Genomic DNA, 115,343 nt, shown 5'->3' with positions numbered 1-115,343 from the left:
GCTAGTATAAAAGTAAAAAACACACTTACAGAGGCTCTTTCTTTGAACCTTGGATTCGGAAAATACTGGCTTCCAAATGTTTCTAATGCTAGTAAAAATAAATACGCCATGCCTTCTTATAATCAACTCAACTTAGAAGCTAACTATACCTTCAATGGCTGGCTAAAAGGAGGCTCTATTAAAACACTATTTGTCAGGAAAACAGAAACAGAAGATAGCTATGAAAACCCTAAAGTAATCTTCAACAAAGTGAACATGAACACTTTAAATATAATTTTTAACTACACTTTCTAATTAACTACATCAATATGCTTGAATTATTAAAACAACCATGGCCATGGTACGTGGCCGGACCATTAATTGGCCTTACTGTACCTTTATTATTACTTCTGGGTAATAAATCATTGGGAATTTCCTCTTCATTAAGGCACGTATGTGCTATGTGCGTTCCTGCCGGAATCAAATTCTTTGACTACAACTGGCGAAAAGAGGTTTGGAATTTATTCTTTGTGGTAGGTATTGCTGGTGGAGCTTTCATTGCCACTTATTTCTTAACAAATCCTAATCCAATTGAAATTGGTGAAAGAACACATCAATTACTCCTATCATACGGATTAACTGACTTTTCGGGATTAATTCCAAATGAGCTATTTGGTACTGCTCAAATCTTATCTCTAAAAGGACTTATTTTCTTCGTTATCGGTGGATTTATGGTTGGTTTTGGAACGAGATACGCAGGTGGCTGTACAAGCGGACACACCATTATGGGCTTATCAAACTTACAATGGCCATCTTTAGTAGCCACATGTTGCTTTATGGTAGGCGGCGTTATCATGACTCACTTTATTCTTCCTCACATTTTTAAACTTTTTTAAGCAATGACTAATATAAAAGACAAATTACCAGAAGCTTGCGAAGCTCCAAATTCTTCAAAAGAAAACGAAAGCTTCTTATCGAATCTTAAATATCTATTTATCGGAGCCATGTTTGGCTTGGTTTTCATCAAAGGAGAAATTGTTTCTTGGTTCAGAATTCAAGAGATGTTCCTTTTTGACAGTTTTCATATGTATGGTGTGATTGGCTCTGCCGTCATCACCGGAATTATATCCGTTTGGCTCATTAAGAAGTTTAATATCAAAACCATGAACGGAGAAAAAGTGGTTATCAATCCTAAGAAGTTTAACAAAGGTCAGATTTATGGTGGCTTAATCTTCGGACTAGGTTGGGCACTAACAGGAGCTTGCCCTGGACCGCTTTATGCACAATTAGGTGCTGGTTATATGGCTATAGGCGTAACCGTACTTTCTGCCATAGCTGGTGTATGGATTTTTGGGAAATTCAGAGATAAATTACCCATGTAAAGAGTTGGCTCTGTGACATGCGTCACAGCTTCTCAAGAATCAAACAAGTAAGTTTGTATTAGATAATCACAAAGACTAAAAGATGACAGAAATAATAGGATATGCATTGGCCACAGTAATAGGAATAAGCTTAGGACTTATTGGCGGTGGCGGTAGCATATTAACACTTCCAATACTCGTTTACCTTTTGGCTATCAATCCGGTTTTGAGTACGGCGTATTCGCTCTTCATAGTAGGTTCTACCTCTTTAGTAGGTTCTTTTAGCTATATGAAGAAAGGTTTAGTCAACTATAAAACGGCTGTCATATTTGCGATACCATCGTTCATTGCAGTTTTCTTGACTAGAAAATACCTGATGCCCGCCATACCAGAAGAGCTTTTCAGTATTGGAAACTTTATGGTAAACAAAGACCTCGGCATCATGGTGCTCTTTGCATTAGTAATGCTCATGGCTTCGTATTCTATGATTACCGATAATAAGCCTGAGGCAGACGAAAACGCAGCATTGAAATATAACTATCCATTGATAGCAGCAGAAGGTTTGGTGGTAGGAACACTGACAGGTGTGGTAGGTGCCGGTGGTGGCTTTTTGATAATTCCAGCATTAGTGCTCTTGGTAAGATTGCCCATGAAAATGGCAGTAGGTACTTCCCTACTCATCATTGCGGCTAAATCACTTATTGGCTTCATGGGAGACCTTGGAAACCAAGCTATTGACTGGCAATTCTTATTGATATTCACAGGACTTTCCATACTAGGAATATTCGTTGGTACTTATTTGACCAAATTTATTCCTGGCGAAAAATTGAAAAAATCATTTGGCTGGTTTGTGCTGCTTATGGCGGTTTATATACTAGTCAAAGAAATTATACTATAAACTTAAAAAACATTTAAATAGTTATTAAACTAATAAACATTAAACTATGAAGATAGAACAGATATATACGGGATGTTTGGCACAAGGAGCTTACTATATTGAAAGCGAAGGAGAGGTAGCCATTATTGACCCATTACGTGAAGTACAGCCTTATATCACAAAAGCAGAAAAAGAAGGAGCTAAGATTAAATACGTTTTTGAAACACATTTCCATGCAGATTTTGTCTCAGGACATGTAGACCTGTCTGAAAAAACAGGAGCACCAATCGTTTACGGACCAAACGCCGTTACTGGTTTTGATTCCATCATAGCTACCGATGGTCAAATCTTTGAATTAGGAAAAATAAAAATCAAAGTTTTGCATACTCCTGGACACACTATGGAGTCTACTTCTTACTTATTAATAGACGAATCAGGCAAAGAAACAGCTCTTTTTAGTGGCGACACACTTTTTATAGGTGATGTGGGAAGACCAGATTTAGCTCAAAAATCAGATTTGACTATTCAGGATTTAGCAGGTCATTTATTTGATTCATTAAGAAATAAAATCATGGTTTTACCTGATGATGTAACGGTATATCCAGCTCATGGTGCGGGTTCCGCCTGCGGCAAAAACATGAGTAAGGAAACTACTGATACGCTGCTTAATCAAAAGAACACGAATTACGCTTTAAGAGCTAATATGACCAAGGAAGAGTTTATCAAGGAAGTAACAGACGGCCTTGCTCCTCCTCCACAATATTTCCCTGAAAACGTGAAGATGAATAAAGAGGGTTATGAGTCTATTGACACTGTAATGAACAGAGGAGCTCAGGCTTTAAGTCCAATAGCTTTTGAGGCTGCCGCCAATGAAACCGGTGCTGTGGTTTTAGATACACGTGACCCACAAGATTTTGGAGCAGGTTTTGTACCAAATTCTATCAATATTGGTCTTAATGGTCAATTTGCCCCATGGGTAGGTGCTTTGATTCCAGATTTGAAACAAGAGATTTTACTTATCACAGAAGCTGGAAAAGAAGAAGAAACAGTTATCAGACTTGCCAGAGTAGGTTATGACAATACTTTAGGTTTCTTAAAAGGTGGTTTAGAAGCTTGGAAAGAAAGCGGTGCTGAAGTAGACAGCATAGAGTCTATAGATGCAGCTGAATTAGCCAATAGAATGAAAAACGAAATCAATGTGATAGATGTAAGAAGACCGGGAGAGTATCAATCTGAACATATTGATGGTGTGCCTAGTTTCCCATTAGACTATATCAATGATAACATGGCAGAGCTAGACAGAGACAAAACCTACACCATTCACTGTGCAGGTGGTTACCGCTCTATGATGGCATCAAGTATCTTAAAAGCAAGAGGTTTTGATGTGGTGGACGTAAAAGGTGGTTTTGCAGCCATAAACAAATCTGGTCTTTTTAAGACAACAGACTACGTTTGCCCTACTACTTTGAAGTAAGTTCTGAGCAATTACTAATATGAATCAAAAAAGCTAAACCGTGAGGTTTGGCTTTTTTAGTTTTAATGTGTTTTGGCTGCCTGTAGCTTCTTCTAAACTGACATTGACTTCTGGCACTTCCCAGTCCGACACTGTCACTTCCCAGTCTGCCTACTGGCAGGGAGCGAAGCGGCGGGCGTTCCCGACGAGAAGCTCTAAACAATTTCCCATGTAAGACTGTTCTCGACTTCGCTCGAACTGACAGTGGTGTTTGTCACTTCCTAGTCTGCCGAATGGCAGGGAGCAAAGCGGCGGGCGTTCCCGACGAGAAGCTCTAATCAATTGCCCATGTAAGACTGTTCTTGTCTTTTCTTGAAATGACTATGGTGTCTGTCACTTCGAGCAAAGCGGCGGGCGTTCCCGACGAGAAGCTCTAAACAATTGCCTATGTAAGACTGTTCTCGACTTCGCTCGAACTGACAATAGAACTCACTGAAAATGACATCGTCTTTTGTCACTTCCCGGTCTGCCGATTGGCAGGGAGCGACAGACGAGAAGCTCTAATTTACTCTGCAACAAAAACTTTATAATTCGTGAGGTTCCTACATTGAGCCAATTCTTTCAATCGGTCAAATTCTCCTTCTATCAAAGCTTTTTTCTTTTGACCAGACCATTTCTTCAATCGTTTTTCAAATTCAATGGCGTCATAAACATGAGAGAATGTTGCAATAAATTCTAACTTTAGAGGTCTTCTTCTAGCTGTGTAAGCTCTTGGAAATTCCGCATTATCATGCTGCTGCATCCTATTTTCAAGATTACTTGTCATACCTGTATAGTAAGTTCCATCAGAACAGCGTAAAATGTAGACATGATATTCCTTAAGCATAAATAGGCTTCAAAATATTGAATATAAGTATTTTAAGTTAAATAGACTGTTCTCGTCTTCGCTCGAACTGACATAGTAAACTCTTATTTTCTAGACGGCACTGTCACTTCGAGCGAAGCGGCGGGCGTTCCCGACGAGAAGCTCTAATCAATTGCCCATGCAAGACTGTCCTAGACTTTGAGTTCTTGCCAGTCGATTCACTGGGAACTAACAGCGGTATTTACAAACCCCATCTTCTGATTCTGCATATATATTTACATGATATTGCTCAGTAAGTGTATGGTATTCTTTTTAGAATTTTGCATTTTGAAAAATACAAGGGGAGTTTTAAGCCTTTTTGGGTATTAAACACACGAATTTAAGATAGATGAGTAAAGGAATTTATATTACTACCACAGGACCAAATAGCGGTAAATCCATTGTTTCACTTGGTTTGATGCAAATGCTACTGGGTAAAACAGCCAAAGTAGGTTACTTCAGACCTATTATTGACAACCTGAAAGAAGGTAAAATGGACAATCATATCAGAACTATGATTAGTCACTTTGAACTGCTAATTGCCCCAACAGACGCCTACGTATTTACGCGAAGCCAACTTATTGACTTATTAAATAAGGGCAAAGAAGGGGAAATTATCAGTAAGATTATTGACAAGTATAAAACCCTAGAAGAACAGTTTGATTTTATCTTGGTAGAGGGTTCTGACTTCTCTGGAGAAAGCTCTATTATTGAGTGGGACATCAACGTTTTGATTGCCAAAAATCTTGGAATCCCTGCTATTATACTAGCTACCGAAACAGGAAAAACCATAGATGAGCTTGCAGGTAATTTGCAAATGGCTACAGACTCATTTAAAGGAAACGGCGTGTCTGTTTTGATGGCCATTGCCAATAAGGTCTTGCCCGAAAACCAAGAAGCTGTAAAACTGGCTTTGCAAGAAAAATTGCCAAACAGTGTTTTAATTGAGGTCATTCCAAGAAATACCAGCCTCTCTCAACCCTCTGTAAAGGAAATTGTAGACGAACTTAATGGCAAAGTATTATTTGGCGAGCAATACCTAAATAACCAAGCGGGCTTCTTTAGTGTAGGTGCCATGCAGCTTAGAAATTACCTGAACCATCTTAAAGAAAGTAGTCTGGTAATTACCCCAGGAGATAGAGCAGATATTATCCTTGGAGCACTTCAAGCAAACCTTTCCGCTAATTATCCGGCTATATCAGGCATTGTACTTACTGGTGGTTTAATCCCAGAAGAATCTATTTTGAAGCTTATTGAGGGGCTTTCTGATGTAGTTCCTATTATTTCTGTAAATGAAGGCACTTTCTCTATTACCAACAGGATTGGTGACATTAGGCCTAAGGTATATGCCGAAAACAGTGAGAAAATTAGAACGTCTATTCGGGTATTTGAGCAAAATGTAGATATAGAAAGCCTTGCAAATAGCCTCATCACTTTTGAGCAAAACGGCATCACGCCTAGAATGTTCCAATACAATTTGGTCAAAAGAGCTAAAACCCAAAAGAAACACATTGTGCTGCCGGAGGGTTACGATGAAAGAATACTGAACGCCGCAAAACAATTACTCGACCTTGATGTGGTAGAAATAACCTTATTGGGTCAGCCTGCTAAAATTGCCAGTCGTCTAACAAGTCTTGATATTCAGATGGACCTTTCAAAGGTGAACATTATAAACCCTGTGGACGCTCCTAAATTCGAAGCCTATGCCGACACCCTTTATGAATTGCGTAAGCACAAAGGCCTTAATCAGGATATAGCAAGAGACTTGATGGAAGATGTGTCATACTTTGGCACTATGATGGTTTACATGGGAGATGCAGACGGCATGGTTTCTGGTGCGGCTCATACCACACAGCATACCATAAAGCCAGCTCTTCAGTTTGTAAAAACTAAGCCTGGTGTTTCGGTGGTTTCTTCTGTGTTTTTTATGTGTTTGCCAAACAGAGTGACCGTCTACGGTGACTGTGCTATTAACCCAAATCCTTCCGCAGAAGAACTTGCCGAAATTGCCATTTCTTCCGCAGAAACGAGTATTGCTTTCGGTATTGACCCTAAAATAGCCATGTTATCTTACTCTTCTGGAGCATCTGGCGTGGGTGCAGATGTGGACGTGGTACGAAAAGCCACCGAAATAGTAAAGAGCAAAAGACCCGACTTGAAAGTAGAAGGCCCTATTCAGTATGACGCCGCTGTGGATATGGAAATAGGTAAAAGCAAGTTACCAAATTCTGAGGTGGCTGGTCAGGCGAGTATCTTTATATTCCCTGATTTAAATACGGGAAATAATACCTACAAAGCTGTACAGCGAGAAACGGGTGCACTGGCCATTGGCCCAATTTTGCAGGGTTTAAATAAACCAGTAAACGACCTTAGCAGAGGATGTACTGTTAATGATATTTTTAATACCGTAATAATAACCGCAATTCAGGCTCAAGGTCAATAAAATATGAATGTTTTAGTATTAAACGCTGGCAGTTCTTCTATCAAATACCAACTAATTCAAATGCCCTCTGAAAAGGTGCTTTGCTCTGGTTTACTAGAAAGAATAGGTGAAAAAGATGCCCAACTAAGCCACAAATCTATTCATGGAAGCAAGCTCATAGAAAAGACGATAGAAAACCATAATACTGGCCTAAAACTAATAGCTGAGCTAATTGTAGATAAAGAAGTAGGTGCCATTCATAATGCCGATGAAATAGCCGCTGTAGGCCATAGAGTGGTACATGGTGGTAGCAAATACGGCGATACTACAGAGGTTACCGAAGAAGTAAAAAAGGAAATCAAATCACTTTTTTCTTTAGCTCCTTTGCATAATCCTGGAAACTTAGAGGGCATTGAAATTGCAGAGCAAATTTTTGATAAGGCTGCCCAAGTGGTGGTTTTTGACACGGCATTTCATCAATCTATTCCTGAGAAAGCTTTTAAATATGCTATCCCAAATCATTTACTAAAAGAAGGAATAAGGCTTTATGGTTTTCATGGTACCAGTCATAAATACGTGGCTAAAAAAGCCCAAGATTATTTAGGCTTAGCCAAAAGTAAAATCATTACGCTGCACCTAGGAAATGGCTGCAGTATGACCGCCATAGAAAATGGTAAAAGTATAGACCACAGCATGGGTTTTACGCCATCCACGGGTTTAATAATGGGAACCAGAAGTGGGGATATAGACCATAGCCTCATCTTTTATTTGGTGAATACTTTGGGTTATGATTTAGATAAAGTAAACCAGCTTTTGACCAAAGAAAGCGGCATGCTAGGCTTAACTGGCTTTATGGATTTAAGAGACATTCAAAAAGCTGCAGAGTCTGGCGACACAAATTGTATGTTGGCATTAGATATGAACGCCTACCGCATCAAAAAATACATAGGTGCTTATACGGCCGCCATGAATGGTCTTGATGCCATTATTTTCACCGCTGGTGTGGGAGAAAACTCCTGTGTTTTGAGAGCCAAAGTTTGTAAGGATATGGACTACCTAGGCATGGAGATAAACGCAGAAACAAACAGCCAAAAATTGGATGGTCTTTTAGATATCAGCTCTAAAACGGCAAAGGTTAAAACCCTTGTTATAGCTACCAATGAAGAGTTAGAGATTGCCAGTCAGGCGTATCAATTGCTTAGTTTGAAATAGGCTTTAAAGTTTTGTATTAGTAAGATTCTTCTTTCGGCGACCACCACCTCGTAACTACCGAAAAATAAGTGCTTTTGGCATTACGCATTAATTTCTCCAATTTCACTTATTAAACGGGCACAATTAACCGAAAATAAACGTTTACAAACGCTTACAAGTACATACAATAACGATATAGACGCTACTCGGACAGAAACTTGCGTCTACACTAATGTTGTGTTTAATAGCGAAAAACAATAAAGAAATTCAAAATTTGCTATAATGCAAAATATGCATTACCTATATTTGCATTAAAATATATGCATATGAATAATGTGAAATTACAAAAAGCTATAACTAATATATATAATCATCTTTACGCAAATTCAGAAAAGAAAACACCTCATGGTATTTCTAAAGAAGTTGGAAAGATACTTCATACAGGAATGTATTTAGAAGAATATACATTGAACAAACCTGCTTTTGTTTTTACCAAAACAGAAGAGAAAAACACATTAGAAAAAAACAATAAGACTTTTAGTAAATCTATACATCTTCATTTCAAAGATATGAATGATAAATGGGCTATCTATGACAAGTCCGACACAATAAACCTAAAAGATTTTGATATTGCATACACTTGTATTCAACTAAATGGAATTGAAATAACTGACCCAAAGAAAGATGTATTCGGTGATTCATTGGAAATTTTCAGAAGTCAATGGGCAAAACAAGCTGGAGGGCAATTTTTTACAGATTCACTTGTCACAAGGTTATCTATGAAGCTTTTGGAGTTCGACCCTCGAAAAGGAGATGACTTAATAGACATTTGCTCTGGAACGGGTGGATTTCTGTTAGCTGGTCTAAATCATATAAAAAGTCTTCTAGATATTGAAAAAGTATCTAAAAAGGATATTGAAAAAGAAATTGTTGAATTAGCAAGAAAAAGTATTTACGGACAGGAATTTGACAAGGAAGTTTGTTCAATTGCTAACTCTACACTAAAATCCAGAACTGGTGATAATTCACATACGTTTGTTACACAAGGTGACTCATTAGAAAAGGAATATTTCAATAATTCAAAGAATAGAATTAAGTTTAATTCTCACAAATGTATTGCTGGCAATCCACCATTTGGAACCAAAATAACAATAAAGGATACAAATGTGCTAGAAAATTATGAGTTGGCAAGGGTAAAAGCCAGACAAAACGATAATTCCCCATCAAAAATCACAGCTCGAGCACCAGATATATTATTCTTGGAGCAAAACGTAAAACTTCTTGTTCCTGGCGAAGGAAGATTATCATTAGTTGTTCCTTATCAAATACTAAGTGGACCACAAACATTATATATTCGTAAATGGCTTCTTAAAAATACAATAATAACATCTGTTATTGATTTACCTGCAGACACATTTCAACCTCATACAGGGACTAAAGGCTGCTTACTAACACTTGTAAGAAGAAAAGAACCAATAACTGATATTGACGATTTAGATGATTATAATATTTTTATGTCTACCCCAAAATGGATTGGTCATGACAGAAGAGGAAATCCTGTATTTAAAAAAACTATTGAAGGAATAGCTACAGATGAGATATTAACAGATTTTCCTGAAGTTGAAAAAGCTTATTCGTTATATTTAAAAGGTGAAAATTTCGAAAAGATACATCAAGAATCTTTTATTGTCTCTCTTAATGATATTCTTGAAACCTCATTATTTCAACTTAATGCACAATTTCATAAAACTTCACACTTTGACAACAAACAATTTAACAAAAAAGATTGGCACACATATAAATTGAAAGACTTAACAGAAAAGATTTTTTATCCTGGAAGATTCTCAAGAGGTTATGTAGAGTATTATCCAGGTGCAATACCTTTTTATGGTGGTAAAGAAATAATTCAAATGGTTACCGATGGAACAAAGTGGATTAGTCACAATCACTACAAAATAAAAGAACTCGAGGTAAAAATTGGGTGGATTTTAATCACCAGAAGTGGTACAACAGGAGTTGTCTCAATCGTACCAGATGCATGGAACGGATATGCCATGAGCGAACACGTAATTAGAGTAGTTCCAAAACAAGGTAAAATTAGTCCCTTCTATTTATTAGCATATTTAAAAACTAAATATTGTCAAAATCTTATTGCAAAAGGTGTTTATGGTTCTGTAATTGATTCAATAACACCTGAATATATTGGTAATATTGAAATAATGGTACCAAAGGATAAAAAAATATATGAAAGTATTGTAAAAAAGTCTGAAATGTCAGAATTGGAAAGAAATAATGCATTAACACATAGTCAAGAAAGTATTAATGCATTAAATGATATTTTAGTCAACTAAATCACATTGTGCTTATGAAGGATATTACCCATCAAATCAAGAAGTTCTTGAACTGTGAGATTTCCTTGCAATTGATTGCTCCTTGCCAGCATTAAAAATGTATTTGAAGGTTCATGCATTCCTCCTCTGTCTAATGGAATAAGGTGTCCTGATTGAATTATCCTAGCACTTTCAATTACATCACTTAATAATATAGGTGTTTTTTGAATTGGGTCAAGATACAATCCAGGCTCAACATTATGCTCAAGGATAAATGAAAAGCATGTTTGAATGTCATTATTCGGCAAGACAGGAGCTCCTTCCATACTTAAACATTGCAAATAATATTTAATCTCAACTAAAGTTGCAGTTATTTCTGTTGCATAAAATTTATGCTCAGACTCTAATAACCAACGATTTATACGGTTGCCATCAGCACCATCCTGTGGTCTACCGGGCACTCGTTCAGAATGAGGTTTCCATGGTGGAGAGCGTCTTCCAGCATCTCGTAACTTTGTAGTTAATCTAGTAATTTGTCTAGAATCAAAACCATTATCAATTAAATGTTTTTTAAATGTTCTTGACACTAATCCCATTAATATTCTTACGTCTTCAACTGATATATCAAGACCATTTTCTGCAAGTGTTTTAATTCTTGCAAGATTCGCAACAACTGTCATAAGTTTTTAAATAAGTCTTCAATTGGTAAGTCAAATGCTTTAGCGAATTTCTGAATATTTAATAGAGAAAGATTTCTTTCTCCACGTTCAATCATTCCAATATATGTTCTATGAAAATCGGTTTCTTCAGCAAGTTTTTCCTGACTCCAATTCTTTTGATTTCGCAACTCTCGTATTCTGTTACCAAAAATTATTAATAATTTATCTTTCACATTACAAAAGACACGTATTGAATACAATAAGTCTACATACATAGAGTATCAAAACTAAAATTATAGCTTCATAAATACTCTGAAAATAAAAACTACTAAACACAACAATTAGGCTCGAATGCAGCGAAGTAGGGCTTCGGTTCATTCGAGCCTCTGTTGAGCTCAAGCACCTAGATATTTATGGGGATTCCGTTTGTTATTTGTGTTTTAAGAAGGGGTTTCTGTAACAATAATTTCTATTTTGCTTCCTTGATTTCGCCTAAGTTTCCGACTATTCCTGCCATTTAAATACTCGTCTTTAGTTAAAATGTAAACCATAGACATACCTCTCCTAGCTCCTTTTGGGAGTGTCTTTTTTGAACCATCATTTTACCATTTTGTTAAGTTTGGTTTTATATTTCTTGGTGGTTTGGCCGGGTGGCGAACCGCTCACTTCAGATTTCAGTCACCCGACCCACCCTTGCCACCTAATAGCTTAGGGTAAGAACTCCCCCGCTTACAGGACGGGGACGCCCAGTCTTTCACCCTTTGGATTGTTCTTTTAAAGAACTAAATTCGTCATTCAAGGCACACACACGGTGTATAAAACATAGCTAATAAGTGCTTAACCGAAAGGTTTGTGTATATTTAAAAAGTCCGCCAAATTATTATTTTGGCTTTTAAAAATGATAAATTAAAAATAAAATATAAAAATTCGGCTCTGTGTTAATCCGAAAAGTTAGTGTCTTTTTGCACGCTACGTTCCATACACAAGTCCGTTAGTGGCAAGTAGACAACCGAACTGCAAATAATGAATTAACTATGAAAATTGTATTTGTAATTATCGTTTTATTGCACGGGCTAATCCACATGTTTGGATTTTTAAAAGCATTTAATTTTAGTGATTTTAAAGAGTTGACTCTTCCAATCTCAAAACCAATAGGAATTATATGGTTAGTCACTACTATATTATTTCTGATTTATGGGGTTATATTCTTTACAAATGCTAGACATGCATGGCTTTTGGGAATCATAGCAGTGATTATTTCTCAAGTAATTATTTTTCACTTCTGGAAGGATGCGAAATTTGGAACCCTGCCGAATGTAATTATATTATTAGTGTCTATAATCAGTTTAGGCTCATTTTTGGTGAAAAGTGAATTTACATCGAAAGTACAAACAGACTTTTCGAATAATAATACTTTTTCTACAGATATATTAAGAGAAAATGATATCGCTCATTTACCTTTAGCAGTTCAAGAATATCTGCGTTACACAAAATCGGTTGGTCAGAAAAAAATTAAAAATTTCAAAGCGGAGTTTACTGGAGTTTTGCGTTCTTCAACAGAAGATAAAGGTATGAATGTGCAATCAGTTCAATATAATTTTTACCAGAATCCATCTCGCTATTTTTATGTTTCCGCGATTAAAATGGGATTACCTGCTATCGCACTGCATTTATACCAAAATGAAACTGCCACATTTCAAGTAAAGCTTCTAAATTGGATTAATATGGTTAATGCCAAAGGAGAAAAAATGAATCAAGGAGAAACAGTTACATTATTAAACGATATGTGCATAATAGCCCCGGCTACACTAATTGACCATAGAATAGAATGGGAAACAATAAACGATACTGTGGTAAAAGCATACTTTACAAACGGAGATATTCGAGTAAGTGCAGAGCTTTATTTTAATGAAAAACATGAACTTATAAATTTTATAAGCAATGACAGATATGAAACTGATGGGGTAAATTATAATAATTACCCTTGGTCGACTCCTGTAGAAAACTATAAAATGATAAATGGGTATTTATTACCAAGCAAGGGAAAAGTAATATTTCATAAACCAGATGGCGATTTTACTTATGGTGAATTAGAATACAAAAGTGTGAAATATAACTTGACTGAAATTGAAAAAGGAGAGAATTAAAAAAGGAATTAATAAATGGAAAGAACTAATGCCAGCCACTAATAGAGTAGCTGGCCGTAGACTTTAAAGCCACGGTACACCTCTCACACCACAATTCCATTGTAGCCCACATTCGGTACTAGCGTGCCCGTCTGTATACGGCGGACTAGGCTCCCTGTTTTTAATCTCTGGTTGTAAGCGTTGATAATAATCCAGCATACTTTCATCCCCTACCCTAAACCTCAAAATCCTTAATTTTTGCTTTAAAATCTGTAATAGCACTATTGACTTGCCCGCTTCAAAAATCACAGTCGTTTTTGGTACTGGTGCCGAATGACCTACGGTATTCAGATGCCATAATGCTCCTTAATAAAAGCTTAGAAAAAAATTGACATCATTGCATTTCACCTAAGCCATGTCATAGGTGTACGCATTTACACAAAATGTCGATACAGCATCAGTAAATTAATGCTTTATAGCTAGTTTTGCGTCGTGAAAAAGGTCTTCAAATATTTCGCCGCTTTACTCTTTGCAACAGTTTACTGTTTTGCCGTAGGCCGTGTGAGCACTTCAGACGTTACTTACCTAGCTCTGAAGACCGAAAAAGGTAAACACATTACCTCCGTTTCTACTGACCTTTTTTCTGGTTTAGTCTCTTCTTATAGGAGCTTCTCCCCTTCTCAAAACCTTACAAATCCTGATTTAAAAGATTCACTTTGTGGACCTTGGATTTTAGAAAAGACCCACAAAGCGGTTTTTATTAGCAAATACTCACAGTATGTGAGTGCTGCCAAAAACCTGCTTATTAGGCATAGAAAAGCAGACATTATTTTCCCCTTCCATTATTTCTGGTAATCCATCTTTTATTTAATCAGCTGCCTTAAAAGGCATTTTGACAAATATTTCATGGGCTTTGCACACCGCAATGCCCTAAAAAACTATATAAAAAATAAAAATGGATTTAGACTTAGGAACTATCATAGTGGGCATAATATGCACCGCCATCTGTGTGGCACCATTTCTTTTAATGGGAAAAAGCCGCAAGAAAAAAGAGCAACATAAACTACAGTCGCTCATAAACACCGCCAACATACACGAGGGGCGTATTACATCGCACGAGTTTTGTGGCAACTTCGCCATAGCTATAGACGACAAAAAAGGTTTAGTTTTCTTTCATAAAGAACTTAATGGAGAAACAGTGGTAGAGGCAGGAATAGACCTCAACCATATTCAGGAGTGCAGACTTAGAAACACTAGTGTTTCGGTCACTAAGAATAAAGAAAACTATAAGATGATTGAGCGTTTAGAGTTATGTTTTACTCCGCTCAGCAAAGGCGAAAAAGAAGTAAAATGGGAGCTCTTTAGTAGAGAAAATAACCGACAGCTTTCTGGAGAGTTACAAGCTGGCGAAAAATGGAGCAAGCTCATTAATGAGCAAATTCATGTTAAGGTTTGGTAAAAAAATAAAGCCCTGTGGAATCACCACAGGGCTTTTTAATGCTCTCAAATATGTTCTAATCTATATTTTATGCTCTCAATACAAAGTTTTGCTTAGGCTGATTCTTTCTAAAGAAAACTATTCCGAGTTGGAAAAAGTCAAGGCTGATAGTCACTTCTGAATGAGCCTTTATCTCTTCCCAGGCCTGTTTCATGCCTTCTGACCAGTAAATGTCATCAAAAACAAAGCAACTGTTTTCATGCGATTTTTCTAGACATCGTTTAAAATAACGCATAGTAGGTTCGTACTGATGATTGGCATCAAAAAATACAAAATCTAAAGATGGAAGTTGGCTAGAACAATTCTGTAGCGAATCATCTATATCGCCTAAAAGTGGGGTTATATTATTTAAACCTAAGGTTTTAAAACCCTCTTTAGCTACGGTCATGGTATTCGCACAGCCTTCAAATGTATATACTTTGCCGTATTTGGTAGCTTTTGCCAGCATGGCGGTAGTTACTCCTAAAGAAGTACCAAGCTCCACCACGGTCTTAAAATCATACTTGGCAATGATTCTAGCCAAGATACTTGCCCACTTCTTTGACTTTTTAGCTGTCTTGGCTATATCTGCTACTTTTTTATGGCTTTTGTTAGAGTGTTTTGAGCCGGCACCTAAGTCATTAATCTTAATTTCTCTTTGGTCAGAAAGAAGTTGATTTCTCAGCTTTATAATATCAGTATCATCAAAAGGAAGTGATTTGTCTTTTATAACATCACGATAAAACTCGAATAAAAAAGGAGAGTGAAGACCATGCTCATTGGTAGCTTTTAAAGCATGTTTCAGAAAATCAGCAACCATTAGTTTTGAGAAAACGGTGTCATGAGATTAAACTCAGGAATATCCACTTCTATGCGTTTTCCATCAAGCTGTCTTTCCATTAAGAAAGTACCGTACATTTTGCCCAACATGGTGGTAAGATTACAGCCAGACACATACTTATGGTTTTGCCCTGGCTCTATTATTGGCTGTACGCCAATCACGCCATCACCTTTAACTTCTCTTTTATAGCCATTAGCATCCACTATGTGCCAGTGTCTCTTTAGAAGCTGAATGGTATGCTGGCTATTATTTTCAATAGATATTTCATAAGCAAACACAAAGTTCATCTGACGCACACTTGAGTAGTACGGTTGATACTTCGTTTTTACGCTCACTTTAATACCTTCTGTAACTGCAGTAACCATTATTTAATAATTTCTAAACACAAAAATAACTAATTTAGCTTATTCAAAAAACGTACCCAACATACCATTAGTATGGATGTAAAAATAGAGAGCTCTTGGAAAGAGGCTTTAAGTGAAGAATTTAAGAAAGATTACTTCGAAAATCTAATCCAATTTGTAAGACAAGAGTACGCTCAAACTCGCTGCTACCCGCCCGCAAAATTAATCTTCAATGCCTTTGACAGTTGCCCTTTTGAAGATGTAAAAGTAGTTATTTTAGGACAAGATCCTTACCACGGACCCAATCAGGCTCATGGGCTATGCTTTTCTGTAAATGATGGCGTGCCTTTACCTCCTTCTTTAAAAAATATTTTCAAAGAACTAAAAGACGATATAGGAAAGGAAATTCCGGATTCTGGCAGTTTACAAGCTTGGGCAAATCAAGGGGTTTTACTTCTTAACGCTACCCTTAGTGTAAGAGCAAATCAAGCAGGTTCGCATCAAAAAAAAGGTTGGGAAAGTTTTACCGATGCCGTTATTGACCACATAAACAAAGAAAAAGAAGGTGTAGTGTTTATGCTTTGGGGCAATTATGCCCAAAACAAGGGAAAACTAATTGACGAAACTAAGCACTTGGTTTTAAAAGCCAGACACCCCTCCCCTCTAGCTGCCAACTTTGGTGGCTGGTTTGGTCAAAAACACTTTTCGCAGTGTAATACCTATTTGAAAAACTCAAATAAGCAGCCTATCGTCTGGTAATTAGCTCAATACTTAGCAATCTAATATTGTATAAATTCGGCTTTAGCGAAAATAATACCCAAACATTTGCGTAACCAAACGATTACATATAAATTTGTAACCAATTAGTTACATAAAATTATGCGAAGGGACGTTTTTCAGGCCATTGCCGACCCTGTTAGAAGGGACATTATAGAACTGCTGGCAGAGGAAACACTTTCGGTTAATTCCATAGCCGAGAAATTTGAAATTAGCCGACCTGCCATTTCTAAACACCTAAAGATTCTAAAGGAATGTGAAATAATTGATTATAAAAAAGACGGCAGAGAGCGGTTTTGTTTCATCCAGCCTAAAAACCTAATTCCTGCCTTTATGTGGATAGAGCAATACCGCAAATTATGGGAAGGCAAATTAGACTCTTTTGAAAACTATTTATACGAACTACAATCCAAAACTAAAGAGAATGGAACAAGACAGTAATAGAACAATATCAATCAATAGAACCTTTAACGCCCCTATTGAATTGGTTTGGGAAGCATGGACACAGGCAGAACACATTGCCAAATGGTGGAGTCCGAAGGGAATAGAAACTAAGGTCATAGAGCACGATTTTAGTATGGGCGGAAAATGGAAATACATAATGCCAATGCCAAACGGTCAAGAGTTTACTGCCGAAGGCCAATACACTGAAATAGTAAAACTGAAGAAAATTATTTCATCAGCGAACTTTAGACCTATGACAGAGGGAGTGGAAATACAATCGCTCTTTAAAGAGAATGGCGATAAAACAGACTTCACTTTTAATGTGATTCACCCTACTGAGGCGTACAAAATCCAACAAGAGAAAATGGGCATCATGAACGGTTGGGGTTCTGTATTTAACAGACTTGACGAACTATTAAAAAACACCAAACATAAAATATAAGAATATGAAAACAATGACCTGCAAACAGTTAGGAGGAGCGTGCGACAAAGAATTTCAAGCCGCTACATTTGAAGAAATTGCCGAGATGAGTAAAGCTCATGGTACTGAAATGTTCCAAAAAGGTGATAAAGTACATTTGGAAGCCATGAACCAAATGGGAGAATTAATGCAATCGCCCGATGCAATGATGGAGTGGTTTAGCAATAAAAGAAAAGAGTTTGACGCTTTACCTGAAAACTAAAAACTCGCTCCATCTTTTAACATAAAAAAAACGACCTCTTTTGAAGGTCGTTTTCTGTATAATTTGATATCAGTTTTACTTAATCAAACTGAATAATCTTTTCCATCTGATTTTGTTTAGGAAGCTTCCTTCCGCATCAATAGACATCCAGATAAACACTGCTTTACCCACTATGTGGTCTGCAGGTACAAAACCCCAAAAACGGCTATCGTCAGACTCATAACGGTTATCACCCATCATGAAGTAGTAATCTTGCTTGAAAGTGTATTCTGATATAGAAGAACCATCAATATAAATTTTACCGTCTTTAACCTCCGCATTATCGTTGTGGTCAAAAGTGGTGATTACGCCTTTATAAAGAGCAAAGTTCTTTTCGTCGTTAAGGTCTATAGTCATTCCCTTTTTAGGAATAGTCACTGGGCCAAAGTTATCTCTGTTCCAGTTCATCAATTCTGGCTTGTATGGGAACGTTTTATAAGGTGTAGTTTCATCACCTGCTTCTATGATATCTGGGTAGATATTAGAAATAAAATCAAGTCCGTTAAGATTATCAACAGCACTTTCCGTAGCGTTTATAGCGTAATAGTATTTGCCATCTTGCGTTCCTGAGCCACGCTCCGTAACATCATACTTTTTCCAAAGATTAGGATTGATATTGGTATTACTTTCTACGGTATACCATTTTTGAAGCCCGTCTGGATCCTCCACAGCTTTATCGTTAACGTAAACCTGAGCATCTTTTATGCTTACCACATCTCCAGCTATTCCAATACATCTTTTGATATAGTTCGTTCTTAAGTCTACCGGGTATTTGTCAAAACCACCAAATTGGTCTGGTCTTTCAGGGCAACCTGGGTAGTTAAAAACCACCACATCATTATTCTTTACGCTGGTAAAGCCTGGTAGCCTGTAGTTTGGTAATTGTATTGCCGTAGAATACGAAGGGATGTCTGTAAACCAAATTTTTTGGTGCGTAAGAGGAACTTGTAAGATAGTACCTGGCGTACGTGTACCGTAATGCACCTTGCTCACAAACAAGAAATCATTAACCAACAAGCTTTTTTCCATAGAGCCTGTAGGGATGGTGTATGCCTCTAAAAGCAGCCATCTTATTAAGGTGGCGGCTACTACCGCAAATAATACAGAATCAAACCATTCTCTGATTGGACCTTTCTTTTTCTTTACTTCTTCTGTTGCCATTTAGCTATTAAAATTTGGGCGAAACTAATTTAATTATTTCAATAATACTTTAAAAATTGTAGGAAGGGTCAATATTGAGGCTAAAAACCAAGCATTTCATCCATTCCCACTACACCTTTCTGATTTTTGACCCATTCTGCCGCAATCACAGCACCCAGTGCAAAACCCTGTCTGCTCTTGGCTTCATGCCTAATCTCAATCTCGTCTACATCAGAAATATACTTGATAGTATGTGTTCCCGGAACCTTCCCTTCACGCAAACTCCAGATAGGAACTTCGTCTGCTTTTGGAATGGCCTGATTAACCCATGATTTTTTAGAATCATTGTTCTCCATGATGCCTTCGGCCAATGTGATGGCGGTTCCGCTAGGTGAATCTAATTTTTCTGTATGATGAATTTCGGAGCTTGTAATTTCATACTGTGGCTGCCCATTCATCAGTTTTGCTAACTGCTTATTTAGCTGAAAGAAAAGGTTTACCCCTACACTATAATTACTGGCGTAAAAGAAAGTGGTATCGTTTGCTTTACAAAGGCTTTCAATTTCTGTTCTGTGTTCTAACCAGCCCGTAGTTCCTGAAACCGTTTTCAAACCCTTTGACATACAAAACTTCAAGTTTTCGTAGGCTGATGCCGGTGAGCTAAACTCTATTACCACATCCGTATTTTCAGGACTCATTTTTTCCCTATCGGTCAAATTAGAAACATCTATTTTAAAGGAAATTTCATGGCCACGGTCTAAAGCTATTTGCTCTATAACCTTTCCCATTTTCCCATAACCTAACAGTGCAATTTTCATCTTTTATATTTTCTAAAATTCTAAATCAATCATCGTCAAACAACCTTACTCAGGCCAAAACCCGAAAAGATTTTATTTGAAACTAAAAGCCACTTTAACACCAGAAGCATGCATCCCGAAGGTTTCTGGCCCTGCTGGTGACACTCGCCATGATATATCATCAGACACATCAAAAGACTTTAAATGAGCTGCCACATTAGCCTCTAAAGCAAAAAACAACCAACCTGCCGCAAAACCTATGATAGAGGCATCTCGCCATCTTCTATACTGGTCTTTGGCCGATTTAAAAGTGGCAGTGCTAAACGCACCAATCACATCATCATTTTCCGTGCTTTGGGCAATATAATAGTCTTCTACAAAACCGTCAACTTCTCCATTTTGAGCCAATAAGACAAATTGGTTTCCTTCGGTATCTTGTAAGTAAAAAGTACTGTTGTCGGCATCATTTGATAAGAAAAACTCAAAACCAGCAGACGGTACAGCATTCTCAGAAGTTATGGTAGTTCCTTCATAAAAAACCAATCCCCTACTAAGAAGCGTAGCACGACTATAGTGCCCTAAATACTTTTGGTATCTTATATTATTAGTATGTGCTCCAAAATACCAACCAGCTCCTGCTGCTCCGTATACCAAACCCATTTTCCAGTAATCTCTATTGGTGTATTGTCCCCATCCAGGTAAAAACAACGAACGAACAAAAGCAATCTTTGGCTTTTCGTCTGGCTCATAAGGCTGAAAGCCAAAAGTTTTAGCCAATGTTTTCAGGAATACTTTTGAGGTATCTTTCGATTTTAACTCCACATTTTTAACCAGTGAATCTAATTGAATCACTGTAGAGTCTTTTTGCCCAAGGGCAGCAAAACTCAGTAGAAAGAAAAATAAAAGATTAAAAGACCTCATAGGGGTATAAAACGGAATAGCAGACAATAAAATTCTACTTCTTTTTCAGTCTGTTTAATATTTCTTCCAATTGCTCTGTAGATTTAAACGGAATCTTAATTTCGCCTTTGCTTTTTGCATCAGACTTCACCAAAACTTTAGTTCCAAACCACGAAGCCAAACTCTCCTGAAGATTTAAGTGCTCATTTCTTAAAGCAGACACTTTCTTAGGTGCTTTTTCTTCTACTTCTTTTTGATTAATGGTTCTTACCCACTCCTCTATTTTTCTCACCGAAAGCTGGTCTGTCACGGCCTTTTTAAAAACCTTCGACATCATGGCCTCATCATCTAAACCTAAAATGGCTCTAGCATGCCCCATTGAAATAGCTTTTTCTCGCAATCCTTCCTGAACCTCCGCTGGCAATTTCAGCAAACGCAGGTAATTATTAACCGTAGAGCGTTTCTTACCTACTCTATCGCCTAAGTCTTCCAAGTTTAAACTACAGTCCACCATAAGTCTTTGATAACTCTGAGCTATCTCTATGGCATTTAAGTTTTCTCTTTGAATATTCTCTATCAATGCCATTTCTAGCATCTGCTGACTATCCGCTGTTCTTATATAAGCAGGAATGTTTTTAAGGTTAGCCAATTTTGAAGCCTGCAAACGTCGCTCGCCAGAAATTAACTGATATTTTCCCTCCGAAATTTCTCTCACCGTAATTGGTTGAATAATTCCTTGGGTTCTAATAGAATCGGCCAACTCTTGTAAAGCCTCCTTATCAAAATGTGTTCTTGGTTGGTAAGGGTTAGTTTCTATAGCCGTCAAAGCTATATCTGTACTGAGTACCGCTTTCTCTTCTCCTCCCTCTTTCTTTTCTTCTACTTCCTTTTCAGGTAATAACGCTCCTAAACCTCTACCAAGTCCTCTTCGCTGTTTCATCTGTTTATATCTAAAAGGTTATTTGCTAAATTTAAATACGTAACGGCCGCCTTCTCTGTCATTTTACTTTGAGAAAAGGTCTTAAAATCTTTTTGCCTTGCCAAATAATAATTTCGCTGAATAGCTGGTTCAAAAACGGATGTACCAAAATACTCGGTCAAATTTAATACCGCATTCTCACTCGGTTTTGAACCCTTTCTTAACATTACTGGAATAATTCCCTCCAGCTCAATGCCTAAGTCCGAAACTTTTTGAAAGAAAGGTTTCAAACTATTTAAACCATAATACTCTGCTTCTACAGGAACAATAAGTTTGCTTTCTGAACCCAAACGCTCTGTTACTTTATCAAAGCTATTAATGCTTGCATCTACCAGAATAAATTGAAACTCATCAAATTTGACGGTATCAAAAGCATCCATTTGACAAAAGCTCATAAACGGTGAAATGTATAATACAGCATCACTATTTTTAGGATTAAGCAGGCTGTTAACCCAGCTTTTATCTGTGCCTACAAGTAAGGTCTTTTTGCCCATTGCTCCAAAGCACAAAGCCAAATTAAAAGCTGTGGTGGTTTTGCCAGATTTACTGGCATTATTAGAAATAATGTATGTTTTCGCCATAATTCACCACAAATTTCTTCTTTAAAGATGGCATTGCAAACTTTTGTTCCACGATTTTTCGCACAAATGTTCCACGGCCGTGAATATCAGGTAAAAAGCATTTTTAGAGGCTTTAATCTAAAACCGTTTAATAGTAATTTAAATTTTGAAGTCATTTTGTATATTGCTTAAACCTATCCTATTTTGTTAAACTATTTTTGCCTTTAATAACTTAATTTAGAGTAAAACTATAATTAGAGTGAATAATTTAAAAATTAGCAAAACCAGAACTGTAGCCAAAGGTGAGATACTTTTAAGCAAAGGAGACATTTGTAAACAAGGTTTCATGGTAAAAGAAGGTTGCCTAAAAAGCTACGTTATTGACAATGCTGGCAAAGAACATATTTTACAATTTGCCCCTGAGGGCTGGCTAATTTCTGACTTAGGTAGCTTTACAAATGAAGAACCTACCATGATTTTCATAGACGCTATTGAAAACAGTGTGGTAGACGTCATTTCTAAGTTTGACTTTGATGATTTGAATAACCTAGATAAAGAAACACTGATTAGCATGAATATTAAGTATCGTAACAACTTAATAGCCTCTAATAAAAGAATTATCAACCTCCTGAGTTCCACTGCCGAACATCGTTATAATGAGTTTACGCAGTTATACCCCACACTAGTACAGCGTCTCTCGCTCAAGCAAATCGCTTCTTTTATAGGTATCACGCCCGAATACCTGAGTGATATCAGAAGAAAATTATCAGGCAAAAAGTAGAAAAAAGCATTTCTTAAGATACCTTAATTTTTATCTTACTGCTAAGCCCGAGCTTTGTCTCATTCTTAAACAATAAAAAAAACAAGAAAATGACAAAGCTTAAATTTATCGCAATTATTGTATCCGTTTTTGCTCTAGCTGCATTCACCGTTAAAAATGCTGTTTCATGGAAAATAGCCGAAGGCTACTCTATTAAATTCACTAGCGACGACCCTTCTGGAGTATTCACTAAACTAGCTGGAAATGTTGAATTTGATGAAAACAACCTAGCTTCTTCAAAGTTTGATGTAAAAATAGATGTGGCTTCTATTAACACTGGAAATGGCATGAAAAACAAACATGCAAAAAGTGACAAGTGGTTTGACGCAGAACAATATCCTACTATCAACTTTACATCTAAAAAGTTTGCTAAAACTGCAAGTGGCTATACTGTAACAGGTACTTTAGACATGCACGGTGTTCAAAAGGAATTGACAATGCCCTTCACTTTTAAAAACAATACGTTTGAAAGTAGCTTCACGGTAAACAGACTTGATTATAAAATAGGAACCACAAAAGGAATGTCTAAAAAAGTACCTCTTGACATTAAACTTGATATCGCTGTTCCTGTAACTAAGTAATCTTACAAACTAGAAAATCATGAAAAATCTAATCATGCATGGCTTGTTAGCTGGAATTCTCGCAAGCGTGGGTAGCATTATTTATCTCAACATCTACCAAGAAGCATTTGGAGTTGATTACAGCGAAATAATCAACATAGGCTCTATAGCAGGTTCATGCATGATTGGATGCATACTTATGACCGCTGCTTATGCAGTATTAATACACTATAAAAAGGCAAAACTAATAGGCTGGTTAAATGTAATTATTGCGGTACTTTCTTTTGCAAGTATTATAGGGCCAATAGGCATGAGTTTGCCACTAACTATAGAGTATCCTGAGTTATTCCCAGGCTTAGTGATACCCATGCACTTTTTCCCTGCTCTTGCATTTTTTACTATCTATCCGTTTTTCTTAAAACAAGAGAATCCAGTTTGATTGCTTTTATGCGTTGGAGATGAAGCTCGAAAGTAGCTTCATTTTCAATGTTTAATTTCAGGAGTTCTAGCTTACATAGAAGTAACTTTTGAGTTATAAGCTGTGCAAACAGTGGTAGATGAACACTTTTTAGTGAAGCTGCTTAATTATTCAAATCACTAAAGACTTTAAAAATTAGGCTCCTGCCAAATATTCCTCGTTAAATATAATCTTCCCTTTTACCAGACATCTTTCACCCTTAGTATTAGCGAAATAAGAGTTTCTACCATGTAACAGTCTGTCGTCATGAAAGAACACAGCCTCACCCACCTCTAAAACGGCCGGTAATACTATTCCTGCAGGAACAATTCTTGTCTCTAAGTATTGATGAAAATCCTCTACTAATTTAAGAGCTTCATCTGTGTTATCTTTATCTATACAGTAGTAGTTCCAGTTTGACAAGTACCCACGCTCATCCTTATCTAAAATTTTCCTAACTTTTTTGCTTCCTTGTTTCTCAAAGTTAACATCCGTAGAAAAAAGCCTATCCATTAGTTCTTCTTCCCCATCAAGTTTAAAGCAAGCTACTAATTGGTCTAAATCAAAAAATGTAGTGGCCCCACCTAAAGGAGCTTTTGATTTACAAAAAAAGAACTGGACATTTTGCTGACCATAAAGCTCTGCATAAGAATCGTCTGTATGAAGGGGCTGCCTAGTTTTAGCAGTTCTATATCTATCTTGAATAGCTGGGTCAAAACTTATCTCAATCCATCTATTTTCTACTCTTTTTCCTGTAAGAATATCCTCATTTACATTGTAAGGAGTACCTATACTATCGGCAAATTTTTCGTAAAATTCATCAATTGGAATATCAAGATTATAATTAGCAGCATGAACCACTTTATTATCTCTAAGGGCTTCAGAAAGCTCCTTTTGAGTTTGCTCAGCGTTAGAGAAAACAACCTTTTTGTAGAAATTCATTAGTATAATTAAAAATTGAAAGGATTCATGACTTAATACCTTTTATCAAAGGTAGAATAAGTATAAATATAACAGACCTAAACTAATTTTATTATTAAAAGGGGCCAGAAGATTAAAGTCGCAAATAATCAAACTGATTCCTTAACTTTCGTTTTTAAACTCATCAATAAACCCTAACAATGAAAAAGACCTTAATTATTTTACTAGCATTAATCGGCATTGGTTTCGTTTTTTATAAAAACGGCCCAAAACCTGAGGCTCCAGACTTAAACCAAACTTACAATTTCAAACTTCCTTCTAACCTAGAAGATTTGGAAAGATTCATTTCGGAACGTGAGTCTGCCATACCAGGCATAAAAGCTGATAACGAAGCGGAATTTGTTTGGGCTAATGACTCTGTAAAAGCCATTACACCTTACGCTATAGTTTATATTCATGGTTTTTCTGCATCTCACGTAGAAGGGGCTCCTATTCATGAAAATTTAGCAAAAAGATATAATGCCAATTTATACAAAGCTCGCCTTTCAGAACATGGTATAGACCTTGGCGACGAAACCATGGCAAATATGAATGTTGATGATTACATAGCCTCGGCTGAAGAAGCCTTAGCTATTGGAAAGAAAATAGGTCAAAAGGTTATTTTAGTAGGTACATCGGCAGGTGGTGCTTTAACTACCTACTTAGCTTCAAAGCACTCGGAAATAGAGGCTATAGTTCTTTATTCGCCTTGCATTAAGATATATGACGATAATGCCGAACTTATTGACAACCCATGGGGAAGAGATTTGGCTGAATTAATTCAGGGCAAACCATTTAACGACATTACTCCAAAAAATGATGACCAGCCTAAATACTGGACCATGCATTACAGATTAGAAGGGGTGGTAGCTTTGCAAAACTTCCTTACACACGCCATGACGCCAGAAACTTTCAACGCTGTAAAGTGCCCTGTGTTTATGGGTTATTATTACAAAGATGAAGAGCACCAAGACAATGTAGTTTCAGTACCAGCCATGCTAAAGATGTTTGAGGAGTTAGGAAGTACAGATAAGACTAATATGGCTTTCCCAGAGGCTAATAATCATGTACTAGCCTCATGGGTGCTATCTGAGGGTTTTGAAACTGTTCAGCAAGAAACAGAGAAATTCTTGGACAGAATTATAAAGTAAAATATCAAATTTTGACAAAACGTGAGAAGGAATAAGAGTCGTCTGCATTTCTTATTCTTAGAATATAAGCTCCTGCCGAAAGCTCTGAGATTTTAATTATTCGTTGCGTTTTGTCAAAATACAATTTGAACTGCTCACCTGCCGTATTGATAACAGAAACATCTTTAATGGTAATATTCTCAGCATATTTAAGTACTTCTGATGCTGGGTTAGGATAAATCTTTAATCCTAGTGATGATTTCTCTACTCCTAAAACTTTTCTTACTGTAACTTGGGTACTTGCTAAAGAAGAGCATCCAGCATTTGTACTTACTGTAACTTCATAGCTTCCGCCATTTGCTGTAAGAGCATTAGGAATACTTGGGTTTTGCAAGTCGGATGTATAACCATTTGGCCCAGACCAAACATAAGTATCTCCACCAGAAGCACTTAATTCTATCGTTTGACCTTCGTTATACTCGCCTGCACTATTGGCTTGTGCATTTACAGTAATTACATTGATATCAATATTTGTTGGTTCTGTGGTTTGACAGCCTTCTAAGCTACAAGTTGCTGTAAAGCTAGTTGACGCCGATGGCGATACCTGTATCTGATTAGTTGTTTCTGCAGTAGACCATAGTAAGTTTCCTCGGTCACATTGTCCATTTAAGCTTAATGTGTTATCAGTTTCCGCACATTTCTCTAAAACATCACCTGAAAGGGTTGGTTTAACTAATGCTTTTATTTCGAAAGAAATTGGGTCTGAGGCTAATTCGTCCTGATTTATAAATACCAGAGAATATTCTCCATCTGTAAATTCAGCACCTAAAACAAACTCGTTGTATGCTGTTCCTTGAGCGAGGGGGAAGGAGTTTTCATCCTGCTTGGCTAGAGCAACATAAGTTCCTTCCTCCAAAGTCGCTACAATGGTTTCTGCGGGACAATAAACATCTTTATTAATAGCGGCTTCTAATTTCTGGTCTAAACCAAACTCTCCATTCGCCGAAATATAGTTGGTATAAAGATTATACTTTTCGTTCGCATTTATATCTCCATTAACACCAGAATACAAAGCAATAACTCCACCATCTTCATGCGGAAACACTCTAAAAACCCCATACCAGTCAAATGCCGTTATAGCTAAACCCGTTTCTCCATAAACTTGATTTCCATCGCCATCTAAATGCTGAATTGACAAATCAAAACCTCCCGATTTTTGAGTAAACCATAGATTATAAAGTCCATTTTTCCCATCAGAAGCATATTTATTAGGTGTAAAATAGCTTTTGCCAGTTTGACCTATAAATACCGGCTTTTGCCATAAAACATCACCATTAGTATCAAACCTCGCCGCCATCATTCTGTTGGTATTGTTTGGTTCTATCCACGCTACTGAGCCTCCACCGTCTTCATTTAAACTAACGTGAATATCAAAACCAGTTCCTGAGCCTAACTGAACTCCTCCTGCTCCCCAAATACTATTTAAACCCTCATCTAATCTATGTGCTATTACTTTTCGTCCTGCATCTCCTGTAAGAGTTCTACCTATAATAACTTGACCATTAACTACGGTAAAGTCATCAAACCTTGAATCTCCTGAAAAAGGATTCTTTAGAAAGTCTTTATTTGAAAACAACTCATTTCTATTGCTGTCATAACTTGACAATTCATAATTTCCGAAACCTTTATTTAGCAAAACAATCATTCGCTTGTTAGTTTCATCAAAAACAACCTTAGAACCTTCAAAGTAAGACTCATTTATCAAGAACCAGTTATCCTGAATTTTACCATCAAAATCCATATCAACGCCAACAATAGAGTTACTTCCTGAACCTCTCCCCGTATTGAAAACTACACGAATTTTATTTTCTGCTACTTCTGAAATAGCTAAAGTTCCTAGTGTAACATCTGAATTAGTAATAGCACGGTCTACATTTATTCTTGAAAAGGCATCTGACTGTACCTCTCCTTCCCTAGAAATAAAGTTATACCTAACTTCCTTTTGAGCAGTAGAACCAGGATTAACCACCTTATGCCAAGCCACCATCACATCCCCATTACTTAAAGGACGAATACTTTTTAGTGTGAGAGCATAATTAACCGCATCTATAACTGTTCCTACCTTCACACCGTTTGCTTGCCACTGGGCTTCGCCAAATTTATTTAGCTTTTGAGCATATAGCTCTCCCTTGCCATTTCTAAAATCTGTCCAGCAGTAATAAGTGTTACCAGCATCATCAGTTGCGAATTCAGCATCAAACTCTAAATTACTCTCTATACCTAAAGGGCTAGGCGAATTATCTGATTTGGTCCATTGAGAAAAGCTTGTAAGAAATACAAACTGGAATGCTAAAAGGAGTAAGTTTTTCATTTCTTATCTATAAAACTGTAAATGGTTAAAATGGCCGCACAAATAATAAGGCCTAAAGATTCTCTTCCTAACTCAATATTAAGTGTTTTCATGCCTACTTGGTCCAATAAAACTCCCTCCCATTCTGGTGGAAATTGATTAATTCCCCAAATGAAATAAATCAAGGCAGCAGCCCAATAAGAATCTGAAGTATTTCCTCTAATTTTTCTAAAACCGAGAAATGCAACTAGCAAATACGCCGCTATCCAGGTAATGGGATCTGGATCGTTCAATTGGACTACGGCAGAAAGCACCATCATAAGAACTGAGAACCAGAGTATTATATTTTTGTAAGTCATATTTAATATCAATTCTAAAGCGAAATTAGTAAATCCAACCCTTTGAAACTTCAAAATCCTGAGTTTTAATCAATTAAAGGAGTCCCAAAATTGCATCTAAATATTTTTATAAAATTATCTAGTCAATCATTGGGCTAGATAATAGAAAGTACTACTTTTGTGGCGGCAAATTACCAGCTCCTGCTGAATCCCCCAGGGCCGGAAGGCAGCAAGGGTAGGTGGTTGAGCGGTGAATTTGCCATTTTTTTTTGCTCTACTTAATTATTTCAAACCTATCATATTTTTCACATGAAATTCTTTATTGATACCGCAAGTTTAAAAGATATTCAAGACGCTCAAGACTTAGGAGTTTTAGATGGTGTTACCACTAATCCTTCATTAATGGCCAAAGAGGGAATTGGCGGAGCAGAAAACGTTAACAATCACTACAAAGCTATTTGTGAAATAGTAGATGGTGATGTAAGTGCTGAAGTTATTTCTACCGATTTTGAAGGAATAGTTAGAGAAGGAGAAGCTTTAGTAAAACTTCACGAGCAAATAGTAGTTAAGGTTCCTATGATACCAGAAGGAATTAAAGCTATTAAATACTTCACTGAAAAAGGAATTAGAACTAATTGTACTTTAGTATTCTCTGCAGGTCAAGCTCTTTTAGCTGCCAAAGCAGGTGCTACTTATGTATCTCCTTTTATTGGACGTTTAGACGATATTTCTACTGATGGTCTTCAGTTAATTGAAGATATTAGATTGATTTTTGATAACTACGGCTACCCAACGCAGATTCTTGCTGCTTCTGTTCGTCACCCAATGCATATTTTAGAGTGTGCTAAAATTGGTGCTGATGTAATGACAGGACCACTTTCTGCTATTATGGCTTTAGCCAAACATCCTCTTACAGACAGCGGTTTAGCTAAGTTCTTAGCTGACCACGCTAAAGTAAACGGATAGTCTTTATAAGATTAAATTCTTAAGAAGGTTCAAGAAATAGATGCCAAAGTTTATCTTTGTGTCTATTAAACTTGAACCTTTTTTTATGGTAATTTCTGTAAGCAACGCCGACATCTATCAAAAAGAGAACTTAATTCTTTCTGATGTTAATTTAAATATCAACGAAGGTGAGTTTGTATTTATGATTGGTAAAACTGGAAGCGGAAAATCATCGCTTCTGAAAACCCTCTATGCCGACTTATGGCTAGAAAAAGGCAGAGCTACCGTAGCGGGTTATAACCTTCATGAAATTACTAGAAAAGAAATTCCGATGCTGAGAAGGCAAATAGGAATTGTATTTCAAGATTTCCAGCTTTTGACCGACAGGAATATTAAGAAGAATTTAGTATTCTTTATGAAAGCCATGGGCTGGAAAGAGGAATATCAAATTAATGCTAGAATAGCTGAAGTAATGGTTTTGGTGGGAATGCCAGATATTCTAGAAAAAATGCCTCATCAGCTTTCTGGTGGAGAGCAGCAGCGAATTGCCATAGCAAGGGCTCTATTAAACAACCCTCAAATTCTTTTGGCCGATGAGCCTACAGGAAATTTAGATCCAGAAAAATCGATAGAAATATTGAAACTGTTCTTAAAAATAAATCAAGACTCAGGCACGGCCGTTTTAATGGCTACTCACGATTTAGAGCTTATTGAAAGGTTTCCGAGAAGAACTGTCTTTTGTGACAACGGAACACTAAGCGACCTTACAGAAAACCTGTAAAACCTAGTTTGACCTGAATAGTAGTAGGCTTTATTATGGTTTCTTCATAGTCTGTAGTACCATCAGAAAGTATATAAGCAGAGTTTCTTCTTATGCTTCTCACCTTTTCGGCATACTGATAATAAAGTCCAATATCAACATAACGAAGCTCGCCGTTTCTGTTTTCTCTTTTAATGCCTAAACCAGCCCCTAGCCCATAGTTTTTAGTAGTTTTAGCTACTTTAATAATATTGGTAGTTTCGCCTGAAGATAAAACCTCTGTAATGGTAGAATTTACAAACTCTGGCCCAATAAATAAATCAAAGAAAGGGTTTACTTTACTTGCCGCTAAAATAGGTCTGTAACGAGCCACACCGTTTATCCAAAACGACCTATGACTATTACTGAAACTACCTCCTATTTGACTGTCAACCGGGTCTGTTCCCCAGGGCATAAAACCCACCTCTGCTCCTATCTGCATAGGAGAGTTAACACCAGATTTTCGTTGAAGGTTAAAAAGAAAACCTCCATCAAATCCTATTTTGGAGGTTTTCCTATTATAATTATCTAAATACGTTTTGTATTCGCCTGCGGCAGAACCTGAAACTAAATGGACGTACCAAGAGCCTTTATCTACTTCTTGAGCATTTGATTTAAAACAGATAAACACCACTAGTACTAAAAAATAACGCATTACTTAGCTTTTAAATAAACAAAGGGGATAATCATTTCTTCCATAGAAACACCTCCATGCTGGAACGTGTCTTTATAGTGGCTTACATAATAATTGTAATTATTTGGGTAAGCAAAGAAATGGTCGTCGGTAGTAAAAAAGTATGAGGTGGAAACATTTGGACTTGGTAGTCCAAAATCATCAGGTCTTCTAACCTCTATTACGTGGTCTTTTTTATCCGTAAGATTCAAGTTTTTCCCTTGCTTATAACGCAAGTTGGTATTGACATTTCTGTCTCCCACAATCTTCTTAGGGTTTTTAACTCGTACCATACCATGGTCTGTTGTAATTATTAAACGAGCTTTACTTTCTGATATCATTTTCAATAAATCAAGCAGCGTAGAGTGCTCTAACCATGATTTAGTAATGGAACGGTAAGCTGCTTCATCTGGAGCTAGTTGCTTAATCATAGCAGAATCCGTTCTTGCATGAGAAAGCATATCCACGAAATTATAAACAATACAGTTCAAATCGTTTTGAAGCATATTATTGAAATTATCATTCAATGACTTGCCGTGAGCATTGGTAATAATCTTATGGTATGAGTATCTAATTTTCTTATTAGCTTTTTTCAATTGCCTTTCTAAAAACTCTTTCTCATTTTTATTAAGTCCGTCCTCATTATCTCCCTCATCATTTACCCATAAATCAGGATGTTTCTTAGACATTTCCAAAGGTGTCATACCAGAGAAAATAGCATTTCTGGCATAAGAAGTTGCCGTAGGCACAATAGAGTAATACGTTTCTTCAGTTTCTACAGTAAAATACTCCGTCAAAACATCTCTAATAACTTGCCACTGGTCGAGCCTAAAATTGTCAATCAAAAGAAAGAACAAAGGAGAATTATCTTCCAAAAGTGGAAAAACATTCTTCTTCATCAAATGATGCGACATCACTGGCCTATCAATGTTTGGATTACAAATCCAATCTTCATAGTTTTCTTCAATAAATTGAGAAAACTTATTATTAGCTTCCACCTTTTGCATCTCAAAGACCTCTTCCATAGACTTATCAGAAGATTTCTCTAACTCTAGCTCCCAATAAACAAGTTTCTTATAAATGTCAGCCCACTCGTTATGGTCAATGTGGTCATTGTACTGCATTGCCAAATTTCTGAACTCTTGGGAGTAACTCGAGTTAGTTTTTTCAGAAACCAATCTCTTATTATCTAAAAGCTTCTTAACCGACATCAAAATCTGATTTGGGTTAATTGGCTTAATTAAGTAATCCGCTATCTTAGAGCCAATTGCCTCTTCCATAATGTGCTCTTCTTCAGATTTGGTAATCATCACACATGGTATAGAAGGCTTAATTTTCTTAATCTCCGCTAACGTATCTAGGCCACTCATTCCGGCCATCATCTCATCTAAGAAAACAATATCGTAATTGTTATTTTGAACCTTATCTAATGCATCAGAGCCACTTGGTACTGGAGTCACATCATATCCCTTGCCTTCTAAAAAAACAATATATGGTTTTAGTAGGTCTATCTCATCGTCTGCCCACAGTATCGAATATCTATTCATAATTTAGTAGCTTATTTACTTTAGTTTTCCTGCTATTAATAATGCCTAAAACTGCCGTTTTATTGCTGCTCAAAGCCTAAACCTTTCAAATCTTCTGGCGTGTCAATTCCAACACTATCATAATCAGTCTCTTTGACCATAATTTTATAACCGTAACCTAACCATCTCAGTTGTTCAAGTTTTTCGGTATTCTCCAAAACATTGGTTGGTAACTTAACTATTTGCTCCAGCACGTCGTTTCTAAAAGCATAAATTCCTATATGCTTAAAAAACTCTCCATGCTCTAGCCAATCTGCTTTTTCCACACCTCTGACAAAAGGAATAGCTTGTCTACTAAAATAAAGAGCTTGCTTTCTCATAGTAAGTACAGCTTTTACCACATTGGGGTCATCTAAAGTCTCTAAATCCTTTATTTTTTTTACCGCCGTTGCTATTTCCGTTTTGAAATCTAAAAGGTCAATAACTTCATCTATGAGCTCCGTTCGTATAAAAGGTTCGTCACCTTGAATATTTAGGATGTAGTCATAGTCATTATCAATTTTCAACTGAAGATACGCCTCAGCACAACGGTCGGTTCCACTTGGGTGAGTTTCCGATGTTAAAATAGCTTTTCCACCAAAAGACTCCACATGGTCTTTAATTCTAATATCATCTGTAGCCACCACCAAGTCTGCAATAAGCTCAGATTTGACACTCTGTTCATACACCCGCTGAATGAGTGTTTTTCCCCCTACATCTACTAATGGTTTTCCTGGAAATCGGGTCGATGCGTATCGTGCTGGAATAATTCCTAGTATTTTCAATATTCTTTAAATTTGGAAGTTTTAAATATACAAGATTTGTTTTTTTTCGGACTCCTACACCACCTTAAATGGATAAATTCTTTACATTTGTTACAATAATGCTTCCTAATAAAATGAAAACACTCACTGCAACGATTTTGAGCTTACTGCTCTGCTCGCAAGCTTTTGCGATACTCACTATTCCTAACGATTCTTTGGTGTCTCAAAACGACAGCAATAAAAAGTTTCTTGAGCACAAAGTTAGTTCGGATGAAACACTTTATAGCCTGCTTCGCAAATATAATTGCTCGGCAGATGAAGTTTTCAGTGCAAATCCTTCGCTCCACGGCAGTAGTAATATATATGTCAATCAAATTATAAAGTTCCCTACCGCTGACCCAAACACGGCCATAGTAAGCAGCAGAAAAGCTTCTGAGGTTAATGCTGAGGAAGAAATAAGTACTGTGCACCATGTTCAAGCAAAAGAAACGCTATACAGCATTAGTAAACGGTACAATGTTGATATTGAAAAACTAAAATCTATCAATAAGATTCAAGAAAACGAAATCAGTATAGGGCAAACTTTGATAATTAGAAGTTCGCTAAAAAATTACGAAGAGCATATTGCAAAGAGTGTCCCAAGTAGATTTCCAGATAATAAAGTACCAGACAGGTTTGTGGTACCGAATGCTCCTGTGGGTGAAAAAATAAGTGAAATTGGCATTGCAGAACTTATCTCAACAGACAGAAGCTCTACCAGAATGCTTGCTTTACATAAAACAGCTCCTTTAGGCTCACTTATGACCGTAAAAAATGAAGCTACTGGTGACCGCATAGTGGTAAAAGTGATTGGTAAACTACCCGACACTGGAAATAATGCTAATACTATTGTTAGGCTTTCGCCAACGGCTTTTTACAAGTTAAATCCTAAAGACATTAAATTCAGAGCTGAAGTAGCATACTTTGTGGCTCCTAACGTCAACTAATTGGAAAAATTCAAGCGTATTATTTGGAACATTGTTTTTGGATTATTCTATCCTATCATTACCGTATTTTCTTACATTTTAACAGGATTTCTATCTGTATTTTCTAAATTGTCTAGTGTAATAGCTAAACTCTTAAGCTCTAAAGAAAACAAGGATTAATGTCGCCATTTGAAGAATTAAAGGCCCTTTTAGACGAAAAGTATATTCATTTCAATCGTCCTAACTTTATTCCAAACGACCCTGTTTCTATCCCTCATAAATTTTCTAAGAAAGAAGACATCGAAATTGCAGGCTTCTTTGCATCAATATTAGCTTGGGGACAGCGAAAAACCATTATTAATAAATGTAATGAACTTTTAGAACTGATGGATTATGCTCCGCATGAGTTTATTATCGGTTTTGAACCTCAAGATTTAATTCCCTTAGAAGCTTTTAAGCATCGTACTTTTAATAGTACAGATTGCCTCTATTTTATGGAGTCCTTGCGAAATATTTACGAAAACCATGACGGCTTAGAAGGGGTATTTTCAAAAGCAATAAAAGAAAGTGATGTATCTATAGAGAATGGGCTCATTCATTTCAGGAAAGCCTTCTTTGAGCTAGAAGACTCCCCTGCCCGAACTACCAAACATATAGCCTCTCCTTTGAAGAAATCAGCCTGTAAAAGAATTAACATGTATCTCCGTTGGATGGTCAGAAAAGACAGTAATGGTGTAGATTTTGGCATCTGGAATCAGATAAAACCTAGCCAGTTAGTGTGCCCATGTGATGTACATGTAGAACGTGTAGCCAGAAAGCTCGGATTAATCCAATTGCCCAAACCAAATTGGAACATGGCTATGGAATTAACAGATAATCTGAAACATTTTGACCCAAATGACCCTGTAAAATATGATTTCTCCCTTTTTGGGCTTGGTGTAGAAGGTTACATGTAAATGACTTAAAACCATACCATTGAAACTTCAAAAAACATTTAAAGTCTCTTGCTATAAAATTTAAATTGTCCGCTCTTCCTTTTTAAGAAGATTTTAAGTTTCTACTAAGGGGATTATTTCTATTTTTGCACCGCAAAAATACTTACATGGCGAATCTAATACTTAAGAATAAAACAGGAAGTACAGTAGAAATAGACCTTTCACGAGGTGCTACTATTACTGGACTCCATCTTGGCGGAGAAGACGTAATAAAATATCCGCTTAAAGAAGACGACCCAAAAAAGGGCTACCCATCCGCACTCTTGTTTCCATTTCCAAATAGAATTAAAGACGGCACTTATACTTTTGAAGAAAAAGAATACTCCTTAGAGTTAAATGATATTGACAGTCATAACGCAATTCATGGCTTTATTGCTTTTGAAAGCTTTGACTTAATTTCTCATACAGCAAGTAAATTGGTTGCCCAGTATAATTATGATGGTTATAAAGAAGGCTACCCCTTCCCTTTCCAATTTACAGTTACCTATACACTGAAAGAAAACACTTTAAACCTTACGGTGGATGTGCTAAACACAGGTGATGGTAATATGCCAATGGGATTTGCTTGGCATCCTTACTTTGGGTTTAACAGTGGTGCTATTGGCGATATGACTGTAAAAGTGCCAAGGAGAAGAAAAATAGAACTTAGCGATAGATATATTCCAACAAGTGAATTTGAAATTGAGCGTTCTGAAGTGGTCAAATTAAAGAACACCATTTTGGACAATATCTATACTTTTGACAAAGACACCGACGTTTCTGAAATAGAGCTTCGTTGGAAAAAGAAAAAGCTTAAGGTAAGCCAAAAAACAGGAAAGAATAAGTTGAATTACTTTGTATTATATACTCCAGCTAGTAGAGACTGTATAGCTATTGAGCCACAATCTTGTAATACCAACGCTTTTAATAATGAAGAAGGCTTAATTATTCTTAAAGAAGGCAAGAAAGCTAAATTTGAAATCTCAGTTTCAGTAGAAGGTTAAAAGAGTATTTTTATATTTGTGCAGTGGATAAAATAAAACTAGAAATACTCGATATATCACCTAGCCAAGTTCAGGCAGGTTCTTTTACTATGGTACTAGGCGAAGAGGGAGGAAACCTACGCTTACCTATTATCATTGGTATGTTTGAAGCCCAGGCAATAGCCATTGCTTCAGAAAACATTGAATCAAAAAGACCGTTAACCCATGATTTGTTTGTGTCATTTTCTAGTTCTTTTGACTACACAGTCGAAGAAATATTAATTACAAACATTGATGATGGTGTTTTTTATTCAAAAATAGTTTGCTCTGACGGAATACGTCAAAAAAATATTGACTCTAGGCCTTCGGATGCCATAGCCATCGCATTAAGATTTAATGCCCCCATATATACTACGCAGCATGTACTAGATGAAGCTGGTGTAAATACAGAAGATATTAGGGACGAAAGTGAGCACGAAGAAAAACCTAAGAAAAGTGTGACGGTAAAAGTTGAAGGGGCTAAGCCACTTTCAGAATTCACCATGTCTGAGCTTACTTTAAAACTGAATGAGTCTCTTGAAAATGAAGAGTATGAAAATGCTGCTAAAATTCGAGATGAAATAGAGCGTAGAAATTAAACTACGTACAATCTCCAATTATTTAGCTATTATTGGAGAATAGAAAAACCATATGTTAAAAATCTTAAGAAACTTCTTGCCTTTTAAGGCTATTGGTGATAAGCCATTGTCTAGGATATTGAATTATCTTGATATTTTTGGTTTGTTCCAGTCCGACCCTTTTGGCTACCCCTTGCTTCTTAAAAGGATTGTAATTTTTGTGGCAGGCTGGCCCACTTATTGGCGATTAGCTGTGGCTAATAAGCTGACAATAGAAGGAGGTAATTATTTAAAAGAACTGCCTAACACCAACGTTCTCTTCATATCAAATCATCAAACGTACTTTGCTGATGTAATTACGTTTTATCATATTTTCTCTGCCGCTAAATGGGGAATGTTTAGAAAGCTTTATCCTTTCTACCTATTCTCACCAAGAGCTAAAACCTTTTATGTGGCTGCCCGCGAAACTATGAAATCTGGTTTTATTCCAAAATTATTTGCCTTGGCTGGTGCCATTATGGTAGATAGGTCTTGGCGAGCAAAAGGAGAAAACGTTCAGCGAGATGTAGATACGTCTGCTGCCGATAATGTACAAAAAGGGCTTAATTATGGCTGGGTTGTCACCTTTCCACAAGGAACCACCACCGCCTATGCTCCTATTAGAAAAGGAACTGCTCACCTTATAAAAGATAATAACCCAGTGGTGGTACCTGTGGTTATTGATGGCTTTAGAAGGGCTTTTAATAAAACTGGCTTAACTTACAAAAAGCGTAATACCAACTTAAAAGTCAGGTTTAAGCAACCCATATATTTTGATAAAGATCAACCTCTGGAAGAGATAGTTGCTATGGTCACTAAGATTATTGAGCAGAACGTTCCAGAAAATATTGCGGAGTGGAAAGCAGAGGCTGAAAATTTAAATTCTTAAAAAAGCCTAAACCCCTATTCCTTTTCCATTTACAAGATTATCTTTGTTTAACCTTTTCAAATAGATGAAGTCAAACAAAAAACTAGGTAGTTATCCCGGAATCCTTATCACTCTAAGTCTTACAGTGGCACTTTTTCTTATTGGCTTCTGTGGATGGGTGGCATTTTCATCCAAAGAGCTTATTAAATACATTAAGCAAAACATAGAGGTACAAGCATATCTTGACAGAAACCTTAGTGAAGCCAAGATTGATTCTATTCATCAGGTTATTGCCTCATTCCCAGAAATTGAGAAAAAAGGAGATGCGAGTTTAATAACCTTTATCTCTAGTAAAACTGCAGCAGAAAATTTCTTAGCTGAAACGAATGAGAGCTATGAAGAAATTTTAGGGGACAATCCTTTTAGAGATGCCTTTAACCTAAAGGTCAAAGAGGAATTACTTACTGATGGCGAATTAGCCATTTTGAAACAAAAGATAGAAGCGGTGTCAGGTGTTTATGAGGCAGATTATGCTAAAGACTTTGTCAATGGCATAACAGAAAATGCTAATAAAGCCTATTTGATTCTCTCGGCTATTGTACTCATATTCTTAATTGCTACTATATTATTGATTAATAATACCATAAAGTTGGCACTATACTCGCAGCGTTTTATTATCAGAACTATGCAGCTCGTGGGTGCCACAAATGGCTTTATTCAAAAACCATTTGTTTCAAAAGGATTGCTCCAAGGTTTTATTGCTGGGGTGATAGCATCAGCTCTTATTTTGATAACGCAGCAGCTAGCATTAAAACAAGTAGATGGTTTAAGTATAATTCAGAACCAGCAAATGATGATTTATGTCATTGTTATCATGCTAATTCTTGGGCCGCTAATAGGTTTAGTAAGTACTTTTCAGTCGATAAATAAATATTTAAACGTAGATTTAGACGATTTATATTAATAAGCAGACCTCATGTCAAAAAATAAAAAAATAGCCAATAAAACATCCGTTGATGCACCACCAGCTGCAAAAGCGGCACAGACTTCTCCAGCTTCTGGCTTGCCATTTGGTAAAAGTAATTTCCAATTTATGTTAATTGGAATCGGAGTAATTCTTGCGGGTTTTATAATCATGACCTTAGACAAAGAAGAATTCGGTTTCGGATTTTTGGGAATTACCTTAGGGCCAATAGTGGTCTTTTGTGGTTTCATGATAGAACTATATGCCATCTTAAAGAAAAAAGCGTAAGGAATGGATTATATACAGGCCATTATTTTGGCTATTATTGAAGGTATCACTGAATACCTTCCGGTTAGCTCTACGGGGCATATGATTATTGCATCCTCTATTATGGGGATTGATAAGGATGATTTTACTAAGATTTTTGAGGTGCAAATTCAGTTTGGTGCTATACTCTCTGTGGTAGTGCTTTATTGGAAACGCTTTATACAGTCTTTAGACTTTTACTATAAGTTGTTTGTTGCGTTTATTCCAGCTGCTGTCATTGGTCTTTTGCTTAATGATTACATAGACATGTTACTAGAAAATGTAATTGTAGTTGCAGTTATGCTAGTTCTAGGTGGAATTGTCCTTGTTTTTATTGATAAGGTTTTTGAGGACAAGCCTCAAAAAGATGATATCAGTTACGGTACGGCTTTAAAAATAGGTTTCTTTCAATGTATCGCCATGATTCCTGGCGTGTCAAGGTCTGCTGCATCTATTATTGGAGGTATGACACAAGGTTTAACTAGAAAGTCTTCAGCAGAGTTCTCTTTCTTTTTGGCTGTGCCTACCATGTTTGCAGCAGCTGCCTATAAAATGTTAAAAGGTTATCTTGATGGAAACTTAACATTTAGTAATGAACAGATTAAACTTTTAATCATTGGTAATGTAGTTGCCTTTATTGTAGCCTTAGCTGCCATAAAATTCTTCATTGAGTTTCTTCAAAAATATGGTTTTAAAGTATTTGGCTATTACAGAATAGTAATTGGTCTAATAATTCTAGGCATGTTAGCCATGGGATACGACTTAAGCGTTTAATGGATTATTTCGACGAAAACGGTACTGTACTACTTATTGACAAGCCGCTAAAATGGACTTCTTTTGACGCAGTAAAAAAAATAAGATGGGCGGGAAAATTTAAGAAAGTGGGCCATGCCGGCACTTTAGACCCTTTGGCTACTGGTCTTCTTATCCTATGTACAGGAAAAAAGACTAAGCAAATAGAACAATATCAAGCTCAAGAAAAAGAATACACAGGCACTTTTACTTTGGGTACTACCACGCCATCGTATGATTTAGAAACTGAGTTTGACCAAGATTTCCCTACCGAGCATATCACTAAAGAGGCTCTTGCAGAAGCTGTCAGTAAAATGACAGGGCTAATTGAGCAAACTCCTCCCATCTTTTCTGCTGTTAAAGTGAATGGAAGAAGGGCATATGATGCTGCCAGGAAAGGGGAAGAAATTAAATTGAAAATTAGGGAGGTGGAAATCAAAGCTTTTGAAATTGATGATTCCAACTTCCCTGTAATTGCTTTCAGAATTGTTTGTTCAAAAGGAACCTACATTAGAAGTATGGCCAATGACTTTGGCAAACTACTTAATTCTGGAGCCCATTTATCAAGCCTTAGAAGAACTAAGATTGGCGATTTTTCTGTTGATGATGCGGAAGATGTCTTGGCTGTGGCTGAAAAAATTAGAACGATACGTGAAAGTTTATAGAGAGTTAAGCGAATTTACCCCCTTAAAAAATGCGGTGGTAACCTCTGGTACCTTTGATGGTGTACATATAGGTCATCAAAAAATCATTTCTAGGCTTTTACAAGCCGCAAAAGAAACCCAAGGCGAAAGTGTGGTGATAACATTTTGGCCCCATCCTAGGCTTATTATTTCTCCCGACCGTGAAAACCTAAGGTTGCTTTCAAACTTAGATGAGAAAATTGTTTTATTAGCCAATTTAGGGGTAGACCATCTTATTGTTTTACCTTTTACCAGAGAGTTTTCCGAGTTAAGTTCTGAGAAATATGTAGAAGATATTCTAATCTCAGGAATAGGTACAGAGACTTTAGTGATTGGTTATGACCACCGTTTTGGAAAAAACAGAGAAGGTGGTTTTGATTACCTAAAAAAGAACTCAGAACGCTTTAAAATAGATATTGTTGAGATTCCTAGGCAAGAGATTGACAGTTTAACTATTAGTTCTACCAAAATTAGAAATGCCCTGCAAAAGGGAGAAGTTAAGGTTGCCAATGAGCTCTTAGGAAGAACTTATTCTTTTCAAGGTTTGGTAAAAAAAGGACGTCAATTGGGTAGAACCATAGGTTTTCCTACAGCCAATGTTAATGTGTCAAAGAAGTATAAGCTTATTCCTGCTACAGGTGTTTATGCGGTCAAAGTGCACCTTAGAGGTGAAATTTTAAACGGTGTAATGAATATAGGTAATCGTCCTACCGTAGAAGGTACCGGGATTACTCAAGAAGTACATATTCTAGATTTTGACGACGACATTTACGGTGAAACGCTCAAAGTAGAAACTATTGACTATATCCGTCCTGAACTAAAATTTGACGGTGTAGACGCATTGGTAACCCAAATTAATAAGGATTGTGAGGCAGCTAGGAGCATATTGAGCTAGTTTTTAAAATAGCTCAATATGCTAAGCTTTTAAATATTCTTCACATAACTACCCAAAATCTTAATCTCTTTAGGATATTTAGCTAAAACATCCGCTAGGTTTTTCTCTTTGTAATTACCCATTACTTCAATAAAAAACCAGAAGTTAAACTCCTGACTACCTTTATAAGGACGACTCTCTATCTTAGTAATATTGATTTCATTCTGCTTAAACTCATTTAAGAAATCAGCTAAAACACCCGAAGTCTCCGTATTTTGAAGCCTTGCTATCATTGTGGTCTTATCATTCCCGCTAGGCTGATTTTCAAATTCCTTGGCAAGAATAAAGAAACGTGTTCTGTTATTACTATTATCTTCTATGTTTTGAAAAACCATAGGCAGACCAAAAAGTTTAGCCGCTATTTCAGAACAAATTGCTGCACTTTCAGGGTCTTCAGAAGCCATTTTAGCAGCTTTTGAGGTTGACTCTACCTGAATTTCTTCAATATCTTGTTGTTCAAAATACTTGTTTAAAAATCCACGGCACTGTCTAAAAGCTATATCTTTCGAATAGATTCTTTTGATATCAGTCAGTTTATTAGCCATAGAACCCAATGCAAAATGAATGGATAATTTTAATTCAGCTACTATACTGACATCCATTTCATTGAGCAAATCAACCGTTTCGTAAACTATACCAGCCTGATTATTTTCAATAGGAATAACCCCAAAGCGAGCTCTTTCAGTATCTACAGCTTCAAAAACAGACTTAATAGAAGGCAGCATGATGTAATCTCCCAAAGCTCCAAATCTACTTTCGGCGGCTTGATGTGTAAAACTACCCTTTGGCCCCATGTAGGCTATTTTCTCAGGAAGCTCTATGTTTCTAGCTGTAGCAAAAATCTCTAAAAAAATGGCTTCAATAGCCTTAGGGCTAAGAAGACCATTATTCTCCGCAGATAACCTTGAGATAATTTCCTTCTCACGTTCTGGTCTGTAAACAACTGTGTTGGTCTGATGTTTTAATACACCTACCTTTTTTACCAGTTCCATTCGCTCATTAAGTAGTTTGAGCAATTGGCTGTCAATTGTATTAATGCCTAATCTAAGTTCGTCTAAATTCAATTTAGTCTTGAGGTTTATAGTGGTCGTCCCAGTTTTTGACATTTGGGTCTTTAATTTTACCCAAACTTTTACCTACTAGCAAAGCTACGGTAGCGTCACTGGTAACATTGACAGCGGTTCTTACCATGTCTAAAGGTCTGTCTACCGCAAATATAAGAGCAATTCCTGCTGGATTAACACCAATGGATTCCAAAACTATCACCAGCATCAAAATACCTGCACCAGGCACGGCAGCCGTACCTATAGAAGCCAAAGTGGCTGTAAGTACTATAACAAGCTGGTCGGAAAGTGTCAAGTCATTCCCAAAAACCTGGGCAATAAATACTGCAGCAATACCCTGATAAAGGCTGGTACCATCCATATTGATGGTAGCTCCTACCGGGCAAACAAACGAAACTACGTCTTTTTCTACACCCAAATGCTCCTCTACCCTTTCCATAGTAACAGGAAGCGTAGCTGCACTAGAACTAGTAGAAAACGCCAACAACTGAGCTGGCGAAATTCCATTTAAGAAGGTTTTAAAGTCAATACCAGTAAATATTTTTACCACAGAAGGATAAAAAACAAATAATAAAAATGCTAAACCAAACACTACCGTTAATGCATATGCACCAAGTGCAATAAATACATCTGACGAAGGAGCTTCCACCATTAAGGTGGCTAGCAATGCAAAAACACCAAATGGAGCAAAAAGCATGATGATGTCAATCATCTTTAATATCACCTCATTAAGACCATCAAAGAAGTCTTTGACCGGCTTAGATTTACTAGGCTCAATCAAGATAATGCCTATTCCGAAGAATACAACAAAGAAAATAATCTGCAACATATTGCCATTAGAACTTGCAGCAGCCACTATATTATCAGGAATAATGTCAACTAGGGCGTCTAGTGGTCCTCTTTCCTTCGTTTGATTTGCAGATGCTATTCTAGTATCAGCTTCTCCCGCAAAACTCTGCATCATTTCTACGCGAGTACTTTCTTCAATAAAACTACCTGGCTTTACAATGTTAACTAGTAAAAGTCCGATTGATATCGCAAAAATAGTAGTTAGGATATACATCCCGATGGTTCTAGACCCCATCTTAGACAGTTGACGAATATCATTTAAATCTGAAACACCTTTAACTAGAGAAGCAATGATTAAAGGAATGGCTATTAATTTAAGGGAATTAATAAATATGGTACCGAAGGGTTTTATCCAATCGACCACAAAATCTTTTCCCCAAGGAAACATAAGAAATAGAGCCCCAATAAGTAGACCCGCGAACATTCCAATAATAATCTGCCAATGCAGAGCAATTTTTCTCATAGATATAATTTTTTCAGAGCTTAAACAGTTTCTAAATCCTCTGTTGGAATCTGGTCTTCTTCTACTATATCTTTTTCTACTTTCAGGTTTTCAATGATGAACTTTTGACGTTCAGGAGTATTCTTTCCCATAAAGTATCCTAAGATTTTAGCAATGCTAGATTCTTTTTCGAGTATTACGGGATCCAATCTAATATCTTTTCCTATGAAACCTTCAAATTCGTGCGGAGAAATCTCACCAAGCCCTTTAAATCTAGTTATTTCAGGTTTTCCTCCAAGTTTTTTAATTGCATGCTGTCTTTCATCGTCAGAATAGCAATAGATGGTTTCCTTCTTATTCCGTACTCTAAACAGGGGTGTTTGAAGAATATATAGGTGTCCACCCCTAACCACATCCGGAAAAAACTGTAAAAAGAAAGTTAACAGTAATAATCTAATGTGAGAACCGTCAACATCAGCATCTGTCGCTATCACCACTTGATTATATCTAAGACCGTCCATGCCGTCTTCTATATTCAGTGCATGCTGCAATAAGTTAAACTCTTCGTTCTCATAAACTACTTTCTTACTCAAGCCAAAACAGTTCAAAGGTTTCCCTCTCAAACTAAATACGGCTTGCGTTTCTGGGCTTCTAGCTTTCGTAATACTACCGGAGGCCGAATCACCCTCTGTAATGAATAATGTTGTATTTAACCTGTCTTCATATTTGACATCGGTCAAATGATACTTACAGTCTCTTAACTTCTTATTATGCAAACTTGCCTTTTTAGCTCGCTCATTTGCCAATTTTTTAACACCTGCTAATTCCTTCCTTTCTCTTTCAGACTGCTCTATTCGCTTCTTTAAAGCATCTTTAGTCTCAGGATTCATGTGAAGGAAGTTATCAAACTGCTCCTTCACAAAATCATTGATAAAAGTCCTTACCGTTTGAGCATTATCTTCTGGCGAAATAGTAATAGAACCTAATTTCGTTTTAGTCTGCGACTCAAAAACTGGTTCTTGCACTCTAATAGATATTGCACCTATAATAGACGCTCTAATATCCTCTGCGGCATAATCTTTACCGTAATGGTCTCTAACCGTTTTGACAATGGCTTCCTTAAAGGCGGACAAGTGCGTTCCTCCCTGTGTAGTATTTTGCCCATTTACAAAAGAAGAATACTCTTCTCCATACTGGTTACTATGCGTCAGAGCCATTTCAATATCAGCTCCTTTTAAATGCACAATTGGGTATCTAAGATTTGCCTCTTCCGTTTTTCTAAGAAGTAAATCCAAAAGTCCATTCTGAGAAATAAACTTCTTTCTGTTAAAGTTGATAGTTAATCCTGCGTTCAAATAGCAGTAATTCCATATCATACTTTCAATGTACTGCGGTATGTAATGGTAATTTTTAAAAACTGAATTATCAGGCACAAACTCTATCAGCGTACCATTCTTCTCTGTCGTTATTTCTAGTTTTGATTGCTCTTTAAGTACGCCGACGTTAAATTCAGCCCAAGCAGTTTGACCTTCACGAAAGGCCTGAACTCTAAAAAACGAAGAAAGTGCATTCACTGCTTTAGTACCCACACCATTTAGACCAACAGACTTTTGGAAGGCTTTACTATCATACTTTGCCCCTGTATTAATCTTTGACACCACGTCTACTACCTTTCCTAAGGGAATTCCTCTACCATAATCTCTCACGGTTACACTCCCGTCATCAATTACAATATTTATGGCTTTACCGTGCCCCATCGCATATTCATCAATGCAATTATCCATCACCTCTTTTAGTAATACATAAATGCCATCGTCTGCAGATGCTCCATCACCTAACTTTCCGATATACATACCTGGTCTAAGTCTTATGTGCTCTTTCCAGTCTAATGAGCGAATACTATCCTCATTGTATTGCGGTTCTTTTTCTTCAGCCATTGTTAATCTATCAGCAGTAGTATAATTATTAAATCATTAAGCAATATTTAAAACCTATTTGAGTTCTCAAAACCAAAAATCTTCCGTTATTTTGCAGGAATTTAATACTAAGAGAGACCCAAAAGTGGTTTACAATATATTTAAATGTTTGTCTATGAATTTGTCCAAAGTTAGGAATTCAGATTTAATCTCGAAAGTTCTAATTGGTATTATACTTCTTACTTTTTATTCAGGCTCTAGCTGGGCTCAAACCTATCCAGTTTATCCTCAAACTATCCCCAATACTGGTACTACCATACCAGGCTATCCACAGCAAGGTTACCCAACGGGTCAAACCCAAGGTAAAACTATGCAGCAAACGCCACAAGATGGCTTTAGAGCAAATGGGCTTACAGATGAAGACACTGAGGCCATGACTCATGAAGACTCTGTAGCCTTAGTTATGGAAGAAAGGGAAATGGAAGACATTGCTATTGAAACGCTAAGACGAAAAATATTTGGTTACAAGCTTTTCAATCTTCAAAACTTTGACCCAAACGCTGTTCATAACATTCCTACACCAAACAATTACGTTTTAGGAACAAATGATCAACTTATCATTGATATCTATGGTTATTTGCAAGAGCACCAAGAAGTAGTGATAAACCCTGACGGTTACATTACTTTAAGTAGAGCCGGTCTTATAAAGGTTTCTGGTCAAACCATTGAAGATGCTACAGAAAGTATCAAGAGAGCTCTCACTAAGATTTACCCAGGTATTAGTAATGGCACCATGAAACTTAAGATCTCTCTAGGAGATGTCAGAAGCATAAAAGTAAGTGTCACAGGTGAGGCAGTTGCTCCTGGAACTTACACTATGAGCTCTTTAAGTACAGTTAGTTCTGCTCTTTACAGAAGTGGCGGACCTAACGAGATAGGCTCTTTCAGGCAAATAAAGGTCATTCGTAATAACTCAACTGTAGCTACACTTGACCTTTACGATATACTCATGAAAGGCTTTTCAAAGGATGATATTCTTTTAAAAGACCAAGATGTTATTCTTATAGGACCATTTGTAAATAGAGTTATTGTAGGTGGGGGAACTAAGAGAGCGGGCTATTTTGAATTACTTCCAAATGAAACCTTATCAGATGCCATCTCTTACGCTGGTGGTTTTGGAACAAAATCATACACACATAGGCTAAAAATTTACCGAAACACGAGTAAAGAAAAAGAGATTGTAGATGTAATGAACACAAACTACGATAGCTTCGCCATGACAAATGGTGACTCTGTTTTTGTCAATGAAGTTTTAGAGAGGTTTTCAAACCTTGTAAGCGTAGAAGGTGCGGTTTACAGACCTGGAGAATACTCTCTAAATAGCAACCCAACACTAAAATCACTAATAGAATCTTCTGATGGACTTATGGACGATGCCTTAATGGGAAGAATATCCATAGTAAGAACTAACGCTGATTTGTCTACAGAAAACCTTTCCGTAAACTATAGAGACATTTTATCCGGAAACACGGCGGATGTAGTGCTAAGGCGTGAAGACCTAGTTATAGTTCCATCAATATTTGACTTAACAGAGGTGGCTTTTGTTAGAATCCAAGGTTCTATTAATAATCCTGATGCAGAAGCTGGCGTAGAGTTACCTTATGCCAAAAACCTAACTTTAGAAGATGTTATAGTTAGAGTAGGTGGTTTAACAGAAGCGGCAAGTTTATCAAGAATTGAGATAGTTCGAAGAAAAAGAAACGTGGATATAACCAAAGTAAATGCTCAAATTTCTGACATTATTAGATTAGACGTAACGCCAGATTTAGAAGTAGTAAGTGGAAAAGAGAATGTAATTCTTCAACCATTTGATGAAATCTTTGTTCGTTCTTCTCCTAACTATGAAGAGCAAACTTATGTTAAAATTGAAGGTGAAGTTTTTTATCCCTCTACTTACGGAATAGCTAGTAAAGATGAAAAGATATCTGATTTGATAAAAAGAGCGGGAGGCTTGACTTTACAAGCTTATAGCCCAGGAGCTACGCTTGTTAGAACGGTACAGCTTTCGGAATTAGAGCTAGAGCAAAAAAGAAAAACACTGGAAGCCCTAAGTACTGGAGGAACAGATACTCAGGTAATTGAGATAGACGAGGTGGAAGAAACAAGAGAAGAATCTATTGATATTGACTTAGCTGAGATTATAAAATATCCAGGAGAGGTTGGAGATTTAACATTACAAGATGGTGATTTGATTAAAGTACCTAAACTTCTAGAGACTATTAGAATTCAAGGCGAAGTACTTTATCCTACCACAGTAAAATATATGAAAGACTCAGCCTTTAAAAACTATATATCAGGAGCAGGTGGATTTACTAAGAAATCTTTGAGAAGAAAATCATACGTTCTTTATCCAAATGGTTCTGTTGATAGAACAAGAAAATTCTTAGTTTTTAATATTTACCCAAAAATAGAACCAGGTTCCGAAATAATAGTACCACAAAAAGCACAGAACAATGCTGACCAATTAGCTAGCTTTGCAAATGTATTAGGAACACTTAGTGCTACCCTTGGTACAATCTTCAGTATTTATGGATTCATTAGTCTAGGTAAATAGTTTAAACAGCCCTTATGGAATTAGAAAGTAACACAGAACGTCAAGTATCCACAAAAGAACTGATGAGTCAATTTTTTGACTTTTTAGATCTTCTGGCTAGTAAATGGAGAATTTGGCTTGCAGCCCTTTTAATAGGTGCTTCTCTGAGCCTAACCTTAGACTTATTTGTAGAAAAAGAAAGCCTTTATAGAAGTACTATAATTTTCAACCTAGAGTTAGGTGGAGGAAATGGCCAAAGCCAATTAGGTGGCCTTGCAAGCACCTTTGGTATTTTCAATCAAAATACAGCTTCTGGTGGTGACCTTTTCACTAGTCAAAACTTTCCAACACTCCTTAGGTCTAGAGCGGTAATGGAAAGAGCTCTAATGAAAACCGTAGTAGTAAATGGTGATTCACTTTTGATGATAAACTACATAGCGGATAGTAGTAATATCAAAACGAACGAATGGGGAGGCAGTTTATTCAGAAAACCTTTTCAAGCAGCAATAGACCATAAATTTGAGGATAAGGATATAAATGAGTTTTCTCAATTAGAAAACTTAATGGTTAATGCCATTTATGATAAAGTGAAGGAAACTACCTCAGTAGAGTTAGTTGAAACCACAAGTAGTATCATGGTTCTTACCGCTAAACTTACCAATGAGATGTTGGTAAAAAAATGGGTAGAGGCTGTGCTTCAAACTACAGAAGAGTTCTATGTGGAAATGAAAACTAAGAAAACCAGAGAACTCCTGGAAACACAGAAAGAACAGTTAGTAAAGATAGAATCGGAATTATCACAGACCGATGGTCGTATGGCTAGATTAACTTTTGAGAACCCTAATGTGGTAGACCCAAGAGCAAGTCTTTATCAAACCCAAACCCAAAGAAAGAGTAGCTTTTTATCAACACAATATTTAACCCAGTTAAATACTATAAAAAGCTTAGAAAGAGTGATTATAGAGCAAACACCAATTTTCACTATCGTGGAAGAAACAAGATTGCCTCTAGAAAGAGAAGATGCGGAAACAGGTTTGAACCTAAAATTAAGTAGTTTAGCATTTCTTGTGCTTACCATCATTGTTATAAGTTTGGCAGATTCTTATAAAAAAATCATGCAAGACCAATAAACCGGAGTATTTTGGACAATAAGAAAGTAAAAGTTATATCTTCATATCCCTCCTTTTGGGATTACTGGAAAGAAGTATTTGATTATCGCGAGTTATTTTGGATTCTTGCTAAGCGAGACATCATGGTTAGGTATAAGCAAACCATTTTTGGTGTTTTGTGGAGTATCTTAAGACCTTTAATATCCTCCATGGTTTATGTTTTTGGAGTAAACAGAATTGGTACCCTTGGGGAAAATTCAGAAATACCGTACATCCTAGTTATTTTATCTGGTAATATACTCTGGCTATTTTTCTCACAATCACTAATGACTATAAGTTTGAGTGTGGTGACTAATAACAACCTCGTTTCTAAAGTCTTTTTCCCAAGAATTATTATACCATTTAGTTCCTTCTTTTTAGGCTTATTGGATGTCATTATTGGTTTATGTGTCTTTATTGGTTTTTGCTTTTACTACAGCTACATACCAGACTATAAAATAATTTTTGCTCCGCTATTTATCATTCTAGCTTATTTGGCAGCAAGTGGTATTGGGTTATTTGCGTCAGTACTAAATGTGAAATATAGAGATATTGGTCAGCTTATTCCTTTTGTCATAAGTTTTGGTTTGTTCATCTCTCCAGTACTTTATACCACAGATACTGTAGCATCTCACTGGACTTATAAATTATTTGTTCTTAATCCTGTCACTGGCTGTATTGATGCATTCAGATGGGCTCTTTTAGGAGATGCTTTTACATTTAACTGGGATAGTTTCATTCCCCTCTTAGTATTTTGTTTTGTTACCCTTTTTGTGTCAATTCGCTATTTCAGAAAACACGAAAGTTCGTTTGTAGATTACATCTAATATTTTATGCCTGCTATAGAAATAAAAAATGCTTCAAAAAGCTATCTTATTAAACACAAGCTTAGTAAGACTAATACGCTTAGAGAAGATTTAGTCAACTTTTCAAAGTCGGTTTTCTCCAAAAAGAATCCCTCTGAGAAAGAGCTCTTTTGGGCTTTGCAGAACATAAACCTGACTGTAGAGAAAGGTGATAGACTAGGCGTAATTGGTTCAAACGGAGCAGGAAAATCAACATTACTTAAAATACTCAGTAGAGTAACGGCACCTACCACAGGTGAAATAAGAATTCAAGGAAGAATGGCCAGTCTCTTAGAAGTAGGGACAGGCTTTCACCCAGAACTTACGGGACGAGAAAACATCTACCTGAATGGCTCCATCCTTGGTATGAAAAACCATGAGATAAATGCTCAATTTGATGCTATTGTGGAATTTGCAGGTATTCAACAGTTTTTAGATACTCCTGTTAAAAGATACTCTTCAGGAATGTATGTAAGGTTAGGTTTTGCTATTGCAGCACACCTTGAACCTGAAATCTTAATTGTAGATGAAGTTTTAGCCGTAGGTGATGCCGATTTCCAAAAGAAAAGTATTGGAAAAATGCGTGACGTTTCAAAAAGCGGAAGAACAATTCTGTTTGTAAGTCACAATCTAACTGCCGTTCAAAACCTTTGCAATAAAGGTGCATTTCTCCGAAAAGGCGAATTGATTGACTCAGGCGACATAAATTCGGTGATTAATAACTACGTTCAAAACGTGGCTTCTTTTCAGGTTAAACAAGAATGGACAGACCAGTCAAAAGCTCCTGGAGACAATGGGATTTTGGCTAAAAGAATTGAGCTAAAATCTAATGAGGAACTAGAAACTGGTACACAGCTTACCACAGCTACTCCACTTAAAGTAGAATATGAGTTTTGGAATGACCACGATGATGTTAAACTGAATGTGAGTATTTTCCTTTACACCATGACTGGCCAATGTATTTTCAACATAGCCAATGAAGGTAAAATATATAAAAAAGGACTTATAGCTACCGAATTTAATATTCCTGGAAACTTCTTAAATGATGGTTCTTACTTTATTTCCATGATGGTGGTTAAAGATGAGTCTAAGCCTTTATTCTTCTTTGAAGAGGCTCTTATGTTCGATATTCAAGACTTTAGAGAAGACGTAGAATGGGTAGGTAAATGGCCTGGTGCTATTAGACCTTTAAACCTAAAATTAAAAACTTGGCAAAAAGAGTTTAATAAGTAGTATTTTGCTTAAAGCCTTTTATTAATTTTAAGAAACTTCATAACCCCATTGAATTGAGCATTTTTGTTACCCAAGCTTTTTTACCGCCTAAGGAAGAGTACCAAGCCTACATAGATAAAATCTATGAGACAAATTGGTTAACGAATAATGGTCCATTACTTCAGGAGCTAGAGGGTAAACTTAAAGACTATCTTGGTTTAGAAAGTTTGATTTATGTATCAAATGGTACTATTGCTCTTCAACTTGCCATAAAATCTCTTGAGTTATCTGGTGAAATAATTACCACGCCATACTCTTACTGTGCTACCACTACTTCCATACTTTGGGAAAATTGTAAGCCAGTTTTTGTTGATGTCAATTCAAATGATTTCAATATAAATCCAGAATTAATTGAGGCTAAAATAACCGATAAAACATCAGCAATTTTAGCTACACACGTTTATGGAAATCCATGTGATGTTTTGGCTATTGAGAAAATCGCTAAAAAATATAATTTACCCGTAGTTTATGATGCTGCCCATGGTTTCAATGTTAAACTTAATGGGAAATCGCTTTTATCATATGGTGATATCGCTACCTGTAGTTTCCATGCTACTAAAGTTTTCCATACGGTAGAAGGCGGTTCTATATCTGTCAACGGAAAACCTGAACTGGCTAAAAAGATATGGTATTACAGAAGTTTTGGCCATGTTAACGACGATTATGTTAGCCTAGGTATCAATGGTAAAAATTCTGAGTTTCATGCTGCCATGGGATTGACAAACCTTCCCCATGTAGAAGAAATCATCAAAAAGAGAAAGGTCATTTTTGATATTTATGATGCACAGTTAAATTTTGACCATATTTTCAGACCGTATACAGAACAAAAGAACTTTGAATACAATTATGCTTACTACCCAGTAGTATTTGAAAGTAAAGAAATCACTGATGAGATAATAGCTAAACTAAAGGAAGCTGATGTATTCCCAAGAAGATACTTCTATCCTTCTCTAAACACATTGGGCTATGTAAATAGCTCAGATAAATGCCCAGTTTCTGAATCCGTTTCTCATAGGGTACTTTCTCTTCCTCTCTTTCCTGGATTGCCTGAAAGTGATGTAATCAGAATTAGTAAGATTATTAACGAAGTGCTTCAAAAAAATGGCTAGCAAACCTAACATACTATTTGTAAGTCACGATGCTAACCGTGCTGGTGCTCAGCTATTTCTTCTAAATATAATGAAGGATTTTAAAGCTGCCGGATATGGTGTTCAGCTGCTTTGCCTTCTAAAATGGGGACCACTTTTAAGTGATTTTGAGTCTATTTGTGAAGTAAAAGAATCGCCTAAAAAATCGAAAAAGAAATCTAAAATTCTCTCAAAAATCATAAAGACCGATTCTAAAAAGGACTTTAAAGATTTTATTGAAGAAAGTTACCGTTCTCAGAAAATTGACTTTATATATGCTAATACAATAGCCACCGCGTGCTCTGCTACGCAAATTAAAGAGGTACTTCAAGTTCCATTGATTTCTCATATTCATGAACTTCAGTTTTCTCTTGACCTTTATGCAGGAAAATCTGAGAAAGAAAACCTTCTTAAATCATCCGATGGCATCATAGCATGCTCCCAAGCAGTTAAAGATAATTTAGTAGAAGCTGACCCCTCTTTAGACTCAAAAACTACTGTGATTCATTCTTTTGTAGATAATGAGTCAGTACTGAAACTCTTCAAAAACTCTATTCCCAATAGCATTAAAGAAGATTTCAACCTTCCTCAAGATGCTTTTTTGGCTGGGGCTTGTGGAAATGCAGAATGGAGAAAAGGATTAGACATTTTTATTAGCTTGGTTAATGCTATTAAGCAAAAGAATACCTCTCAAAAGATTCACTTCGTTTGGATTGGACTTAAAGCAGAGGGAAAGTACTACGAGCAAATTATGTATGATGTTCGTAAAATGGGCATTGCTGATTATGTAACTTTTATTAGCCCCACTTCTAAAGCTGTTGAAATTATAAATGCACTGGATGTATTTGTGGTAAGTAGCAGAGAAGATCCATTTCCTTTGGTAATGTTAGAAGCGGCACTTTGTCAAAAGCCCATCTTAGGTTTTAAAAACACGGGCGGTTGTTCTGAATTTGTGAAAGATGAAGCTGGTATCTTAGCTGAATATCTTGATGTCAATGGAATGGCAGAAAATCTTCTTTTTTTAGCCAGTAATAAAGAGATTAGAGAAACAAAGGGGAAAAACGGACATAACTCTATCCTTACAAATTATAGCTTTGAGCACTCTGTGGAGAAACTAAAGCAATATTTAGATAAGTTTTAGTTCTAAGCTCAAAGGTGATTTAAACAGCTATACATCACGGATTCCAAGCCCAAATTAGCTTATTTTATACTTTTTCTTCTTCTGAAAAGAAATCACTTTCTTCTTTTGTTAGAAGCCTAGACTTGATAATAAACCTTACTCCCAAAGGTATTTCCAACGAAAAACTTGAGCCTCTTCCTTCTGTCACATCTAAAGTAAGGTGTGTATGTTTCCAATACTCATATTGGTCGCGAGCCATATAAAAAGGATAGCCTGCTACTTCCCCTAATTGAATATCGGTTTCATTAATATAGAAGTCTCCAAGCGGATAGCACATTGGAGCAGAACCATCACAGCATCCTCCACTTTGGTGAAAAATCAAATCACCATACTGCTCTTTCAGTTTAGAGATAAGTTTGATTGCTTTGTCGGTTGCTATTACTCTTTTTGATTCCATATTAAATAAGATTAAACTGAAGTAAGGAGACTCAAATGAGCCTCCTTATTGCTAATTTTTTAAAAGAAACCCATCTTCTTTTTGTCGTAAGAAATCAACATATTTTTAGCTTGTCGATAGTGTCCTAGCATCATTTTATGGTTTTCTCTACCAATACCAGACTTCTTATACCCACCAAATGGAGCATGAGCTGGATAATTATGGTAGCAGTTTACCCACACGCGGCCTGCTTCTATAGCCCTAGACACTTTATAAGCTTCATGTGTATCTCTGGTCCAAACGCCAGCACCTAAACCGTATAATGTATCATTAGCAATTTCTATAGCCTCTGCCTCATCTTTAAAAGTGGTAAGGCAAACCACAGGTCCAAATATTTCCTCTTGGAATATTCTCATCTTATTATTCCCTTTGAAAACCGTAGGTTTGATATAATAGCCTTCAGCCAAACCATCTATAGTAGCTGCGGCTCCGCCTGTCAAAAGCTCTGCTCCCTCCTCTTTTCCTATTTCTATATAGTTTAAGATTTTCTCATACTGGTCTTTTGACACTTGTGCTCCCATCATGGTTTCAGCATCTAACGGATGTCCTAATTTAATGGCCTCCACACGCTCAATAAACCTTTCAATAAAGGCATCAGCAATAGACTCGTCTACCAGAATTCTGGAAGGACAGGTACATACTTCACCTTGATTAAGAGCAAAAAGTGTAGCTCCTTCTAAACACTTATCAAAGAAATCATCATCAGCTTCCATGATGCTTTTGAAAAACACATTTGGAGACTTCCCTCCTAGCTCCAGCGTTACTGGAATAATATTCTTCGAAGCATATTGCATGATTAACTGCCCCGTAGTGGTCTCACCAGTAAAAGCAATTTTATTGATTCTAGAGCTAGACGCCAAAGGCTTCCCTGCCTCTAAACCAAAACCATTAATTACGTTTAAAACACCAGATGGAAGAATATCTTTTATCAAATCCATCAATACCATGATTCCTACCGGAGTTTGTTCCGCTGGCTTTAAAACCACACAGTTCCCTGCTGCTAAAGCTGGTGCCAGTTTCCAAGTAGCCATAAGTAACGGGAAGTTCCAAGGGATAATTTGACCAACTACACCCAATGGCTCATTTATAATAAGCGAGAGTGTATTAGCATCTAACTCTGATGCTGAACCTTCTTCTGCTCTAATTACTCCTGCAAAATACCTAAAGTGGTCTACCGCAAGAGGCATATCTGCCGCTCTAGTTTCTCTAATGGCTTTTCCATTATCCCATGTTTCTACCCTTGCTAATAAATCTAAGTTAGCTTCTATAACATCAGCTATTTTAAGGAGCATGTTGCTTCTTTCTGTTGCCGATGAATTATTCCATTGCGGTGCTGCCGCCCATGCAGCATCAATAGCGAGGTTTACATCTTCTTCTGTAGAACGGGCTACTTTAGTGAAGTCTTTACCATCTACTGGAGAGTTTGCACTAAAATATTGACCTTTTAAAGGAGCTACCCATTTACCTCCTATAAAGTTATCGTATTGCTCTTTAAACTTTGGCTTACTAGCGAGAGTCTTGCTTATCATTTGTACGTCAGACATAATCTATGTTAGGTTTGTTTAAATAAAATATTATAGTACAAATCAATCATAGAAAATTTACATTAAGTAGCACAATTCTCTTAGTTCATTTCAAAATCACGCCAAGCTATGTCATTATCCTCCCAAAGCTTTCACTATACTCTTAAATACTAGCACAAAAGCCATTCATAAAGTCATATTTCTTGGTAGAATTTTACAATTTAAGTACATTTATAACACAAGAAACAGGAAATATATGCTCTCATTATCATCTTCTTTCTCTTCCAGAAGAAAACTGGAAACCTTGGTGGAAAACAGAACCATCCACACGCTTAATAATGCGGAGCTTAATATTTTCGAAACTCATCAACAGGCTAATGAAGTACTTTTGAAGTTTCCTGACCCTGTATTAGCGAGCATGTTAACTGGAAAAAAGATAATGCACTTACAAGGACTTGAATCCTTTGATTTTCTTCCAGGTGAGTCTGTGATTTTACCACAAAATGAATTGATGTGCATTGACTTCCCGGAAGCTACCGCTATTAAGCCCACACAATGTTTGGCTTTGGCATTTTCTACTGATTTGATAAAATCAACGATTCAAATTCTAAACGAAAAAAGCCCGAAGCAGGAGGGTAAAGAATGGAAAATGACAGACTACAATTTCCATTTCACCAATGACATTGCCATACAGCAAATACTTCAACGTTTGATTTTCATTTTTGCAGAAAACCATCCTTCTAAAGACATTTTTGCAAATTCATTATTACAAGAACTCCTTATAAGAATAGTCCAAACCGAGTCAAAAGGGCTTCACCTTAAAAACGCGAACGCCAACTGTACTGATGACAGAATCTCTTATATTATTAAGTTTATCAAAGAGAATATCACAAAACAACTTTCTGTAGAGAACTTAAGCGATAAAGCTTACATGAGCGAGTCTAGCTTTTATAGAATTTTTAAAAACGAAATGGGCATTTCGCCAAACGATTTTATAATAGAAGAACGTATCAAAATAGCGGAAGAAGTACTTAAAAGAAAGAAAACAAGTATAAAAGAAGCCTACTTAGCGAGTGGTTTTAACAGCTTTTCTTATTTCTGTCGTGTATTCAAAAAGAAGAAGAAAATCTCTCCTTCTCAATATAAGGCCAAAGAAAATTCACTGGCCCAGTGGGTTAATTAGGTTTACTCTTCAAAACCGAAACTGTTACTAAAAGTTGGCCCAAATGCCGCTGTGCATGTTCGGCAGCATGAAATAATAATCCAATAACCGTGGATGGCAATTGCTTTCTACCTACTCCCCTTGCTTCTATAAGCTTGGCTACATCTAAAGATTTGAAGTAAATAAGAGCCTCATTTACTTTAGCTTCAAAAGCATTTATCAGTTCCTCTTTTTTAGGTATAGGCTCCATAGCTTTCTCATTCCTTAAAAAATCAAATTGCTCTTTACTTAGAGATTCTCCTTTAGCATAGGTGAGCATTCTATCTAAAACCCCAGTTAAATGTTTCAAATGAAATGAAGGCGTAGCTCTGCCAGCTATTTCTTCTATCAAAAGTTCATTAGGAACATCCTTTAATATCAAGTGAAGTTCTTCTGCTGTTTGGAGTAAAGCATGAGCCGCTGGCTGCAATAAGGCCGGAATTTCAGGAATAGAACCTCTAAGCCACACTTCGGGTAGTTTTTCTTTTGACAATGTTCTTGGTTTTGATTTGACTAAAATAGACAAACGTAAATTAGTCTAAAGCTTTTTAGCATCCTTAAATTTGTACTTTTATTACAAAATAGCCTTGTTTTACTATAAACCAATAATAATCTAGACATGATAATATCTAAAAAAGTAAGCATTACAAGAATCATTTCTGGTACTGGAAGGCACTTCCTTTTTGACTTAATTACCTGTGTTCTTACTTTTTTTGTTTTTAGCCGCTTTCAAGCTTTTGGTATAGAATTACCGGTTTTAATTCCATCTGTATTGGGTACTGCCTTGGCTTTCTTTATTGGTTTTAATAATAACCAAGCGTATGATAGATGGTGGGAAGCCAGAAAGATTTGGGGTGCTTTGGTTAATGACTCTCGTACTTGGGCTAGGCAAGTACTTTTCTTTTATAAAGACAAGCCTGAAATGTCTAAAGTGGCTATTGACAGGCATATAGCCTTTATATATGCTTTAAAAGAAAATCTTCGTGATAGTAATGCTAAAGAATATTTGAAATATTTAAGTGAAGAAGACCAAGCTTATATAGCTAACGAATCCAACAAGGCTAATGCTATTTTATCAATCCAGACTAGGGAGCTTAACGAGGCCTACAATAATGGAAATATTGACGGTTTTAGATTTTTAGAACTAAATAAAATGTTAGTCAATTTTTGTAATGAAATGGGAAAATCAGAGCGAATTTCTAATACCGTTTTTCCTACTACTTATAATTACTACACCAGTATTTTCATTTGGGTATTTATTGTCACGGTGACAGCCGTTGCTTCGCAAAGTGTAGGGGTATTGTCTATTGCGGTAGGTACTTTAATAGGTTATGTATTTCTAACCACCCATAAAATTGGTCAGTCTTTGCTAAATCCTTTTGAAGAAATTCCTACTGGTATTCCTATCACACAAATAAGCCGAACCATTGAAATCAACATGCTGCAAACTCGCAAAGAAACAGTTCTTCCTCCAGCTATTGAAAGTGTAGATGGTGAATATATTATGTAAATGCTAAAGCTATATTTCACTTAGGTAAAATGGCAATTAGAAAACCGTAATCCTATGAAATAAAGGCTAATACCTAGATCATCAGAGCTAAAATTTGATAAAATATTTCAAGTAGTTATAAAAATAGAATCCATTTAAACCTATATAATCTATAGACTTTAAGTATAAGTCTTTAAACTCCCTTTCTTCATGGTTTATTTGACGTAACATCCGCCAATCCTTCTTAATTTTGGGTACAACAAAACATACAATTCTTAAAGTAAATTTCCAGTTTATATAGCTAATATTAAATGCTTTAAGAGCTTATTACTTCGTGGTAAAAAATAAACTTAAGCGTGGGCTTAGATTGTCTCGGTATGTCATTTACAAAGAGACCTTGGTTGACACTAGAGAGCATCTTTGGTCGTTTCTTGGAGCATTTATTGGCATTGCTATTATTGCCTTTTTGCAAAGCCACTTTTTAACAAAAGACGAAAACATCTTTTTAATTGGCTCTTTTGGAGCATCCAGTGTCCTTATTTATGGAGCCATCCAGAGCCCCTTATCTCAGCCAAGAAATTTAATTGGAGGTCATTTGATATCTGCAGCTCTTGGTGTAACGGTTTATAAGCTATTTCCTGATATCATTTGGCTTACGGCACCTTTAGCAGTTTCTCTGTCCATTGTGCTGATGCAAATAACCAAAACATTACATCCTCCTGGAGGTGCCACCGCCTTAATAGCGGTAATGGGTTCTGAAAAAGTAACAGAACTTGGTTATATTTATGTGCTATCTCCGGTACTCACTGGAACCTTAATACTCTTTGGAGTAGGGCTCATATTTAATAATATAACGCCTTATAGAAAATACCCTACAAGCAGGAGGTTTACTAATTCCATCAAAAAAATATTCAGAGGAAAACTTACCAAGTCTATTTTTAGTCGCTCTTAACAAAGCTCATATTCCCTTAAGCTCATAATATTATTTTGTCTCCATTCTTGCTAATAGTATCTTCGCAGAAAAAATAAATTACAGTGATAGAAAAAATCAAAAACAATCCGCAAACTGTTCAGTTCAAAGAGGTAATAGACTTCATAGAATCTAATTATAACTTCACTCCCACTGCCTTCAAAAATGGTAAAACCCAAAATGAAGCTGGTCAAAACAATGGTTCTTGCAAAGTTTTTGCTTTCAGTCTATTAAACCAATTAAGTAAAGATGAAACACTAGCCTGTTTTGGTGATTACTATCGTAAAGACGTTTTAGAAAACCCTGAAGCTACTGACCACCAAAACATTAGAAATTTCATTAATACTGGCTGGGAGGGTGTTGTTTTTGAAAGCGAGGCTTTAAAGCTCAAGTAAAAATATCCTAATCCAAAAGACTGAAGCTTAAGGTGTGCGAATAAAGTTAGTTTAAAATCTTTTTTCGGCCATTCTTCTTCGTGTCCTTTAAATTCTAAACCACTAGAATGAAGAGGCATAAAACACTCACGCTCAATAAATTTAGAAAAAAGCTATTTAAGCATATTCTTATATAGCTTTTTTTCGTTCGGACAATATTTACAGACCTTCGGACACTATTTAGGGTCATTGGGATAAGATCGGTTGCATGTACCCGAACATAATTGGTATTTGGGTTTACTTTTTAACTAAACCCGTGCTAGTCAGCACTATAAACATAGACCGAATAATCATGAAAAAAATAACTATATGTCTATTGATGCTATTGCCTTTTGTAGGCTTTAGCCAAAAAAAAGTAAACGGAACTATTTATATCGAGCACCCAGCACTAGGAGTAGTAGATGCTTTTACCAAAGCTTTAGTTAAAGGAGATACCACCGCCATGGCTAAACTCATGACAGATGACTTTAGAGCCTACAATCCAGTAACTTCTAGTCGTTTTGATAAAGGTGAAAGTAAATCAAATTTCCTACAAACCGCCAGGATTTGGTTTGAGGAACTTAACTATTTTTCTATTGAATCAGCAGAAGGATCCTATCCAGATGCCTTTGAATATACTAAAGACCCAAGTGACAATAATGCCGTAACTGTAGATAGCTGGGATATTCTAAAAGGAGTACATAAGAAAACAGGTGTTAAAGCTGATATGTATGTACACCGTTCATTTTCGCTTACAAAAGCCAACAAGATTAGAAGGGTAGCTAATTATATTAACCCTGAATTTGGAAACGAAATTAGAAGAGGATATAGTGAAAGGAAAAACGGAATCATTTATAACCAACATGAAAACATCAATTCTCTAAGGTTAATGATGGCAGCGGCTGAATATGTAGATAAAGATAAGTATTATAGTTTTTTTGACGAAAATGCCACTTATACTGACATAAACAATCCTTCAGAGGAGCCAATTACGATTGATGAATTAAAGGAGAATAACACGAAATTTCTAGAGGCTTTTGAGATAGTACAAATAGAGCAAATTGGTTACCCTGACTATATGGAATATGAAATGGGAGGTACTGGGGTGTTATACTCTTGGTGGGATTTTCACGTAATAAGAAAATCTGATAAAAAGGAGATTACCGTTCCCTTTCATTACCAGCATAATGTAAATAAAGACGGTAAAATTGTGCATACCATTGTTTACTACAATGGTGCATTGTTTAGGTAAAATGTAAAGCACAATTCAAATGCCCTTCGGAATAAATCTGAAGGGCATTTTATATCATAGCCATTACTACCGACCAAAGAGAGAAATCGCTCTTACCTCAATCCAAAGCAGCCATACATTCTATCTCTACTTTTGCCCCTAAAGGCAAGTCGCCTTGTAGGGCACTTCTTGCTGGTTTATTTTCTGGAAAGTATTTCACATAAGCTGCACTCATGACTCCGAACTCAGCCATATCGGCTAGCATACAAGTGCACTTGATAACCTTATTCATGGATGTACCATTTGTTTCCAATATAGCTTTGAGGTTTTCCATAGTCTGAATAGTTTCAGCTTCTATGCCGCCTTCTACTATTTTTCCATTTGGTAAAGCACCTATTTGACCAGAAACATAAAGTATATCATCATAAGCCACTGCCTGCGAATAAGGTCTATTAAGTTTTGCAAACTCCTCTGTTTGTAAATATGTCACACCTTCCTTTTCAGGGCTCTCGCATGACCACATCGAAACTATTAAACCAAGAACCACTAGCCACTTTTTCATTCTAAATATTCGTTTTAATTAAATCACTACTTTCTCTAAACTTTCTAAATATTCGATTTTGACAGTCACGCCTAAACCAATTTCTTTTCCTAAACTTATAGCCCCATTTTCACCATAAGTCATACCCAATAAAACTGGGTCTTCCTCAAACATTAGTGGGGTGTCAAAGTCAATATGCTTTACACTTAAACTGGTCATTGCCAAATGAGCCGATGCAGTAAACCCGATACGAGACTCTAAAAAACCACCTATTTGAAGAGCTATTCCCGCTTTTTCTGCCTCTCCTATAATTTTCAGAGCCTTGAATATCCCAGAAGATTTTCCGAGTTTGATATTGATGGCATCACAAGCACCTAAATTTATTAGCCTCTTGGCATCATGATGGTCTAAACAGGATTCATCTGCCATAATAGTAATTGGGCTCTCCTTTTTAACCTTTGGCAAAGCCATAAACTCCCACCTTGGTATAGGCTCTTCACAGTGCTGAATGTTATAAGAATCCAAAGACTGCAGCGTTTCTATAGCCTCAGCCACAGCCCAACCTTGATTTGCATCTAAACGTAAAGGAATTTCCATTCCAATAGCTTCTCTTATGGCTTTAATCCGCTTTACATCTTCTTTCCCATTTTTGCCAAGCTTTACTTTAATTACCTCAAAACCTCGCTGCTTAATATCTAAAGCATCTGCCGCCATTTGGGTAGCATCACCTATACTTACCGTATAATCCGTTTTAAGTTCACGCGTTTCTTTGGCCCCTAAGAATTGGTAAAGTGGGAGTTTAGCTTCTTGCGATGCAATGTCATAAAGAGCTATATCAAAGGCACTCTTTATGCTGGAGTTCCCATAAATAGTTCTATCCATTACGGATGAGCAATGGGTCATATCTAATGGGTTTTTACCTTTTAAAACTTTAGCCAAATACTGACCAACCACAAAACAAGTATCCATACTTTCACCATTGATTGGCAAAAAAGGACTACACTCCCCTATTCCTTCTAAACCTGTGTTAGTGTATATTTTGACAATAATATTGTCGGCATACTTCATTTCGCCCAAAGAAATTATAAAAGGCTTTTTGAGTTTTATTGGAGATTTATAAATCTCAATTTTACTTATCTCCATCATTATCTTTTAAAGCATTGTACTCTTTCATAACCTCTAAAACCATATCAATAGGCAAAGCCTTTATTTCATGTCCATCTCTTCCTTTAGTGGTTTCTGCTGCAAATAGCGAGTTATAAATGGCCTCTTGTGTAGCCTCAATGGTAGCGAGGAACAACGGTGTCATGGCACCATTATCTAAAAAGCTATTTTGTAAAATGGGGGATGAACTACTATTAGGAATTAAATTTTCTTTTGCGGTAGACACGGCAATCACATAATCACCACTCCCATTAGAAGCTATTCCACCTGTTTTGGCTAAGCCCATAATAGCCCTTTTCGCCATTCTCTCCAAGTTTCTAGCATCCACAGGAGCATCAGTCATCACCACCATCATACAGGAGCCGTCTACATCATAAGTATAAGCTCTTGGATAGTTGTCTAAAGCTTTCGCTATAGGCACGCCATTTAGTTCAAAAACGCCACCGAAGTTAGTTTGTACCAACACGCCTACGGTGTAGCCTCCTAGCTTTTCAGGTATAACCCTTGAAGATGTCCCTATCCCCCCTTTGTATTGAAAACAAATAGTACCTGTTCCCGCTCCTACATTCCCTTCCGTTACCTTTCCTGTTTGAGCATTTTTAATGGCTGCTAAAACGTGTTCCTCTTTTACATGCCTTCCTCTTATATCGTTAAGGTAACCATCATTAGTTTCTCCCACCACAGCATTAACGGACCGGACGTTTTCATTACCAGGCTGACTAAGAGTATGGCTTATCAAAGCATTGGTAGCTGCCGCCACACTTAAAGTGTTTGTAAGAACTATAGGCGTTTCTATGTTTCCTAACTCTTTCACTTGGCTATATCCTGCTAGCTTTCCGTAGCCATTGCCTATATAAATAGCTGCCGGCAGTTTCCATTGATAAATATCTCCCTCATGAGGAAGTATGGCTGTTACACCTGTTCTTATGCTGTCGCCAATAGATAGTGTTGTGTGTCCTACCTTCACGCCTTTTACGTCGGTAATGGCGTTATACTTACCAGGTTTTAAAACACCTACCTCAATACCATATTCTCTAACACGAGGTTTCTGAGAAAATGCAGAAATAGAAACGAGTAAAAACAATAGAAGTAAATGCCGCATACCTTTTGGGAAGTTTTTTCTTTGAAAATAAGCCGCTTTGTGTAGAATATCGTTTTGAAATAGAGCTATTTTAGAATTTAGCGAAAACTATCCAATTAAAAATAGAAGTAGTACAAATAAAAGTTTGTTGATATAAAACAAAAAAAATCGGCTCGGAAACACTATCCAAGCCGATTCTATTATAAACCTTAACCCTAAACTATGAAAAAATATATCTTTAATTTCTTCTAACTGTTGGCTCATTTACGTTCAAAATCTTGAACTCTGTTCGCCTGTTTAATTGATGCTTTCGTTCGCTACAATCCACTCCATCTGCACATCCATTAACTAACATTGCCTCTCCGTAACCACTTGCTAAAAGTCTACCTTCTGATATTCCTCTTTTAGATAAATAAGCTACTACAGCTTTTGCTCTGCTGTCAGATAATGCTTGATTAAAATCAGCTCCTGACCTGCTGTCTGTATGAGACCTAATTTCAATGGCCATGTTTGGATACTTTTTCAAAATTGGTAAAACCGTATTGTCAAGTTCCTTTCTGGCGTCTTTCCGAATCTCTGATTTACCGTAGTTATAGTAAATGTTTTCGATTCTAAATATATCACCTTCAGCAATCATGCCAAGATTCTGTTCGTAAGTTGTATTCTGTTTTCTTTTTGCTTTTACTTTACCTATTTCTTCAGTATTTGTAGCATAATTATCTTTCACTGCCGATACCACATACTTACCTCTTTTTATAGGCTGAAACTCGTATCTACCATCTTTTCCTGTAATTACCGTCTCTGTAGACTCGTCTCTTGTGTTAGTCAAAACCACGGTGGCACCAGCAATTGGCTCATTTGTTAATTCTGACCTAATTACTCCTTTAACCAGCGGTAATTTGGAGGCTATTAGGTTAATTTTAAGTTCTGCATGACCTTCTTCAGTAACATACATATTCTCATACCCTACAGAGTTAGATTCGTAACCTTCCATGAAGGCATTAAAATTAAAGTCTATACCTGTACCCATACATATATTGACCTCTCCCTTACCATCCGTTTTAAATAAATCTTGATTTACCCCGTTTTTGATAAGCCTTATTTCTGCACCCGGTAAAAGCTCATTTGTACTTGCGTCATAAACCAAAACTTTAAGCTCACGACACTTTCTGCCAAAAGCATAAATATCATCATCTGAGTAACCCATCTTTCTGTTTGAAGCAAAGAATCCTGAGTTTCTAGCCCCATCAGTAATTAAACTAAAATCATCTTTTTCAGAGTTAATAGGTGTCCCCAAGTTTTCAGGAAGCGAAACCGCTTTATCATTATCTAACTCAACATAGAAAATATCTAAACCTCCTAAGCCAGCATGGCCGTCAGATGCAAAATAAATATTATCAAACTCATCAATAAAAGGAAACATCTCATTCCCCTCAGAGTTTATATCCCTACCCATGTTTTTAGGGTTACCCCAGTTTCCACCGTTATACTCCACCACATAAATGTCTGTGCCTCCATAACCTCCAGGCATGTCAGAAACAAAGTATAGCTTCGTATTGGCCATATTTAATGATGGATGCCCACATGAGTACTCGTCAGAGTTAAAAGGCAGTTCGTCTATATGGTCCCACTTATTTCCGTCAAATTTGGCAGAGTAAAGTTTCAGCTTATTAATACCATCTTCACTTTTCTCTGATTTGTTTCCTATGTAATTATTTCGTGTAAAAATGACCTGTTTTTGGTCACTAAAAAACGTTACTGGTCCTTCATGATACTTTGAGTTTAGCTTTTTACTGAAGCTTTCTAAGCCCTCGCTTAATGCCGAAATAGCACCACCGCCTTTACTACTTTTAGATAAAGAGGCTACCGTTTTTCCTTTATAATTTATAGAAAGCTTAGTAGTATCAGGATATTCAAACAAATCCAAGAATGGCGTTTGATTATTCATAAACACTCGCTTAATAAACTTATCTTCTTCTCTCGCCGAAACAAAAACTAGCCCTTTACCAAAATATACAGGACTAAAGTCTGCTTGGCTGGAATTTATGGCGTCTAGATATTTTACTTGATATAAAGATGAGTCTCGTGCAAATGTTGACCTGTCCATGTAGGCCACAGTAAAGTTTTTAGCTCTTAAATCACTGCTTTGTCTTTCTCCATAAAGCGAGTAATATTTCTGAGACTCACGGTATTTAGAGTTACTAGCCAAAACTTGTGCAAAGTTTAGGTACTCTTTACTATCTAATATACTCTCATGATTTTTGAATAGGATTCTATAAACCCTCTCGGCATTCGTATGATCTTGTAGCTTCTTGTAGCAAAAAGCTAATTTTGATAAACCTTCAGGAAGGTCTTCATCATCTGCCTTTGCACTTTCTACAAAAGCTTCGTAATTCTTAATGGCTTCCACATAACTTAATCTCTCAAAGTTACGGTTACCCGCTTTAAGGCTAGCTTGCGAATATGACTGAAAAACTATTAGCGTAAAAAAGATTAATAGTCCAGCACATTTCTTCAACATGGACGTTCTTATATTCATTTTCCTATTAGGATTTGCACAACTACTTTCACCCAAAAGCCGTGCCAAAGTCTTTTCCTAATAAGATACACTAGAACTATATCTAGCTCTAAAACTTACAATATGTAACTTGTACTACTTGAGAAGCACTTTTGTCAATTTTAAATTTTTCCGAAATTCTTTGTCCCACCAGCCAAACTATCTCTTTATTGGAGCATAATACCATCATTTTTTCTTTATCAGAAATTGGTATTTTTTCATCAATCAGGTAGTCGGAAACCTTCTTTTTCCCTCTCATTCCGAAGGGTTGAAAAACATCTCCTTTTTGCCAATTTCTTAGTGTTAACGGGTAGGATAATTTTGAAGCATCTAGAAAAGCATTGTCCGCATTCATCAAATCTTTTTTAGCAGGAAATTCCGATAGTTCTCTAAATTTCAAAGTTCCAAAATCAAATTTCTGCTCTTTAGAATCTGCTTCAATTTCTATATTAACCTTTTCTTTAATCTGTTTAAGCAAAGTAACTATCACCGTTTCACGGTCAATTAAAAGGCGATGACTAGCACTCAAAAATTGGCTTCCACTTAAACTTTCTTTAGAGCCCAAAATAGAAGTAGTCACATCATAATTAAAACCTAGTTCTTCCAGCCAAAACTCTATTAAAGCTCTTTTCTTTTCATCGTAGAAAACCTCAAAAGCAATGCTGATACTTTCATTTTCAACTTCTAAATACTCCTTCTTAAAGGCTTCTAACTCGTTTTTGATATAATCTAGAGCACTATTTACCCTTACACTAGTATGATGAAAATTCTCAACCAATTTAGGGTTTAACTTTGCTAATAGTGGAATCACATGATGCCTCACGTGATTTCTATTATACTTGTCAGAAGCGTTAGAACTGTCTTCTCGCCATGGAATGTTATTTAGCTCCGCAAAAGCTTTAATATCATCTTTCTTAGCGAATAGTAAAGGTCGAATCAAATTGCCAGACTTTGGCAGAATCCCTTTTAGGCCACTCAAGCCCGTGCCACGGGTCAAATTCAAAAGAGCTGTCTCTAGAGAATCTTGTGCATGATGAGCTGTAGCCACCCACTTAAGATTATGCTGCTTTAAAAGCTTTTCAAACCAAGGGTATCTTAGGTCGCGAGCAGCCATTTGAGTAGAAATCTTATGCTGGCTAGCAAAACCTAAAGTGTCAAACTTTATGGTTTCAAAAGGAATTCCTCTTTGACGACAGTAAGTTCTTACCATTTCTTCATCGCCATCTGAATGTTCCCCTCGCAGAAAGAAATTACAATGAGCCACCACTATCTTATACTTTGTAGCCTCAAAAAGCCGTAGCATGCACATAGAATCTACCCCACCACTTACGGCGAGTAAAATCCCATCAGAATCTGAAACTTTGACACTAGTCTTAAGGTATGTTAAAAAGGGAATATCCATGGTTTTATAGGGCGTAATGCCACAAAATTACACTAATTTTACGAAGCAATTTCTTAACAATTCTGCACTTGAGGTATATAGTTTTTGTATTTGTACTATTGAGCTCTAGCCAACTTTGGGCTCAGAAGCCACTGAACCCGGCTATTGACAGAGGTCCAAAATCTACTATCCAACTTATCAAAGCGGATTCATTGGTAGTGAATTCTGGCGAAAGTCAGGTTAGAACATTCTATGGTGATGTGCAGTTTCTTCACCGTGGGGTTTATATGAATTGTAGGCGAGCCATTCATAATTCAGGTACCAATAACCTTGTGGCCTACGGCAAAATCAAGATTAACCAGGGTGATACATTGACTATTACGGGTGATACCCTTTATTATGATGGTAACACTCGAATTGCCAAGATTCAAGGTAAAAGGGTTATCATGACTGATGATGAAATGACTTTGGAGTCTACCAAAATGAATTATAACCTAAATACGGATGTGGCCTACTACCCTACTCCTGGAGTGATTCATCAAGACTCCGTTCAGTTAAGTAGTAAAACTGGTTACTATAATACCACCACTAAAATTTTCAATTACTTCGGTGATGTGGAAATTCTCCACCCAGACTTTGTGCTTTGTACAGACTCCCTAGATTATAATAGTTTAACTAAAAGAGCCGATTTTATATCATTCACCACAATAAACTCTCCTGATGGGAATCTTTCTGCCACAAGAGGATATTATTACACGGATTCCCGAAAGTCAAAATTTTATGGTCGCTCGTTAGTAGAAAACGAAGAATACACCTTAGAGGCTGACACCCTAAACTTTGATATGCTAACGGAAGAAGGTTTTGGTGTGGGCAATGTTGCTTTCTTTAGCAAAAAGGACAGCATGTATTTAAATGGAGATTATGGGGAAAAGATAGCTTCGCAAAGGCTAACCAAAATGATTGGAAATACCCTCATGCGTTCTGTTACAGGTGGCGACACACTATACTTAAGAGCGGATTTTATTTATGCCTACCAAAATATTGACGACGTTATAAAAAAAGCATTACCTACTGATAGCAGCGTTACATTTTCAGATAGTCTTTTGACAGATTCTCTTCAAGCAGTTTCAATAAACGATGGCCTCTTAAAAAAAGAGGCTTTGGTATTGGCAAATACATTAATTGACAATACCGCCTCTGAAGATTCCTTAAACATTACTATTCAAGAAATAAACTCAGAAGACACTACACAGACTCAAATGGCGGCCAGCTTAATAGATAGTAGCCAAAACATCTTACAAACCGACACTACCAATATTTCAGCTGCAAATACAGCTATTAAAGACACAACAAAATCAGAGGTTGATAAAATACAGTTTATCATAGCTCACGGAAATGTCAAAATCTATCGCAACGATTTCCAGTCGAAATGTGACTCGCTAAATTATAATCTAGTAGACTCCGTCATAACTTTTATAAGAAGCCCAATTATCTGGAGTGGCGATAGTCAATTAGAAGGTGATACCATCACGGCTAACATGGTCAACAATAAGATTAAGAACATGTTTCTCAATCAAAACAGCTTTGTAGTAGCTAAAGACTCTGTAGGGAATTTCAATCAAATAAAAGGACGAGAAATTTTAGCCTCTTTTGATAATGAAACCAGCATAAAACAAGTGGACGTAGACGGAAACGGTGAAAGTATTTACTACACCCTTGACGATTACAATAAGATGATAGGCTTAAATAAAGTGCAATGCAGTAAGATGCGATTGAACTTCATGGACAGAAAAGTCAAAAGAATAGCCTTTATGGGTAGTGCTGAGTCAAAATTGATTCCACCGTTTGAAATTAAAAGCGACCAACAAAAGCTACCAAACTTCTCTTGGAAAATAGACTCAAAACCCAGCAAAGAAGAAGTGCTTGGCTCAATTTTTGCAGTTATTCCGGTAGACAGTTCTCCGAAAATAGAGTAGTCAAACTCGGTTTTTGAAAAAATATTGTTAAAAAACTAAAAAAAACTACTTAACGGACAACCTTTTGATTCTTTTCTACGTCTATTAGGGAAAGATTGATACTTTTTTATATATTTTTGTAGAAACAAATTTTACTGAATGATTTAAAGTTTACCAAGGAAATGCAAATGTCTAAAAATATAAAACTGTTTTCCTGTGCAGCATTAATGCTTCTAGCCTCTTTTGGCTTGGCTAATGCCCAAGGTAATCAGTCTAGACTTAATATTGGTAAAAATCCAAGTCCTAGTAAAATTTCTACACAACCAGTAAGCTCTTACATTAGTAAAGGCGTTCTTCCTTCTGAAATTTCAGTAAATAGTAACTCTGTAATTAATGAGTTTTATAAAGACCTTTTACTAAAAAATACCAGCAAGGTGATTTCTCCTAAAGCTGTGTACGAAGCAGAAAGTCTAAGCAAGGATAAGCTTTTTGTGGACCAAGAACTTTCAATCTCTAACATCTATCCAAACCCTGCAAATGACTTTGCTTATTTAGATTTTAAACTAAACAGTTCTAAGAAGGCTGCAAAAGTTTCTTTCTATAATATTTTAGGTGGTCAAATGGGAGAGTTTAGTTTAGATTCTTTTGATAACAAACTTACCATTTCTACCAGAACATGGGATAACGGGGTTTACTTTTATCAACTTATTTTAGACGGGAAAAAAGTAGCTACAAAAAAACTACTGGTTAGACACAACTAAGTGTTAATTCTCCTTAAATCAACAAGCATATATAATTATTAAGAAGGGCATGTCGTTCTACTATCGAAGCCTTTTATTACCTTTGCCGAATGAATTTTAAACACCTCCTGAAGCCGCTTTTTTTTCTAGTTGCTTTAGCCCTTTTCACTTCCTGTAACCGTGAGTTTACCAAACTTCAAAAGTCTGGAACTACAGAAAGTAAATACGCAGCTGCCATTAAATATTATAATGAAGCAGACTACTTTCACGCTGGATTACTTTTTGATGAAATAACTCCATTACTTAAAGGAGATTCTACAGCTGAAAAGTCGCAATTTTATAATGCCTACTGTAACTACTATCAGGGTCAGTTTCAGCTAAGTTCATATTTGTTTAAAACCTTTTATGCTACTTATGCCAATAGCCCATATGCAGAAGAGGCTTTCTACATGCACGCCTACTCTATGTTTAAGGATTCGCCTAAATATAATCTAGACCAAACGAGTACTTTAACAGCCATTGAAGCCCTTCAGACTTTTATAAACACATTTCCTAAGAGTCAGTATGCAGAGAGCTGTACACAAAACCTTATAGACCTTAGAGAGCGTTTAGAAAAGAAAGCCTATGAGAAAGCGGTACTCTATTATAATACCAGTGGTGTAACCATTGCTAACTATAAAGCCGCCGTAATTACCATTGATAACTTTAAAAGAGAATTTCCAGACTCTAGGTACAATGAAGAATTAGGCTATATTCAAGTTAAATCTGAATTTGAATTAGCAGAGAACTCTTTCTTCAGAAGACAACATGAGCGTTATGAAAAAGCGATAGAATTTCATGAAGCTTTTGTAGATGCTTATCCTTCTAGTGGCTACGCCAAAGAAATGGCCAAAATATACGAGCAAGCTCAAGCCGCTCTCGCTAAAGTTATAGAACAAGAGGAAGAAATAGAGCGTTTGAAAGAGGAAATGGCAGAAAAGAGACTAAAGGCCGCTGAAGCAGCTAAAGAAGAAGCTCTCCTTACTCCTAAATTAAAATAAACAATCAAAGGGCAATTACAATAAAAATTGTATTTTTGCAATTCGTTTCACAAATAAAGAATAAAAAAACATGGCAGTTAATCCTTCAATAATTACAAGAGATACCGACAAATTGGCGGCCAAGACTGGTAATATATATAAGTCAGTGTTTATTGCTTCTAAAAGAGCAAGACAGATTGCTTTGAAAACCAAAGATGAATTAACATCTAAATTGGCTGAATTTGCTTCTACTGTAGATAATCTTGAAGAAATATTTGAAAACAGAGAGCAAATTGAAATTTCTAAGTTTTATGAGCGTCAACCTAAGCCTACTAGCATGTCTTTGGAAGAGTTTCAAAACGACGAAGTAATATTCAGAGATAAAACAGAAGATAACTCTGAACTAGCATAAGTCTAGTCATTAGCATATTTACAAAAAGCCTGCAATTCATAGAATTGCAGGCTTTTTTATGCTCTGGCGTTCATATTACAAATACCGGAATGTAAAGCATAAGCATAAAAAAAAGCCCAAAGGGCTTTTCTCTATTTATTTCTTACCTGCTTTAGGTGCGATAATAATGGTTAATCTTTTACCTTCTAGCTTTGGTGGGGCCTCTGCTTTACCAAACTCCTCTACCTCTTCTAAAAACCTTCCGATTAATTCGTAACCTCTATCTTTAAAAACTATCTGTCTTCCTACAAAGTGCACAAAGGCTTTAACCTTAGAACCTTCTTGAAGGAAATTTTGAGCATGTTTCAACTTAAACTGAAAATCATGGTCATCAGTATTAGGACCGAACCTAATTTCCTTAATGACAGTTTTTTGCTGCTTAGCCTTAAGCTCTTTTTGCTTCTTTTTCTGCTCGTACTTGAACTTAGAGTAATCTAATACTCTACAAACAGGGGGCTTTGAATTAGGTACAATCTCAATTAGGTCCAACCCTTGCTCTCTTGCTAGTTCCTTTGCTTTATCTATTGGATAAACGCCTTGCTCTATGTTTTCACCTACTAATCTTACCTCCGGAACACGGATTCTATCATTAATTCGATGCTGGTCTTCTTGCCTTACCGGTCTTCTATAATTTTTCCTAAAGTGTTTTGCCATTCAGCAGTATATAATTGAGATTTAATATTTAAAACAAAGAAACCCCTTGTTTCTTAAAAATTTCTTTAAATTTTACCAAAAGTAGGCTTTGCGTTACTTTGCACCAAACTTCGGAATATTTTTATTTATTTCTTTATTGGCAAATGCTACAAATTCTTCAAAAGAAAGCTGGCCAATATCACCTTCTCCTTTTTTTCTAACAGAAATCTTACGCTCTTGCTGTTCTTTTTCTCCAACAATTAGCATTAAAGGAATCTTGTTCATTTCAGCATCACGAATTTTCCTTCCAATTTTCTCATCTCTATGATCAACATAGCCTCTAATGTCTTGCTCCTGCAAGTCAAGGAAGAGTTCATTGGCATAATCCTCATACTTTTCAGATATAGGTAATATGGCAATTTGTTCGGGAGATAACCAAAGTGGGAAATTTCCAGCTGTGTTTTCAATTAGAATAGCTATAAAACGCTCCATAGAACCAAATGGTGCTCTATGTATCATTACAGGTCGGTGTTTTTGGTTATCAGCACCAACATATTCTAATTCGAATCGATTAGGTAACTGATAATCTACTTGGATAGTTCCCAGTTGCCATTTTCTGCCTAATGCATCTTTCACCATAAAGTCTAGTTTAGGGCCATAAAACGCCGCTTCACCATACTCTATCACGGTTTCAAGGTTCTTCTCTGCAGAGGCATTAATAATCGCTTGTTCGGCCTTATCCCAGTCCTCATCATTACCAATATACTTACTCCTATCTTCTTTGCTTCTTAAAGAGATTTGAGCACTAAAATCATCAAATCCCAAAGATTTAAAAACATAAAGCACAAGGTCTATAACCTTTTTAAATTCTTCTTCTACCTGATGATTGGCACAGAAAATATGAGCATCATCTTGCGTAAAGCCTCTTACACGCGTTAAACCATGTAATTCGCCTGACTGCTCATACCTATATACCGTACCAAACTCAGCTAACCTTAGTGGAAGGTCTTTATAACTTCTAGGTCTGGTTTTGAAAATCTCACAGTGATGAGGGCAGTTCATTGGCTTTAGCATAAACTCCTCCCCTTCTTCTGGTGTTTTTATAGGTTGGAATGAATCCTCTCCATATTTCTCCCAGTGGCCTGAAGTTTCATAAAGCTTTTTACTACCAATATGTGGTGTAACCACTGGTAAGTAACCTGCTTTTAGCTGAGCTTTCTTTAAAAAGTTTTCAAGACGCTCACGGAGCATAGCACCCTTTGGCAACCATAATGGCAAGCCCTTTCCTACTTTCTCAGAGAAAGCAAATAGGTCCAGCTCTTGACCAAGTTTTCTATGGTCACGCTTTTTAGCTTCTTCTACCATGGTAAGGTATTCCTTCAGCTCACCTTGCTTAGGGAAAGTTATACCATAAATACGTGTTAACTGTTTATTTGACTGGTCACCTTTAAAAAAGGCACCCGCCACGTTTGTTATTTTCGCAGCTTTTATAAATCCTGTGTTAGGAATATGTGGTCCTCTACATAAGTCTGTAAAGTTACCTTGCTTATAAAATGTAATGCTACCATCTTCTAAACCTTCCAAAAGGTCTAGCTTATACTCGTCATTCTTTTCTTCAAAATAAGACTTCGCATCAGCTTTTGACATAGGAATACGTTCAAACGTGTTCTTTTGTCTCGCTAATTCTATCATCTTAGCTTCTATCTTGCCGAAGTCATTTGATGAAATTGACTGTTCGCCTGCATCTACATCATAGTAAAATCCATTCTCTACAGGTGGTCCTATCCAAAACTTAATGCCAGGATATAAAGCCTCTAATGCTTCTGCCATTAAGTGAGCAGAAGAGTGCCAAAACGTAGATTTCCCGTCCGTGTCTTTCCATGTTAAAAGCTGAACACTTGCGTCTTCATTGATAGGCCTGTTTGAGTCCCAAACTTCACCATTTACTTTTGCAGAAAGCACGTTTCTTGCTAATCCCTCTGAAATCGAAAGAGCCACATCCATTGCAGATGCTCCCTTTTCAAACTCCTTTACACTCCCGTCTGGCAGCGAAATCTTAATCATAAATCTATTTTTATATATCTACCGAGCGATATATCCGCTCTACTAAACTTGTCATTCTTTGATAGGACGTTTCAAAGTCCTCATCTCCAGGAAAAACCCTTTGAGCTTTCAAATACAATTCCTGTGCCTGTTTATACCTTTGAAGGCGTTCTAGGCAATATCCTGCACGAAGATAAATACTTTTTTCCTTTGAAGATTTATCTATGGCTAATTGAAATGTTTCATAGGCTTTTGTGAAATTCCCATACAGCATGTAAATATTGGCGATGTCGCCATTTACAAAACTAGCTTCAGGAGAAATTTCTAAAACCTTGCTATAAACCCTTAAAGCACTATCCTGCTTACCTAGGCGTTCCATTATTTTTCCTCTATTGTGCCAAAGGCCTATATTTTTATCAGAACCTTCTTGCAAAAAGCCTCTTTCAGTCACCTGAACGGCCGAGTCTAACCGACCATCTGACTTCAAATATGCTTTTGCTAAATAATCATAAGACTCAGGGTTAGCCTTATCTAACAATAAAGCCTGCTGTAGCACATTTACCGCAGCTCCTAGGCTATCTTTCTTTAAAAACCAACTACCCTTAATTCTTAAGGCTTCAGCATTTTCTGGCATCACCTTGAGAGCTTCATCTATATATTGTGAAGCCAAATTAAGGCTATCTACCTCTAAATACAGTTTTGACAGGTGTGTATAAAACAGTGGCGATTCTAAACCTGCCCCTGCCGCTAATTCAGCAGTTAAAACACTTTCATTTAACTGATTAAGCTTAAAAAGAATTTGAGACTTTAAAAACGTAAGCTGTTGATTATTTGGTTCTAAACCACTCGCTTGTTCTACATCTTTTAAGGCCTCTTGCTGCCTACCTAATTTGTAAAGAACTTTAGCTCTTTTAAATAGAGCCTCTCCTGAAATAGTATTCTCGGCTATCACACTATTTAATTTAGTGAGACTTAAGCTATCTTGATGAGCAATGTTTATCTCGCCAATTTCAGCCAAGGCGGTGCCATTCCTTTGGTTTTTGGCACAAGAAATAAATAATAAAACAGCAATGAGTGGAAGGAAACGCAATTCTATTCTTAAAAATGAACCACAAAGTTGTGAATTTTTTATGGCTGATTAAAGTAATTTCTAATAAGGTTTTTGATTAACCTCCACTGGCTATCTTAGTTAAATAAATGGTCTTTCTTATTTGAGTGAAACTAGCAGGTGTATCTTGCCTTTTTTTGCCGAAAAGTCCACGCTTTTTCTTTGTCTCACTCTTAACCACATTATCATTGACAGACATGGCTTCCATCTTGCTTTTACTTCCTTCTGCTATGAAATAGTTTCCGTACCAAAACTGCACTTCAGAATAAGAAGGTAAATAGGGCATATTTTTCACGCCCTTCTCTTCATCAGAAAGTTTATAGAGCAAGGGTTTTGTTCCAATATTAAAATTATTAGCCGCTAAATCTCCCTTTAGACAGTAAGACACCGCCCCTCTTTCATTATAAGCCAAAGCTTGCTGAACTTGACCCGATAAATTATTGATGTCAATTCTATTGGAAGTAATCAAATCGCCTTCTGGCGTCAATTCCATTACAAAACCAGTAGGATAATGATATCCTCTAAATACTTGCCTTGTAGTGCTGTTTCCTCTTTGATTATAATAACCATACCTACTTCCATATCGGCTACGGCCATAACCTCCACCATACGGTGAGTTATAAGGGTTGTATGGGTCTTGCTCGGTTATTGATTGATACTGTGCTTTAAGAAAAACGCCGCCAAAAATGATGCTCCCGTTTCCTTCAAGTGGCTTATTAGATAAGAAATTATATGATTTAAGTATTTCTTGAATGTTTTCAACCGACAAGCTTCTGTTTCCTTTTAAGAGTGAAGTAAATGAATAGGTTTTCATGTCGCCCCCATCTGAAAGGTTATAAACATAAACGCCCTTATCTCCTATACTAGATTGATACGTTCCTAGCACAACTTTTTTGCCATTGCTTAATCTAACTAGTTTTCCGTCTAAAGGAAACTTACCACCTTTTTGTTTAATCTCTGTTTTGAAAAGAACTGCACCTGTGGTATCTAAAATGGCATGTGTAACAAATGCATCTTTGATAAACTCTCCTTTTTTCTTCTTTTCATTAGAATAGCCTTTCTGCTTTACAGACCAAAGGCTCTCTATTTGGTTCCTTTCTGGTAAATACTCAAACAGATTGACCGAAACGGAACCTAGAATGGTACTGTCTTCTTTAAGTTCACCAATTTCCGTATTAAAATTATGTTCAAAAAATGCAGCCCCTTTGGCGTTAGCTCCAGCCATTAAGACTTTATCGTTTAGGAAAACATAATCTTGATCTATAAAATATTCGCGTAGCTCAAAGCCGTCTTGATTTACCTCCCCAGATGTTAAGTTAAATTGAAAAACTTGGTAATACATACCACTGGTTTCAGAGAAAAGCAGGCTTATGCGGTCATTTGCAACAGTATAAGCTTTAGGTTCATCCTCGGCATCTAGAAAAACCTCTTTCTCCCATAGTTTTTCTAAGTTTTTATCAAACCTAAAAACGGCCGCCTTGGTAACATCTGTTTTTACAATAAGTATCAAGCCCTGCTCTTCTAAAGGGATTAGCATTTGCCAAGTAGGTCTTCCTAAAACCTCCACTTGAACGTTTTTCTCTAACTGAGCAAAAACAGTACTAGTAGATAGAAGCAAAAACAAAAAAAGATATTTCATAAAATGACAATCTGGTTTTTGAAGCAAACCCTGCTTTGTTATTATTTTTCAGACATTTCAATGATGATGTGAAAGGCCTCTCTTGGTACTGGCTGAACAGACAAACGCTGTAGCTTTACCAAAGCAATATCTTTCAAACGTTCATCGTCCTTGATTTCTTGTAATGTAACGCCTCTTTGCAGTTTTTTTACGGGTTCTAAATCTACCACCACCCAGCGGTCATCATCTGTGGTAGGGTCTTGATAAAATTCTTTAACCACTTTAGCTATGCCTACTACGTCCTTTCCTTTATTAGAATGATAAAAAAGAACAAGGTCGTCTACCTTCATATCTTTCATATGCTTTCTGGCTGCATAATTCCGCACGCCATCCCAGTGGTCACGTCCTAATGTCACAAAATCATCCCACGAATAAGTATCGGATTCTGTCTTTACTAACCAATAGTTCATAATGTGTTCTTTTAAAGTATTCTAAAGATTATTGAGCTTCTAATACCGTTAACGAATCTCCAATACTAATAATGCCGTCTTCCAAAATTTCTGCTGTGATACCTCCATGACCTCGCATGGCGTTATAGCCTCCTTCACCTAAATTCTTCTCCATTCTGGAGCAAGGATGACAGTAGCCCGTCATTTTCAACTTTGCTGTACCCAATGTAAAAGTAAGGTCTTTTAGAGCCAAAAGGTTGGTTCCGGAGATGACAACATTACGGCGGAGTTCCTGAGGATTGATAGATTCTAGCCCCAAAATGTCAGCAACAGCTTTAATATGCTCTACCTGAATCAAGGTTACTTGTCGTTTCTTGTTTTTGCCTTTGTAATGGTCGCCAGTTAAGCCTTTTGATACCGTGGCAGTAACTTCATTAACTTCTTTGAGAGCTACTGCTCTTTCCTCCCTTTTACCTATCCACGTTACCTTACCCGATTTTGGGAAGCTTCTCATCAACTGCTTTATGTCCATATTTTTGAATCTTAGGGTATGATTTGCACAGTGCCGTAATTCCGCAGGCCTCACATTTAGGTGTTCTGGCCAAACAAGTATAACGACCGTGTAATATTAGCCAGTGATGTGCTTTAGGAATAATTTCGTCAGAAAACTCTTTGACCAATTCTTTTTCTACCGTTAAAGGTGTTTTGGCCTTCAAAGAAACCAAACCTAAACGATGAGAAACTCTAAACACATGCGTATCTACCGCCATGGTAGGCAAATTATGTATAACAGAGGCTATTACATTGGCTGTTTTGCGACCTACGCCTGGAAGTTTAACCAACTCCTCTATAGTGCCAGGTACCACATCATTAAACTCGTCTATTAGCATTCTCCCTAAACCTACTAAGTGCTTGGCCTTATTATTAGGATAAGAAATACTTCTAATAATTTGAAAAACGTCTTCCTGAGTGGCTGCCGCCAAAGCGTTTGCATTTGGATAAGCGTCAAAAAGATATGGGGTCACCATATTGACACGTTTATCTGTACATTGTGCTGAAAGCACCACAGCTACTATTAATTCATAAGGATTGGTGTATTGTAACTCGGTTTCTGGATTAGGCTGATGTTCAGAAAAATACTCAACAATACCTGCGTAACGTTCTTTCTTGGTCATTAATAGTAAATCTTAGGGCGTTTATCTTACGTTTTTTCTTCTGTTCTTTTCAAAGTCTTCCAATACAAAACCACCAAGGCCATCTAAATTAGAATAATAGGCTCTTCCATTATTCACTTTGGTAAAGTCTCTTACAAATTGCTTTAAATAAGGATCAGAAGCAATCATAAAAGTGGTAATAGGAATATTCAGCCTTCTTGCCTGTGCAGCAATAGTCAGTGTTTTATTGACAATCTTTCGGTCTAAACCAAAAGCATTTTTATAATAATTGATACCTTCTTTAAGACAAGTAGGTTTTCCATCAGTAATCATGAATACCTGCTTATTCTTGGTTTTTCTTCTTCTTAATAAATCCATGGCTAGTTCAAGACCAGCCACTGTATTGGTATGATATGGGCCTACTTCTAAATAAGGGATATCTTTTAGTTTGATAGTCCAAGCATCATTTCCAAAAACTAGAATATCTAAATTATCTTTCGGATAGCGTGTTTTGATAAGCTCTGCCATGGCTAGAGCTACCTTTTTTGCTGGTGTGATTCTATCTTCTCCATATAATATCATAGAATGACTGATATCAATCATTAATACGGTAGAAGTATTTAGATTAGTTTCGGTGTCTACCACTTCTAGGTCTTTCTCTGTCAATCTAAAATCATCTCCTAAGCCACTGTTGACCTGAGCGTTTTTCAAACTCTCCGTCATACTGATTTGCTCTAAACTATCGCCAAACTGGAAAGGCCTTATATCGCTGCTCTTCTCTCCCCCTTGTCCAGGAAACTTTGATTTATGGTTTCCGCCGCCTTTTGACCTCTTAAGTTTACCGAAAATCTCATCTAGGCTACGCTTTCTTATGCTTTGTTCACTCTTAGGTGTCATGGTCATACCTCCGCCACCTTCTTGCTCTTCTTCCTTTATATAGCCATTATCTTTTAGGTCTTGGATAAAGTCTGCCATGGCATAGGTATCATCCGTAATATTATAACGTCTGTCTAGCTCATTCATATAATTAAGAGCTTCGCTTACATCGCCCGCAAAAATCAGAAGCAGTTGCTGAAAGATGTCTAGTAGTTTTTCAAAACTAGCACCACCCTTCATTTCTGGTTTAAAATCTGTAAAACGGAATCCTTTCATAATTTCAATTTATATTAAAGGTACATAAGAATGTATAACCTTTTATTTAAAACACAGCCCTACCCTTTTTGGTTTTCCTTCTAACAATTTATTAGTATATACCTAAAAATAGTAGATTCAGACCTAAAACAAGGCTTACCCTTCCTACACTTAAAATAAATATTAGTCCTTCGAAAAACCTCGTTAATATATAACTACACCATTTAATCACTCCATTTTCTAACAAATCTTCCGTTTATCGAAAAGTCATGACCGTTTATCGAAAAATATGATGAACGTCATCTTTCACTATATATCTTTGAATTACTAAAGCACGGAGGAATTATCTAAAACACTCTAACGCTTCTAAAGAACAAGGAAAATGAAAAAAGTATTATTGTTAGTTTCGGTTTTGATTTTTACTGCTCAAGCAGCTTTCTCATTAGATAATAAGAATGGCGGAACTACAAACAATAGTGCAATAAGCGTTTCTAACTTTTCTTTAAACAAGTTAGGCTCACAAGTTAAAGTTTCTTGGTTTTCTACAGAGGGTAGTGATTTTGAATCAATCGTTTTAGAAAAGGCAGAGAACATTGAAGATTTCAAGTCTTTACAATCTTTCAGCAGCTACAATTCTGCAAAAGCTCTTAGATATATATCTGTAGACCTTAAGCCAGCTATTGGTCAAAACAATTACAGACTTAAAATAGTGAACAAAGACGGAAGCGAAACCTACTCTGAAGTTATTTCAATAGGTGTAAAACCTGAAGTAGAAAAAGAAGTAGCTCCTGCTCCTGTTAAAAGAAAAGTTCAAAATAATAAATACGGTTTAGAAACTTTAAATTTATTCAGCTCTAATCAAATTATTAATGCTGCATAAGTCTTTAGTACTCGCTCGCTAGAATGCTTACTTAGAATACTCGCTCGCTAGAATGCTTACTTAGAATACTCGCTCGCTAGAACGCTTACTTAGATTTACGCTCGCTAGAACGCTTACTTAGATTTACGCTCGCTAGAACGCTTACTTAGATTTACGCTCGCTAGAACGCTTACTTAGATTTACGCTCGCTAGAACGCTTACTTAGATTAATGCTCGCTAGAATGCTTACTTAGATTAATGCTCGCTAGAACGCTTACTTAGATTAATGCTCGCTAGAACGCTTACTTAGATTAATGCTCGCTAGAATGCTTACTTAGATTAATGCTCGCTAGAATGCTTACTTAGATTAACGCTCGCTAGAATGCTTACTTAGATTAACGCTCGCTAGAATGTTTACTTAATCACTGAAGAGACAATTAAGCTTAAAAACCTTCCTCTATTTTAGAATATTAAGCTTTTCTAAAAACTCTGATTTAGTTCTTCTGCTAATTGGAATTTCTCTACCACCTGCTATAAGATTATTGTCATCTACGTCCTTTACCTTACTTAGATTGACAAGAAAAGAACGATGCACTCTAAAAAAGGCATCGCCCAATTTTTCTCCCAAACTCTTCATGGTAGCATGCACTATATGAACATTTGATTTAGTATAAATCTTAACATAGTCACTAAGATTCTCTACATACGTTATATCATCTATTGCAAGCCTAATATGTTTCTTATCTGATTTGATGAAAATGTCATTATCTGCAGCTTCAGTTTCTTTAGGATTGTGTTTCTCTAAAGACATCACTTTTGTCACAGCCGAGTTAAACCTATCTAGGTTGATAGGTTTCAAAATATAATCAACAATATCATGCTGATAGGCTTCAAAAGCATAGGCTGAGCTAGAGGTGGTCATAATAACAGAGGGCGGATTAGCCAGCCTCTTTAATAAATCAAAACCATTAAGTTCCCCCATTTCTACATCAAGCCATATTAGGTCAACGTCTATGGTTTCTAAAAAAACTAGAGCATCCTCTGCAGACTCAAAGGACTGCAAATGCTCTAAAGAGTCATGCTTCACGCACAAATGCTCAAGCATTTTTCTAGCTAAGATATCATCTTCTACTACAATACTTCTTAATTTCACTTCATAGGCTTTTTAAGTGAGTCGTGTAATTTATAGTCCTGACTAAATTTAGTTTTCTTCCAAAGCTAATAAAAAAGCATATCTCAATGCAACATCGTGCAAATAATCAAACCTTCCTGATGCACCACCATGCCCAAAATCCATGTTAGTTTTTAGAAGTACCACATTATCATCAGTTTTTAAGTCTCTTAGTTTTGCAACCCATTTAGCTGGCTCAAAATATTGCACCTGAGAATCATGTAAACCTGTGGTTACTAATAAATTCGGATAGTCCTTTGCCTCAATATTTTCATAAGGAGAATAACTTTTCATGTACTCGTAAGCTTCTTTCTCATTTGGATTACCCCACTCATCATACTCATTAGTAGTTAATGGAATATCTTCATCTAACATGGTATTGACCACATCCACAAAAGGAACATCAGCTATCATACCATGATACAAATCTGGAGCCAAATTAGCCACAGCCCCCATTAACAAACCTCCAGCAGAACCGCCATTGGCATAAAGATGCTCTGAAGAGGTATAACCTTCGGCTATTAGGAATTTACCACAATCAATGAAATCATTAAAAGTGTTCATCTTTTTCATCAGTTTTCCGTCAAGATACCAATGTCTTCCCATTTCTTGCCCTCCTCTAATATGAGCTATCGCAAAAGCAAAACCTCTATCTAAAAGACTTAGACGACTGCTACTAAAAGAGGCATCCATGCTGTAGCCATATGAACCATAAGCATATTCTAGTACAGGAGATTTGCCATTTTTTTCAAAGTCTTTTTTGTAAACAATAGAGATAGGCACCTTTACACCATCTCTTGCGGTAGCATAAAGTCTTTCTGTAACATATTCAGATTTATCATAGCCTCCTAAAACCTCTTGCTGCTTAAGCAAGGTCTTCTCTCGACTATCCATATCATAATCAAAAACCGAGCTTGGCGTAATCATAGAGGTATATCTGTACCTCAGAAGATTAGTATCAAAGCTTCTGTTTCCTGCCAAACCAGCATCATAAGTGGCTTCATCAAAAGAAATAAGGTGCTCTTTTCCCGTACTAAGGTTTTGAACATTTAATTCCGTCAAACCATTTTTACGCTGCTGAATAACCAAATAGTTTTTAAATTCATCAATTCCTTCTATTAATACCGCCGTATCATGAGCTTTATAAGATTTCCAATTTTCTTTGTTGGTAGCCGTAAGTGGCGATTCCATCAGTTTGAAATTCTCGGCACCATCGGCATTTGTTCTAATAATAAAACGGTCTTCTAGTGCAGCCACGTCATAAAGCACATCTTTGATTCTCGGCTGAAATACTTTAAAATCGGCATTTGCCTCATTGGCATTAATAAATCTAGCCTCTGACGAGGTAGTAGCCATGGAGTAAATCCAAATCCACTCGCTGTTTTTACTCTTATAAACGCCTATATAATTTGATTTATCCTTCTCCTCGTAAACTAGTTTGTCTTTTGACACTTCAGTACCTAGCTTGTGACTGTATATTTTCTCTGAAAGAAGTGTTACAGGATTCTTAGCTGTGTAAAATAGCGTAGAGTTATCATTTGCCCAAACTGGGTCACCTTCAGTATTAGCTATCTTATCTTTGAGGATTTCACCTGTTTGTAAGTTTTTAACATATATGGTGTACTCTCTTCTGGATATTTCATCAACAGCATAAGCCAGCAAATTATTATCTTCGCTGATACTCATGCCAGTGGCTGCAAAATATGCTTTACCCTCCGCCATAGCGTCCACATCAAGTAGTATCTCCTCGGGAGCTTCCATGCTTCCCTTTCTACGGCAATACTTATAGTACTCTTTACCTTCTTCCGTTCTAGAATAATAGTAATAGCCATTTTTAAGATAAGGCACACTTTCATCCTTCTCTTTTATTCTGCCTTTCATTTCATTGCAAAGCTCTGTTTGAAGGGCTTCCGTTTTGCCCATCTTAGTTTTCAAATAGGCATTTTCTGCTTCTAAATAGTCTACTACATTCTGGCTATCAGGCCCTTTTCCAAAATAATCATACATCCAGTAATAAGGGTCGGCCACCGAATCGCCATGAATAGTTCTAATATGTTCTTTTTTCTCTGCTATGGGAGCTTTGGCGTCAGGCCATTGATAAGGCATTTTTTCAGATTTTGGTGTACAAGCTGTCAAAACGGCAAAAATAAAGATTAGGTTCTTCATGGTCTTATGTTTAAAGTCATTATCCTTTAAATGGATACTCAAATATAAGCCAAGAAAAAGGTTTTTTATGCTCAAAGTATTGGCGAAATTGCCCCCAGTTTTGTCAAACGCTACAATCAAATAATTAAATGATAGTCATTACTCCGGTAAAAAACTCCTTAGAAACTACCAAGAAGACCATTCAGCATATTTATCAGGCCGAAGGTAATTTTGAGTATTTTGTGTTTAATGACTTTAGCGATGAAGAAACTACCTCTTTTTTAGATGCTAATGCCGCAAAGTTAAACTATAAGCACATAAACCTAGCTGAGCTAGTCAATACGCCTTCACCAAACTACATAACGGTTTTGCGAATGGCTCAAAAAATGGCTTTAGAAAAGAACACGCATTTGCTATTAATAGAGTCTGATGTGCTGGTAGAAAAAAATACCATTTCTGAATTAGCTAAACTTGCCGAAAGTCTAGAAAACGTTGGTATGATTGGTTCTGTTACTGTAGACCAAAATGGAGACATCAACTTCCCATATAAACACATCAAAAAGAGTGACGGCGACTTATTTATCACCAAAAGAAGTTTGAGCTTTTGCTGCACTTTGCTTACGAATAGTTTCTTAAAAGCGTATGACTTTGACACTCTAAACCCTGAAAAAGACTGGTTTGACGTAAGTATTACTAAAATGTCAAGACAGCTAGGTTTTCAAAACTACCTTTCTAATGCCCTCCCGGTGTTACACCTGCCCCACTCTAGCAGACCATGGAAAAATGAAAAATACTCCAATCCGCTGAAATACTATTTCAAAAAGTACTTTTTAGGCAGAGATAAGATTTAAGGGCTCCTTATTCCTTCTTGTACTGAAGTAACCAATCATAAATATTAAGGTTAAATGGGCTATAACTTATCCCCGTCTCTCCAAATTGATTGCCATAAGTTCTAGTCCAAGCGTCATGACCTGCATTATCAAATACTGTTACTTTAGCTATTACTGCAGGGCTATTTCTATTAATTTCATTTACCATCGTTACAGAACCATAATTATTTATCGGTTCCACTGTTTGGTCTTTCGCTCCATGAAAAGCCCATATTGGTGTATTGGTCAAATTTGAAACTATAGAAGCTTCACCACGAGCACTAATTGGGATTATAGCTGCGGCATGACTCTCCTCCCCTTTTTCGCCTACATAATACCAGCAACCTCCGCCTCCAAGGCTTAAACCTGTTAAGTAAATTCGATTGGTATTAATATTATATTTTTCAATAATGTAGTCAATAAAAGAATGAACATCAGCAGATGCCCAATACTGCCCTTCTAACTGAGGAGAAGCCACTATAAACGGAAAAGATGGATTCCATTGCTTCTGTTCTATTAATGCAGGAGGTCCATGCTCTTTTACCACATTTAAATCGGTTCCTATTTCATTTGTTAATTGTCGAGGTCCCCAACCGTGTAAAAAAATCAAAAGCGGATAGCCTTCACCCGACTCCTGATACCCGCCTGGCGTATAAATCATGTGGGCATAAACTGCCTCGGTTTCGTTTAAGAGGTAGCCTTTATGAATCCCTCCTGTATCTTTAGGAAGTCCAAGCAAATCAGTTGAATCGATTTTTAAAGTTGGCACAAAAACCTCATCTGTGATTCTTTTTTTAGCAACCGAATCCGATTCTTTAGCACAAGAAAAAAACAAGAAGACTAGTAAAGCTATTAATAATTTATTCATCGAAATGGTTGGTCTCTTTAAACATGAGATAGATGTAAAAATACCTAAAAAGCCTTAAACTACGATTTGTCATCTCTAAAAGCACATTTATCTATTTATCGTAATAGTTTTTATTCGTAAAATGGCGAGTAAAATAAAATCTGCTAGCTTTACTGTCTAAACCCTATAATTGAAATGAAAAAAATAACGATTGTACTTTCGCTAGCTTTGCTAGTAAGCTTTAGTGAGCTGTCTGCTCAAAAACTTAAAAAGATATTTAACGGAAAAAACTTAGATGGTTGGGTAGTGCCGCAGCCAAATAATGACAACTGGGTGGTTTCTAATGGAATATTAATGGTCACTAGTGACGAAACCCGTAAAGGTGGAATACTGTGGACAGACAAACAATATGAGGACTTTATAGTAGAAGTAGAATACAAGAACGTAAGTGGAAACATAGATTCTGGTATTTTCTTGCGTTCGGAAATTGACCAAATTCAAATCGGAATTTCTGGTTCATTAAAAAGAGATTTAACGGCTTCCCCATATATTCCAGGAAAAAGCTACCCTGTAGAAGCCAGCCTAAAAAGTCTTAAAAAAGATGACTGGAACACCATTAAAGTAAAAGTGGTGGGTGATACTTACACGGTATGGCTAAATAACGAAGAGGTACTTACCTACACATCAGAAGGGATGAAGAAAACTGGCCCAATAGGTATTCAACTTCACCCAAACAGAGACATGAGCATCATGTATAGAAGCATTAAGGCTAGAGAGATTTAGGCTTTAAAAAACTTCTTGAATTTAAAACCACCTCTTTGGGGTGGTTTTCCTCTACATTCAACTAATAATAATCCTAACTTTAAACAAAAAAGCTCCACACGTAGTGCGGAGCAGAGAAAAATCTTCGGCTTATAGCCTTGTTGTGAATAGTCTTTCAATTGCAATAATAAAGAATATTAACTTATAAACACACACCCATGAATAAAACTTTAGGAATTGACCTAGGAACAAACTCAATTGGTTTAGCATTAAGAAACGAAACTACTTTTGACTGGTATGGAGTTTACACTTTCAATAAAGGTGTTGGCGTTGGAAAATCGGGCGAATTTTCATTTGCTGCCGAAAGAACAAAACACCGCTCTACAAGGCGTCTTTATAATGCCAGAAGATACAGGAAGTGGGAAACACTAAAACAACTAATTCAAAACAATCTTTGCCCACTCAAGAAAAATGAACTTGACGCTTGGAAAAACTATACTAAAGGAGTCGGAAGAACATTTCCATTAGATAATGATAATTTTAATAATTGGATAAAATTAGACTTTGATGGAGATGGAACACCTGACTATACATCACCTTACCAATTAAGGAGAGAATTAATCAATACACCTTTAGACTTGTCAAAAGAAGCAAATAGACAAAAAGTTGGAAGAGCGTTATACCATATAGCTCAAAGAAGAGGATTTAAAAGTAGTCGTAAACTCGGAAAAAATGAGGAAGCTGCGATGTATAAAGGAAGCCCAGAAACTAATACAATAGGTAGAAATGAGTACGAAGACTTAATTACCCAAAATGGCTCTTTAGGAGCCGCATTTGCTCACTTAGAGGATTTAGAGGTAAGAATAAGAAATAGATATACCTTAAGAAGTGATTATGAAAAAGAGGTTTCCCTTATTCTTCAAAAGCAAGGTTTAATTGGAGACTCTCTTGAAAACGATATAAAAAATGCGATTTTCTATCAGAGACCCTTGCGTTCACAAAAAGGTAATATAGGAAACTGTACTATGGAAACATCTAAATCTAGATGTCCAATAAGTCATTATGAATTTGAAGAATTTAGAGCTCTAAGTTTCATTAATAACATCAAATATAAAGACCCAGAAACAGGAAAAATGCAAGAACTTCCTGAGTCAATTCGAAAGAGCTTAATGACTGATGTATTCTTAAGGTTAAAATCTTCTTTCCCTTTTTCTGACATAAGAAAGCATATCTTAAAAAAAGGCAATAAAAATTGGCAACTAAACTATAAAACCAATGCAGATAAAGTCAGTGTTTCTGGATGTCCAGTCTCAGCAAGATTAAAATCTGTTTTTGGTGAAAATTGGAAAGAAACGAGAATTCAAACAAAGAAAACCAATATAAAAAATAGGACTGTTGAGTTAGATATTCATGACATCTGGCACCTTCTCTACAGCTATGAAGATGAAGAAAAATTCAACGAATATTTATTAACTGTTCTAGAATTAAACGGAGAACAAATAAAAGGCCTAAACATTCTATGGAACAGCTTTCCTGTCGGCTATGAAAAGCTAAGTCTAAAGGCCTTAAAAAACATCAATCGATTCCTTAATCAGGGACTAATATATACTGAAGCCGTTTTCCTTGCCAAAATCCCTGAAATCCTAGGAGAAAAAACACTTGTCAATAAAAAGGATTTAATCCTAAATGGTTTGAAAGAGGTAATTAAAAATAATCGTATTACTAAACAATCTGTTTCCATCGCAAACCTCTTAATTTCTAATTACCATTTACTGGGTTACAATAAACAAACAAGAACTAACGAAAAGTTTGCATACAAAGACTTTGACTACGAACTGGACGATTCCGACCTTCAAGATGTCTTAGAAGCTTGTATTGAGTATTTTGGTTTAAACTACTGGCAATCATTTAACGAAGACAAGAAGAATGACTATCTAAATTCGGTAAGCTCCCTTTATCAAGCATTCTTTAAAGAAATAAAAAGAAAACATATCAAACCCTCAAAGCTAATAGAGGATATAAAAAAATGGTTAAAATCTAATTTCAATGAAATTAAGCCAACTAACTTTGAAAAGTTATACCATCCATCTCAGATAGACATTTATCCTAGCAATGAGGATACTGAACTACTAAAGAGCCCTAAAACTAGAGCGTTTAAAAACCCTATGGCTTATAAAACCCTCTATCATCTTAGAAGATGTATTAACAATCTAGTAGAGATGGGCAAAATAGATAATGATACCCGAATAGTTGTTGAAGTAGCTAGAGAGCTAAATGACTCCAATATGAGATGGGCTATTGAATCCTATCAAAGAAATAGAGAAGCCCAAAACAGAGAATATTCAATCGCGATTGCTGAACTTATTAAAGACCCCGAGTTTATCGGAAATGCTCACCCCGAGAATGAAACAGATAAAACAAAGTTTAGGCTTTGGCACGAACAATTAGAAAACAGTGATGAAATTTTGAGAACTGTAAATGTGACTAAAGATGCATTAAAAAAATATAGACTTTGGAAGGAACAGCAATGCTTTTGTTTATACACTGGAAAAGCGATCAAACTAACTGATTTGTTCAACAATAACATTATTGATTTTGAACATACCATTCCAAGGAGTCAATCTTTTGATAATTCGCTTGCCAATCAAACTGTTTGCTTTGCCGATTACAACAGAAAGGTAAAAGGCGTTAAAATCCCAACGCAGCTTCCAAACTATTTAAAAGATACAAAAGAAGGTTTAGCTATTTTACCTCGATTGCAGGCTTGGCAGAAGAAAATCGAAAATCTAGATTTAAGAATCAAAGCAACGTTAATTCAAACTAAAAATGCTCAAGACAAAGAGTCAAAAGACCGAGCTATTAGGCAAAGGCATTTACTTCAAATGGAGCACAAATATTGGTACAACAAGGTTGACCGATTTACAAGGGTTGATATTCCAGAAGGTTTTAAAAACAGCCAATTAGTTGATACGCAAATAATTTCGAAATACGCTTTTCATTATCTCAAAACTATTTTTAAAAGAGTTGATATACAAAAAGGTAGCACCACATCAGCATTTAGAAAAATTTACCAATCTGTACCAAAAACAGAGAAGAAAAGTAGAGATAAGCATCATCATCATGCTGTTGATGCTGCCATTCTAACATTAATCCCAACTCCTAAAAAAGCAGGTGAAATACTAAAAAAAGCCTATAAATATGAAGAAGAGAATAGAGGTGCTCAATATCATGAGTCTCCTTTCCCTGGTTTTAAATTCAGTCTCTTAAATAACATAGAAAAAAGTATACTTATAAATAACTTAGCCGATAAAGACCAGTCTCTAACTCCAGCAAAAAAGAAGATCCGAAAAAAGGGACAGATTGTTTTATTCAAAGATACTGAAGGAAACGTCAAGGAAAGAATTATGACAGGTGACTCCATTAGAGGTCAGCTTCATTTAGATACTTTTTATGGGAAAATAAAGGTGGTTCAACGGGATGAAGAAGGGCGACCTATAAGAGACCAGACAGGGGAGTTTATGATCGAGCAAAAAAATGAGGGTTTCAAGTATGTACTTAGAAAACCAATTGAGACTATAAAAAAACTAGATGAATTAGTCGACCCACATTTAGCAAAAATGATAGAAAGGCAATTAATGGGTAGAACATTAGCTCAGACTATAGCCGATGGTGTCTATATGCTAGATAAAAAAGGAGAGCGTGTTAATAAGATTAGACGAGCTAGATGTTGGTCCGCAATATCCGAACCTCTTGAAATAAAAAAGCAAACATACCTGTCTAAACACGATTATAAACATTTTTATTACGCGGCAAATGGAGAAAATTATGCCTATGCTCTCTATGAAGGAATTGTAAAACAAAAAGTTATTCGTGACTTTGAAATAATAAACCTTTTTCAATTAGCTCAACTTTCTAAAATAAATGATAATAATTCAATTGAATTAGAAGAAACAAAGCAAATTAATAAAAGTGGAGATAAACTCAATTTAAGAGCCATACTTAAACCACAAATGAGAGTTATATTCTTTATTGAATCTAGAGAAGAGGTTAAAGAATTATCAGAAGAAGATTTATCTAAAAGGTTGTATTCGATAGTTAAGTTTATGAAAGACGGAAGAATGACTTTTGCCCATCATTTAGAAGCCCGAACCGATGAACAACTACTAAAAGCATTTCCTGAGAAAGAATTTGGTAAAAGAGGTAAAAATGGTTTTTCGCAATTCTCTCAAGATTTTACGGCTCCTAAATTATTACTTGCTAAAAGTAACTTTAACTTTCTAATTGAAGATAAAGACTTCCAAATCACACTTGACGGATCCATAAAGTACCTATTTTAGTTTGGCGTGATATTGGCTAACATACTGATAGCTAACATCCATAGCCATGATAAAACGTACCATTCTTTTAGAAAGCAAAGCTTACTTAAGTACCAAAAACGAACAACTAGTTATTACCTATCCCAATGAGGAACGCACTTCGGTAAGCGTTCCCATTGAGGACTTAGGACTTGTGCTTATAGAACATCGGCAAATTACACTTACTAGCGTTTTGCTAGAAAAACTGATGGAAGCTAAAGTGGCTCTTATAAACTGTAATAGCCATCACATGCCCGCAGGGCAGCTTCTTCCCTACGTAGGTCATACAGAACAATCTGAAAGGTATCGATGGCAAATAGAGGCTAGTTTACCCTTAAAAAAGAACCTTTGGCAGCAAACTATTAGTCAAAAAATACATAATCAAGCCGTATTACTTGAAAACAACGGAGTAGCCACTGAAAACATGAAATACTGGGCTAAATCAGTAACATCTGGAGATGCTCAAAACCACGAAGCTAGAGCGGCCGCTTACTTTTGGAAAAATATATTTGGCAATGTTGGTTTCAAAAGAGACCGTGATGGTGAAGCTCCAAATAACCTCTTAAATTATGGCTATGCTATACTAAGAGCCATTACAGCCCGAGCTATAGTTTCAAGTGGTTTACTGCCTAGCCTTGGAATTCATCATAAAAGTAAGTATAACGCTTTCTGCTTGGCAGATGACCTCATGGAGCCTTACAGACCTTATGTGGATGCAGGAGTGCTAGAACTTATGAATAGCACTAATGACATTTCGGAACTCACCAAAGAGCATAAAAAAGCTTTATTATCCATTCCTGTAGTAAATGTCTTTATAGATGGGAAAGTGAGCCCGCTTATGGTGGCCATGAGTAGAACCACCAATTCGCTGGTAGAATGCTTTAAAGGTGAACGTAGGAAACTTTTAATCCCCGAATATGGAAAATAATTTCTCAAGACTAAATCAGTATAGAAGCATGTGGGTACTTGTTTTTTTTGACTTACCAACAGAAACTAAAAAAGAAAGAAGCATAGCAGCTAAATTCAGAAAAAGTCTGATTAAAGATGGTTTTGACATGTTTCAGTTTTCTATTTACACCCGTTTTTGTGCGAGTAAAGAAAACGCTGTAGTACATGGAGAAAGAGTAAAGAAGAAATTGCCAAAAAAAGGAAAAGTAGGTATCTTAAAAATTACGGATAGGCAATTTGGTCTAATGGACTTATTTATTGGCACTAAACTATCTGAATTAGAGAAACCTATAAATCAATTAGAGTTATTCTAATTTCACTATCCATTTTTCATCCCTAGAAAACTTCATAGACCACAACAGACCAGCCCTTTATAGGCAGGTCTGTTGAGAATCACCTCTAAAAATAGAGAATTGAAAGCTATTCACAACCACGTGTAATTCCTTAACTCTTTTATTAAGTTGAGAATCACCTCTAAAAATAGAGAATTGAAAGCTATTCACAACACACTAGAAGTTCCCCTTATTTGATATTTCGTTGAGAATCACCTCTAAAAATAGAGAATTGAAAGCTATTCACAACTGTCTGTTTTCATGTCGTTATCCTGTATAAGTTGAGAATCACCTCTAAAAATAGAGAATTGAAAGCTATTCACAACTTTGCAGGCTTCCAATTCTTCCATTAATCGTTGAGAATCACCTCTAAAAATAGAGAATTGAAAGCTATTCACAACTTCACTGTACCCTCCTGCTCCACGGCAGGCGTTGAGAATCACCTCTAAAAATAGAGAATTGAAAGCTATTCACAACAAAGCCGTAGCACTCGCCCTACTTACTAAAGTTGAGAATCACCTCTAAAAATAGAGAATTGAAAGCTATTCACAACAGAGCTATGAAAAAAGTATAAAACCATTAAGTTGAGAATCACCTCTAAAAATAGAGAATTGAAAGCTATTCACAACTATGAGCCACTATAGTGGTACTCTCGTGCAGTTGAGAATCACCTCTAAAAATAGAGAATTGAAAGCTATTCACAACACGGCGAAGTTCCATCCTGCATTGCCGGGTGTTGAGAATCACCTCTAAAAATAGAGAATTGAAAGCTATTCACAACTCTGGCTAGTTCTTTGTTCTTTTTTGTTACGTTGAGAATCACCTCTAAAAATAGAGAATTGAAAGCTATTCACAACTTCTTGACTTGGTAGGGTTGGCTTTAATGGTTGAGAATCACCTCTAAAAATAGAGAATTGAAAGCTATTCACAACTTTGGCGTGGTTTGCCAAGCAAAACGAGTGTTGAGAATCACCTCTAAAAATAGAGAATTGAAAGCTATTCACAACACCCTGAATTTATAACTGGCCTGTTTAGTGTTGAGAATCACCTCTAAAAATAGAGAATTGAAAGCTATTCACAACACCTACAATATCAAGGGGATAATGTCTAGGGTTGAGAATCACCTCTAAAAATAGAGAATTGAAAGCTATTCACAACTATAGATTTGTGCACAAATCTTATCAACAGTTGAGAATCACCTCTAAAAATAGAGAATTGAAAGCTATTCACAACATAGGCTCAGTTACTAGTAAAGGTTCTTATGTTGAGAATCACCTCTAAAAATAGAGAATTGAAAGCTATTCACAACATATTGACACATCAGGATATACACACATAAGTTGAGAATCACCTCTAAAAATAGAGAATTGAAAGCTATTCACAACTCCTCTATCTTGTTTAGGTAAATTCCATGGTTGAGAATCACCTCTAAAAATAGAGAATTGAAAGCTATTCACAACTCGCCAAGGCATTCCGTTTTTTTATCCATTGTTGAGAATCACCTCTAAAAATAGAGAATTGAAAGCTATTCACAACAACAGAGCCAGAAGGAGAAAGAAGGAAAGAGTTGAGAATCACCTCTAAAAATAGAGAATTGAAAGCTATTCACAACTCAACTGCGGCTATTATACCTCCTATACTGTTGAGAATCACCTCTAAAAATAGAGAATTGAAAGCTATTCACAACTACTTTTTTCATCTTAATAGTTGGTTTGAGTTGAGAATCACCTCTAAAAATAGAGAATTGAAAGCTATTCACAACTTTAGATTTAGGTGTGATGTTCTGGTTCTAGTTGAGAATCACCTCTAAAAATAGAGAATTGAAAGCTATCAATATAAAAAACCACCCTTGAAGGTGGTTTTTTTATTGATAATCTGTGTAAGGCACCTGCATTAGGTGTTCCGTATTTTACTTCTTATTCGTAAAAAACTACTTCACCATTATTTATATCATACATGGCACCAACTATTTTTATTTCACCATTTGATTCCATTTCTGCTAATACAGGGCTATCTTTTCTGATATTATCTATAGTCAACAGTACGTTTTTAGCAGATACATTATCCACAAATTCCATATTTTTTGAGTTACGTATGCTTGGGTCTTTAGGCTCTGTAATGGCGTCAACAGCAGGTTTTATTTTAGCCAACATTCCAGTAAGGTTACCAAGCTTTGCATCATCACATGCTCCCTTTACGGCACCGCAGGCAGTATGACCTAATACTACTACTAGTTTGGTTCCTGCCAGTTTACACGCAAACTCCATGCTACCAAGAATATCTGGATTCACAAAGTTTCCGGCAATACGTATGCTAAAAATATCACCTAAACCTTGGTCAAAAACCAACTCAGCAGAAACCCTAGAGTCAATACAGCTCAAGATAGTAGCAAATGGAAACTGTCCATCGCTCGTATCGTTTACCTGCTCTAGCAAATTTCTATTTGCTTTTAGATTATTCTGAAATCTAGCATTTCCTTCTTTAAGGTATTCTAATGACTTTTGAGGCGTCATGGTAGCCTGTGTCTCTTTTGTATGTGCTTTCATATTATTTTATGTTTTTTAGTTTACCTGTTTTTCTTTTAGTTATGAAAAGTTCTCTATAGCTAGGTGGATTATGGATAGTCCCACTTTCTCTAATTAGCTCTATACTTATGTCTCTTTCTTTAGCTTTAATAACAAAATCTTCTAAAATTTCTACAATGTCATAGTCTAAAAACTTTGTTTGCCTAACGTCTAATTCTAAATGTGAATGATGCGGTAGGTTCTCCAGTTCATATAAGATAGCTCCTTTATTAAAAAACGTAACTTCTTCGGCAAGAGCCATTTTGATTTTCCCACCTTTCCCGTTTTCCTCTTTGTGTAAGAAATGTGAGTTTTGATAGCTTCTGAAAAGGATAACAATAACACCAACTGCCAAACCTAATCCAATACCAAAAAGTAAATCTGTAAGGACAATTCCTAATATAGTTACGATGAAAGGAACAGATTGGTGCCAGCCAAGATTATACATTTGTTTAAACAAGGCTGGTTTAGCAAGTTTATAACCTACCACTAAAAGTATAGCGGCCAATACAGAAAGCGGAATCATGTTTAACAGCCCTGGAATTACTATTACCGAGGTAAGAAGTAAAAAGCCGTGAAGTATAGCCGACATTTTTGATTTACCGCCAGATTGAATATTGGCAGAACTACGCACAATCACCTGTGTAATAGGCAAACCACCTATTAAACCAGATATAATATTTCCTGTACCTTGGGCTAAAAGCTCTCTGTTGGTAGGAGTTACATTCTTATGTGGGTCTAGTTTGTCTGTGGCTTCCACACTTAATAGCGTTTCTATACTTGCCACTAGTGCAATAGTAAAAGCAACCACCCAAATCTGATGGTCCGTAATGGCAGAAAAGTTTGGAAAGCTAAACTGCCCTAAAAAAGAAGCCGCATCTTCAGGAATAGGAACACTTACCATGTGTTTTCCTCCAATAGACAACACTTCACTGCCTTTGGTTAAAACATAAAAGAGAATACCTGCAGCTACCGCTACAAACGGCCCTGGAATTATTTGAAATATTTTTCCTTTTTTACTAAGTACGCTATCCCAAACAATTAGAATAAACAAACTCATAACGCCAACTAAGGCAGCTCCTGGATGTATGTTACCAAGCATGGTAAACAGTTCTGAGAAGGTGTTACCACCATCAATTTCAAAAAACTCAAGGTCCCAAGCCGAAGCTTCGTCATATCCAAAGAAGTTAGGAATTTGCTTAAGGATAATGATTATACCTATACCTGTCAGCATTCCTTTAATAACAGAGGAAGGGAAATAATGGCCAATAACCCCTGCTTTCAAAAAACCAAATATTAACTGAATAATACCACCAAGAACTACTGCCACAAGGAAGTTTTCATAGCTACCTAAGGTACCAATGGCTGAAAGTACGATGGCTGCTAGACCAGCCGCCGGGCCACTCACACCTAAATTAGAACCACTGAGAGCACCCACTACTACACCACCCACTATACCAGCTATCAATCCAGAGAAAAGAGGAGCACCACTAGCAAGTGCAATACCAAGGCACAAAGGCAAGGCCACAAAGAAAACGACAACACTCGAAGGGATATCGCTTTTTAAATTTGAGAATAGATTGTTCATTTTTATAAAGTTTGATAAAAAACCTCGGCAAATATACTAACACTATTTAAAATGATAGTAATACTATCTAAAATAATAGTATTTTTTTTCCTTAGATTTGCAATCGCAAAAAAATGAGCCTTACTTATTCTTTTGAAAGCAATAAAATGAGCGTAGAAATAAAAATATCGTTAAATAAGGGTTTATACATCAAAGAACCCCAAGATTCCAAACTTGGTAGAAAAATCATCCAATACAGCATAGTTATGATTGAAGAGTTTGGTTTTGAATCTTTTACTTTCAAAAAATTGGCTCAGAAAATAAACTCTACGGAGGCTTCTATTTATAGGTATTTCGAGAATAAACACCTATTACTAATCTATCTAGTAAACTGGTACTGGGAGTGGGTTAGTTACCTTATCAGCATAAATACCCTTAACATAGATGACCCTAGAAAAAAACTTAAGATTATCATCCATTCCTTTGTTTCTGCTTTTATAGAAAACCCTAATGTAGCATATGTGAATGAGAGTAAACTGCACAACATCGTAATTTCCGAAGGTGTGAAAGCATATAGGACTAAAGAGGTTGACAAGGAAAACTCTAAAGGTTTTTTTAGTGGTTATAAAAATCTAACTAATACGGTTTCTCAGGTAATCTCAGAGATTAACCCAAACTTCAAATACCCTTTTGCATTAGCCGCAAACCTATTTGAGATGTCAAACGATCACATCTATTTTGCAAATCACCTTCCCAGCTTAACAGATATTTCTGTCCAAGAAAATGACTTCAATGAGGTAGAAACAATGATGAATCATTTTGCCGAAAAGTTATTAAGCGAATAGTTAAGGGTTTAAATCCTCTATTAAAAGCTAATCACCCAAGAACGTCATCTTATATTTGCCAATGTCTATCCTGCTCGCTTAGGTCAGTTTTAGATTAAATAGTTCTGAGACGAAAGCCTCCATTAATATCTTCCCTCAGCAAAGTCTCTCTGTCTGCCGACAAGAAGGCCTTAGGAAAGTCATCACAATAGGTAATTTTAGTCCTGCATCTTAAAAACAAAAATAACACATTCTGTATATCCGCCTGCTCAGAACTAAGATCTTGATATTGGCTCGGTTTCAAATAAATATTATCTATGAGATAAATTAATGAAGTATGGAGAATTTTATATTAAAGTAAATTCCGTTTTCCAGCATAAGCCTCAATTCGTTTATTCATAAAAAATCAAAGAATAATATGATTATTCCACTCCTTTTGAAATCTTATTCTTAAATTTTGCCTTCTTATAATAAACATCAACAAATGACAAAATACCCTAAACTCCTAGAACCTTTAGACTTAGGCTTTACTACGCTAAAAAACCGTGTTTTAATGGGCTCCATGCATACTATGCTGGAAGACCTTCCTGGCGGCCATGAAAAACTAGCAGCCTTTTATAGAGAAAGAGCAAAAGGACAAGTGGCCCTTATAGTAACAGGGGGAATAGCCCCTAGCAAAGAAGGTTTGGCATTGCCTTTTGGCGAAGCTTTAGATACCGAAGAAAAAGCAGAAGAGCATAAAATAGTAACCTCCGCAGTGCATGAAGAAGGCGGAAAAATCTGTATGCAGATACTGCATGTAGGCCGTTACGGTTATACAGAAAACAATGTTTCTGCCAGTGATACCAAAGCTCCTATTTCTCCTTTTCCTGCCAGAGGTTTAACTGGGGAAGAAGTAGAAAAAACCATAGAAGACTACGTCAACTGTGCAAAAATGGCTCAATATGCCAATTATGATGGTGTTGAAATAATGGGTTCTGAAGGTTATTTGATAAATCAATTTATAGTAAAGAAAGTAAATAAACGAACCGACAAATGGGGAGGCTCTTATGAAAACAGAATTCAGTTTCCTTTAGAAATAATCAGAAGAACTAGGGCTGCGGTAGGCGATAACTTTATCATCATTTATCGTCTTTCTATGTTAGACTTGGTGAAGGACGGCAGTACTTGGGAAGAGGCTGTGCAACTCGCCAAAGAAGTAGAAAAAGCAGGAGCTACTATTATTAATACAGGTATCGGTTGGCATGAGGCTCGCATTCCTACCATAGGTACGGTTGTACCAAAAGGTGGTTTTGCGTGGGTTACCAAAAGAATGATGGGCGAAGTAAATATTCCGCTTATAGCTACCAACCGTATCAATATGCCCGATGTGGCAGAAAACATTTTGGAAGAAGGCTGTGCCGACATGGTTTCTATGGCTAGACCTTTTTTAGCAGACCCTGAGTTGGTCTTAAAAGCCATGGAAAATAGACCTCAAGAAATCAATACTTGTATAGCCTGTAATCAGGCTTGCCTTGACCATACGTTTACCATGCAGGTTTGCTCTTGCATTGTTAATCCTAGAGCATGTCATGAAACGGAGTTAAATCATTTGCCTACTACCCAGAAAAAGAAAATAGCTGTGGTAGGTGCTGGACCTGCAGGTTTGGAATTCTCCACAACCGCGGCTAAAAGAGGACATGAGGTACATTTGTTTGAGGCGGAGCCACAAATAGGCGGTCAGTTTAATATGGCTAAAGAAATTCCGGGGAAAGAAGAATATGCTCAAACCATCCGCTATTTCGGTGAAATGCTAAAGAAGTTTGGCGTCAATGTGAATTTAAATACCAAAGCCACTTTAGAAAAGCTGTCAAATGCTAATTACGACGAAATCATTTTGGCAACTGGCGTGAGCCCGAGAAAGATAAAAATTGAAGGTGCAGACCATCCAAAAGTATTAAACTACGCCGATGTTCTATATAAAAAGAAACCTGTAGGAAAACGTGTGGCTATTCTGGGTGCAGGAGGAATTGGCTTTGATATGGCAGAGTACCTCGCTCACGACATGTCGCACGATTCCGTAAGCCTAAATGTAGAAGATTACATGAAAGAATGGGGTGTCGACATGACCTATCAGCATGAAGGTGCTTTGGCAGAAGCTGCCCAACCACTACCCTCGCCTCGTGAAATTTACTTATTAAAGCGTTCGTCAGGAAAGCACGGAAAAGACCTTGGTAAAACCACAGGTTGGATTCACCGCTCTAGTTTGGCCATGAAAAAGGTAAACCTTATTGGCGGAGCCAAATACCTAAAAATAGACGACGAAGGACTTTATATAGAAGTAGATGAACAAGTACAAGTTATCCCTGTTGACAATGTGGTAGTTTGTGCCGGACAAGAGCCGCTGAGAGCTATGTTTGAAGAACTTAAGGCTGCTGGTAAATCTGTGCATTTGATTGGCGGAGCCAATATAGCCGCTCAGTTAGATGCCAAACTTGCTATTAAAGAAGCCGCTGAGCTGGCCACAAGTATTTAAATTTCGTAGTAAACACTTTGTTTCAAAAGACTCTATATACTTTATATGGAGTCTTTTTTATGAAAACTATACTATTTGGTCGTGATTTAGACGAAAAATTGCGACTTAATATGATTTATCCCTACCCACTAAGGTCAAATTAATATTAGTAAGTATAATTGTAAAGAAAATACTTTTTGTCAATCTATTGACCTAAAAAAATCTACTCTATTCAACCCAAAACGAACTATGAAATACTTAAGCCTAATCACTCTCTTTATCTTAGGGTTTTCTTGTAAACCAACAGAAAAACAAGCTCAACTTGTTGACTACGTCAATCCGCTAATTGGTACTGCCGCAGCTACCACCGAAAGTGCTCTAGAACATGGAGAAAACAAAGAGAATAATGCTCAAGTAGTTCCTTACGTTACCACTCCTTTTGGTATGACCAACTGGACACCACAGACGAAAGACACAGAGAAAAAATGTTTGGCTCCTTATTACTACACAGATTCCCTTTTTCAGGGTTTTAGAGGAAGTCACTGGCTAAGCGGTTCATGTGTTCAAGATTATGGCAGCATGACCATTATGCCTATTTCAGGCCCCTTAAAATGGCTACCAGAAGAAAGAGCAAGCACTTTTAGCCATGATACAGAAAAAGCGAATCCTTACGCTTATGAGGTGTATTTAAATGATTATGGGATAAAAGCAGAACTAACCGCTACTAAAAGAAGTGGTCTTTTCAAATTCACTTTTGAAAAAGAAGGTGAAGCACATTTAGTGCTAAACCCAAACTCTGATGAAGGAGAAGGCTATGTCAAAATAAACAAAGAGACCAATGAAATAGTAGGTTATAATCCTGTACACAGAATATACCAAGGCTGGGGTGAATCTGCTGGTTTTAGCGGTTATTTTGTAGCTCAAATAGAAAGGAATTTTGACAAATCTGGCGTTTATAGTGGTAGTGAGGTTTTAGAGAATCAACTGGAAATAAAAGACCAAAAAGACATTGGTGCTTATGTTTCATTTTCTGCCGAAAAAAACGAGGTTGTTTATGTTAAAATAGGTACCTCATTTGTCAGTATTGAGCAAGCTCGCAAAAACCTTGAAGCTGAAACCACTTCCCTTAATTTTGACCAAGCCCAAAAAAACCTTCAAGAAGCTTGGGAAGGCCTATTATCAAAAATTGAAGTAGAAGGTACCGTAAAAGACGACAAAGTGAAGTTTTACACGGCATTGTACCATAGTTTTTTACAGCCACGAACCTATAATGATGTGGACGGCTCCTACCCTAGTTTTGCCGGAGGCTCTCAAATACTTAACAGCGGAAAAGGCGATTATTTTAGCGACTACTCTATGTGGGATACTTACCGTGCCTCGCATCCGTTATTCAGTATTTTAAAACCAAAAGCCAGTGCTGATATGATGCAGAGCCTTTTCTCTATGGCAGAGCAAGGCGGCTGGTTGCCTATTTTCCCATGTTGGAACAGCTATACCAGTGCTATGATTGGCGACCACGCCATCACCACCATAGCTGATGCATACATGAAAGACCTAATTGACATTACTGATGAGCAGTACAGTTTCTTATTAAAAAATGCTTTTGAGTCGCCTGAAACCATTGAAGAATATAAAAACGGTAAAGGAAGAAGAGCTTTAGCGTCTTACTTAAAACATGGCTACATTCCTTTAGAAGATAAAGTATTGGAGTCTTTCCATAAAGGTGAGCAGGTTTCTAGAACCTTAGAATACTCGTTTGATGATTTTGCTTTGAGCCAAATTGCCAAGAAAAAGGGCGATGCTAAAAACGCTGAGATACTAAGAAAAAGAGCGTTAAACTATGCTAACGTATATAGCCCTGCCGACTCTACGGTGAAAGGGAAATTTGCCGATGGTAACTTTACCGATAATTATAATAAGTATACCAGAATGCCTTATATCACTGAGGGAACGCCTTATCAATACACTTGGTATGTACCGCATGATGTAGCTGGTTTAATGGAAATTATGGGTGGTGAAACGGAGTTTAACGCTAACCTAGATAGATTTCATGCAAAAGGGCAATACTGGCATGGAAACGAGCCTGGGCATCAAATTCCTTTCTTATATAACTACTCAGGTCAAGCATGGAAAACGCAGAAACTAGTGTCTGACATTATGCGAAAAGAATATAGTGCTGAAATAGGAGGGTTGAGTGGAAATGATGATGCCGGTCAAATGTCGGCTTGGTATGTGTTTGCGGCTATGGGTTTTTATCCTGTGAGTCCATCTGTACCTGAATATGTCATTTCAGGACCAAGATTCGATAAGCTTACCCTAAGCCTTGAAAGCGGTAATAAACTTGTTATTAATGCACCAGGTGCTAGTGAAGGTAAAATCTATATTAAATCACTTACCTATAATGGTAAAGAAATGGACAAGACATTTTTAAGTCACTTTGACCTAATGAATGGCGGAGAACTAAACTTTGAGATGAGCGATGTACCAAATAAAGAATGGGGTACAGCTACCAGCACAAGGCCTTTCTCGCTAAAAAATGATTAAAAATTAGGCTCTGCTTAAATCCATTTTTTTCAAAACCTCTTCGGCTTCCATGAATTTGGCATCACTCATTCGTCTATTAGAGCGAGAAAGATTTCTGGCTTCTTCTAGTAATGACATGTACTTGCCGTAGAGTTTTTCTTCTTCCGTTTTCTTTTTGAAAATGCTAAACATATTTTTAAAATTTAATGGCAGATAAACCGCCGTCTACATGTATAATTTGACCAGTTACCCAACTGGATTTATCACTAAGTAAAAAAGCTGCTGCTTCCGTTATATCGTTTACCGAACCTATCCTCTTTAAGGGATTTTTCTCGGCCTGTGCTTCTTTTTTAACAGCTGTATTAATCAGCCTATTGGCCAATGGCGTTTCTGTTAGCGACGGAGCTATTGCGTTAACTCGTACACTAGGAGCTAGTTCTGCTGCCAAGGCTCTTGTTAAACCTTCTAAAGCCCCTTTTGAGGCCGACACTTGACTATGAAAACTAAAACCTTGCTGCACCGCAATGGTTGAAAAAAACAAGACGGATGCTTTATTCGATTTTCTAAGATGAGGTAAAATTGACTTCAGTATCTCTGTTGCCCCCACCACCTGAAGCCTATAATCCTCTAATAAATCTTCCGCACTAAAACGTGCAAAAGGTTTCAGATTAATACTGCCTGGGCAATATGCAAAACCATCAAGACTTTCAGGCAAAACATCTAAATCTAGCGAATCACTTAACACATCTAGCTTTCGATAAATGACATTGTCAAAATCCTCTTTTTGAGTAGTATTAAATGTACTGTAAACCGTATGCCCTTCTTGACTAAGCTTTGTAACCAAAGCCAAACCTATACCCGAAGAACCACCAATTACAAGAAAACTTGACATCTGTTTCTTTTTGTTTAATCAAATGTACTATTTATTAAACAATAATCTATTCGGAGTTCTCTTTTTTTTCATTTTTTTATTTTCTATTTCAAACCTGCCACCTTTTTGTTTCAAAAATCTATCAATGTTTACTCTAGCAATAGTTAATTTGCGATTATGAGAAGTTCCAAAGAATCACTAGTAGAGAAGGAAAAAAGCAGAGAAGACCTCGGTTTTGGAACTAAAGCGACCAGCGAACAAGCTCGTTTGGTAAATCCAGATGGTCAGTTTAATGTTAGAAAACTTAATCAATCTTTTGAAGCCAAAAGCAATATCTATCATCGCTTGATTAGAATGCACTGGCTAAAGTTTGGGATATTGATAATCCTATTTTACCTCTTTGTCAATCTTATTTTTGGAGCCATTTACTATGCCATTGGTGTAGAAAAACTACATGGTATTTCGCAGGAAGATGGTTTATCCGATTTTTGGGAAGCCTTTTTCTTTTCTAGTCAAACACTCACCACAGTAGGTTATGGTAAAATTAGTCCCGCTGGTTACCTCACTAGCTCAGTAGCCGCTGCTGAAGCTATGTTTGGTTTGATTATTTTCTCCATCATGACAGGTTTGCTCTATGGTAGGTTTTCTAGACCAAATCCGAAACTCATGTTTTCTTCCTCGGCCATTATAAGTCCTTATTTAGATATCAATGGTCTAATGTTTCGTATTGCGAATGAAAAGCACAACCAACTAATGAATGTGAAAGTAAATTTCATTTTCTCTAGAAACGAGACAAATGAGCAGGGAACAGTAAGAAGATATTACAGTCTAGACACTGAACGGTCTACTGTACTCTTTTTACCTACTGCCTGGACAGTGGTGCATCCTATTACCAAAGAAAGTATACTCTATGGAGAAACTGCCGAAAGCCTGAAAAAGTGTGATGGCGAGTTTATAGTATCTATAGAAGCCATAAATGACACCATGACCGACCCCGTACATGTCAGGAAATCTTATTTATACTCAGAACTAAACTGGGGAGCAAAGTTTAAAACTATGCTTAAGCCTGTGAATTCAGAATATGTACTTGACCTATCTAAAATAAACGAAGTGGATGATATGGAATTAAACGTCTATTAGTTATTCGCCAGCTCACTTACCGCATTCCAAGCCATTAAGCCCATTCCTATTTCTATGGCGTTTTCGTCTACATTAAAAGTAGGTGTGTGTACACCAGAAACTATTCCTTTGGCTTCGTTTCTAGTACCTAATCTATAAAAACAAGAGTCTACCACTTGAGAGTAAAACGCGAAATCTTCCCCTGCCATCCATAAGTCAAGGTCTACCACGTTTTCTTTACCCATATAAGCCTCCGCTGCTTTTCTAATTTTTCTTGTCAACTCAGGATTGTTTTCTAAGTATGGATACCCTCTTATAACTTCAAATTGACAAGTAGCTCCCATAGACTCAGCCATGGTTTCTGCCATTTTTTTGATAAGCCCTAGGCCTTTTTCTCGCCATTCTTCATTCATGTTTCTAAACGTACCGTCAATCTTGACTTCGTTCGGAATAACGTTAGTAGCACCTAAACCCACTATTTTACCAAAGGTCAAAACAGACGGATTGGTAGGTTTTCTGTTTCTTGAGACTATTTGCTGCAAAGCAACAATAATGTGCGAAGCCACTAAAATAGGGTCAATGCATTGGTCTGGGGCTGCTCCATGTCCACCCTGCCCTTTCACTGTCAAATAAATTTCATCTGTACTAGCCATATACATGCCCTCTCTAAAACCTATTTTCCCTACAGGAATATTAGGAGCCACATGTTGCCCAAGCATACCATTAGGTCTTGGGTTTTCTAAAACACCTTCTTTTATCATGATAGAAGCTCCGCCTGGTGCTTTTTCTTCAGCAGGCTGAAAAACCAATTTGACAGTTCCTTCAAATTCGTCTTTTAGAGCTGTCAATATCTTAGCTGTGCCGAGTAAAGATGTAGTATGTACATCATGCCCACAAGCATGCATCACACCCTCATTCTTCGATTTATAAGAAATATCGTTTGCTTCAAAAATCGGTAAAGCGTCCATATCAGCTCGTAAACCCACTACTTTCTTAGAAGGGTTTCTGCCTTCAATAAGAGCTACTACACCTGTACCTGCAATACCATGCTCAGGCTTTAAGCCCATTTCAGTCAATTTCTCAACAACAAAAGCAGAAGTTTCATGCTCATGAAAAGACAGCTCAGGATTAGCGTGTAAATGCCTTCTAATGGCTACGGAGTCTTCAAATTGGTCGGCGGCTAAACCTTTGATTTTGTCTATCAGATTCATAAAACTTAATTTTTGCTATGCAAAACTACTGGATTTCTTCCCAAAGCGGAATCTATTGCAGTATTCTTAGTTAAAAAAACTATGTTTTGCTTTCTTTGCTCAAATTTAGCATTTCACATGATAGTATTTATAATGGGGGTTAGCGGTTGTGGAAAATCTACAGTTGGAGAGCTATTGGCAAAGGAGTTAAACGTTCCGTTTTATGACGGTGATGATTTCCACCCACAAGCCAATATTGATAAGATGAGTGAAGGCACTCCCTTAAATGATGACGACCGCCAAGGTTGGCTAGAGTCTATCAATAAAAAAGCTCTTGCGTCCAAAGAAGGTGGCGTTTTTGCTTGCTCCGCCCTTAAAGAAAAGTACAGAGAAATATTATTCAAGAATACGGGGAACGACGCCTACCTAGTTTACCTAGAAGGTTCTTTTGACCTGATAGATGGTCGCATGAAAGCTCGTAAAGACCACTTTATGCCACCCGGCTTACTTAAATCACAATTTGAAACACTGGAAGTACCGAATTACGGACTTCATATTTCTATAGACCAAAACCCTGAAAACATTATAAAAGACATTACAAATCAAATGGCAAAACCTACTCAAGAATTCGGATTAGTTGGATTAGGCGTAATGGGAAAAAGCCTTGCAAGAAACCTTGCAAACCACGGTTTTAACCTAGCTCTATATAACCGTTACTTAAAAGGAAGTGAAGAAAAAGTAGCAGATAAATTCATAAATGAGTTTGATGAATTAAAAACTGCGAAAGGTTTTGAAGACATGCGAGGTTTTGTACAGTCGCTAGAAAAGCCAAGAAGAGTTTTCTTAATGGTGAATGCTGGTAAGGTAACAGATTATGTAATCAGTGAACTTTCCGATTTATTAGATGAAGGTGATGTAATTATTGACGGAGGAAACTCCCACTTTACCAATACAGAAAGACGTGGTGCAGAATTAGCCGAAAAAGGAATTCAATTTATAGGCACTGGTGTTTCTGGTGGAGAAAAAGGTGCCTTAAAAGGGCCATCTATCATGCCGAGTGGAGATAAAACTGCTTATGACAAAATTGCTCCTTATTTAGAGGCTATCGCCGCAAAAGACAAAAATGGAAAAGGCTGCTGCACCTATGTAGGCAAAGGTGGTTCAGGACATTATATAAAAATGGTGCATAACGGTATAGAATATGCCGAAATGCAGCTACTCGCAGAAGTATTTGCTGTGATGAGGTATAATAATGGCTTATCGCCCGATGAAATTTCAGCCATCTTAGAAGAATGGAATAAAGGTGAACTAAGCAGCTATTTGTTAGAAATTACCTACAAACTTCTCAAGAAAAAAGAGGGTGATAAATACATGGTAGATATCATTCTTGACCAAGCTGGTAATAAAGGGACTGGAAGCTGGACCACAGAATCTATGGCTACGCTGGGTATTCCTGCCACTATGATTTCTTCTGCTTTGTTTGCCCGGTATATATCTGCTTTTAAAACCAAGCGAACTGAGATGACCGCTAAGTTTGACTTTAAAATTGAAAACCAATCGAAAGCCAAAGTAGATGATTTGAAAAAAGCTTATTTACTGGCAAGATTGGTCAACCATCAGCAAGGTTTTGAACTAATAGCGGAAGCTTCTTCAAAATACGAATGGGGTTTAAACCTTTCTGAAATTGCTAGAATCTGGACCAATGGCTGTATTATTCGTTCTGAGCTAATGGAAACATTGATAAATACTTTGAAGAACAGTACTTCGCTGCTGCTATCGGAGAATAAAGACAAATTAGCAACAGAGCTTCAAGCGTTAAGAAATATAGCCACAGCCGGCATTAATTCAGGTATTTCGATGCCTTGCCACTTATCTGCTTTAGACTATTTGAATGCTAATTTATATAATCACCCTACCGCAAATATTATCCAAGCTCAGCGTGATTTCTTTGGTGCTCATACCTATAAGCGTGTAGATGATGCTAGTGGTAAATCGCATCATACTATTTGGGAGTAGATTTAAGCAGATTAGAAAGCCTAGTCTATCTGGCGTGCTTTCTTAGCTTGTTTTGTAAATAACTAGGTAGATAAAAACCTACGATTTTTTCAAGTTCGTTGCCGTTTTTATCTGCCACTATGAGAGTAGGAAAAGACTCCACACCATATTTACCGACAGCCTCTAATCCATTAAAAGAATCTGCATCCAGCTTATACATGTTAAAGTTCTTTTTTATGAATGAATCTAGAACATGGTCTGAATATGTTTCTCTTTCCATTCTTATGCATGGAGCACACCAGCTTGCCCAAAAATCAATCAATATTGGCTTCTGCTTTAATTGCCCCTCCTGTAGAATATCATCAATGCTTCCTTCATAAAGAGCTATTTCATTCTTAACCTTTACTGGAGCCTTTACGGTACAGCCAATAAAGAAAAGAACCAAAGACAAAAACACTAATGTATATTTCATAAGGATAAATTTGAGCGATATTTAGGTATTAAAAAAGGGGACAAGCCCCTTTTTAATGATTCATATTTATAATTCTTACTTAGTAAGCAACTCCAAGAGACTTCAATGTCTCTAAGTTCAAGTTTCCTTGAGGAAGCTTCTTATCTAACTGATATCTAAGAAGAGCTGCTTTTGTTTGTCTTCCAAATACATTATCAATAGGACCTGGATTGTATCCCTTGTCTCTAAGTGCAATTTGAATAGACCTGATTCTATCTGTAGTAATTTTTGATTGACATAATACTTCTACCCAGTCATTGTACTCAATTTCGCTAGACAGACTTGCAAAACTATATGCATCAAATTCAGCATCAATCTTAGACTCTTTACTAGTAGCAGGAGTTTTCACAACTGTCTTATTAATATTAGTAAATACCGCTGGAATTGTACTTTCGTTAGTAGAAGCAATCTTATCAACAGATTGTCTTGTAATAGTAGTGAAAGTAGCAGGAATGGCTACCTCTCTAGTAGTAGGCTGCTTATCAATCAGGTATTTAGTCACAGTTGCATATTCTGCAGGTACATCAAGGCTAGTAACTCTTGCTCCACAGCCATTCTTATTTGAAGCCAATGCATTTGAACCGTCCAAATTACCTAAATTATCTTTACAGTTGTACTTTTTAACTGTTCTATACTGAGCTGGTACTTCTATTTCTCTTGTACTTGCTGGCTTAACTAAAACTGTTCTACTTTTTGCTACATATACTGCTGGTATTGCTACTTCACGAACAGTAGCCTCCGTTGCCAAAACATCTACGCTGTATGTTTGATACTTTTCAGCAACCGCGTTTGTAGCCACTGATGCTGATTTATCAAGTACCTGACGCGTAATGGTTTCATAAACCGCAGGAACCGTATATTCTTTAACCTCCGCATCTTTTACTAAAACTGTTTTGGTAACTGTAGTATACTGAGCAGTATTAACACCATCTTTAAACGCTGCTGCTCCCGAAAGAGAACCCTTTGCATTATCTACGTAACCGTCAAAAACTTGTCTAGTTACCGTTCTGTAAACAGCAGGAATTTCTTTCTCAACTACTCTTGAAGGTGTTGCAAGAACTGTTCTTGTGATTGTTTTGGTTTGAGCTGGTGAAGTAGTTTCAGATACACTCGCAGCCTTTTTTAAGACTTTCTTAGTAATTGTTTTATAAACCGCTGGTACTTCTACTAAACAAATGATACTACAGTCATCTGGATTTGCAGAAAGACATGAAGGGTCTTTTCCTTGCTCATACTTTGTAAAAGAATCTTTTACTTTAACTCTTTCTGTTACAGTTTCATAAACTGCTGGTGTACTTCTAAGGTTTTTAATTGCCTCTCTTACTACTATAGTTTCCGTCTCCGTTTTATATGTAGCTGGTACCACTTCATAAGTCTTACTAGCTGCCTTTACTAAAAATTGCTCTGTTACTGTTTTATACTTTGGCAATTTAGCTCCACTAACACTAGGTGCAGCATCTCTAATTTTGAACGTTTGCTTTTCAGTTTTAAACTGAGCAGGAATAACCTCATACTTAACGTAAGAAGGCTTCACCATAATTCTTTCAGTTTCTGTTTTAAAACTTACTCTATTATCAGCATTTAAAACACTATATCCTTGATTTGTAAGAAATCTTCTTGTTTCCGTCTTGTAAGTGGCAGGAACTACTTCTAACCTTTTGCTCGCCTCTTTTACTAATACATTTTCAGTAATAGTCTCAAAGGTGGCTGGAATAACCTCAATGGTCTTATACGCCTCTTTTACTAATTTGGTTTCTTCGATAGCCGTAAAACATGGCTCGTTAAGTTCTCTTGCATTAAGAGCTCTACCATTTACACTTTCGCCAGCACATGAAAGAATTGAAAAGCTTTTATAAGCAGGAGAAGACATGTATTGTTCTGTAGCCCTTTTGTATGTTCCTGAATTAGGTACTAGCTCCACCCTGTTGGCAGCTTCTCTAGTCATAAAACTTTCTTGGGTACTTTTAAAAACAGGCTGATTTACACTAAATCTTGAACTAGCCTCTTTCACAAGTACGGACATGTTTTCTGTTCCTAAAGATGCTGGAATCACTTGAAACGCATTTGCTGCTTCCTTAGCTGTAAATTTTTGAGTTTCTTCATCAAAAACCATTGGTTTTAGACATTTGGCGTAACATTTACCTGGAAGAGCGTTTGGTGGTAAATCCGTTTGACCGAAGGAGTAGCTCGCGGTAAGTAACAACGCACTAAAGCTTAGTACTATTTTTTTCATTTTATAAGGGGGTTTATTAAGTAATTTAGATAACCATCCTATTCGTTTAGTAAACAAATATTCAAGCTTCTTATACTTAAGACTATATGTAGGTCAAACGTCACATTTTCATCTACAAATTCCCCCAAAACGTCATAATAAAACGCAAAAACCAAACTTTATGACAACAAATAAAGCCACCGAGTCAGGTAGTTCATTACACTCAAAATGTAGGCCATTTACTTATAAGAGCCGATTTATCATATTTGGAAATATTGCCAAAACAAAAAAATCACGATCCATGGAAATATTTTTCCATAAATCGTGATTTCGATTCAAAACTTTGCGAAAAGCTAAGTCTTACACCGCTTTAAATTTACCCGGTACTGGAATTGGATAGAAACCATTTGCATCAGGAAGCGACTTCGGAAGTGTATCCCAAGTAAAGCTTTCTGGAGCCAAAGAAATCTCTGATTTAAGAGCTTCTTCCATGGTGATTTTTTGACCAGAATACGTTGCCATTCTACCCAAGATAGAAGTCATGGTACTCATAGCACCGTTATAGGCATCGTTCACCGAAATATTATTCACAATATTATGGAAAAGTACATCATGCTCTACTTGATAAGGGTTCTTATCTTCTCTACCTCTGTGTCTCCATAGGCTATTACCTTTTAAATCTGTTATTTTACCCTCGGTAGCACGGCCTTTTGTTCCTATAAGATGTTCAGAAACATTGGCAACTGTACCAGGTTGGTGACGGCATTGGCTATCTAATATCATTCCGTCGGCATATTCAAACTGAACCACATGATGGTCAAAAATCTCACCGTATTCTTTACCTTTTCTTACTTCTCTACCACCAATGCCAATAGCTTCCGTAGGGTATCCTCCTTTAAACCAGTTAATAACATCAATATTATGAATGTGTTGCTCAGAAATATGATCGCCACATAACCACACAAAATAATACCAGTTCCTCATTTGGTATTCCATTTCGGTCATGCTGTCTTCACGTTTTTTGACCCAAACACCATCATTATTCCAGTAACATCTTGCCGATACTATATCGCCAATCATTCCTTGGTCTATTACTCTTTTATGAGTTTCTAAGTAAGACTTTTGATAATGTCTTTGAAGTCCTACTACTACTTTAAGGTCTTTCTTTTTGGCAGCTTCAGCAGCATCCAAAACTCTCCGAATTCCGGGAGCATCTGTAGCTAAGGGTTTTTCTATGAATGCGTGCTTATTTTGACGAACTGCCTCTTCAAAATGAATAGGTCTAAAACCTGGAGGGGTGGTCAATATTACCACATCTGCCAAAGCTATTGCCTTTTTATAGGCATCAAAACCTACAAACTTGTTTTCTTCAGGTACTTGTACCCTACCAGCTACTTCACCTTCTAAAGCTCTACCTGATGTTAATTTTTTATAGCAATCATCTAATCTATCACGAAAAGCGTCTGCCATGGCCACCAACTTAACGTTTTCTTTAACTGATAATGCTTGGAATGCCGCTCCAGAACCTCTACCTCCACAGCCTATAAGAGCTACTTTTATCTCGTCAGACCCACTATAAAAGGCTGATGACATTAATGGGCTGGCTATTAAGGCCGTTCCTCCAGCTAACATGGCTGAGTTTTTAATAAAGGCTCTTCGATTTAAATCTTTCATTATTTCTTAGGGTATTTAATTGGTTGAATATTTAAAGCTAAAGAAAACAGACGGAAAAAGGAAAATAGATAGCCCAACCGCCATTTTCCAACGGCTATTTGTCCTTAGGCGGTGGAGCAAAGTACTTTTCAATCTCCGCTTTTGATGGTTGCACGGCAGGTCTCAATAATCTAAAGCCTAAGAATGGTGCATCTGTAAGCCACCAATCCGACTTTGGTATTTGAGGGTCTGTCCTTTTTAATCTTTCCGTAGAACCTGTCCTTGCTGCCGAACGAAGTGCATCTGCATCATCGTCCCAGTTTCCGCCTTTTATAGTATGAGGGTACAGTAAAGTTGGTTCAAAATACGGGTCTTTTACACCGTTCTTAAGCTCCGAATGAACATTTTCCTTGTATTGGTCAGACGTCCACTCTGATACATTACCATACATGTCGTAAAGACCCCATTCGTTTGGTTTCTTCTCTCCTACCAAAGCGTAGGCTCCATCAGAGTTAGTATAAGACCAAGCGTAATCATCTAGCTGACTAACATCATCTCCAAAATGCCATGCCGTGGTACTTCCTGCTCTTGCGGCATATTCCCACTCAGCCTCCGTAGGCAAACGATAGAAAACACCTGTTTTCTTATAAAGCCACTCACAAAAAGACCTAGCAGCATACTGCGTTACATTACAAACCGGAAAACCTCCATTTTTACCTTGTCCAAAAGACATTTCCACATAAGGTTTAGTAGGTCTTGAAATGCCATCAAGTACCAAATCCTTGTCAATTTCTAATTCACTGTTTTGATAAATCAAATACAAATCCCAAGTGGTTTCATATTTCGCCATCCAAAACGGGCTTACTTCTACTTTGACCTGTGGTCCTTCATTTTCACTTCTTAAATCCTCACTTTCTGGACTTCCAAAAAGAAATTCGCCGCCGGGTATACCAACCATGTCAAAACCTTGGTGTGTATTAGGAATTTCTTGGCGGTAATCTGCTAAATCCTTTTGATTAGTAATTAGCGTAAAAAGCAGGATAAAACTTAAAATAATTTTCATTTACAATTTTTCAATTTCGGGTTTCAATAGTCTAAAAGTCATTCTGTGTAGGTAGGTTACGCCATGCTCTTTGATGGCTGCTCGGTGTTTTATGGTAGGATAGCCTGCATTGGTTTCCCATCCATATTGCGGAAATTCTTTGGCGTAGCTGTCCATAAGTTTATCTCTATACGTTTTAGCTAGAATACTTGCGGCAGCTATGCTTTGAAACTTTCCATCACCTTTTATAATACAAGTATGCGGAATAGATAAATAAGGAACAAATCTATTTCCATCAACTAAAAGATGCTCTGGCTTCACTGAAAGAAGCTTTACTGCCTTATGCATGGCTAAAATACTCGCTTGCAAAATGTTAATCTCGTCAATTTCAGTTTGTGAACAAATACCGACAGCGTAGGCTAATGCATCTTTTTCTATTATTTCGGCCATTTGCTCTCTAGCTTTCTTATCTAGCTGCTTAGAATCGTTTAAATATGCGTTGTCATAAGCCTTAGGGAGTATCACAGCAGCTGCTACCACAGGGCCTGCTAAACAGCCTCTTCCGGCCTCGTCTAGTCCAGCTTCTATACAATCCTTATTAAAATAGGGTTTGAGCATGTGTGCAATTTAAATAAAGAACACAAAAAAGCAGTCCCTTTTCAGAGACTGCTTTAAAGTATATTAAGTTCTTATCGACTATACGCCCAAATAAGAAGGTGAAATCATAGAAACAGCTTTAGCTTCTAAGAAAGACTCACCCATCAGGTACTGGTCTACCGCACGAGCAGCTTCACGTCCTTCTGAAATAGCCCACACTACTAATGACTGTCCTCTTCTCATATCACCTGCTGCAAAAATTTTCTCATTGCTAGTTTGATACTTAGGAGCGTTAATATTACCTCTTTGGTCATATTCTACACCTAAGTCGTTTAACAAACCTTCTTGCTGAGGGTGTAGGAAACCAGCTGCCAATAAAGCTAATTCACAAGGAACTTCTTTTTCTGTTCCAGGAATCTCTTTCATGGTCATACGGCCATTATCTTTCACCCATTCAATATTCACCAACTTAAGAGCTTTTAGGTTTCCGTTTTCGTCACCTACAAACTCCTTGGTGTTAATTTGCCAATCTCTGTCACAGCCTTCTTTATGCGAAGTACTGGTACGAAGCTGCATAGGCCACATAGGCCATGGCGTGCTTTCTGCTCTCTCTTTAGGAGGCATTGGCATAATCTCTATTTGATAAATAGCTTTGGCTCCGTGACGGTTAGATGTACCCACACAGTCAGAACCTGTATCTCCACCACCAATCACTACCACGTTTTTACCTTTTGCAGATAAATCGCCGTTTTGATATTTAGCTCCTTGGTGGTCAACAGAAAAGTCAACTTTGATACCTTTGGTATCTGCCACTCTTTTATTCTGCTGGCTTAAAAATTCCATTGCAAAATGAACACCTTTAAGCTCTCTTCCTGGAATATTCAAATCTCTAGGAACGGTAGAACCTCCGGTCAAAACTACAGCATCAAAATCTCTTTCTAATTGCTCCGAAGTTATATCAACACCAACATTTGTATTGGTTTTGAAAATAACACCTTCTTCTTCCATCACCGCAATTCTACGGTCAATGATGTCTTTGTTCAATTTAAAATCTGGAATACCATATCTTACCAGACCACCTATTTGGTCAGCTCTTTCAAACAATGTAACAGTGTGACCCGCTTTATTAAGCTGAGCCGAAGCGGCCATTCCTGCAGGGCCTGAACCTACCACAGCAATATTCTTACCTGTTCTCACTGAAGGAGGACTAGCTACTACCCAACCCTCTTCATATGCTCTTTCGATAATTGATTTCTCAATGTACTCAATAGCTACAGGAGGCTTGTTTATACCTAATACACAAGAAGACTCACAAGGTGCAGGACAAATTCTTCCAGTAAATTCTGGGAAGTTATTAGTACTTGCTAAAATCTCATACGCCTGTTTCCAGTTTTCTTCAT

General features: G+C 36.7%; 106 protein-coding genes, 1 other RNA gene and 1 CRISPR repeat array (2 of these 108 only partly in view). Of the genes, 58 read left to right on the top strand and 49 right to left on the bottom strand.

Annotation, left to right across the window (positions count from 1 at the left end):
- From AC0L6O_RS09960 to AC0L6O_RS09940, 5 genes are all read left to right on the top strand, one after another.
- Window positions 1-294, top strand: the 3' end of a protein-coding gene (locus tag AC0L6O_RS09960) for a hypothetical protein (RefSeq protein ID WP_473308235.1). The gene continues 1,044 nt to the left of window position 1, outside the view; the window shows 294 of its 1,338 coding nt (coding positions 1,045-1,338); its start codon lies beyond the left edge, outside the window; its stop codon occupies window positions 292-294.
- 8 nt (window positions 295-302) lie between these two features.
- On the top strand, window positions 303-875 hold the full coding sequence (locus tag AC0L6O_RS09955) for a YeeE/YedE family protein (protein ID WP_473308514.1): 573 nt from the start codon (window positions 303-305) through the stop codon (window positions 873-875).
- Window positions 876-878: 3 nt separating this feature from the next.
- Entirely contained in the window at window positions 879-1,361 is a 483-nt protein-coding gene (locus AC0L6O_RS09950) for a DUF6691 family protein (RefSeq protein WP_473308233.1), read from the top strand.
- 82 nt (window positions 1,362-1,443) lie between these two features.
- Window positions 1,444-2,238 (top strand): sulfite exporter TauE/SafE family protein, encoded by a 795-nt coding sequence (locus tag AC0L6O_RS09945; RefSeq protein ID WP_473308231.1) that lies wholly within the window; start codon window positions 1,444-1,446, stop codon window positions 2,236-2,238.
- A 46-nt stretch (window positions 2,239-2,284) separates the two neighbouring features.
- Window positions 2,285-3,691, top strand: a complete 1,407-nt coding sequence (locus AC0L6O_RS09940; protein ID WP_473308229.1) for an MBL fold metallo-hydrolase — start codon at window positions 2,285-2,287, stop codon at window positions 3,689-3,691.
- A gap of 544 nt (window positions 3,692-4,235) precedes the next feature.
- Here AC0L6O_RS09940 and AC0L6O_RS09935 read toward each other — a convergent pair.
- Complete coding sequence (locus tag AC0L6O_RS09935) at window positions 4,236-4,556, bottom strand: GIY-YIG nuclease family protein (protein ID WP_473308228.1); 321 nt, start codon at window positions 4,554-4,556, stop codon at window positions 4,236-4,238.
- Between the two features lie 367 nt (window positions 4,557-4,923).
- Here AC0L6O_RS09935 and pta point away from each other — a divergent pair, with 367 nt between their 5' ends.
- The 3 genes from pta (at window position 4,924) to AC0L6O_RS09920 (ending at window position 10,538) form a co-directional block, all read left to right on the top strand.
- A complete protein-coding gene (gene pta, locus AC0L6O_RS09930) occupies window positions 4,924-7,017 on the top strand; it encodes a phosphate acetyltransferase (RefSeq protein ID WP_473308227.1) in 2,094 nt (697 codons plus the stop codon).
- Between the two features lie 3 nt (window positions 7,018-7,020).
- Complete coding sequence (locus AC0L6O_RS09925) at window positions 7,021-8,208, top strand: acetate/propionate family kinase (protein ID WP_473308225.1); 1,188 nt, start codon at window positions 7,021-7,023, stop codon at window positions 8,206-8,208.
- Window positions 8,209-8,513: 305 nt separating this feature from the next.
- Window positions 8,514-10,538 (top strand): N-6 DNA methylase, encoded by a 2,025-nt coding sequence (locus tag AC0L6O_RS09920; protein ID WP_473308223.1) that lies wholly within the window; start codon window positions 8,514-8,516, stop codon window positions 10,536-10,538.
- Here the strand turns inward: AC0L6O_RS09920 and AC0L6O_RS09915 are convergent.
- Both AC0L6O_RS09915 and AC0L6O_RS09910 read right to left on the bottom strand, forming a co-directional pair.
- Window positions 10,535-11,197, bottom strand: coding sequence for a hypothetical protein (locus AC0L6O_RS09915; protein ID WP_473308221.1), 663 nt, complete (start codon window positions 11,195-11,197; stop codon window positions 10,535-10,537). The genes AC0L6O_RS09920 and AC0L6O_RS09915 overlap by 4 nt on opposite strands.
- Window positions 11,194-11,409, bottom strand: a complete 216-nt coding sequence (locus tag AC0L6O_RS09910) for a helix-turn-helix domain-containing protein (RefSeq protein WP_473308219.1) — start codon at window positions 11,407-11,409, stop codon at window positions 11,194-11,196. Before AC0L6O_RS09910 ends, AC0L6O_RS09915 begins: the two co-directional genes overlap by 4 nt.
- Before the next feature lie 801 nt (window positions 11,410-12,210).
- Here AC0L6O_RS09910 and AC0L6O_RS09905 point away from each other — a divergent pair.
- The 3 genes from AC0L6O_RS09905 to AC0L6O_RS09895 all read left to right on the top strand — a co-directional run bounded on the left by AC0L6O_RS09905 (window position 12,211) and on the right by AC0L6O_RS09895 (window position 14,761).
- On the top strand, window positions 12,211-13,323 hold the full coding sequence (locus AC0L6O_RS09905) for a DUF6544 family protein (protein ID WP_473308217.1): 1,113 nt from the start codon (window positions 12,211-12,213) through the stop codon (window positions 13,321-13,323).
- Window positions 13,324-13,794: 471 nt separating this feature from the next.
- Window positions 13,795-14,157, top strand: a complete 363-nt coding sequence (locus tag AC0L6O_RS09900) for a hypothetical protein (RefSeq protein WP_473308215.1) — start codon at window positions 13,795-13,797, stop codon at window positions 14,155-14,157.
- A gap of 100 nt (window positions 14,158-14,257) precedes the next feature.
- Window positions 14,258-14,761, top strand: a complete 504-nt coding sequence (locus tag AC0L6O_RS09895; protein WP_473308213.1) for a hypothetical protein — start codon at window positions 14,258-14,260, stop codon at window positions 14,759-14,761.
- A gap of 67 nt (window positions 14,762-14,828) precedes the next feature.
- Here the strand turns inward: AC0L6O_RS09895 and AC0L6O_RS09890 are convergent, their stop codons facing one another.
- Both AC0L6O_RS09890 and apaG read right to left on the bottom strand, forming a co-directional pair.
- Entirely contained in the window at window positions 14,829-15,599 is a 771-nt protein-coding gene (locus AC0L6O_RS09890; RefSeq protein WP_473308212.1) for an O-methyltransferase, read from the bottom strand.
- A complete protein-coding gene (gene apaG / locus AC0L6O_RS09885) occupies window positions 15,599-15,985 on the bottom strand; it encodes a Co2+/Mg2+ efflux protein ApaG (protein ID WP_473308211.1) in 387 nt (128 codons plus the stop codon). Before apaG ends, AC0L6O_RS09890 begins: the two co-directional genes overlap by 1 nt.
- A 72-nt stretch (window positions 15,986-16,057) precedes the next feature.
- Between apaG and ung the strand changes: the two genes are divergently transcribed.
- The 4 genes from ung (at window position 16,058) to AC0L6O_RS09865 (ending at window position 17,868) form a co-directional block, all read left to right on the top strand.
- Entirely contained in the window at window positions 16,058-16,723 is a 666-nt protein-coding gene (ung, locus tag AC0L6O_RS09880; RefSeq protein WP_473308210.1) for a uracil-DNA glycosylase, read from the top strand.
- Between the two features lie 120 nt (window positions 16,724-16,843).
- Window positions 16,844-17,182 carry an ArsR/SmtB family transcription factor gene (locus AC0L6O_RS09875; protein WP_473308208.1) on the top strand — a complete coding sequence of 113 codons (339 nt, stop codon included), beginning with the start codon at window positions 16,844-16,846 and terminating at the stop codon, window positions 17,180-17,182.
- Window positions 17,166-17,627: an SRPBCC family protein gene (locus AC0L6O_RS09870; protein WP_473308206.1), complete on the top strand. Its 462-nt coding sequence runs from the start codon at window positions 17,166-17,168 to the stop codon at window positions 17,625-17,627. Before AC0L6O_RS09875 ends, AC0L6O_RS09870 begins: the two co-directional genes overlap by 17 nt.
- 4 nt (window positions 17,628-17,631) lie before the next feature.
- Complete coding sequence (locus AC0L6O_RS09865) at window positions 17,632-17,868, top strand: DUF1059 domain-containing protein (RefSeq protein WP_473308204.1); 237 nt, start codon at window positions 17,632-17,634, stop codon at window positions 17,866-17,868.
- 75 nt (window positions 17,869-17,943) lie between these two features.
- On the opposite strand, the gene lepB is transcribed toward AC0L6O_RS09865, so the two are convergent.
- From lepB to AC0L6O_RS09840, 5 genes are all read right to left on the bottom strand, one after another.
- On the bottom strand, window positions 17,944-19,068 hold the full coding sequence (gene lepB, locus AC0L6O_RS09860) for a signal peptidase I (RefSeq protein WP_473308202.1): 1,125 nt from the start codon (window positions 19,066-19,068) through the stop codon (window positions 17,944-17,946).
- A gap of 80 nt (window positions 19,069-19,148) precedes the next feature.
- On the bottom strand, window positions 19,149-19,865 hold the full coding sequence (gene dapB, locus AC0L6O_RS09855; RefSeq protein WP_473308200.1) for a 4-hydroxy-tetrahydrodipicolinate reductase: 717 nt from the start codon (window positions 19,863-19,865) through the stop codon (window positions 19,149-19,151).
- A gap of 72 nt (window positions 19,866-19,937) precedes the next feature.
- The gene (locus AC0L6O_RS09850; RefSeq protein WP_473308198.1) at window positions 19,938-20,765 is read right to left on the bottom strand and encodes a DUF5683 domain-containing protein; all 828 of its coding nucleotides are present in this window, start codon (window positions 20,763-20,765) and stop codon (window positions 19,938-19,940) included.
- 34 nt (window positions 20,766-20,799) lie between these two features.
- The gene (locus tag AC0L6O_RS09845) at window positions 20,800-21,684 is read right to left on the bottom strand and encodes a ParB/RepB/Spo0J family partition protein (protein ID WP_473308196.1); all 885 of its coding nucleotides are present in this window, start codon (window positions 21,682-21,684) and stop codon (window positions 20,800-20,802) included.
- Window positions 21,681-22,304 (bottom strand): ParA family protein, encoded by a 624-nt coding sequence (locus AC0L6O_RS09840; protein ID WP_473308194.1) that lies wholly within the window; start codon window positions 22,302-22,304, stop codon window positions 21,681-21,683. The genes AC0L6O_RS09845 and AC0L6O_RS09840 overlap by 4 nt, the downstream gene beginning before the upstream one ends.
- Before the next feature lie 238 nt (window positions 22,305-22,542).
- Between AC0L6O_RS09840 and AC0L6O_RS09835 the strand changes: the two genes are divergently transcribed.
- From AC0L6O_RS09835 to AC0L6O_RS09825, 3 genes are all read left to right on the top strand, one after another.
- Window positions 22,543-23,064, top strand: a complete 522-nt coding sequence (locus AC0L6O_RS09835; protein WP_473308192.1) for a Crp/Fnr family transcriptional regulator — start codon at window positions 22,543-22,545, stop codon at window positions 23,062-23,064.
- A gap of 89 nt (window positions 23,065-23,153) precedes the next feature.
- A complete protein-coding gene (locus AC0L6O_RS09830) occupies window positions 23,154-23,684 on the top strand; it encodes a YceI family protein (protein ID WP_473308190.1) in 531 nt (176 codons plus the stop codon).
- A 19-nt stretch (window positions 23,685-23,703) separates the two neighbouring features.
- Window positions 23,704-24,102: a hypothetical protein gene (locus tag AC0L6O_RS09825; RefSeq protein ID WP_473308189.1), complete on the top strand. Its 399-nt coding sequence runs from the start codon at window positions 23,704-23,706 to the stop codon at window positions 24,100-24,102.
- Window positions 24,103-24,276: 174 nt separating this feature from the next.
- Here AC0L6O_RS09825 and AC0L6O_RS09820 read toward each other — a convergent pair whose 3' ends face one another.
- Window positions 24,277-25,062, bottom strand: coding sequence for a TauD/TfdA family dioxygenase (locus AC0L6O_RS09820; protein WP_473308187.1), 786 nt, complete (start codon window positions 25,060-25,062; stop codon window positions 24,277-24,279).
- Window positions 25,063-25,241: 179 nt separating this feature from the next.
- On the opposite strand from AC0L6O_RS09820, the gene AC0L6O_RS09815 reads away from it, so the two are divergent.
- Window positions 25,242-26,231, top strand: a complete 990-nt coding sequence (locus AC0L6O_RS09815) for an alpha/beta hydrolase (RefSeq protein ID WP_473308185.1) — start codon at window positions 25,242-25,244, stop codon at window positions 26,229-26,231.
- Between the two features lie 4 nt (window positions 26,232-26,235).
- Here the strand turns inward: AC0L6O_RS09815 and AC0L6O_RS09810 are convergent, their stop codons facing one another.
- Together AC0L6O_RS09810 and AC0L6O_RS09805 are read right to left on the bottom strand one after the other, a co-directional pair.
- On the bottom strand, window positions 26,236-28,581 hold the full coding sequence (locus AC0L6O_RS09810) for a T9SS type A sorting domain-containing protein (protein WP_473308183.1): 2,346 nt from the start codon (window positions 28,579-28,581) through the stop codon (window positions 26,236-26,238).
- Complete coding sequence (locus tag AC0L6O_RS09805; RefSeq protein ID WP_473308182.1) at window positions 28,578-28,919, bottom strand: transmembrane 220 family protein; 342 nt, start codon at window positions 28,917-28,919, stop codon at window positions 28,578-28,580. The genes AC0L6O_RS09810 and AC0L6O_RS09805 overlap by 4 nt, the downstream gene beginning before the upstream one ends.
- A 161-nt stretch (window positions 28,920-29,080) precedes the next feature.
- Between AC0L6O_RS09805 and ffs the strand changes: the two genes are divergently transcribed.
- The 3 genes from ffs to AC0L6O_RS09790 all read left to right on the top strand — a co-directional run bounded on the left by ffs (window position 29,081) and on the right by AC0L6O_RS09790 (window position 30,624).
- Window positions 29,081-29,165: signal recognition particle sRNA small type (ffs, locus tag AC0L6O_RS09800), an RNA gene on the top strand.
- Between the two features lie 42 nt (window positions 29,166-29,207).
- On the top strand, window positions 29,208-29,864 hold the full coding sequence (gene fsa, locus AC0L6O_RS09795) for a fructose-6-phosphate aldolase (RefSeq protein WP_341225603.1): 657 nt from the start codon (window positions 29,208-29,210) through the stop codon (window positions 29,862-29,864).
- Window positions 29,865-29,904: 40 nt separating this feature from the next.
- The gene (locus tag AC0L6O_RS09790; RefSeq protein WP_473308180.1) at window positions 29,905-30,624 is read left to right on the top strand and encodes a cell division ATP-binding protein FtsE; all 720 of its coding nucleotides are present in this window, start codon (window positions 29,905-29,907) and stop codon (window positions 30,622-30,624) included.
- On the opposite strand, the gene AC0L6O_RS09785 is transcribed toward AC0L6O_RS09790, so the two are convergent.
- The 3 genes from AC0L6O_RS09785 to kdsB are packed head-to-tail and all read right to left on the bottom strand — an operon-like array spanning window position 30,608 to window position 33,665.
- Entirely contained in the window at window positions 30,608-31,297 is a 690-nt protein-coding gene (locus AC0L6O_RS09785) for a hypothetical protein (protein WP_473308178.1), read from the bottom strand. The genes AC0L6O_RS09790 and AC0L6O_RS09785 overlap by 17 nt on opposite strands.
- A complete protein-coding gene (gene porX / locus AC0L6O_RS09780; protein WP_473308177.1) occupies window positions 31,297-32,862 on the bottom strand; it encodes a T9SS response regulator signal transducer PorX in 1,566 nt (521 codons plus the stop codon). The genes AC0L6O_RS09785 and porX overlap by 1 nt, the downstream gene beginning before the upstream one ends.
- Before the next feature lie 59 nt (window positions 32,863-32,921).
- On the bottom strand, window positions 32,922-33,665 hold the full coding sequence (gene kdsB, locus AC0L6O_RS09775; RefSeq protein WP_473308175.1) for a 3-deoxy-manno-octulosonate cytidylyltransferase: 744 nt from the start codon (window positions 33,663-33,665) through the stop codon (window positions 32,922-32,924).
- A 113-nt stretch (window positions 33,666-33,778) separates the two neighbouring features.
- On the opposite strand from kdsB, the gene AC0L6O_RS09770 reads away from it, so the two are divergent.
- From AC0L6O_RS09770 to AC0L6O_RS09725, 10 genes are all read left to right on the top strand, one after another.
- A complete protein-coding gene (locus tag AC0L6O_RS09770; RefSeq protein WP_473308174.1) occupies window positions 33,779-34,630 on the top strand; it encodes a septal ring lytic transglycosylase RlpA family protein in 852 nt (283 codons plus the stop codon).
- Window positions 34,631-34,788: 158 nt separating this feature from the next.
- Window positions 34,789-35,565: a TIGR02757 family protein gene (locus AC0L6O_RS09765; protein ID WP_473308173.1), complete on the top strand. Its 777-nt coding sequence runs from the start codon at window positions 34,789-34,791 to the stop codon at window positions 35,563-35,565.
- Between the two features lie 146 nt (window positions 35,566-35,711).
- Window positions 35,712-36,587 carry an aldose epimerase family protein gene (locus AC0L6O_RS09760; RefSeq protein ID WP_473308172.1) on the top strand — a complete coding sequence of 292 codons (876 nt, stop codon included), beginning with the start codon at window positions 35,712-35,714 and terminating at the stop codon, window positions 36,585-36,587.
- 23 nt (window positions 36,588-36,610) lie between these two features.
- Complete coding sequence (locus tag AC0L6O_RS09755; protein ID WP_473308171.1) at window positions 36,611-37,204, top strand: bifunctional nuclease family protein; 594 nt, start codon at window positions 36,611-36,613, stop codon at window positions 37,202-37,204.
- A gap of 52 nt (window positions 37,205-37,256) precedes the next feature.
- Window positions 37,257-38,111, top strand: coding sequence for a lysophospholipid acyltransferase family protein (locus tag AC0L6O_RS09750; RefSeq protein WP_473308169.1), 855 nt, complete (start codon window positions 37,257-37,259; stop codon window positions 38,109-38,111).
- Window positions 38,112-38,175: 64 nt separating this feature from the next.
- A complete protein-coding gene (locus AC0L6O_RS09745) occupies window positions 38,176-39,054 on the top strand; it encodes a cell division protein FtsX (RefSeq protein WP_473308167.1) in 879 nt (292 codons plus the stop codon).
- Window positions 39,055-39,066: 12 nt separating this feature from the next.
- Window positions 39,067-39,342 (top strand): DUF3098 domain-containing protein, encoded by a 276-nt coding sequence (locus tag AC0L6O_RS09740; RefSeq protein WP_473308165.1) that lies wholly within the window; start codon window positions 39,067-39,069, stop codon window positions 39,340-39,342.
- 3 nt (window positions 39,343-39,345) lie between these two features.
- Window positions 39,346-40,134 (top strand): undecaprenyl-diphosphate phosphatase, encoded by a 789-nt coding sequence (locus tag AC0L6O_RS09735; protein ID WP_473308164.1) that lies wholly within the window; start codon window positions 39,346-39,348, stop codon window positions 40,132-40,134.
- The gene (gene truB, locus AC0L6O_RS09730; RefSeq protein ID WP_473308162.1) at window positions 40,134-40,817 is read left to right on the top strand and encodes a tRNA pseudouridine(55) synthase TruB; all 684 of its coding nucleotides are present in this window, start codon (window positions 40,134-40,136) and stop codon (window positions 40,815-40,817) included. The genes AC0L6O_RS09735 and truB overlap by 1 nt, the downstream gene beginning before the upstream one ends.
- On the top strand, window positions 40,804-41,730 hold the full coding sequence (locus AC0L6O_RS09725; RefSeq protein ID WP_473308161.1) for a bifunctional riboflavin kinase/FAD synthetase: 927 nt from the start codon (window positions 40,804-40,806) through the stop codon (window positions 41,728-41,730). The genes truB and AC0L6O_RS09725 overlap by 14 nt, the downstream gene beginning before the upstream one ends.
- Window positions 41,731-41,759: 29 nt before the next feature.
- On the opposite strand, the gene pheA is transcribed toward AC0L6O_RS09725, so the two are convergent.
- From pheA to AC0L6O_RS09710, 3 genes are read right to left on the bottom strand one after another with little or no spacing between them, the layout of a single operon-like run.
- Window positions 41,760-42,833 carry a prephenate dehydratase gene (gene pheA, locus AC0L6O_RS09720; protein ID WP_473308160.1) on the bottom strand — a complete coding sequence of 358 codons (1,074 nt, stop codon included), beginning with the start codon at window positions 42,831-42,833 and terminating at the stop codon, window positions 41,760-41,762.
- Between the two features lies 1 nt (window position 42,834).
- A complete protein-coding gene (locus AC0L6O_RS09715; RefSeq protein WP_473308158.1) occupies window positions 42,835-44,145 on the bottom strand; it encodes a dicarboxylate/amino acid:cation symporter in 1,311 nt (436 codons plus the stop codon).
- Between the two features lie 20 nt (window positions 44,146-44,165).
- The gene (locus tag AC0L6O_RS09710) at window positions 44,166-46,061 is read right to left on the bottom strand and encodes a DNA topoisomerase IV subunit B (protein ID WP_473308157.1); all 1,896 of its coding nucleotides are present in this window, start codon (window positions 46,059-46,061) and stop codon (window positions 44,166-44,168) included.
- 154 nt (window positions 46,062-46,215) lie between these two features.
- On the opposite strand from AC0L6O_RS09710, the gene AC0L6O_RS09705 reads away from it, so the two are divergent.
- Genes AC0L6O_RS09705 through AC0L6O_RS09680 form a run of 6 tightly spaced genes read left to right on the top strand, consistent with a single transcriptional unit; the run spans window position 46,216 to window position 54,166 of the window.
- Window positions 46,216-48,654: an SLBB domain-containing protein gene (locus AC0L6O_RS09705; RefSeq protein ID WP_473308155.1), complete on the top strand. Its 2,439-nt coding sequence runs from the start codon at window positions 46,216-46,218 to the stop codon at window positions 48,652-48,654.
- A 14-nt stretch (window positions 48,655-48,668) separates the two neighbouring features.
- A complete protein-coding gene (locus AC0L6O_RS09700; RefSeq protein ID WP_473308153.1) occupies window positions 48,669-49,763 on the top strand; it encodes a hypothetical protein in 1,095 nt (364 codons plus the stop codon).
- A gap of 11 nt (window positions 49,764-49,774) precedes the next feature.
- On the top strand, window positions 49,775-50,608 hold the full coding sequence (locus AC0L6O_RS09695) for an ABC transporter permease (protein ID WP_473308152.1): 834 nt from the start codon (window positions 49,775-49,777) through the stop codon (window positions 50,606-50,608).
- A 6-nt stretch (window positions 50,609-50,614) separates the two neighbouring features.
- Window positions 50,615-51,859 (top strand): ABC transporter ATP-binding protein, encoded by a 1,245-nt coding sequence (locus tag AC0L6O_RS09690; protein WP_473308150.1) that lies wholly within the window; start codon window positions 50,615-50,617, stop codon window positions 51,857-51,859.
- A gap of 53 nt (window positions 51,860-51,912) precedes the next feature.
- Complete coding sequence (locus AC0L6O_RS09685; RefSeq protein WP_473308149.1) at window positions 51,913-53,007, top strand: DegT/DnrJ/EryC1/StrS family aminotransferase; 1,095 nt, start codon at window positions 51,913-51,915, stop codon at window positions 53,005-53,007.
- A complete protein-coding gene (locus AC0L6O_RS09680; RefSeq protein ID WP_473308147.1) occupies window positions 53,000-54,166 on the top strand; it encodes a glycosyltransferase family 4 protein in 1,167 nt (388 codons plus the stop codon). Before AC0L6O_RS09685 ends, AC0L6O_RS09680 begins: the two co-directional genes overlap by 8 nt.
- Before the next feature lie 64 nt (window positions 54,167-54,230).
- On the opposite strand, the gene AC0L6O_RS09675 is transcribed toward AC0L6O_RS09680, so the two are convergent.
- Together AC0L6O_RS09675 and AC0L6O_RS09670 are read right to left on the bottom strand one after the other, a co-directional pair.
- Window positions 54,231-54,602, bottom strand: a complete 372-nt coding sequence (locus tag AC0L6O_RS09675) for a DUF779 domain-containing protein (protein ID WP_473308146.1) — start codon at window positions 54,600-54,602, stop codon at window positions 54,231-54,233.
- A 59-nt stretch (window positions 54,603-54,661) separates the two neighbouring features.
- Window positions 54,662-56,185: an aldehyde dehydrogenase family protein gene (locus AC0L6O_RS09670; RefSeq protein ID WP_111370450.1), complete on the bottom strand. Its 1,524-nt coding sequence runs from the start codon at window positions 56,183-56,185 to the stop codon at window positions 54,662-54,664.
- A gap of 235 nt (window positions 56,186-56,420) precedes the next feature.
- Between AC0L6O_RS09670 and AC0L6O_RS09665 the strand changes: the two genes are divergently transcribed.
- The gene (locus AC0L6O_RS09665; RefSeq protein ID WP_473308143.1) at window positions 56,421-57,347 is read left to right on the top strand and encodes an AraC family transcriptional regulator; all 927 of its coding nucleotides are present in this window, start codon (window positions 56,421-56,423) and stop codon (window positions 57,345-57,347) included.
- Here the strand turns inward: AC0L6O_RS09665 and AC0L6O_RS09660 are convergent.
- Entirely contained in the window at window positions 57,340-57,858 is a 519-nt protein-coding gene (locus tag AC0L6O_RS09660) for a DinB family protein (RefSeq protein ID WP_473308142.1), read from the bottom strand. The two genes, AC0L6O_RS09665 and AC0L6O_RS09660, sit on opposite strands and share 8 nt — an antisense overlap.
- Window positions 57,859-57,984: 126 nt before the next feature.
- On the opposite strand from AC0L6O_RS09660, the gene AC0L6O_RS09655 reads away from it, so the two are divergent.
- From AC0L6O_RS09655 to AC0L6O_RS09640, 4 genes are all read left to right on the top strand, one after another.
- Window positions 57,985-58,875, top strand: coding sequence for a bestrophin family protein (locus AC0L6O_RS09655; protein ID WP_473308141.1), 891 nt, complete (start codon window positions 57,985-57,987; stop codon window positions 58,873-58,875).
- Window positions 58,876-59,188: 313 nt separating this feature from the next.
- Window positions 59,189-59,806 (top strand): HPP family protein, encoded by a 618-nt coding sequence (locus AC0L6O_RS09650; protein WP_473308139.1) that lies wholly within the window; start codon window positions 59,189-59,191, stop codon window positions 59,804-59,806.
- A gap of 83 nt (window positions 59,807-59,889) precedes the next feature.
- On the top strand, window positions 59,890-60,219 hold the full coding sequence (locus tag AC0L6O_RS09645) for a HopJ type III effector protein (RefSeq protein ID WP_473308138.1): 330 nt from the start codon (window positions 59,890-59,892) through the stop codon (window positions 60,217-60,219).
- Between the two features lie 331 nt (window positions 60,220-60,550).
- On the top strand, window positions 60,551-61,489 hold the full coding sequence (locus tag AC0L6O_RS09640) for a nuclear transport factor 2-like protein (RefSeq protein ID WP_473308136.1): 939 nt from the start codon (window positions 60,551-60,553) through the stop codon (window positions 61,487-61,489).
- Window positions 61,490-61,586: 97 nt separating this feature from the next.
- Here AC0L6O_RS09640 and AC0L6O_RS09635 read toward each other — a convergent pair whose 3' ends face one another.
- The 5 genes from AC0L6O_RS09635 to tilS all read right to left on the bottom strand — a co-directional run bounded on the left by AC0L6O_RS09635 (window position 61,587) and on the right by tilS (window position 68,213).
- Window positions 61,587-62,030, bottom strand: coding sequence for a RidA family protein (locus AC0L6O_RS09635; protein ID WP_473308135.1), 444 nt, complete (start codon window positions 62,028-62,030; stop codon window positions 61,587-61,589).
- Window positions 62,031-62,048: 18 nt separating this feature from the next.
- Window positions 62,049-63,155, bottom strand: coding sequence for a mandelate racemase/muconate lactonizing enzyme family protein (locus tag AC0L6O_RS09630; protein WP_473308133.1), 1,107 nt, complete (start codon window positions 63,153-63,155; stop codon window positions 62,049-62,051).
- Window positions 63,139-64,275: a DmpA family aminopeptidase gene (locus AC0L6O_RS09625; protein ID WP_473308131.1), complete on the bottom strand. Its 1,137-nt coding sequence runs from the start codon at window positions 64,273-64,275 to the stop codon at window positions 63,139-63,141. Before AC0L6O_RS09625 ends, AC0L6O_RS09630 begins: the two co-directional genes overlap by 17 nt.
- Window positions 64,276-64,492: 217 nt before the next feature.
- A complete protein-coding gene (locus tag AC0L6O_RS09620; protein ID WP_473308130.1) occupies window positions 64,493-66,793 on the bottom strand; it encodes a carboxypeptidase regulatory-like domain-containing protein in 2,301 nt (766 codons plus the stop codon).
- 88 nt (window positions 66,794-66,881) lie between these two features.
- Window positions 66,882-68,213 carry a tRNA lysidine(34) synthetase TilS gene (gene tilS, locus AC0L6O_RS09615; RefSeq protein WP_473308128.1) on the bottom strand — a complete coding sequence of 444 codons (1,332 nt, stop codon included), beginning with the start codon at window positions 68,211-68,213 and terminating at the stop codon, window positions 66,882-66,884.
- Window positions 68,214-68,281: 68 nt separating this feature from the next.
- Between tilS and AC0L6O_RS09610 the strand changes: the two genes are divergently transcribed.
- The 4 genes from AC0L6O_RS09610 (at window position 68,282) to AC0L6O_RS09595 (ending at window position 72,318) form a co-directional block, all read left to right on the top strand.
- The gene (locus AC0L6O_RS09610) at window positions 68,282-70,168 is read left to right on the top strand and encodes an OstA-like protein (RefSeq protein ID WP_473308126.1); all 1,887 of its coding nucleotides are present in this window, start codon (window positions 68,282-68,284) and stop codon (window positions 70,166-70,168) included.
- 167 nt (window positions 70,169-70,335) lie between these two features.
- Entirely contained in the window at window positions 70,336-70,908 is a 573-nt protein-coding gene (locus AC0L6O_RS09605; protein ID WP_473308124.1) for a T9SS type A sorting domain-containing protein, read from the top strand.
- Between the two features lie 89 nt (window positions 70,909-70,997).
- The gene (locus AC0L6O_RS09600) at window positions 70,998-71,927 is read left to right on the top strand and encodes an outer membrane protein assembly factor BamD (protein ID WP_473308122.1); all 930 of its coding nucleotides are present in this window, start codon (window positions 70,998-71,000) and stop codon (window positions 71,925-71,927) included.
- Between the two features lie 70 nt (window positions 71,928-71,997).
- Window positions 71,998-72,318: a DNA-directed RNA polymerase subunit omega gene (locus tag AC0L6O_RS09595; RefSeq protein ID WP_473308120.1), complete on the top strand. Its 321-nt coding sequence runs from the start codon at window positions 71,998-72,000 to the stop codon at window positions 72,316-72,318.
- Window positions 72,319-72,453: 135 nt separating this feature from the next.
- On the opposite strand, the gene infC is transcribed toward AC0L6O_RS09595, so the two are convergent.
- From infC to AC0L6O_RS09555, 8 genes are all read right to left on the bottom strand, one after another.
- Complete coding sequence (gene infC, locus AC0L6O_RS09590) at window positions 72,454-73,011, bottom strand: translation initiation factor IF-3 (protein ID WP_341228638.1); 558 nt, start codon at window positions 73,009-73,011, stop codon at window positions 72,454-72,456.
- Between the two features lie 93 nt (window positions 73,012-73,104).
- Window positions 73,105-75,054, bottom strand: coding sequence for a threonine--tRNA ligase (thrS, locus tag AC0L6O_RS09585; protein ID WP_473308119.1), 1,950 nt, complete (start codon window positions 75,052-75,054; stop codon window positions 73,105-73,107).
- Between the two features lie 10 nt (window positions 75,055-75,064).
- On the bottom strand, window positions 75,065-76,123 hold the full coding sequence (locus tag AC0L6O_RS09580; protein WP_473308118.1) for a tetratricopeptide repeat protein: 1,059 nt from the start codon (window positions 76,121-76,123) through the stop codon (window positions 75,065-75,067).
- Window positions 76,124-76,199: 76 nt separating this feature from the next.
- Complete coding sequence (locus AC0L6O_RS09575; protein ID WP_473308117.1) at window positions 76,200-77,780, bottom strand: hypothetical protein; 1,581 nt, start codon at window positions 77,778-77,780, stop codon at window positions 76,200-76,202.
- Window positions 77,781-77,821: 41 nt separating this feature from the next.
- Window positions 77,822-78,229, bottom strand: a complete 408-nt coding sequence (locus tag AC0L6O_RS09570; RefSeq protein WP_473308115.1) for an EVE domain-containing protein — start codon at window positions 78,227-78,229, stop codon at window positions 77,822-77,824.
- A gap of 28 nt (window positions 78,230-78,257) precedes the next feature.
- Entirely contained in the window at window positions 78,258-78,740 is a 483-nt protein-coding gene (locus AC0L6O_RS09565) for an MOSC domain-containing protein (protein WP_473308113.1), read from the bottom strand.
- Entirely contained in the window at window positions 78,697-79,383 is a 687-nt protein-coding gene (gene nth / locus AC0L6O_RS09560; RefSeq protein ID WP_473308111.1) for an endonuclease III, read from the bottom strand. Before nth ends, AC0L6O_RS09565 begins: the two co-directional genes overlap by 44 nt.
- A 21-nt stretch (window positions 79,384-79,404) precedes the next feature.
- On the bottom strand, window positions 79,405-80,514 hold the full coding sequence (locus AC0L6O_RS09555; protein WP_473308110.1) for a vWA domain-containing protein: 1,110 nt from the start codon (window positions 80,512-80,514) through the stop codon (window positions 79,405-79,407).
- Window positions 80,515-80,875: 361 nt separating this feature from the next.
- Between AC0L6O_RS09555 and AC0L6O_RS09550 the strand changes: the two genes are divergently transcribed.
- The gene (locus tag AC0L6O_RS09550) at window positions 80,876-81,373 is read left to right on the top strand and encodes a hypothetical protein (RefSeq protein ID WP_473308108.1); all 498 of its coding nucleotides are present in this window, start codon (window positions 80,876-80,878) and stop codon (window positions 81,371-81,373) included.
- Between the two features lie 436 nt (window positions 81,374-81,809).
- Here the strand turns inward: AC0L6O_RS09550 and AC0L6O_RS09545 are convergent, their stop codons facing one another.
- Window positions 81,810-82,505: a LytR/AlgR family response regulator transcription factor gene (locus AC0L6O_RS09545; protein WP_473308107.1), complete on the bottom strand. Its 696-nt coding sequence runs from the start codon at window positions 82,503-82,505 to the stop codon at window positions 81,810-81,812.
- A gap of 48 nt (window positions 82,506-82,553) precedes the next feature.
- Window positions 82,554-84,689, bottom strand: a complete 2,136-nt coding sequence (locus tag AC0L6O_RS09540) for a S9 family peptidase (protein WP_473308105.1) — start codon at window positions 84,687-84,689, stop codon at window positions 82,554-82,556.
- Between the two features lie 128 nt (window positions 84,690-84,817).
- Here AC0L6O_RS09540 and AC0L6O_RS09535 point away from each other — a divergent pair, with 128 nt between their 5' ends.
- Window positions 84,818-85,519, top strand: a complete 702-nt coding sequence (locus AC0L6O_RS09535) for a glycosyltransferase (protein ID WP_473308104.1) — start codon at window positions 84,818-84,820, stop codon at window positions 85,517-85,519.
- Between the two features lie 7 nt (window positions 85,520-85,526).
- On the opposite strand, the gene AC0L6O_RS09530 is transcribed toward AC0L6O_RS09535, so the two are convergent.
- Window positions 85,527-86,405 (bottom strand): carboxylesterase family protein, encoded by an 879-nt coding sequence (locus AC0L6O_RS09530; protein WP_473308103.1) that lies wholly within the window; start codon window positions 86,403-86,405, stop codon window positions 85,527-85,529.
- Window positions 86,406-86,579: 174 nt separating this feature from the next.
- Between AC0L6O_RS09530 and AC0L6O_RS09525 the strand changes: the two genes are divergently transcribed.
- The 4 genes from AC0L6O_RS09525 (at window position 86,580) to cas2 (ending at window position 92,763) form a co-directional block, all read left to right on the top strand.
- A complete protein-coding gene (locus AC0L6O_RS09525; RefSeq protein ID WP_473308102.1) occupies window positions 86,580-87,167 on the top strand; it encodes a 3-keto-disaccharide hydrolase in 588 nt (195 codons plus the stop codon).
- A 197-nt stretch (window positions 87,168-87,364) separates the two neighbouring features.
- Window positions 87,365-91,483 (top strand): type II CRISPR RNA-guided endonuclease Cas9, encoded by a 4,119-nt coding sequence (cas9, locus tag AC0L6O_RS09520; RefSeq protein WP_473308100.1) that lies wholly within the window; start codon window positions 87,365-87,367, stop codon window positions 91,481-91,483.
- A 46-nt stretch (window positions 91,484-91,529) separates the two neighbouring features.
- On the top strand, window positions 91,530-92,429 hold the full coding sequence (gene cas1, locus AC0L6O_RS09515) for a type II CRISPR-associated endonuclease Cas1 (protein ID WP_473308098.1): 900 nt from the start codon (window positions 91,530-91,532) through the stop codon (window positions 92,427-92,429).
- Window positions 92,419-92,763 carry a CRISPR-associated endonuclease Cas2 gene (gene cas2, locus AC0L6O_RS09510; protein ID WP_473308096.1) on the top strand — a complete coding sequence of 115 codons (345 nt, stop codon included), beginning with the start codon at window positions 92,419-92,421 and terminating at the stop codon, window positions 92,761-92,763. The genes cas1 and cas2 overlap by 11 nt, the downstream gene beginning before the upstream one ends.
- A 71-nt stretch (window positions 92,764-92,834) precedes the next feature.
- Window positions 92,835-94,619: direct repeats of the CRISPR family, unit length 46 nt; unit sequence GTTGAGAATCACCTCTAAAAATAGAGAATTGAAAGCTATTCACAAC.
- A gap of 78 nt (window positions 94,620-94,697) precedes the next feature.
- Here the strand turns inward: cas2 and AC0L6O_RS09505 are convergent.
- Both AC0L6O_RS09505 and AC0L6O_RS09500 read right to left on the bottom strand, forming a co-directional pair.
- The gene (locus AC0L6O_RS09505; RefSeq protein ID WP_473308094.1) at window positions 94,698-95,327 is read right to left on the bottom strand and encodes a carbonic anhydrase family protein; all 630 of its coding nucleotides are present in this window, start codon (window positions 95,325-95,327) and stop codon (window positions 94,698-94,700) included.
- A gap of 1 nt (window position 95,328) precedes the next feature.
- A complete protein-coding gene (locus AC0L6O_RS09500; RefSeq protein ID WP_473308093.1) occupies window positions 95,329-96,933 on the bottom strand; it encodes a SulP family inorganic anion transporter in 1,605 nt (534 codons plus the stop codon).
- A 146-nt stretch (window positions 96,934-97,079) separates the two neighbouring features.
- On the opposite strand from AC0L6O_RS09500, the gene AC0L6O_RS09495 reads away from it, so the two are divergent.
- From AC0L6O_RS09495 to AC0L6O_RS09485, 3 genes are all read left to right on the top strand, one after another.
- Complete coding sequence (locus AC0L6O_RS09495) at window positions 97,080-97,757, top strand: TetR/AcrR family transcriptional regulator (RefSeq protein ID WP_473308091.1); 678 nt, start codon at window positions 97,080-97,082, stop codon at window positions 97,755-97,757.
- Window positions 97,758-98,220: 463 nt separating this feature from the next.
- Window positions 98,221-100,251, top strand: coding sequence for an oxidoreductase (locus AC0L6O_RS09490; protein WP_473308089.1), 2,031 nt, complete (start codon window positions 98,221-98,223; stop codon window positions 100,249-100,251).
- A 228-nt stretch (window positions 100,252-100,479) separates the two neighbouring features.
- Window positions 100,480-102,774, top strand: a complete 2,295-nt coding sequence (locus AC0L6O_RS09485; protein WP_473308088.1) for a GH92 family glycosyl hydrolase — start codon at window positions 100,480-100,482, stop codon at window positions 102,772-102,774.
- A 3-nt stretch (window positions 102,775-102,777) separates the two neighbouring features.
- Here the strand turns inward: AC0L6O_RS09485 and AC0L6O_RS09480 are convergent, their stop codons facing one another.
- Window positions 102,778-102,945, bottom strand: coding sequence for a Lacal_2735 family protein (locus AC0L6O_RS09480; RefSeq protein ID WP_473308086.1), 168 nt, complete (start codon window positions 102,943-102,945; stop codon window positions 102,778-102,780).
- 4 nt (window positions 102,946-102,949) lie between these two features.
- Window positions 102,950-103,645 (bottom strand): SDR family NAD(P)-dependent oxidoreductase, encoded by a 696-nt coding sequence (locus AC0L6O_RS09475; RefSeq protein ID WP_473308085.1) that lies wholly within the window; start codon window positions 103,643-103,645, stop codon window positions 102,950-102,952.
- Between the two features lie 156 nt (window positions 103,646-103,801).
- Between AC0L6O_RS09475 and AC0L6O_RS09470 the strand changes: the two genes are divergently transcribed.
- A complete protein-coding gene (locus AC0L6O_RS09470) occupies window positions 103,802-104,764 on the top strand; it encodes an ion channel (RefSeq protein ID WP_473308083.1) in 963 nt (320 codons plus the stop codon).
- On the opposite strand, the gene AC0L6O_RS09465 is transcribed toward AC0L6O_RS09470, so the two are convergent.
- The gene (locus AC0L6O_RS09465; protein ID WP_473308081.1) at window positions 104,761-105,954 is read right to left on the bottom strand and encodes a M20 metallopeptidase family protein; all 1,194 of its coding nucleotides are present in this window, start codon (window positions 105,952-105,954) and stop codon (window positions 104,761-104,763) included. The genes AC0L6O_RS09470 and AC0L6O_RS09465 overlap by 4 nt on opposite strands.
- Before the next feature lie 117 nt (window positions 105,955-106,071).
- Between AC0L6O_RS09465 and gndA the strand changes: the two genes are divergently transcribed.
- Window positions 106,072-107,949 carry an NADP-dependent phosphogluconate dehydrogenase gene (gndA, locus tag AC0L6O_RS09460; RefSeq protein WP_473308079.1) on the top strand — a complete coding sequence of 626 codons (1,878 nt, stop codon included), beginning with the start codon at window positions 106,072-106,074 and terminating at the stop codon, window positions 107,947-107,949.
- 25 nt (window positions 107,950-107,974) lie between these two features.
- Here gndA and AC0L6O_RS09455 read toward each other — a convergent pair whose 3' ends face one another.
- The 6 genes from AC0L6O_RS09455 to AC0L6O_RS09430 form a co-directional block, all read right to left on the bottom strand.
- Window positions 107,975-108,400 carry a thioredoxin family protein gene (locus tag AC0L6O_RS09455; RefSeq protein WP_473308078.1) on the bottom strand — a complete coding sequence of 142 codons (426 nt, stop codon included), beginning with the start codon at window positions 108,398-108,400 and terminating at the stop codon, window positions 107,975-107,977.
- 79 nt (window positions 108,401-108,479) lie between these two features.
- Complete coding sequence (locus AC0L6O_RS09450; protein WP_473308076.1) at window positions 108,480-110,672, bottom strand: peptidoglycan-binding domain-containing protein; 2,193 nt, start codon at window positions 110,670-110,672, stop codon at window positions 108,480-108,482.
- A gap of 339 nt (window positions 110,673-111,011) precedes the next feature.
- Window positions 111,012-112,325: a Gfo/Idh/MocA family protein gene (locus AC0L6O_RS09445; RefSeq protein WP_473308075.1), complete on the bottom strand. Its 1,314-nt coding sequence runs from the start codon at window positions 112,323-112,325 to the stop codon at window positions 111,012-111,014.
- 94 nt (window positions 112,326-112,419) lie between these two features.
- A complete protein-coding gene (locus tag AC0L6O_RS09440) occupies window positions 112,420-113,367 on the bottom strand; it encodes a formylglycine-generating enzyme family protein (RefSeq protein ID WP_473308073.1) in 948 nt (315 codons plus the stop codon).
- Complete coding sequence (locus tag AC0L6O_RS09435) at window positions 113,368-113,964, bottom strand: ribonuclease HII (protein WP_473308072.1); 597 nt, start codon at window positions 113,962-113,964, stop codon at window positions 113,368-113,370.
- 78 nt (window positions 113,965-114,042) lie between these two features.
- On the bottom strand, window positions 114,043-115,343 hold the 3' portion of the coding sequence (locus tag AC0L6O_RS09430) for a glutamate synthase subunit beta (protein WP_473308070.1). 214 nt of this gene lie beyond the right edge of the window; the window shows 1,301 of its 1,515 coding nt (coding positions 215-1,515); the start codon falls outside the window, past its right edge; its stop codon occupies window positions 114,043-114,045.

The organism is Arcticibacterium sp. GJ41-1 (assembly GCF_055808875.1).
Note: the sequence above shows the minus strand (reverse complement) of the source record. Positions and strands in the feature narration are given on the sequence as shown.

Bases quoted from the DNA above. Each gene is read 5' to 3' on its own strand.
- AC0L6O_RS09535 (WP_473308104.1), top strand. From the start codon at position 84,818: ATGATAGTCATTACTCCGGTAAAAAACTCCTTAGAAACTACCAAGAAG.
- AC0L6O_RS09830 (WP_473308190.1), top strand. From the start codon at position 23,154: ATGACAAAGCTTAAATTTATCGCAATTATTGTATCCGTTTTTGCTCTA.
- AC0L6O_RS09620 (WP_473308130.1), bottom strand. From the start codon at position 66,793: ATGAATATAAGAACGTCCATGTTGAAGAAATGTGCTGGACTATTAATC.
- AC0L6O_RS09710 (WP_473308157.1), bottom strand. From the start codon at position 46,061: ATGGCTGAAGAAAAAGAACCGCAATACAATGAGGATAGTATTCGCTCA.
- AC0L6O_RS09690 (WP_473308150.1), top strand. From the start codon at position 50,615: ATGCCTGCTATAGAAATAAAAAATGCTTCAAAAAGCTATCTTATTAAA.
- AC0L6O_RS09525 (WP_473308102.1), top strand. From the start codon at position 86,580: ATGAAAAAAATAACGATTGTACTTTCGCTAGCTTTGCTAGTAAGCTTT.
- AC0L6O_RS09945 (WP_473308231.1), top strand. From the start codon at position 1,444: ATGACAGAAATAATAGGATATGCATTGGCCACAGTAATAGGAATAAGC.
- apaG (WP_473308211.1), bottom strand. From the start codon at position 15,985: ATGGTTACTGCAGTTACAGAAGGTATTAAAGTGAGCGTAAAAACGAAG.
- AC0L6O_RS09675 (WP_473308146.1), bottom strand. From the start codon at position 54,602: ATGGAATCAAAAAGAGTAATAGCAACCGACAAAGCAATCAAACTTATC.
- AC0L6O_RS09740 (WP_473308165.1), top strand. From the start codon at position 39,067: ATGTCAAAAAATAAAAAAATAGCCAATAAAACATCCGTTGATGCACCA.
- AC0L6O_RS09665 (WP_473308143.1), top strand. From the start codon at position 56,421: ATGCTCTCATTATCATCTTCTTTCTCTTCCAGAAGAAAACTGGAAACC.
- truB (WP_473308162.1), top strand. From the start codon at position 40,134: ATGGATTATTTCGACGAAAACGGTACTGTACTACTTATTGACAAGCCG.
- AC0L6O_RS09920 (WP_473308223.1), top strand. From the start codon at position 8,514: ATGAATAATGTGAAATTACAAAAAGCTATAACTAATATATATAATCAT.
- tilS (WP_473308128.1), bottom strand. From the start codon at position 68,213: ATGGATATTCCCTTTTTAACATACCTTAAGACTAGTGTCAAAGTTTCA.
- AC0L6O_RS09565 (WP_473308113.1), bottom strand. From the start codon at position 78,740: ATGGACATAAAGCAGTTGATGAGAAGCTTCCCAAAATCGGGTAAGGTA.
- AC0L6O_RS09450 (WP_473308076.1), bottom strand. From the start codon at position 110,672: ATGAAAAAAATAGTACTAAGCTTTAGTGCGTTGTTACTTACCGCGAGC.
- pta (WP_473308227.1), top strand. From the start codon at position 4,924: ATGAGTAAAGGAATTTATATTACTACCACAGGACCAAATAGCGGTAAA.
- AC0L6O_RS09820 (WP_473308187.1), bottom strand. From the start codon at position 25,062: ATGAATTTCTACAAAAAGGTTGTTTTCTCTAACGCTGAGCAAACTCAA.
- AC0L6O_RS09455 (WP_473308078.1), bottom strand. From the start codon at position 108,400: ATGAAATATACATTAGTGTTTTTGTCTTTGGTTCTTTTCTTTATTGGC.
- AC0L6O_RS09950 (WP_473308233.1), top strand. From the start codon at position 879: ATGACTAATATAAAAGACAAATTACCAGAAGCTTGCGAAGCTCCAAAT.
- gndA (WP_473308079.1), top strand. From the start codon at position 106,072: ATGATAGTATTTATAATGGGGGTTAGCGGTTGTGGAAAATCTACAGTT.
- AC0L6O_RS09500 (WP_473308093.1), bottom strand. From the start codon at position 96,933: ATGAACAATCTATTCTCAAATTTAAAAAGCGATATCCCTTCGAGTGTT.
- AC0L6O_RS09705 (WP_473308155.1), top strand. From the start codon at position 46,216: ATGAATTTGTCCAAAGTTAGGAATTCAGATTTAATCTCGAAAGTTCTA.
- AC0L6O_RS09495 (WP_473308091.1), top strand. From the start codon at position 97,080: ATGAGCGTAGAAATAAAAATATCGTTAAATAAGGGTTTATACATCAAA.
- AC0L6O_RS09815 (WP_473308185.1), top strand. From the start codon at position 25,242: ATGAAAAAGACCTTAATTATTTTACTAGCATTAATCGGCATTGGTTTC.
- AC0L6O_RS09575 (WP_473308117.1), bottom strand. From the start codon at position 77,780: ATGAAATATCTTTTTTTGTTTTTGCTTCTATCTACTAGTACTGTTTTT.
- cas2 (WP_473308096.1), top strand. From the start codon at position 92,419: ATGGAAAATAATTTCTCAAGACTAAATCAGTATAGAAGCATGTGGGTA.
- AC0L6O_RS09745 (WP_473308167.1), top strand. From the start codon at position 38,176: ATGAAGTCAAACAAAAAACTAGGTAGTTATCCCGGAATCCTTATCACT.
- AC0L6O_RS09735 (WP_473308164.1), top strand. From the start codon at position 39,346: ATGGATTATATACAGGCCATTATTTTGGCTATTATTGAAGGTATCACT.
- AC0L6O_RS09760 (WP_473308172.1), top strand. From the start codon at position 35,712: ATGGCGAATCTAATACTTAAGAATAAAACAGGAAGTACAGTAGAAATA.
- cas9 (WP_473308100.1), top strand. From the start codon at position 87,365: ATGAATAAAACTTTAGGAATTGACCTAGGAACAAACTCAATTGGTTTA.
- AC0L6O_RS09470 (WP_473308083.1), top strand. From the start codon at position 103,802: ATGAGAAGTTCCAAAGAATCACTAGTAGAGAAGGAAAAAAGCAGAGAA.
- AC0L6O_RS09505 (WP_473308094.1), bottom strand. From the start codon at position 95,327: ATGAAAGCACATACAAAAGAGACACAGGCTACCATGACGCCTCAAAAG.
- AC0L6O_RS09540 (WP_473308105.1), bottom strand. From the start codon at position 84,689: ATGAAGAACCTAATCTTTATTTTTGCCGTTTTGACAGCTTGTACACCA.
- AC0L6O_RS09605 (WP_473308124.1), top strand. From the start codon at position 70,336: ATGTCTAAAAATATAAAACTGTTTTCCTGTGCAGCATTAATGCTTCTA.
- AC0L6O_RS09790 (WP_473308180.1), top strand. From the start codon at position 29,905: ATGCCAAAGTTTATCTTTGTGTCTATTAAACTTGAACCTTTTTTTATG.
- AC0L6O_RS09595 (WP_473308120.1), top strand. From the start codon at position 71,998: ATGGCAGTTAATCCTTCAATAATTACAAGAGATACCGACAAATTGGCG.
- AC0L6O_RS09875 (WP_473308208.1), top strand. From the start codon at position 16,844: ATGCGAAGGGACGTTTTTCAGGCCATTGCCGACCCTGTTAGAAGGGAC.
- AC0L6O_RS09925 (WP_473308225.1), top strand. From the start codon at position 7,021: ATGAATGTTTTAGTATTAAACGCTGGCAGTTCTTCTATCAAATACCAA.
- AC0L6O_RS09600 (WP_473308122.1), top strand. From the start codon at position 70,998: ATGAATTTTAAACACCTCCTGAAGCCGCTTTTTTTTCTAGTTGCTTTA.
- AC0L6O_RS09530 (WP_473308103.1), bottom strand. From the start codon at position 86,405: ATGAATAAATTATTAATAGCTTTACTAGTCTTCTTGTTTTTTTCTTGT.
- dapB (WP_473308200.1), bottom strand. From the start codon at position 19,865: ATGAAAATTGCACTGTTAGGTTATGGGAAAATGGGAAAGGTTATAGAG.
- AC0L6O_RS09915 (WP_473308221.1), bottom strand. From the start codon at position 11,197: ATGACAGTTGTTGCGAATCTTGCAAGAATTAAAACACTTGCAGAAAAT.
- cas1 (WP_473308098.1), top strand. From the start codon at position 91,530: ATGATAAAACGTACCATTCTTTTAGAAAGCAAAGCTTACTTAAGTACC.
- AC0L6O_RS09895 (WP_473308213.1), top strand. From the start codon at position 14,258: ATGGATTTAGACTTAGGAACTATCATAGTGGGCATAATATGCACCGCC.
- AC0L6O_RS09630 (WP_473308133.1), bottom strand. From the start codon at position 63,155: ATGATGGAGATAAGTAAAATTGAGATTTATAAATCTCCAATAAAACTC.
- AC0L6O_RS09465 (WP_473308081.1), bottom strand. From the start codon at position 105,954: ATGAATCTGATAGACAAAATCAAAGGTTTAGCCGCCGACCAATTTGAA.
- AC0L6O_RS09770 (WP_473308174.1), top strand. From the start codon at position 33,779: ATGAAAACACTCACTGCAACGATTTTGAGCTTACTGCTCTGCTCGCAA.
- AC0L6O_RS09670 (WP_111370450.1), bottom strand. From the start codon at position 56,185: ATGTCTGACGTACAAATGATAAGCAAGACTCTCGCTAGTAAGCCAAAG.
- AC0L6O_RS09655 (WP_473308141.1), top strand. From the start codon at position 57,985: ATGATAATATCTAAAAAAGTAAGCATTACAAGAATCATTTCTGGTACT.
- AC0L6O_RS09850 (WP_473308198.1), bottom strand. From the start codon at position 20,765: ATGAGGTCTTTTAATCTTTTATTTTTCTTTCTACTGAGTTTTGCTGCC.
- AC0L6O_RS09485 (WP_473308088.1), top strand. From the start codon at position 100,480: ATGAAATACTTAAGCCTAATCACTCTCTTTATCTTAGGGTTTTCTTGT.
- AC0L6O_RS09935 (WP_473308228.1), bottom strand. From the start codon at position 4,556: ATGCTTAAGGAATATCATGTCTACATTTTACGCTGTTCTGATGGAACT.
- AC0L6O_RS09810 (WP_473308183.1), bottom strand. From the start codon at position 28,581: ATGAAAAACTTACTCCTTTTAGCATTCCAGTTTGTATTTCTTACAAGC.
- AC0L6O_RS09825 (WP_473308189.1), top strand. From the start codon at position 23,704: ATGAAAAATCTAATCATGCATGGCTTGTTAGCTGGAATTCTCGCAAGC.
- AC0L6O_RS09475 (WP_473308085.1), bottom strand. From the start codon at position 103,645: ATGTCAAGTTTTCTTGTAATTGGTGGTTCTTCGGGTATAGGTTTGGCT.
- thrS (WP_473308119.1), bottom strand. From the start codon at position 75,054: ATGATTAAGATTTCGCTGCCAGACGGGAGTGTAAAGGAGTTTGAAAAG.
- AC0L6O_RS09700 (WP_473308153.1), top strand. From the start codon at position 48,669: ATGGAATTAGAAAGTAACACAGAACGTCAAGTATCCACAAAAGAACTG.
- AC0L6O_RS09865 (WP_473308204.1), top strand. From the start codon at position 17,632: ATGAAAACAATGACCTGCAAACAGTTAGGAGGAGCGTGCGACAAAGAA.
- AC0L6O_RS09445 (WP_473308075.1), bottom strand. From the start codon at position 112,325: ATGAAAGATTTAAATCGAAGAGCCTTTATTAAAAACTCAGCCATGTTA.
- AC0L6O_RS09870 (WP_473308206.1), top strand. From the start codon at position 17,166: ATGGAACAAGACAGTAATAGAACAATATCAATCAATAGAACCTTTAAC.
- AC0L6O_RS09890 (WP_473308212.1), bottom strand. From the start codon at position 15,599: ATGGTTGCTGATTTTCTGAAACATGCTTTAAAAGCTACCAATGAGCAT.
- AC0L6O_RS09625 (WP_473308131.1), bottom strand. From the start codon at position 64,275: ATGCGGCATTTACTTCTATTGTTTTTACTCGTTTCTATTTCTGCATTT.
- AC0L6O_RS09570 (WP_473308115.1), bottom strand. From the start codon at position 78,229: ATGAACTATTGGTTAGTAAAGACAGAATCCGATACTTATTCGTGGGAT.
- AC0L6O_RS09805 (WP_473308182.1), bottom strand. From the start codon at position 28,919: ATGACTTACAAAAATATAATACTCTGGTTCTCAGTTCTTATGATGGTG.
- AC0L6O_RS09845 (WP_473308196.1), bottom strand. From the start codon at position 21,684: ATGAAACAGCGAAGAGGACTTGGTAGAGGTTTAGGAGCGTTATTACCT.
- AC0L6O_RS09440 (WP_473308073.1), bottom strand. From the start codon at position 113,367: ATGAAAATTATTTTAAGTTTTATCCTGCTTTTTACGCTAATTACTAAT.
- AC0L6O_RS09635 (WP_473308135.1), bottom strand. From the start codon at position 62,030: ATGAAAAAGTGGCTAGTGGTTCTTGGTTTAATAGTTTCGATGTGGTCA.
- AC0L6O_RS09490 (WP_473308089.1), top strand. From the start codon at position 98,221: ATGACAAAATACCCTAAACTCCTAGAACCTTTAGACTTAGGCTTTACT.
- AC0L6O_RS09750 (WP_473308169.1), top strand. From the start codon at position 37,257: ATGTTAAAAATCTTAAGAAACTTCTTGCCTTTTAAGGCTATTGGTGAT.
- AC0L6O_RS09550 (WP_473308108.1), top strand. From the start codon at position 80,876: ATGAAAAAAGTATTATTGTTAGTTTCGGTTTTGATTTTTACTGCTCAA.
- AC0L6O_RS09765 (WP_473308173.1), top strand. From the start codon at position 34,789: ATGTCGCCATTTGAAGAATTAAAGGCCCTTTTAGACGAAAAGTATATT.
- AC0L6O_RS09905 (WP_473308217.1), top strand. From the start codon at position 12,211: ATGAAAATTGTATTTGTAATTATCGTTTTATTGCACGGGCTAATCCAC.
- AC0L6O_RS09555 (WP_473308110.1), bottom strand. From the start codon at position 80,514: ATGAAAGGATTCCGTTTTACAGATTTTAAACCAGAAATGAAGGGTGGT.
- fsa (WP_341225603.1), top strand. From the start codon at position 29,208: ATGAAATTCTTTATTGATACCGCAAGTTTAAAAGATATTCAAGACGCT.
- AC0L6O_RS09680 (WP_473308147.1), top strand. From the start codon at position 53,000: ATGGCTAGCAAACCTAACATACTATTTGTAAGTCACGATGCTAACCGT.
- AC0L6O_RS09640 (WP_473308136.1), top strand. From the start codon at position 60,551: ATGAAAAAAATAACTATATGTCTATTGATGCTATTGCCTTTTGTAGGC.
- infC (WP_341228638.1), bottom strand. From the start codon at position 73,011: ATGGCAAAACACTTTAGGAAAAATTATAGAAGACCGGTAAGGCAAGAA.
- AC0L6O_RS09840 (WP_473308194.1), bottom strand. From the start codon at position 22,304: ATGGCGAAAACATACATTATTTCTAATAATGCCAGTAAATCTGGCAAA.
- nth (WP_473308111.1), bottom strand. From the start codon at position 79,383: ATGACCAAGAAAGAACGTTACGCAGGTATTGTTGAGTATTTTTCTGAA.
- ung (WP_473308210.1), top strand. From the start codon at position 16,058: ATGGATGTAAAAATAGAGAGCTCTTGGAAAGAGGCTTTAAGTGAAGAA.
- AC0L6O_RS09785 (WP_473308178.1), bottom strand. From the start codon at position 31,297: ATGCGTTATTTTTTAGTACTAGTGGTGTTTATCTGTTTTAAATCAAAT.
- AC0L6O_RS09435 (WP_473308072.1), bottom strand. From the start codon at position 113,964: ATGCTCAAACCCTATTTTAATAAGGATTGTATAGAAGCTGGACTAGAC.
- AC0L6O_RS09480 (WP_473308086.1), bottom strand. From the start codon at position 102,945: ATGTTTAGCATTTTCAAAAAGAAAACGGAAGAAGAAAAACTCTACGGC.
- AC0L6O_RS09940 (WP_473308229.1), top strand. From the start codon at position 2,285: ATGAAGATAGAACAGATATATACGGGATGTTTGGCACAAGGAGCTTAC.
- AC0L6O_RS09715 (WP_473308158.1), bottom strand. From the start codon at position 44,145: ATGAGAAAAATTGCTCTGCATTGGCAGATTATTATTGGAATGTTCGCG.
- lepB (WP_473308202.1), bottom strand. From the start codon at position 19,068: ATGGCAACAGAAGAAGTAAAGAAAAAGAAAGGTCCAATCAGAGAATGG.
- porX (WP_473308177.1), bottom strand. From the start codon at position 32,862: ATGAATAGATATTCGATACTGTGGGCAGACGATGAGATAGACCTACTA.